At 41.3% G+C, this 115343-nt stretch carries 99 protein-coding genes, 3 rRNA genes and 3 pseudogenes (2 of these 105 only partly in view); 90 read left to right on the top strand and 15 right to left on the bottom strand.

The window, feature by feature from the left end; all coding sequences use genetic code 11:
• The 9 genes from KFE17_07520 to KFE17_07480 form a co-directional block, all read left to right on the top strand.
• Positions 1-591, top strand: the 3' portion of a protein-coding gene (locus KFE17_07520) for a hypothetical protein (protein QUO33557.1). It extends 48 nt beyond the left edge of the window; 591 of the gene's 639 nt are visible here — the last part of the coding sequence; the start codon falls outside the window, past its left edge; the stop codon is at positions 589-591.
• 31 nt (positions 592-622) lie between these two features.
• The gene (locus KFE17_07515) at positions 623-1351 is read left to right on the top strand and encodes a Crp/Fnr family transcriptional regulator (protein ID QUO33556.1); all 729 of its coding nucleotides are present in this window, start codon (positions 623-625) and stop codon (positions 1349-1351) included.
• Between the two features lie 18 nt (positions 1352-1369).
• Positions 1370-2191, top strand: a complete 822-nt coding sequence (locus KFE17_07510; GenBank protein ID QUO33555.1) for a purine-nucleoside phosphorylase — start codon at positions 1370-1372, stop codon at positions 2189-2191.
• Positions 2192-2335: 144 nt separating this feature from the next.
• Positions 2336-2878: an 8-oxo-dGTP diphosphatase gene (locus KFE17_07505; GenBank protein QUO33554.1), complete on the top strand. Its 543-nt coding sequence runs from the start codon at positions 2336-2338 to the stop codon at positions 2876-2878.
• On the top strand, positions 2868-4241 hold the full coding sequence (locus tag KFE17_07500; protein QUO33553.1) for an MATE family efflux transporter: 1374 nt from the start codon (positions 2868-2870) through the stop codon (positions 4239-4241). Before KFE17_07505 ends, KFE17_07500 begins: the two co-directional genes overlap by 11 nt.
• Positions 4242-4727: 486 nt before the next feature.
• Positions 4728-6258 (top strand): 16S ribosomal RNA (locus KFE17_07495).
• 150 nt (positions 6259-6408) lie between these two features.
• Positions 6409-6526: ribosomal RNA gene (rrf, locus tag KFE17_07490) — 5S ribosomal RNA — on the top strand.
• A gap of 250 nt (positions 6527-6776) precedes the next feature.
• Positions 6777-9662: ribosomal RNA gene (locus tag KFE17_07485) — 23S ribosomal RNA — on the top strand.
• Together the 16S, 23S and 5S rRNA genes form the textbook arrangement of a ribosomal RNA operon.
• A gap of 327 nt (positions 9663-9989) precedes the next feature.
• Positions 9990-10790 (top strand): SDR family oxidoreductase, encoded by an 801-nt coding sequence (locus KFE17_07480; protein QUO33552.1) that lies wholly within the window; start codon positions 9990-9992, stop codon positions 10788-10790.
• A 112-nt stretch (positions 10791-10902) separates the two neighbouring features.
• On the opposite strand, the gene KFE17_07475 is transcribed toward KFE17_07480, so the two are convergent.
• A complete protein-coding gene (locus tag KFE17_07475; protein QUO33551.1) occupies positions 10903-11721 on the bottom strand; it encodes a polysaccharide deacetylase family protein in 819 nt (272 codons plus the stop codon).
• Between the two features lie 170 nt (positions 11722-11891).
• Between KFE17_07475 and KFE17_07470 the strand changes: the two genes are divergently transcribed.
• The 6 genes from KFE17_07470 (at position 11892) to KFE17_07445 (ending at position 18580) form a co-directional block, all read left to right on the top strand.
• Positions 11892-12428 (top strand): hypothetical protein, encoded by a 537-nt coding sequence (locus KFE17_07470; protein ID QUO33550.1) that lies wholly within the window; start codon positions 11892-11894, stop codon positions 12426-12428.
• A gap of 162 nt (positions 12429-12590) precedes the next feature.
• The gene (locus tag KFE17_07465; protein ID QUO33549.1) at positions 12591-13586 is read left to right on the top strand and encodes an SPFH domain-containing protein; all 996 of its coding nucleotides are present in this window, start codon (positions 12591-12593) and stop codon (positions 13584-13586) included.
• 29 nt (positions 13587-13615) lie between these two features.
• Positions 13616-13813, top strand: coding sequence for an Arc family DNA-binding protein (locus tag KFE17_07460; protein QUO33548.1), 198 nt, complete (start codon positions 13616-13618; stop codon positions 13811-13813).
• A 300-nt stretch (positions 13814-14113) separates the two neighbouring features.
• A complete protein-coding gene (locus tag KFE17_07455) occupies positions 14114-14554 on the top strand; it encodes a MarR family transcriptional regulator (protein ID QUO33660.1) in 441 nt (146 codons plus the stop codon).
• Positions 14538-16724, top strand: a complete 2187-nt coding sequence (locus KFE17_07450; GenBank protein ID QUO33547.1) for an ABC transporter ATP-binding protein — start codon at positions 14538-14540, stop codon at positions 16722-16724. The genes KFE17_07455 and KFE17_07450 overlap by 17 nt, the downstream gene beginning before the upstream one ends.
• Positions 16724-18580: an ABC transporter ATP-binding protein gene (locus tag KFE17_07445; protein ID QUO33546.1), complete on the top strand. Its 1857-nt coding sequence runs from the start codon at positions 16724-16726 to the stop codon at positions 18578-18580. Before KFE17_07450 ends, KFE17_07445 begins: the two co-directional genes overlap by 1 nt.
• A gap of 71 nt (positions 18581-18651) precedes the next feature.
• Here KFE17_07445 and KFE17_07440 read toward each other — a convergent pair whose 3' ends face one another.
• Both KFE17_07440 and KFE17_07435 read right to left on the bottom strand, forming a co-directional pair.
• Positions 18652-19437, bottom strand: a complete 786-nt coding sequence (locus KFE17_07440) for an AraC family transcriptional regulator (GenBank protein QUO33545.1) — start codon at positions 19435-19437, stop codon at positions 18652-18654.
• 12 nt (positions 19438-19449) lie between these two features.
• Positions 19450-20928, bottom strand: a complete 1479-nt coding sequence (locus KFE17_07435; GenBank protein ID QUO33544.1) for a DUF1846 domain-containing protein — start codon at positions 20926-20928, stop codon at positions 19450-19452.
• Positions 20929-21116: 188 nt separating this feature from the next.
• Here KFE17_07435 and ftsH point away from each other — a divergent pair, with 188 nt between their 5' ends.
• Entirely contained in the window at positions 21117-23093 is a 1977-nt protein-coding gene (ftsH, locus tag KFE17_07430; GenBank protein ID QUO33543.1) for an ATP-dependent zinc metalloprotease FtsH, read from the top strand.
• 306 nt (positions 23094-23399) lie between these two features.
• Positions 23400-25121: an ABC transporter ATP-binding protein gene (locus tag KFE17_07425; GenBank protein QUO33542.1), complete on the top strand. Its 1722-nt coding sequence runs from the start codon at positions 23400-23402 to the stop codon at positions 25119-25121.
• A 117-nt stretch (positions 25122-25238) separates the two neighbouring features.
• Here KFE17_07425 and KFE17_07420 read toward each other — a convergent pair whose 3' ends face one another.
• Positions 25239-26198, bottom strand: coding sequence for a hypothetical protein (locus KFE17_07420; protein ID QUO33541.1), 960 nt, complete (start codon positions 26196-26198; stop codon positions 25239-25241).
• 192 nt (positions 26199-26390) lie between these two features.
• On the opposite strand from KFE17_07420, the gene uvrC reads away from it, so the two are divergent.
• Genes uvrC through KFE17_07405 form a run of 3 tightly spaced genes read left to right on the top strand, consistent with a single transcriptional unit; the run spans position 26391 to position 30146 of the window.
• Positions 26391-28232, top strand: coding sequence for an excinuclease ABC subunit UvrC (gene uvrC, locus KFE17_07415; protein QUO33540.1), 1842 nt, complete (start codon positions 26391-26393; stop codon positions 28230-28232).
• Between the two features lie 46 nt (positions 28233-28278).
• Positions 28279-29202 (top strand): HPr(Ser) kinase/phosphatase, encoded by a 924-nt coding sequence (gene hprK / locus KFE17_07410; protein ID QUO33539.1) that lies wholly within the window; start codon positions 28279-28281, stop codon positions 29200-29202.
• 11 nt (positions 29203-29213) lie between these two features.
• Positions 29214-30146, top strand: coding sequence for an ROK family glucokinase (locus KFE17_07405; GenBank protein ID QUO33538.1), 933 nt, complete (start codon positions 29214-29216; stop codon positions 30144-30146).
• Between the two features lie 125 nt (positions 30147-30271).
• Here KFE17_07405 and KFE17_07400 read toward each other — a convergent pair whose 3' ends face one another.
• Positions 30272-32821: a transglycosylase domain-containing protein gene (locus tag KFE17_07400; GenBank protein QUO33537.1), complete on the bottom strand. Its 2550-nt coding sequence runs from the start codon at positions 32819-32821 to the stop codon at positions 30272-30274.
• 173 nt (positions 32822-32994) lie between these two features.
• Here KFE17_07400 and KFE17_07395 point away from each other — a divergent pair, with 173 nt between their 5' ends.
• Complete coding sequence (locus KFE17_07395; protein QUO33536.1) at positions 32995-33651, top strand: YigZ family protein; 657 nt, start codon at positions 32995-32997, stop codon at positions 33649-33651.
• A 56-nt stretch (positions 33652-33707) separates the two neighbouring features.
• Here KFE17_07395 and raiA read toward each other — a convergent pair whose 3' ends face one another.
• The 4 genes from raiA to typA form a co-directional block, all read right to left on the bottom strand.
• Positions 33708-34244 carry a ribosome-associated translation inhibitor RaiA gene (gene raiA / locus KFE17_07390; protein QUO33535.1) on the bottom strand — a complete coding sequence of 179 codons (537 nt, stop codon included), beginning with the start codon at positions 34242-34244 and terminating at the stop codon, positions 33708-33710.
• Positions 34245-34336: 92 nt separating this feature from the next.
• Positions 34337-34948 carry a transporter gene (locus KFE17_07385; GenBank protein QUO33534.1) on the bottom strand — a complete coding sequence of 204 codons (612 nt, stop codon included), beginning with the start codon at positions 34946-34948 and terminating at the stop codon, positions 34337-34339.
• A gap of 51 nt (positions 34949-34999) precedes the next feature.
• Positions 35000-35896, bottom strand: coding sequence for a phosphatase PAP2 family protein (locus tag KFE17_07380; GenBank protein QUO33533.1), 897 nt, complete (start codon positions 35894-35896; stop codon positions 35000-35002).
• Positions 35896-37725 carry a translational GTPase TypA gene (gene typA / locus KFE17_07375; GenBank protein QUO33532.1) on the bottom strand — a complete coding sequence of 610 codons (1830 nt, stop codon included), beginning with the start codon at positions 37723-37725 and terminating at the stop codon, positions 35896-35898. Before typA ends, KFE17_07380 begins: the two co-directional genes overlap by 1 nt.
• Positions 37726-38003: 278 nt before the next feature.
• Here typA and KFE17_07370 point away from each other — a divergent pair, with 278 nt between their 5' ends.
• The 15 genes from KFE17_07370 (at position 38004) to KFE17_07300 (ending at position 52063) form a co-directional block, all read left to right on the top strand.
• The gene (locus KFE17_07370; GenBank protein ID QUO33531.1) at positions 38004-38633 is read left to right on the top strand and encodes a single-stranded DNA-binding protein; all 630 of its coding nucleotides are present in this window, start codon (positions 38004-38006) and stop codon (positions 38631-38633) included.
• Positions 38634-38755: 122 nt separating this feature from the next.
• Positions 38756-39646 carry a 4-hydroxy-tetrahydrodipicolinate synthase gene (locus tag KFE17_07365; protein ID QUO33530.1) on the top strand — a complete coding sequence of 297 codons (891 nt, stop codon included), beginning with the start codon at positions 38756-38758 and terminating at the stop codon, positions 39644-39646.
• Between the two features lie 32 nt (positions 39647-39678).
• Positions 39679-40449, top strand: coding sequence for a 4-hydroxy-tetrahydrodipicolinate reductase (locus KFE17_07360; GenBank protein QUO33529.1), 771 nt, complete (start codon positions 39679-39681; stop codon positions 40447-40449).
• 88 nt (positions 40450-40537) lie between these two features.
• The gene (locus KFE17_07355) at positions 40538-40807 is read left to right on the top strand and encodes a hypothetical protein (GenBank protein QUO33528.1); all 270 of its coding nucleotides are present in this window, start codon (positions 40538-40540) and stop codon (positions 40805-40807) included.
• Between the two features lie 187 nt (positions 40808-40994).
• Positions 40995-43565 (top strand): preprotein translocase subunit SecA, encoded by a 2571-nt coding sequence (gene secA / locus KFE17_07350; protein ID QUO33527.1) that lies wholly within the window; start codon positions 40995-40997, stop codon positions 43563-43565.
• Positions 43566-43673: 108 nt separating this feature from the next.
• A protein-coding gene (gene prfB / locus KFE17_07345) for a peptide chain release factor 2 (GenBank protein ID QUO33526.1) occupies positions 43674-44781 on the top strand; the annotation gives its coding sequence in 2 pieces (ribosomal slippage) (positions 43674-43748 and positions 43750-44781; 1107 coding nt in all).
• Between the two features lie 18 nt (positions 44782-44799).
• Entirely contained in the window at positions 44800-45240 is a 441-nt protein-coding gene (locus KFE17_07340) for an ACT domain-containing protein (GenBank protein ID QUO33525.1), read from the top strand.
• Positions 45241-45312: 72 nt separating this feature from the next.
• Entirely contained in the window at positions 45313-46524 is a 1212-nt protein-coding gene (locus tag KFE17_07335) for an aspartate kinase (GenBank protein ID QUO33524.1), read from the top strand.
• A 170-nt stretch (positions 46525-46694) separates the two neighbouring features.
• Complete coding sequence (locus KFE17_07330) at positions 46695-47063, top strand: BlaI/MecI/CopY family transcriptional regulator (GenBank protein QUO33523.1); 369 nt, start codon at positions 46695-46697, stop codon at positions 47061-47063.
• Between the two features lies 1 nt (position 47064).
• Positions 47065-47904: a M56 family metallopeptidase gene (locus tag KFE17_07325; protein ID QUO33522.1), complete on the top strand. Its 840-nt coding sequence runs from the start codon at positions 47065-47067 to the stop codon at positions 47902-47904.
• Entirely contained in the window at positions 47888-48055 is a 168-nt protein-coding gene (locus KFE17_07320; GenBank protein ID QUO33521.1) for a hypothetical protein, read from the top strand. The genes KFE17_07325 and KFE17_07320 overlap by 17 nt, the downstream gene beginning before the upstream one ends.
• 98 nt (positions 48056-48153) lie before the next feature.
• On the top strand, positions 48154-49011 hold the full coding sequence (locus KFE17_07315; protein ID QUO33520.1) for a sugar ABC transporter permease: 858 nt from the start codon (positions 48154-48156) through the stop codon (positions 49009-49011).
• A gap of 2 nt (positions 49012-49013) precedes the next feature.
• A complete protein-coding gene (locus KFE17_07310; GenBank protein QUO33519.1) occupies positions 49014-49793 on the top strand; it encodes a carbohydrate ABC transporter permease in 780 nt (259 codons plus the stop codon).
• 1 nt (position 49794) lies between these two features.
• A complete protein-coding gene (locus KFE17_07305; GenBank protein ID QUO33518.1) occupies positions 49795-50811 on the top strand; it encodes a hypothetical protein in 1017 nt (338 codons plus the stop codon).
• Positions 50795-52063 (top strand): extracellular solute-binding protein, encoded by a 1269-nt coding sequence (locus tag KFE17_07300; protein QUO33517.1) that lies wholly within the window; start codon positions 50795-50797, stop codon positions 52061-52063. The genes KFE17_07305 and KFE17_07300 overlap by 17 nt, the downstream gene beginning before the upstream one ends.
• Before the next feature lie 106 nt (positions 52064-52169).
• Here KFE17_07300 and KFE17_07295 read toward each other — a convergent pair whose 3' ends face one another.
• Entirely contained in the window at positions 52170-52613 is a 444-nt protein-coding gene (locus KFE17_07295) for a CYTH domain-containing protein (protein QUO33516.1), read from the bottom strand.
• A gap of 203 nt (positions 52614-52816) precedes the next feature.
• Between KFE17_07295 and KFE17_07290 the strand changes: the two genes are divergently transcribed.
• The 14 genes and pseudogenes from KFE17_07290 to gnpA all read left to right on the top strand — a co-directional run bounded on the left by KFE17_07290 (position 52817) and on the right by gnpA (position 68221).
• On the top strand, positions 52817-53500 hold the full coding sequence (locus tag KFE17_07290; GenBank protein ID QUO33515.1) for a hypothetical protein: 684 nt from the start codon (positions 52817-52819) through the stop codon (positions 53498-53500).
• A 115-nt stretch (positions 53501-53615) separates the two neighbouring features.
• Complete coding sequence (gene tig, locus KFE17_07285) at positions 53616-54902, top strand: trigger factor (GenBank protein ID QUO33514.1); 1287 nt, start codon at positions 53616-53618, stop codon at positions 54900-54902.
• Between the two features lie 47 nt (positions 54903-54949).
• On the top strand, positions 54950-55531 hold the full coding sequence (gene clpP, locus KFE17_07280) for an ATP-dependent Clp endopeptidase proteolytic subunit ClpP (GenBank protein QUO33513.1): 582 nt from the start codon (positions 54950-54952) through the stop codon (positions 55529-55531).
• 75 nt (positions 55532-55606) lie between these two features.
• Entirely contained in the window at positions 55607-56860 is a 1254-nt protein-coding gene (gene clpX / locus KFE17_07275) for an ATP-dependent Clp protease ATP-binding subunit ClpX (GenBank protein ID QUO33512.1), read from the top strand.
• A gap of 79 nt (positions 56861-56939) precedes the next feature.
• Entirely contained in the window at positions 56940-59258 is a 2319-nt protein-coding gene (lon, locus tag KFE17_07270) for an endopeptidase La (protein QUO33511.1), read from the top strand.
• A gap of 8 nt (positions 59259-59266) precedes the next feature.
• Complete coding sequence (locus tag KFE17_07265) at positions 59267-59869, top strand: YihA family ribosome biogenesis GTP-binding protein (GenBank protein ID QUO33510.1); 603 nt, start codon at positions 59267-59269, stop codon at positions 59867-59869.
• Between the two features lies 1 nt (position 59870).
• Positions 59871-60989: a sporulation integral membrane protein YtvI gene (gene ytvI / locus KFE17_07260; GenBank protein ID QUO33509.1), complete on the top strand. Its 1119-nt coding sequence runs from the start codon at positions 59871-59873 to the stop codon at positions 60987-60989.
• Between the two features lie 188 nt (positions 60990-61177).
• Positions 61178-61444 (top strand): annotated as a pseudogene (locus KFE17_07255) (winged helix-turn-helix transcriptional regulator).
• Between the two features lie 96 nt (positions 61445-61540).
• The gene (locus KFE17_07250) at positions 61541-62479 is read left to right on the top strand and encodes a GTP-binding protein (GenBank protein ID QUO33659.1); all 939 of its coding nucleotides are present in this window, start codon (positions 61541-61543) and stop codon (positions 62477-62479) included.
• A gap of 18 nt (positions 62480-62497) precedes the next feature.
• Positions 62498-62746 (top strand): thioredoxin family protein, encoded by a 249-nt coding sequence (locus tag KFE17_07245; protein ID QUO33508.1) that lies wholly within the window; start codon positions 62498-62500, stop codon positions 62744-62746.
• 15 nt (positions 62747-62761) lie between these two features.
• Complete coding sequence (locus KFE17_07240; protein ID QUO33658.1) at positions 62762-63775, top strand: permease; 1014 nt, start codon at positions 62762-62764, stop codon at positions 63773-63775.
• A gap of 148 nt (positions 63776-63923) precedes the next feature.
• The gene (locus KFE17_07235) at positions 63924-65075 is read left to right on the top strand and encodes a 2-hydroxyacyl-CoA dehydratase (GenBank protein ID QUO33507.1); all 1152 of its coding nucleotides are present in this window, start codon (positions 63924-63926) and stop codon (positions 65073-65075) included.
• Positions 65076-65094: 19 nt separating this feature from the next.
• A complete protein-coding gene (locus tag KFE17_07230) occupies positions 65095-65865 on the top strand; it encodes a CoA activase (protein ID QUO33506.1) in 771 nt (256 codons plus the stop codon).
• Positions 65866-66055: 190 nt separating this feature from the next.
• Positions 66056-68221, top strand: coding sequence for a 1,3-beta-galactosyl-N-acetylhexosamine phosphorylase (gene gnpA, locus KFE17_07225; GenBank protein ID QUO33505.1), 2166 nt, complete (start codon positions 66056-66058; stop codon positions 68219-68221).
• Between the two features lie 126 nt (positions 68222-68347).
• On the opposite strand, the gene KFE17_07220 is transcribed toward gnpA, so the two are convergent.
• On the bottom strand, positions 68348-69208 hold the full coding sequence (locus tag KFE17_07220; GenBank protein ID QUO33504.1) for a helix-turn-helix transcriptional regulator: 861 nt from the start codon (positions 69206-69208) through the stop codon (positions 68348-68350).
• 90 nt (positions 69209-69298) lie between these two features.
• Here KFE17_07220 and KFE17_07215 point away from each other — a divergent pair, with 90 nt between their 5' ends.
• On the top strand, positions 69299-70393 hold the full coding sequence (locus tag KFE17_07215; GenBank protein ID QUO33503.1) for an SPASM domain-containing protein: 1095 nt from the start codon (positions 69299-69301) through the stop codon (positions 70391-70393).
• 42 nt (positions 70394-70435) lie between these two features.
• Here KFE17_07215 and KFE17_07210 read toward each other — a convergent pair whose 3' ends face one another.
• Positions 70436-71887: an arylsulfatase gene (locus KFE17_07210; protein QUO33502.1), complete on the bottom strand. Its 1452-nt coding sequence runs from the start codon at positions 71885-71887 to the stop codon at positions 70436-70438.
• Positions 71888-72116: 229 nt separating this feature from the next.
• Here KFE17_07210 and KFE17_07205 point away from each other — a divergent pair, with 229 nt between their 5' ends.
• The 7 genes from KFE17_07205 (at position 72117) to KFE17_07175 (ending at position 80289) form a co-directional block, all read left to right on the top strand.
• Complete coding sequence (locus KFE17_07205; GenBank protein ID QUO33501.1) at positions 72117-73505, top strand: carbohydrate ABC transporter substrate-binding protein; 1389 nt, start codon at positions 72117-72119, stop codon at positions 73503-73505.
• A gap of 88 nt (positions 73506-73593) precedes the next feature.
• On the top strand, positions 73594-74484 hold the full coding sequence (locus KFE17_07200) for a sugar ABC transporter permease (GenBank protein ID QUO33500.1): 891 nt from the start codon (positions 73594-73596) through the stop codon (positions 74482-74484).
• A 15-nt stretch (positions 74485-74499) separates the two neighbouring features.
• Positions 74500-75375 (top strand): carbohydrate ABC transporter permease, encoded by an 876-nt coding sequence (locus KFE17_07195; GenBank protein QUO33499.1) that lies wholly within the window; start codon positions 74500-74502, stop codon positions 75373-75375.
• Positions 75376-75388: 13 nt separating this feature from the next.
• Positions 75389-75556 (top strand): hypothetical protein, encoded by a 168-nt coding sequence (locus KFE17_07190; GenBank protein QUO33498.1) that lies wholly within the window; start codon positions 75389-75391, stop codon positions 75554-75556.
• Between the two features lie 159 nt (positions 75557-75715).
• Positions 75716-77446, top strand: coding sequence for an adenine deaminase (gene ade / locus KFE17_07185; protein QUO33497.1), 1731 nt, complete (start codon positions 75716-75718; stop codon positions 77444-77446).
• 54 nt (positions 77447-77500) lie between these two features.
• Positions 77501-78934 (top strand): type I glutamate--ammonia ligase, encoded by a 1434-nt coding sequence (glnA, locus tag KFE17_07180; GenBank protein ID QUO33496.1) that lies wholly within the window; start codon positions 77501-77503, stop codon positions 78932-78934.
• Positions 78935-79107: 173 nt separating this feature from the next.
• Positions 79108-80289, top strand: a complete 1182-nt coding sequence (locus tag KFE17_07175; GenBank protein QUO33495.1) for a hypothetical protein — start codon at positions 79108-79110, stop codon at positions 80287-80289.
• A 33-nt stretch (positions 80290-80322) separates the two neighbouring features.
• On the opposite strand, the gene KFE17_07170 is transcribed toward KFE17_07175, so the two are convergent.
• Positions 80323-82155 carry a BlaR1 family beta-lactam sensor/signal transducer gene (locus tag KFE17_07170; GenBank protein ID QUO33494.1) on the bottom strand — a complete coding sequence of 611 codons (1833 nt, stop codon included), beginning with the start codon at positions 82153-82155 and terminating at the stop codon, positions 80323-80325.
• Positions 82156-82170: 15 nt separating this feature from the next.
• Entirely contained in the window at positions 82171-82545 is a 375-nt protein-coding gene (locus tag KFE17_07165) for a BlaI/MecI/CopY family transcriptional regulator (protein ID QUO33493.1), read from the bottom strand.
• Positions 82546-82844: 299 nt separating this feature from the next.
• Between KFE17_07165 and KFE17_07160 the strand changes: the two genes are divergently transcribed.
• From KFE17_07160 to KFE17_07145, 4 genes and pseudogenes are all read left to right on the top strand, one after another.
• Complete coding sequence (locus tag KFE17_07160; protein QUO33492.1) at positions 82845-83195, top strand: DUF2200 domain-containing protein; 351 nt, start codon at positions 82845-82847, stop codon at positions 83193-83195.
• Between the two features lie 39 nt (positions 83196-83234).
• On the top strand, positions 83235-83705 hold the full coding sequence (locus KFE17_07155; GenBank protein ID QUO33491.1) for an LURP-one-related family protein: 471 nt from the start codon (positions 83235-83237) through the stop codon (positions 83703-83705).
• Positions 83680-84216: pseudogene (locus KFE17_07150) on the top strand (virulence RhuM family protein). The gene KFE17_07155 and the pseudogene KFE17_07150 overlap by 26 nt, the downstream one beginning before the upstream one ends.
• 192 nt (positions 84217-84408) lie before the next feature.
• Positions 84409-84678, top strand: a pseudogene (locus KFE17_07145) (DEAD/DEAH box helicase family protein).
• 331 nt (positions 84679-85009) lie between these two features.
• Here KFE17_07145 and KFE17_07140 read toward each other — a convergent pair.
• A complete protein-coding gene (locus tag KFE17_07140; protein ID QUO33490.1) occupies positions 85010-86482 on the bottom strand; it encodes a transposase in 1473 nt (490 codons plus the stop codon).
• A gap of 343 nt (positions 86483-86825) precedes the next feature.
• Here KFE17_07140 and KFE17_07135 point away from each other — a divergent pair, with 343 nt between their 5' ends.
• The 28 genes from KFE17_07135 to KFE17_07000 all read left to right on the top strand — a co-directional run.
• A complete protein-coding gene (locus KFE17_07135) occupies positions 86826-88088 on the top strand; it encodes an AAA family ATPase (GenBank protein ID QUO33489.1) in 1263 nt (420 codons plus the stop codon).
• A gap of 1 nt (position 88089) precedes the next feature.
• A complete protein-coding gene (locus tag KFE17_07130; GenBank protein QUO33488.1) occupies positions 88090-88737 on the top strand; it encodes a hypothetical protein in 648 nt (215 codons plus the stop codon).
• 138 nt (positions 88738-88875) lie between these two features.
• On the top strand, positions 88876-89067 hold the full coding sequence (locus KFE17_07125; protein ID QUO33487.1) for an AAA family ATPase: 192 nt from the start codon (positions 88876-88878) through the stop codon (positions 89065-89067).
• 320 nt (positions 89068-89387) lie between these two features.
• Positions 89388-89744: a nucleotide-binding protein gene (locus KFE17_07120; protein QUO33657.1), complete on the top strand. Its 357-nt coding sequence runs from the start codon at positions 89388-89390 to the stop codon at positions 89742-89744.
• Between the two features lie 125 nt (positions 89745-89869).
• On the top strand, positions 89870-89968 hold the full coding sequence (locus KFE17_07115; GenBank protein QUO33486.1) for an AAA family ATPase: 99 nt from the start codon (positions 89870-89872) through the stop codon (positions 89966-89968).
• Positions 89969-90128: 160 nt separating this feature from the next.
• Entirely contained in the window at positions 90129-90302 is a 174-nt protein-coding gene (locus KFE17_07110) for a hypothetical protein (protein ID QUO33485.1), read from the top strand.
• 84 nt (positions 90303-90386) lie between these two features.
• On the top strand, positions 90387-90980 hold the full coding sequence (locus KFE17_07105) for a type IV toxin-antitoxin system AbiEi family antitoxin domain-containing protein (protein QUO33484.1): 594 nt from the start codon (positions 90387-90389) through the stop codon (positions 90978-90980).
• The gene (locus tag KFE17_07100; GenBank protein ID QUO33483.1) at positions 90980-91822 is read left to right on the top strand and encodes a nucleotidyl transferase AbiEii/AbiGii toxin family protein; all 843 of its coding nucleotides are present in this window, start codon (positions 90980-90982) and stop codon (positions 91820-91822) included. The genes KFE17_07105 and KFE17_07100 overlap by 1 nt, the downstream gene beginning before the upstream one ends.
• A gap of 157 nt (positions 91823-91979) precedes the next feature.
• Positions 91980-93959, top strand: a complete 1980-nt coding sequence (gene uvrB, locus KFE17_07095; GenBank protein QUO33482.1) for an excinuclease ABC subunit UvrB — start codon at positions 91980-91982, stop codon at positions 93957-93959.
• A gap of 5 nt (positions 93960-93964) precedes the next feature.
• Positions 93965-96805 carry an excinuclease ABC subunit UvrA gene (gene uvrA, locus KFE17_07090; GenBank protein ID QUO33481.1) on the top strand — a complete coding sequence of 947 codons (2841 nt, stop codon included), beginning with the start codon at positions 93965-93967 and terminating at the stop codon, positions 96803-96805.
• Positions 96806-96920: 115 nt separating this feature from the next.
• Complete coding sequence (locus KFE17_07085) at positions 96921-97910, top strand: rod shape-determining protein (GenBank protein QUO33480.1); 990 nt, start codon at positions 96921-96923, stop codon at positions 97908-97910.
• 50 nt (positions 97911-97960) lie between these two features.
• Positions 97961-100219, top strand: a complete 2259-nt coding sequence (locus KFE17_07080) for an ATP-dependent RecD-like DNA helicase (protein QUO33479.1) — start codon at positions 97961-97963, stop codon at positions 100217-100219.
• A complete protein-coding gene (locus KFE17_07075; GenBank protein QUO33478.1) occupies positions 100220-100924 on the top strand; it encodes a ComF family protein in 705 nt (234 codons plus the stop codon).
• A 48-nt stretch (positions 100925-100972) separates the two neighbouring features.
• A complete protein-coding gene (locus KFE17_07070; GenBank protein ID QUO33477.1) occupies positions 100973-101368 on the top strand; it encodes a hypothetical protein in 396 nt (131 codons plus the stop codon).
• On the top strand, positions 101369-102547 hold the full coding sequence (locus tag KFE17_07065) for a hypothetical protein (protein QUO33476.1): 1179 nt from the start codon (positions 101369-101371) through the stop codon (positions 102545-102547).
• A 37-nt stretch (positions 102548-102584) separates the two neighbouring features.
• Complete coding sequence (cdaA, locus tag KFE17_07060; protein QUO33475.1) at positions 102585-103445, top strand: diadenylate cyclase CdaA; 861 nt, start codon at positions 102585-102587, stop codon at positions 103443-103445.
• Positions 103423-104700, top strand: coding sequence for a hypothetical protein (locus KFE17_07055; GenBank protein ID QUO33474.1), 1278 nt, complete (start codon positions 103423-103425; stop codon positions 104698-104700). Before cdaA ends, KFE17_07055 begins: the two co-directional genes overlap by 23 nt.
• Before the next feature lie 16 nt (positions 104701-104716).
• Positions 104717-104980 carry an HPr family phosphocarrier protein gene (locus KFE17_07050; protein QUO33473.1) on the top strand — a complete coding sequence of 88 codons (264 nt, stop codon included), beginning with the start codon at positions 104717-104719 and terminating at the stop codon, positions 104978-104980.
• 268 nt (positions 104981-105248) lie between these two features.
• Positions 105249-106169 (top strand): nucleotidyltransferase, encoded by a 921-nt coding sequence (locus KFE17_07045; protein ID QUO33472.1) that lies wholly within the window; start codon positions 105249-105251, stop codon positions 106167-106169.
• 16 nt (positions 106170-106185) lie between these two features.
• The gene (locus KFE17_07040; protein ID QUO33471.1) at positions 106186-107691 is read left to right on the top strand and encodes an LTA synthase family protein; all 1506 of its coding nucleotides are present in this window, start codon (positions 106186-106188) and stop codon (positions 107689-107691) included.
• A 28-nt stretch (positions 107692-107719) separates the two neighbouring features.
• Positions 107720-108943, top strand: coding sequence for a glycosyltransferase family 4 protein (locus tag KFE17_07035; protein ID QUO33470.1), 1224 nt, complete (start codon positions 107720-107722; stop codon positions 108941-108943).
• Entirely contained in the window at positions 108906-110162 is a 1257-nt protein-coding gene (locus KFE17_07030) for a lipopolysaccharide biosynthesis protein (GenBank protein QUO33469.1), read from the top strand. Before KFE17_07035 ends, KFE17_07030 begins: the two co-directional genes overlap by 38 nt.
• A gap of 27 nt (positions 110163-110189) precedes the next feature.
• Positions 110190-111236 (top strand): polysaccharide biosynthesis protein, encoded by a 1047-nt coding sequence (locus tag KFE17_07025; GenBank protein QUO33468.1) that lies wholly within the window; start codon positions 110190-110192, stop codon positions 111234-111236.
• A gap of 7 nt (positions 111237-111243) precedes the next feature.
• Positions 111244-112443 carry a capsular polysaccharide biosynthesis protein CapF gene (locus KFE17_07020; protein ID QUO33467.1) on the top strand — a complete coding sequence of 400 codons (1200 nt, stop codon included), beginning with the start codon at positions 111244-111246 and terminating at the stop codon, positions 112441-112443.
• 18 nt (positions 112444-112461) lie between these two features.
• Positions 112462-113604, top strand: a complete 1143-nt coding sequence (gene wecB / locus KFE17_07015) for a UDP-N-acetylglucosamine 2-epimerase (non-hydrolyzing) (GenBank protein QUO33466.1) — start codon at positions 112462-112464, stop codon at positions 113602-113604.
• Between the two features lie 17 nt (positions 113605-113621).
• Positions 113622-114314 (top strand): glycosyltransferase family 2 protein, encoded by a 693-nt coding sequence (locus KFE17_07010; GenBank protein QUO33465.1) that lies wholly within the window; start codon positions 113622-113624, stop codon positions 114312-114314.
• A gap of 12 nt (positions 114315-114326) precedes the next feature.
• Positions 114327-114671: a DUF2304 domain-containing protein gene (locus tag KFE17_07005; GenBank protein ID QUO33464.1), complete on the top strand. Its 345-nt coding sequence runs from the start codon at positions 114327-114329 to the stop codon at positions 114669-114671.
• On the top strand, positions 114672-115343 hold the start of the coding sequence (locus tag KFE17_07000) for a hypothetical protein (GenBank protein QUO33463.1). 1257 nt of this gene lie beyond the right edge of the window; only the first 672 of its 1929 coding nucleotides appear in the window; its start codon is at positions 114672-114674; its stop codon lies off the right edge, out of view.

The following is a 115343-nucleotide window of genomic DNA, read 5'->3' as shown; positions in this document are numbered from 1 at the left end:
GGGATTATTTTCATCGGTATAGGCGTTTCCTTTAACGCTTCAGCAGCGCTTGGGAATGATCCGATTGGAATTGTTTATGATGGAATCCGCAATGCGGCTCATCTGTCTCCGGAGCAGCTTGGAATGACTTCAAATATCGTAAATATTGTGCTGATCATAATTGTATTTCTGGCAGAAAAACACTATGTCAGCATTGGAACGCTCGTTCATCTGCTGTTTTACGGCAATGCGGTGAGCGTTGGAGGGAAAATTTATCAAATAGTATTTGGAACAGGAACACTTTTGACGCAGATTGTGGGAGCGACAGTGGGGTGTACGCTCATGTATCTTGGAGTTGCTATGTTTATTACGGCAGATATGGGACTTGATCCCTTTACCGGTCTTGTTATGGTTCTTCGGGATAAAACAAAGAAAGAGTTTCAAACAGTAAAAATTTCATTTGATGTGGGATGCATCGCGATCGGCTTCTTGCTTGGAGGAAAGTTGGGAGTTATCACTGTGATCACGGCAGTAACAGCGGGACCTGCTATTCAGTTCCTGTCAGGAAGGATAGAAAAACTTCTGGGAAAGAGCGGGCAGGATATCCGCTAAATCGCTGCAAAACGTGAGGAAGGAGAAATGAGTGGGATATAAAACATTATATGAAGCACTGCCATTTCTGAAAGACGTTGATAAAGACAGGCAGGAACAATTCAAAGAATATTTTAAAGGAGCGCCTTTGTGGCTTCTGGATTCATTTCAGATTGAGGAAATGGATAAGAATGTGATTTTCGTGAGGGAAAATGCTCCGGTAGATAATATCTACTTTATTGGAAAAGGAACAATTGAGGCAATTGATTACCGATTTTGTGGAATTACATATGAGTTTATGCGCTTTGATAAAGTATATGCCATGGGTGGAATGGAATTTATTATGGATCTGGACAGATACCGTACGACATTGCGGACAGTTACGAAATGCACAGTCGTGAAAATACCTAAAGCAATATTTGAGAGATGGATGAGTTCGGATATTCATGCACTGAAGCAGGAGGCAAAGCGTGTTGGAGAATATCTTCTGGAAGATGGAAGAAAAGGAAGGGCGCTTCTGTTTCTTCAAGGTTCTGACAGATTAGCAATGCTGCTGACGGAACGTTATGAACGGTATGCGAGAAATGGCATGCTTCGTGTGCGGGGCGGACGTCAGAGTCTGGCAAATGGTACAGGGCTTTGCCTAAAGACGATTAATCGCGCTGTGAAAAAGTTTTCGGAAGAGGGAATGCTCACAAAAGAAGGAAATCAGATACTGATTGACTATGAGCAGTATCTTGCATTGAAAAAAATAGTTGCTTCCGTTATGGAGACGGAATAAGCGGAAAAGAGGTTAGTGATGAACGAAGTATATAACAAATTAATGACATGTGTAGAAAGTATTAAAAAGAAAATAGATTTTCAGCCGGAAGTAGCGTTGATTCTCGGATCAGGACTCGGTGATTATGCAGATGAGATCCAGATCGAGCAGACGATCGCATACACAGAGATTGAAGGGTTCCCGACATCTACTGTAGCAGGACATAAGGGAAGATTTGTATTTGGATATGTGAATCAGGTTCCGGTTGTGATTATGCAGGGACGGGTACATTTTTATGAAGGATACCCAATGTCAGATGTTGTGCTCCCGACAAGACTAATGGGAATGCTGGGCGCCAAAAAACTGATTTTGACGAATGCTGCAGGCGGAGTGAACTTTGAATTTCAGCCGGGTGATTTCATGATGATCACTGATCATATTACAACAGGTGTACCAAGTCCTCTGATCGGACCGAATTTGGATGAACTTGGAGCAAGATTTCCGGATATGAGTGAAGTGTATAGTAAGCGTATGCGCGATATTATCCGCAAAACTGCGGAAGAACTGCAGATCAAGCTTCAGGAAGGCGTTTATGTGCAGTTTACCGGACCAAGCTACGAGACACCGGCAGAAGTGCGTCTCTGCAGAGCGATGGGCGGTGATGCAGTAGGTATGAGCACAGCATGTGAGGCAATGGCAGCACATCATATGGGAATGGAAGTGTGCGGTATCTCCTGTATTACGAATCTGGCAGCAGGTATGTCAAAAGAACAGCTGAATCATAAAGAAGTACAGGAAACAGCTGACCGTGTAGCAAAACAGTTTAAAGAGCTTGTAACAGGAGTCATTACAAGAATTTAGAAACAGAAAAAAGATTCTGGACAGAGATAGGAAAAGGGATTGCTTTATCAGGCGTATGCTGATGAAGCAGTTCCTTTTTTGCTGGAAAGGAAATTTCATGTGTGATAAGATAGAAAAAAGAAAAAGTTGAAGGAGGCAGTAGTTATGCATAAATTAAGTACATTGTGTTATATAGAACACAATGGAAAATATCTGATGCTCCATCGAACAGTGAAAGAAAATGATGTGAATAAAGACAAATGGATTGGAGTCGGAGGACATTTTGAAGAAGATGAAAGCCCGGAAGAATGTATGCTACGAGAAGTAAAGGAAGAGACCGGATATACGTTGACGTCTTACCGGTATCGTGGAATTGTTACTTTCGTTACAGAAAAAGGGCTCACAGAATATATGTCGCTTTTTACGGCAGATGAATTTGTGGGAGAGCCAATCGTGTGCGATGAAGGTAAACTGGAATGGATTGAAATTGATCGTGTCAGTGAATTAAATCTTTGGCAGGGAGATAAGATTTTTTTGAAATTGCTGGCGGAAGAAGTTCCGTTTTTCTCACTGAAATTAGTGTATGACCGGACAGACAGGCTCATAAAAGCAGTATTAGATGGAAAGGATCTTGATATTAGCGATCAATCAATTTATTGCCAAGCGAATTGCACAAGTCAGGATGACGGAAACAATTATGAAGAATAAAAAGAGATTGGAATTATTTGAAACTGTACCAATCCCAAAGGCAGTGGCACAGTTATCTGTTCCTACTATTTTGAGTTCTCTTGTTATGGTTATTTATAATCTGGCAGATACATATTTTGTAGGAATGTTGAACAATCCGATAGAAAATGCGGCTGTAACATTGGCAGCGCCGGTACTGCTTGCCTTTAATGCAGTGAATAATCTTTTCGGCGTGGGAAGTTCCAGTATGATGAGCAGAGCGCTTGGACGGAAAGATTATGATACCGTATATAAAAGCTCGGCGGTTGGATTCTACAGTGCATTGTTTAGCGGAATTGTATTCTCGCTTCTTTGTACATTTGGACAGGCGCCTCTTTTAAATATCCTGGGTGCAGACGCAAAAACAGCAGAGGCAACGGCAGCGTATTTGCAATGGACGGTTAATTTCGGCGCGGTGCCGTCTATTTTAAATGTTGTGCTGGCATATCTGGTAAGGGCAGAAGGCGCTTCGCTTCATGCAAGCATTGGTACAATGAGCGGCTGCCTGATGAATATGATTTTAGATCCGATTTTTATTTTGCCGCAGGGACTGGATATGGGAGCCGCAGGAGCAGGAATGGCGACATGCATTTCAAATTGCTTTGCCTGCATGTATTTCTTTGTACTTTTGTATGTGAGAAGGAAATCAACATATGTATGTATCCAGCCTTCGCAGTGTAAGTTCAAAAGAGAGATTGTGCTTGGAATCTGCGGAGTAGGAATTCCGGCATCGATCCAAAATCTGCTCAATGTTACCGGAATGACAATTTTAAATAATTTTACAGCAGGATTTGGAGCAGATGCAGTTGCAGCAATGGGGATCACTCAGAAAATCAATATGGTTCCAATGAACATTGCAATGGGCATGTCACAGGGAATCATGCCGTTGATCAGCTATAACTATTCCAGTGGAAATCATAAACGAATGAAAGGAACGCTGCTTTTTTCCGCAAGAATTTCCCTTGGATTTCTTGCAATAGTGGCAATTGGTTATTATGTGGGAGCCGGAAAATTAATCTCGCTCTTTATGGAAAATGAAGCAATTATCACATATGGTACGCGATTTTTGAGAGGATTTTGTATGGGACTGCCGTTTTTATGCATGGACTTTCTGGCAGTCGGAGTATTTCAGGCAGTTGGAATGGGAAAGTATGCCCTGGGATTTGCGATTATGCGGAAAATTATTTTGGAGATACCGGCGATTTATATTTTAAATGCATTATTCCCGCTATATGGACTTGCATATACGCAGTTTACGGCAGAAATTGTGCTGGCAGCTGCAGCGGTGATTGGATTAATACGTCTTTTCCGAAAACTTGAAAATCGTGCAGCGGCTGAAGCATAAGAGAGAGCGTATAAGAGAGTGTGAGACAGAAGGCGAAACTTCTGTCTCATTTTGCATTTTCAGGGCTGTTCAGAAAGAGTGGAAAAATATTTGGAAAAAATTGCAAAAAAATGTTGACAATCGCATCCGGGAGTGATAATATAAACGAGCTGTCGCAAGACAGGGCTTCCGATCAACAAAAAAGTTTTCTGGAAAAGAAAAAAGTTGTTGACAAAGCCGAACAGATGTGATAATCTAAATGAGCTGTCGCAAAGACAACAAGAACTTGAAAAAATAAAATAAAAAAGTTCTTGACAAAGCAAATCGGTTATGATAAACTAGATGAGCTGTCAAACGACAGAGAACCTTGATAACTAAACAATAGACAACAACCCTGAAAATTTCTTTAAAGAGATTTCAGAACGAGTTGGACACAAAAGTCTAACGACCTAAAAACAGTAATTATGGATGAATTAGCTAGCAGTTGATTCGCCAAGAACAAACACTTTTAACGAGAGTTTGATCCTGGCTCAGGATGAACGCTGGCGGCGTGCTTAACACATGCAAGTCGAGCGAAGCGCTTTTACGGATTTCTTCGGATTGAAGTGATAGTGACTGAGCGGCGGACGGGTGAGTAACGCGTGGGTAACCTGCCTCATACAGGGGGATAACAGTTAGAAATGGCTGCTAATACCGCATAAGCGCACAGTACCGCATGGTACGGTGTGAAAAACTCCGGTGGTATGAGATGGACCCGCGTCTGATTAGGTAGTTGGTGGGGTAACGGCCTACCAAGCCAACGATCAGTAGCCGACCTGAGAGGGCGACCGGCCACATTGGGACTGAGACACGGCCCAAACTCCTACGGGAGGCAGCAGTGGGGAATATTGCACAATGGGGGAAACCCTGATGCAGCGACGCCGCGTGAAGGATGAAGTATTTCGGTATGTAAACTTCTATCAGCAGGGAAGAAAATGACGGTACCTGAGTAAGAAGCCCCGGCTAACTACGTGCCAGCAGCCGCGGTAATACGTAGGGGGCAAGCGTTATCCGGATTTACTGGGTGTAAAGGGAGCGTAGACGGAAGTGCAAGTCTGATGTGAAAACCCGAGGCTCAACCACGGGACTGCATTGGAAACTGTGCTTCTAGAGTGCCGGAGAGGTAAGCGGAATTCCTAGTGTAGCGGTGAAATGCGTAGATATTAGGAGGAACACCAGTGGCGAAGGCGGCTTACTGGACGGTAACTGACGTTGAGGCTCGAAAGCGTGGGGAGCAAACAGGATTAGATACCCTGGTAGTCCACGCCGTAAACGATGACTACTAGGTGTCGGGCAGCAAAGCTGTTCGGTGCCGCAGCTAACGCAATAAGTAGTCCACCTGGGGAGTACGTTCGCAAGAATGAAACTCAAAGGAATTGACGGGGACCCGCACAAGCGGTGGAGCATGTGGTTTAATTCGAAGCAACGCGAAGAACCTTACCTGCTCTTGACATCCCTCTGACCGGCAAGTAATGTTGCCTTTCCTTCGGGACAGAGGAGACAGGTGGTGCATGGTTGTCGTCAGCTCGTGTCGTGAGATGTTGGGTTAAGTCCCGCAACGAGCGCAACCCCTATCTTCAGTAGCCAGCGGTAAGGCCGGGCACTCTGGAGAGACTGCCAGGGATAACCTGGAGGAAGGTGGGGATGACGTCAAATCATCATGCCCCTTATGAGCAGGGCTACACACGTGCTACAATGGCGTAAACAAAGGGAAGCGAAAGGGTGACCTGGAGCAAATCTCAGAAATAACGTCTCAGTTCGGATTGTAGTCTGCAACTCGACTACATGAAGCTGGAATCGCTAGTAATCGCGAATCAGCATGTCGCGGTGAATACGTTCCCGGGTCTTGTACACACCGCCCGTCACACCATGGGAGTCAGTAACGCCCGAAGTCAGTGACCTAACCTTAGGGGAGGAGCTGCCGAAGGCGGGACGGATAACTGGGGTGAAGTCGTAACAAGGTAGCCGTATCGGAAGGTGCGGCTGGATCACCTCCTTTCTAAGGAAGAAGAAGTAAGAGCTGTTGTCTATTGTTGAGTTATTAAGGAGAAGTCTTCAAGCAAGGGCTGTGGAAGGAAGTTCTTCACACGGAGTGCGAAGAACAGCTTTCGTACTAAGCTCGAGAAGACCTCGCTAAGTACTCAATGCTTCTGGTGGCGATGCGCTTAGGGGAGACACCCGTTCCCATCTCGAACACGATGGTTAAGACCTAAGCGGCCGATGGTACTGCACTGGAGACGGTGTGGGAGAGTAGGTGGCCGCCAGATCATAAAAAAAGTTTTACCAGTGATCAGGGTTCTGAAGAGATTCAGATTTCTGATGACTGATAAAACAGTCAATGTACCTTGAAAACCGCATATAAGAAATAAATTGATGAAAATATCAAGACATCCGAGGTAATTGTTATAAAATAATGATTATTCGAAACACTGATTCAAATGAATCAAACCTAATTACCAACGCATGCAACGCTATGCATGTGTAGCTAACGTCCATTCCCGTGGACGAAGGCAAGTTGGTTATGCTAGAAAGAGCGCAGGGTGGATGCCTTGGCACTAAGAGCCGATGAAGGACGTGATAAGCTGCGAAAAGCTTCGGGGAGGAGCAAATATCCAACGATCCGGAGATATCCGAATGGGGAAACCTACTTGAGAAGCCCTCAAGTATCCATACGCCAATCCATAACGTATGGAGGGGAACCCGGTGAACTGAAACATCTAAGTAGCCGGAGGAAGAGAAAGAAACATCGATTTCCAAAGTAGCGGCGAGCGAAATGGAAAGAGCCCAAACCCGGATGCGTGCATCCGGGGGTTAGGACCGCAACAAGTGACTCGTATATTAGGAGAATGGTTTTGGGAAAGCCAGCCAGAGAGGGTGAAAGCCCCGTACCTGAAAATAGAAGAGAGCGAGCGGGATCCAGAGTACCACGAGACACGAGAAACCTTGTGGGAAGGAGCGGGGACCACCCCGTAAGGCTAAATACTACTTAGTGACCGATAGCGCATAGTACTGTGAAGGAAAGGTGAAAAGGACCCCGGGAGGGGAGTGAAAGAGAACCTGAAACCCTGTGTTTACAAGCTGTGGAACCATTATAAAGTGGAACCGCGTACTTTTTGTAGAACGGTCCGGCGAGTTACGTCGGCTGGCGAGGTTAAGGACTTTAGGTCCGGAGCCGAAGGGAAACCAAGTCTTAATAGGGCGCCAAGTCAGCCGGAGTAGACCCGAAACCGGGTGATCTATCCATGTCCAGGTTGAAGTTGCCGTAAAAGGCAATGGAGGACCGAACCCACATCCGTTGAAAAGGGTGGGGATGAGGTGTGGATAGGGGAGAAATTCCAATCGAACCCGGAGATAGCTGGTTCTCCTCGAAATAGCTTTAGGGCTAGCCTCGATAGAGTCACACGGAGGTAGAGCACTGAATTTCCTAGGGGGCGTCAAAGCTTACCGAAGAATATCAAACTCCGAATGCCGTAGTGATGCTTATCGGGAGTCAGACTACACGAGATAAGTTGGGTAGTCGAAAGGGAAAGAGCCCAGACCTGCAGCTAAGGTCCCAAAATGTGTGTTAAGTGGAAAAGGATGTGGGATTTCAAAGACAACCAGGATGTTGGCTTAGAAGCAGCCATACATTAAAAGAGTGCGTAATAGCTCACTGGTCGAGAGGTCCTGCGCCGAAAATGTCCGGGGCTGAAACACACTACCGAAGCTCAGGAATCCAGTAATGGATTGGTAGAGGAGCATTCTTAGGGCGGCGAAGCAGTACCGGAAGGAGCTGTGGAGCGTTAAGAAGAGAGAATGCCGGAATGAGTAGCGAGATGGAGGTGGGAATCCTCCAGGCCGAATATCTAAGGTTTCCAGAGTAAAGCTGATCTGCTCTGGGTAAGTCGGGACCTAAGGCGAGGGCGAAAGCCGTAGTCGATGGACAACAGGTTGAAATTCCTGTACTGCAGTATGACAGAACTGTGGGGACACGTGTGGAGAGCATAAGCCGGGAATGGAAAGACCGGCGCAAGCGGGGTAGGTGTCACATAGGAAAATCCGTGTGATAAGCCGAAGACGTGATGCGGAGTGAAACATAAGTAACGAAGTATGTGAGCCATGCGTCAAGAAAAGCCGCTATTGTTTGTACTGTACCCGTACCGTAAACCGACACAGGTGGATGAGGAGAGAATCCTAAGGCCGACGGGAGAAGCATTGTTAAGGAACTCGGCAAAATGACTCCGTAACTTCGGGAGAAGGAGTGCCATGTAAAAGTGGCCGCAGAGAATTGGCCCAAGCAACTGTTTAGCAAAAACACAGGTCTATGCGAAACCGAAAGGTGAAGTATATGGGCTGACGCCTGCCCGGTGCTGGAAGGTTAAGGGGAGAGGTTAGCGCAAGCGAAGCTTTGAACTTAAGCCCCAGTAAACGGCGGCCGTAACTATAACGGTCCTAAGGTAGCGAAATTCCTTGTCGGGTAAGTTCCGACCCGCACGAAAGGCGTAATGATTTGGGCACTGTCTCAACAATGCACCCGGTGAAATTGAAATACCAGTGAAGATGCTGGTTACCTGCGCCAGGACGGAAAGACCCCATGGAGCTTTACTCCAGCTTGATACTGGGATTCGGTATTGCATGTACAGGATAGGTGGGAGACGGAGAAATGGTAACGCCAGTTGCCATGGAGTCGCTGTTGGGATACCACCCTTGCAGTACTGGATTTCTAACCAGCAGCCGTGACCCGGCTGGGGGACAATGTCAGGTGGGGAGTTTGACTGGGGCGGTCGCCTCCGAAAGGGTATCGGAGGCGCTCAAAGGTTCCCTCAGAATGGTTGGAAACCATTCGAAGAGTGCAAAGGCAGAAGGGAGCTTGACTGTGACACCGACGGGTGGAGCAGGTACGAAAGTAGGACTTAGTGATCCGGTGGTATAAAGTGGGATTGCCATCGCTCAACGGATAAAAGCTACCCTGGGGATAACAGGCTTATCACTCCCAAGAGTTCACATCGACGGAGTGGTTTGGCACCTCGATGTCGGCTCATCGCATCCTGGGGCTGAAGTAGGTCCCAAGGGTTGGGCTGTTCGCCCATTAAAGCGGTACGCGAGCTGGGTTCAGAACGTCGTGAGACAGTTCGGTCCCTATCCGGCGTGGGCGTAGGATATTTGAGAGGAGCTGCCCTTAGTACGAGAGGACCGGGGTGGACTGGCCGCTGGTGTATCTGTTGTATTACCAAATGCATAGCAGAGTAGCCAAGCCGGGACGGGATAAACGCTGAAGGCATCTAAGCGTGAAGCCCCCCTCAAGATGAGATATCCCAACGAAAGTTGTAAGACCCCTTGAAGACGACGAGGTAGATAGGACAGAGGTGGAAGTGTGGTAACACATGTAGCTGACTGTTACTAATCGGTCGAGGGCATAACCAAGTGAGGTAAAGGATAGGAAAGTGAACGAAGGATGAGATTTCTTGTATGTGGTTTTGAAGGTATAGAGAGAAGACACCGTATATCATTGATATATGGTGTTTTTTACATGTATAGAATTTTTTATTTATCATTTTGAGATTAATTGAGTAATTTGCGTATATCTGTGCAAAATTATAATTAGATTTTAGATATATTTTATGCTATTTCTAAAAATTCCAGAAAGAATTTAGTGAAAATGTTGAACTTTAGTATCTAACTTGTTACACTATTAGCATATTTTTATGAAGCGAGTTTGCTTTGTGTCGGTAAGTTGAAAGGAGAATTGTTATGGGATTTTTAACAGGAAAGACAGCAATTATTACAGGGGGCGGCAGATCTGTTTTAAGTGATGGACGCTGTGGCTCAATCGGGTATGGAATTGCAACAGCATATGCAAAAGAAGGTGCAAACCTTGTGATTACTGGCAGAAATGTAAAGAAATTAGAAGAAGCAAAAGAAGAATTAGAGAAATTATATGGTGTGAAAGTTTTACCAGTGCAGGCCGATGTCAGTGCCGGAGCTGATAATGAAGCAGTTGTACAGAATGTAGTGAAAGAGGCAGTAGAAGCTTTTGGAAGAATCGATGTATTAATTAATAATGCACAGGCATCTGCTTCCGGCGTTACATTAGAAGATCATACGACAGAACAGTTTGATCTTGCGGTATATTCAGGTCTGTATGCTACATTTTATTATATGAAAGCCTGCTATCCATATTTGAAAGAAACAAAAGGAACTGTGATTAACTTTGCTTCAGGAGCCGGATTATTTGGAAATTATGGACAGTGTGCATATGCAGCAGCAAAGGAAGGTGTTCGTGGATTAACAAGAGTTGCGGCAACAGAGTGGGGGAAAGACGGAATTAATGTAAATATCATCTGCCCGCTTGCATGGACTGCACAGCTTGAGAATTTTGAAAAAACATATCCGGATGCATTTAAAGCAAATGTAAAAATGCCGCCGGCAGGACATTACGGCGATACAGAAAAAGAGATTGGACGTGTTTGTGTACAGCTTGCTTCTCCGGACTTCAAGTACATGAGTGGAGAAACAATTACGCTAGAAGGCGGTATGGGACTAAGACCATAAGAATATCAGAGCATATGGATTGTTATATGTGATAAAATAATGAAAGACAGTATAGAAGAGTGAGAATAACGGACTTTTATACTGTCTTTTTTTGGTGGTTTTGTAGAATCGGTTAAGAATTTGTACAAAGCTCATCTAACGAATGAAACGAGTAACCCATTTCTTCCCATTTTGTCAAAAGCTCATCAAGAATCTGACCGTTGGTAGAAGACGTGTTGTGAAGCAAGATAACAGCGCCCGGATGAATGCGGGGAAGCAGTTTAGCAAAAGCTTCTTCTTTTGTCGGCTGCTGATCCTGGTACCAGTCCACATAGGCAAGGCTCCAAAAAAAGGTTTTATATCCAAGAGCTTTTGCCATTTCGAGATTTTGAGTACTGTAGATTCCCTGGGGAGGTCGGTAATATTTTGTCATAGGCTCTCCGGTAATTTGTTCATAGAGCGTTTCTACTTTTTCTAATTCCTCTTGAAAACGCTCTTTTGTAGAAATTTTAGACATATCCGGATGGGTGTATGTATGATTTCCTACTGTGTGCCCTTCCTGAACGATTTGCCGGATGAGATCAGGCTGTTCTTTGACAAAGTTTCCTACGCAGAAAAAAGCAGCGGGAGCGTTGTGTTTTTTGAGCGCTTCGAGGATAGGCTTCGTATTCCCGTTTTCGTAGCCGCAGTCGAATGTCAGATACAGCTTTTTTTCGGTGGTGGCTTCTGCAAAATATGCGTCATAGGCTTTCAGCTCTTCGATAGTTGCATTTGCGGTAGGAAGCTGACCTTCCTCAGGAAAACCAAGTCCCCAGTTACCGGATGCAGAGGTTTCAACAGTTTCCGGGGAAAAACAGTCTATACAGTAGGCAGTAAATTCTCCGGCAAGAAAAGAAGCGGTAAGCAGTAAGAAATATTTTGCACACTGTTTTGCATAAGATTTGATGTTCATAATCACTCCGAAAGATGTGTTATTTTAAATATATGAAACAACAGAGAAAGTATGCGTGATGAGAAAAAAGAAGAGGGAAAAAATTTTTAGAAAGTTACAGAATCTGGCTGATTTTGCAAGGAAAATATACTATAATAAAACAGGGAAAAATAGACATAAGGGGTATCAAGATGATTGCATTCGAAGCGTTAAATAAAGATATGATTGTATTTTCCTATCAGACGGGACCGATTATGGGGATGGACGGTGATGAAGGCGGATTTTCTGTCTGTCTGTATGGAAATGGAAATCTAAAATACTGTACCTATAAATTTTGTGAACAGATTAACTCTATGGAAATTTTTAAAATGACCAAAGAGGAAACAAAGATGATCTATGATACGATTGCAGAGGCAGAAGAAGAACTAAAGAAAATTCCGGAGCGTTTGGATAACGGATCTACCAGCGGGAGTTCAAATGAGTTTGAATTTCTCGGTCATAAAAAAATCCGTGCCTGGAATATTAAGAAGAGTTATCCTCGTGCTGTCTGGTTTACTAACCGCAAATATTATGAGGCTTATAAAGAAAATATGATATACGAGAATCAGGTCATTGGCATTTTTGAGATGATTTGTCGCTGTTTCAAGAAGCAGGGAATAGAACTTTCGTTGGAGCGTTGTGCTATGCGGGAAGACTGCAGAGTAAGAGTGACCTGGAAAGAGCCATAGAAAGTGACATGAAAAGAAACATTGTTTTGTAGAAAGATTCTATAAAGCAGTGTTTTTTTGTAATATTTTTTTTCGGGAATCTTGACAAACATTAAATGTGGAGGTATTATGATGATATCAAAATAATATCATATAAATATCTATTGTGAGGAGGTGCCTGATATGAAAGGGGAAGAAAAAAGAGTAGAGGAGAAGTTACTGCATCCGAAGAGCGGAATGGTAATGCTGAGCATATGGATTCTTGTTATGGTAATAGCGATAGTGATTATGGTCGGAGGCGGAATTCTCTATGGAAGAGGAACGATTGGTAATGCAGTTCTTGCAGTTAGTGAAGTGATTGGTGCGATTGTTTTTACAGGAGCTGTAATTGCGATGGCAGGATTAAAAATTCTTAATCCAAATGAAGCAATCGTATTTGCCCTTTTTGGTAAATATTATGGTACAATTAAAAAAGAAGGATTCTTTTGGGTAAATCCATTTTGCACTGCGATTAATCCAAGTACAAGAAACGGAATGCCGGTTATGACGGCAAAAGGTTCTTCAGGAAAGTCAGAGTGGGGAATCAGTGATAAGAAGGTTTCACTAAAGACGATGACATTAAATAATGAGAAACAGAAAGTAAATGATGAACTCGGCAATCCGGTGGAGATTGGTGCAGTTGTAATCTGGAAAGTAATTGATCCGACGAAAGCGATGATCAATGTGGAGAATTATAAGAATTATCTGTCTATTCAGTGCGATGCGATTATTCGGAATACAGCACGCTGCTATCCGTATGATACAAGTGCCGGCGGAGATGAGAAGTCACTGCGCGGAAGCAGCCAGGAGATTGCAGATATCATGTGTAAGGAGCTTCAGAAAAAGGTAGAAGAGGCAGGAATCCAGATTCAGGAAGTTAGAATCACACATCTTGCATATGCACCGGAGATTGCTTCCGCAATGCTCCAGAGACAGCAGGCAGCAGCAATCATCGATGCGAGACAGAAGATTGTGGAAGGCGCAGTCGGTATGGTAGAGATGGCGTTGGAACGTCTGAGTGAAAAGGAAGTAGTAGAGTTGGACGAAGAGAGAAAAGCCGCAATGGTAAGCAACCTTCTTGTTGTTTTGTGCGGAAATAAAGATGCACAGCCGATTGTAAACAGTGGTTCGCTGTACTAGAAATATTATGAAAGAAGGTGGAACGGACAATGGAAACAGAAGAAAAGAAAGCTAAGGAAAAAGCTAAGAAACAAGTTCCACTTCGATTGAATGCAGCGCTTTGGAATGAACTTGCCCAGTGGGCAGAAGATGATTTTCGTTCGATTAACGGGCAGATAGAATATCTTCTGACAGAATGTGTGAAATATAGAAAGAAGCACGGAAAGAAAGAAGAAGACGTTACATAAAGACTTACAGGGAATGGATCAGAAGGAAATGAAACTTTCTGATCCATTTTTGTGTGAGGACTCGGTAAGAGCGACAGGACAGTTTACATAAGAATAAAATAGTTAGATATTTAATTAAAAAACTGTAAAAAATTATTAGAAAATAGTGAAAAAAGGGTTTGTTTTCTTGACATATATGGGGGATAAGCATAATATATCGTTAGATATCTAACTAATATAGATTTATAGATATAAGAGAAAGAAAGGAAATGAAGGGAGGAAATAAATGTGAGATGCCGAAGAGAAAATATTCCGGTGCAGATGCTTGTCTATCAGATTCTCCATCTGACAACTTATCGGGCAGAGCGTTTGCTGGAGAAATATGATTTAAAACGAGGACAGGCAGGGATCCTGTTTGTACTGGAAGAGCACAGTAATATTTCCCAGCGGGAACTGGCAGATCTGTTAAGCGTAAAACCACCGACGATTACTTCCGGATTGAAGAAAATGGAGAAGTTAGGATACATTGTGCGAACACCGGATCAGGAAGATCAGAGAGTGCTCCGACTGCAAAATACTGAGAAAGGTACTGCATGTGTGGAGAAAATCCGTGAGACGATGAAAGAAATGGAGCAGATCATGTATCGGGGATTAAGCAGAGAAGAAGTGTTGCTGCTTCGAAGATTTTTGATGCAGATCCGGGATAATTTTTTTGAAAATGAGAAAGATTTGGAGGCAGTAAAAAATGAAACATTTACTTAAATATTTAAAGGCCTATACTGTTTCAGCGATTGTGATTATTGTTGTTCTTGCGGCGCAGGCGTACTGTGATCTCTCGCTTCCGGGATATACTTCCGACATTGTGAATGTGGGAATCCAGCAAGGGGGAATTGATACAACGATCCCGAAGCAGATCAGTAAAACAGATATGGAAAAAGTAAGTCTGTTTTTAGCAGAAGAAGAAAAGGATGCGGTAATGAAGTCTTATGAGGAAGACAATACAACGTATAAGACAGATGCCTATATTTTAAAGGATATCGTGTTGGATGATGAGAAAGCGATGGAAAAGCTGTCTGAGCAGATGAACGATGCAATGCTTTTGGCAGAATCTATGTCACTGAAAGAAGATACGAAAGGAATGTTGGATCAGCTTTTAACCATGCCGGAAGAGCAGCGGCAGGCAGCTGTTGAACAAATCCGGGTTCAGGCAGAAGAAAAGATGAAAGACATACCGGAAACAATGACAGAACAGGCAGCGACCATTTATGTGAAGACAGTCTACGAAAATCTTGGTGTAGACACAGAAAAACTGCAGAACAGTTATATTTTGCGGACCGGTGGGAAAATGCTTGCGCTGGCATTTTTAGGAATGACAGCCAGTATCGTTGTTGGATTCTTAGCATCAAAAGTTGCGGCGGCAGTCGGTCGGGATTTGAGAAATCAGGTTTTCCAGAAGGTAGTCAGCTTTTCCAGCGGAGAGTTTGATAAGTTCTCGACAGCATCCCTCATTACACGAAGTACAAATGATATTCAGCAGATACAGATGCTGACGGTCATGCTGTTTCGTATGGTGTTATATGCTCCGATTATTGGAATCGGCGGTGTATACAAAGTATTTCAGACAAATGTGGATATGTCATGGATTCTTGCGGTTGCAGTGATATTGATTTTAATTGTAGTGATATTGCTCTTTACAATTGTAATGCCGAAATTCAAAGTTCTGCAGTCGCTTGTAGATCGCCTGAATCTTGTGACAAGAGAAATCCTGACGGGACTTCCGGTCATCCGTGCATTTAGTACAGAAAAATATGAAGAGAAACGTTTTGATCAATCTAACCGTGATCTTATGAAGACACAACTGTTTGTAAATCGCGCTATGACCTTTATGATGCCGGTTATGATGCTGATCATGAATGGAATTTCTGTTCTGATCGTCTGGACGGGCGCTCATGGAATTGACAGCGGTGCAATGCAGGTTGGAGACATGATGGCGTTTATTCAGTATACAATGCAGATTATTATGGCATTTTTAATGATCTGTATGATCTCCGTGATGCTTCCGCGGGCAGCAGTTTCGGCAACGAGGGTAAATGAGATTCTGACAAGCGAAACACTTGTGCAAGATCCGAAACAGCCGGAGAAATTTGGAGAAAATGCAAAGGGAACAGTTGTATTTGATCATGTATCGTTCCGATATCCGGGAGCCGGAGAAGACGTGCTTCACGATATTACATTTACGGCAAAACCAGGTGAAACGACAGCATTTATCGGAAGTACGGGAAGCGGTAAATCTACACTGATCAATCTGATTCCGCGATTTTATGATGTGACCGAAGGGCGGATTACGATTGACGGAAAAGATATTAAAAATGTCACGCAGCATGATCTGCGCGAGCGAATCGGTTATGTACCGCAGAAGGGAGTGCTGTTTTCGGGAACAATTAAGTCGAATATTTTGTATGGAAGACCAAAAGGCAGTGCAGAAGAAATGCAGACAGCGGCTGAGATTGCACAGGCAGCAGAATTTATTGATCAAAAGAAAGAAGGGTATGACAGCCATATCGCTCAGGGCGGGGCAAATGTATCCGGAGGACAGAAGCAGAGACTTTCTATTGCGAGGGCAATTGCGAAACAACCGGATATCTTTATTTTTGACGACAGTTTTTCGGCGCTTGACTATAAAACAGACGTGACGCTGCGAAAAGAGCTAAAGAAACATACGAAAGACAGTACCGTATTGATTGTGGCACAGCGGATCAGCACGATTCTTCATGCAGAACAGATTGTGGTGCTGGATGAAGGAAATGTTGCGGGAATCGGAACGCATAAAGAACTGCTGAAGCATTGTGAGGTGTATCGCCAGATTGCGGCATCTCAGCTCTCCGAAAAAGAGCTGGAACGTGATCTGAACAGTGGAAAGGAGGAAGCATAATGGGCAAGTCAGAACATAGAACTCCGAAAAGAGGCGGTATGGGGCACGACCATGGCCATGGAGGAATGATGGCAGGAGAGAAAGCAAAAGACTTTAAAGGAACAATGAAAAATCTTATGGGATATATCAAAGAATTTCGACTTGCAATTTTCTTTGTAATTGTCTTTGCTGTTGGAAGTACGGTATTTAATATTGTCGGACCGAAAATCCTCGGAAAAGCAACGACGGAAATCTTCAACGGGCTTGTCGGCAAAGTTTCCGGAGGAAGCGGGATTGATTTTTCAAAGATTGGACAGATTTTACTTTTCTTGCTGGGACTTTATCTTGTCAGTGCATTATTTTCTCTGATTCAGGGCTATCTTATGACGGGAGTGACACAGAAACTTTCCTATAAAATGCGTAGAGAAATTTCTGAGAAGATTCAGAGAATGCCGATGAATTACTTTGATACGACAACTCATGGGGAGGTACTTTCACGAGTCACAAATGATGTTGATACACTTAGCCAAAGTCTGAATCAGAGTGCGACACAGCTGATCACATCTATTACAATGCTGATCGGTGTGCTCGCGATGATGCTCAGTATCAGTCCGCTGATGACGGTAGTTGCACTTTTGATCCTTCCGGTATCAATGCTCTTAGTATCAATGATTGTAAAACATTCTCAGAAATATTTCCGGGATCAACAGGAATATCTGGGGCATGTGAACGGGCAGGTAGAAGAAGTGTATAGTGGACATACGATTGTAAAGGCATTCAACAAAGAGAATGAAGTAACAGAAGAATTTGCGAGAAATAATGATATTCTCTATGAAAGCGCCTGGAAATCTCAGTTTTTCTCCGGAATGATGATGCCGATCATGCAGTTTGTGGGAAATCTTGGGTATGTGGCAGTATCGATTCTAGGAGGATATCTGGCAATTAAGAAGACAATCGAAGTCGGAGATATTCAGTCCTTTATTCAATATGTGAGAAACTTTACGCAGCCAATCCAACAGGTAGCTCAGGTGGCGAATATGCTGCAGTCAACGGCAGCTGCTTCGGAGCGAGTGTTTGAATTTCTGAATGAGGCAGAAGAAGATCAGACGGTGGAACACCCGGTTTCTGTAGAAGGGCTGAAAGGAAATGTCACATTCGATCATGTACATTTTGGATATCAGCCGAATAAGATTATCATCAATGATTTTTCGGCTGAAGTAAAAGAAGGGCAGAAAATTGCCATTGTTGGTCCGACCGGTGCAGGAAAGACAACGATGATTAAATTGCTGATGAGGTTTTATGATGTCAATAGTGGTGCAATTCTTGTGGATGGACATAATCTGAAAGATTTTAATCGAAGTGAATTGCGTCAGATGTTTGGAATGGTCCTCCAGGATACATGGCTTTTCCACGGCAGCATTAAGGAGAATATCCGCTATGGAAGATTGGATGCTACAGATGAAGAAGTCGAAGAGGCAGCAAAGGCGGCTTATGCACACAGATTTATTCAGACACTTCCGGGTGGATATGATATGGAGCTGAATGAGGAAGCTACGAATGTATCTCAGGGGCAGAAGCAGCTGCTGACGATTGCGAGAGCAATCTTAGCAGATCCGAAGATTTTGATTCTTGATGAGGCGACCAGCTCTGTTGATACGCGAACAGAAGAGAGGATTCAGAAAGCGATGGACAATCTGATGAAAGGAAGGACGAGTTTTGTGATCGCGCATCGCCTTTCTACGATCCGGGATGCAGATCTGATCCTTGTTATGAAAGACGGAGATATTGTAGAACAGGGAAATCACGAAGAATTACTGAAGCAGGGAGGCTTCTATGCGGAACTTTATAACTCCCAGTTTGAGCAGGCAACGGCATAAACATGCAAAAACAGCGCAGCATTTGTTATGAATGCTGTGCTGTTTCTTTTTGTCATAAAATATTTTTTTAATTAGTGCTTATGTGTCCACATATATTCTTCCGGAGAAATTTCTTCCTGCTCCCGAAAATAAGTCTCAAAGGATGGGATATCACTGAAACCGCAGGAATAACAGATTTCCCGGACACGGTATTTGCCGCTCTCTAACATAGCTTTTGCCAGTTCGAGACGGTAGCGGACAAGATACTGTCTTGGAGAAATACCTTCCAGTTCCATAAACAGACGGTAAAGGTAACTCCGGTCAATCTGAAGATAGTCGGCAACTTCATGGATGCGCACATCATAGCTGTAATTATTCCGCATATATTCTTTGGCAAGTTCCACATACCCTTCTTTTGTTGGAAGCGGCTCTTCTTTGGCGCGCTTAATTGCCGGAGAAAGAAGGGAGAGAAGATTGCCGACCATAGAAAGCTGCTGACAGTCTCTGGAACGGAATGCACTTAAAATCTGCCGGATATGGAAAAAATAAGATGCAAGCTCTTCTGTTACGGAAAAGCGAGGATTCTCAATGAAATAAGTATTTGGCAGAAGTTTTCGAACCTGTTGACCGCCAAATGCAACCCAGGCATAATGCCAGGGCTCATATATGTCGGCTTCGTAATAAGTAAGTTCTTCCGGACAAGTGAGGAAAATATCTCCCTGCTCCAGATGATAAATATCTGCGCCCTTCTGGATAATACCTTTTCCGGATAAAACGACATGAAGAATATAGTGAGGATGTACTGACGGACCGGTAGAAATACCCGATTCGCACTGTTCTTCTCCGCAGAAATAAATCATCAGACCATCATTTTTCATGGTTTTCCTCCATTAGTGATAAAGCTTCTTTTGTTCGTATTTGGCTTCGCTTGTCAGTTGAATGCCAAGTTTTTTAAACTGTTTGATATCAACTTCTGAGAGCATGACAGAAGTATGTGCCTGGCATCCTTTCAGCTTTGGAAGCTGTTCCAGTGCAAGACTGGCAACAGGATTGGTTGCAGCGCTGATGGAAAGTGCAATCATTACCTCGTCCATATGAAGACGCGGATTGCGGCTTCCGAGATAGTTGACTTTCAGACGCTGGATTGGCTCGATAGCTTCCGGGGAAATGAGATGTAATTTGTGATCAATATGCCCGAGAGCCTTGAGTGCATTTAATAAAAGAGCAGCAGAAGCGCCGAGAAGATTGCTTGTCTTTCCAGTGATCATCGTGCCGTCCGGAAGTTCCAGTGCGGCAGCAGGTGCGCCGGTTTCTTCTGCACGCTGAAGAGCTACTTTCACAACAGAGCGGTCTGTTGTGCTTGTATGTGCCTGTTTCATCAATAATTCAATCTTATATGCTTCCTGCTCCTGGCGTGTGCCAAGCAATAGACCATTCAGTGCATCGTAGTAACGGCGAATGATCTCCTGACAGGAGGCTTCGCGGCATGCTTCATCGTCAATGATGCAGTTGCCGACCATATTTACTCCCATATCTGTAGGAGATTTGTATGGACTGGAGCCATAAATCTGTTCAAAGATTGCTGTCAGAACAGGGAAAATCTCAACATCACGGTTATAGTTGACAGTTGTCACGCCATATGCTTCCAGGTGGAACGGGTCAATCATATTGACATCATTCAAATCAGCAGTTGCCGCTTCATAAGCCAGATTTACCGGATGTTTCAAAGGAATATTCCAGATTGGGAATGTCTCGAACTTGGCATAACCGGCACGGATGCCTCTCTTATGTTCGTGGTAAAGCTGAGAGAGACAGGTCGCCATTTTGCCGCTTCCAGGTCCCGGAGCTGTAATGATTACAAGCGGACGGGTTGTTTCAATATAATCATTCTTACCATAGCCATTATCACTGACGATAAGCGGAATATTAGACGGATAACCTTCAATAATATAATGAAGATAAACACGGATACCCAACTTCTCAAGGCGGGATTTAAAGAGATCTGCACTTGCCTGACCACTGTACTGTGTAATTACAACACTTCCAACATACAAGCCTTTGTCTTTGAATTCATCAATCAGGCGAAGCACATCCAAATCATATGTGATTCCAAGATCGCCGCGAACTTTATTCTTCTCAATGTCACCGGCACTGATTACAATGACGATTTCGGCCTGATCTGAAAGCTGCATCAGCATACGCAGCTTGCTGTCTGGGGCAAAACCCGGAAGAACACGGGATGCGTGGAAGTCATCAAAGAGTTTTCCGCCGAATTCGAGATAAAGCTTGTTATCAAATTGATCAATCCGCTCTCTGATATGAGAGGATTGCATTTGCAGGTATTTTTCATTATCAAATCCAATACGCATAAAAACACTTTCCTTTTATAAATAAAATAATAGTTGATTAAAACATTAATAAAAACAGTATACTACAAGATAGAATGAGATTGCTAGTATTATCTTAAAAAAAATACCACAAAAATTTCACATTCTTCATATTGATTTATAATAGGAGGATATTTATAATAAAAGAGATAGTATGTAGGAGGAAGTAAATGGAAAATTCAAATAACAACAAAGACGATAAGAATCATAAGAATGGGCGTCAGGGGATGATGATTATAATCCTGACGACATTGATTACCGCTTTCCTTGTTCTTGGGTTATATCAGATGCGCCAGGACAGTCAGTACACAGAGATTACATACAGTAAGTTTCTGAAGCTGGTAGAAGAGAAAAAGGTAGAGAAAGTTACGATTGACACGGACCGACTGGAGATTACATTAAAAGAAGATAAGGAAGAAAAGAACAATCTTCTGGGGTTAAAAACAACATATTATACAGGTGTTGTGAAGGACGAAACGCTGTCACAGCGTCTCTATGATGCAGGGGTCGAATTTGGACAGAAAGTACCGGATTCTACAAGTGCAATCCTGTTGAATATTTTCCTGAGTGTAATCCTTCCGTTTGTTATGATCTTTGCCATGCTGAGTTTTGTTATGAAGCGTATGTCAAAGGGCGGAGGAATGATGGGCATTGGAAAAAGCAATGCAAAAATGTATGTCGAGAAGGAAACCGGAGTGACATTTAAAGATGTTGCCGGAGAAGATGAGGCGAAGGAGTCGCTTCAGGAAGTTGTAGATTTTCTTCATAATCCGGGGAAATATACTGGAATTGGAGCAAAACTTCCGAAGGGAGCTCTCCTTGTAGGACCGCCCGGAACAGGTAAGACGCTGTTGGCAAAAGCGGTTGCGGGAGAAGCGAAGGTTCCGTTTTTCTCATTATCCGGTTCTGCTTTTGTAGAAATGTATGTAGGTGTGGGAGCATCCCGTGTGCGGGATCTTTTTAAACAGGCACAGTCTATGGCGCCATGTATTATTTTTATTGATGAGATCGATGCGATCGGAAAGAGCCGTGACAGTGCAATGGGCGGCAATGATGAGCGGGAGCAGACGTTAAATCAGCTTCTGGCGGAAATGGATGGGTTTGATACGAGCAAAGGGTTATTGCTTCTTGGCGCAACGAACCGTCCGGAAATCTTAGATCCGGCGCTGCTTCGTCCGGGACGGTTTGACCGGAGAATTATTGTAGATAAACCGGATCTGAAAGGTCGTATTGATATTTTGAAAGTACATGCCAAAGATGTGAAGATGGATGAATCTGTTGATCTTGAGGCGATCGCACTGGCGACTTCAGGAGCGGTAGGATCCGATTTGGCAAATATGATCAATGAAGCTGCGATCACTGCTGTAAAGCATGGCAGAGGAGTTGTGTCACAGTCAGATCTGTTTGAGGCAGTAGAAGTGGTTCTTGTAGGAAAAGAAAAGAAAGACCGGATTATGAGCAGTGAGGAACGACAGATTGTTTCTTACCATGAAGTAGGACATGCGCTTGTAAGCGCGCTCCAGAAAGACGCAGAACCGGTTCAGAAAATTACGATTGTACCGCGTACAATGGGAGCCCTCGGATATGTGATGCAGACACCGGAAGAAGAGAAGTTTCTTAATACAAAGAAGGAACTGGAAGCAATGCTTGTAGGAATGCTTGCCGGAAGAGCTGCGGAGGAGATTGTATTTAATACAGTAACAACAGGAGCTTCCAATGATATTGAGCAGGCGACAAAGGTTGCAAGAGCTATGATTACTCAGTATGGTATGTCTGAGAAATTCGGTCTGATTGGTCTGGAATCTGTACAGAGCCGTTATTTGGACGGACGACCGGTACAGAACTGTGGACCGGAGACTGCAGCGGAAATCGATAAAGAAGTCATGAAGATGCTGAAAGACGCTTATGAAGAGGCAAAGAGAATCCTTCAGGAGAACCGAGATGCCCTTGATAAGATTGCAGCATTTCTGATTGAGAAAGAAACGATCACAGGAAAAGAGTTTATGGAGATCCTGCGGGAAGTGCAGGGAATCGATCCGGAACAGACAGCATCAAAGAAACAGGAACGGATTGTCATGAAAGAGAATGTGACAGCACAGCCGGAAGAAGATGCTGTTGCAGAGGCAGATAGCGAAGCAGAGAAATAAGAAGATAGGATCAATAGCAGTCGGATGTTTTGGTTTTCAGAATTTCCGGCTGCTTTTTATTGCATTTGTACAAAAAACGTAATATTCTTAATCTGTATTGATAGTAGAACGTGAACAGGAACACAGGGGGAAGAAACGATGTCACATGAAATCTTAGTTGTGGAAGAGGTTTGTCTATCGCGAAAGGCTTTGTAGAAAAAATGAACGGAGAGATCCAGGCGGAAATGAAGGAAGGATGGTTTGGCATCCATATTTGGTTTTCATGTGAAAATTAAGAAGTAAAGAGGCATGAGGAGGAGTTTTACTATGAAAAATGGTTATAAAGTAATGTTAAAATACGTTACATTACATAAAAGAAAAGTCATTGTACTGGTTTTGCTTTTAATTCTAAATAGTTTCTTTGGGACATTTCCACTAAAAATTATTGAGAAGTTAATCGATACGGTAGAAGAAAATTTTACGATAACATGTGTTTTGGCGTTAGGAGGAATTTATTTTTTAACTCAAGTGGTCTGGGTTATTTTGGGTGGTGCAGTTAATAGACTAACTGCAAAACTGGAAACAGGTATAGGGCATAATATACGAATGGAATTGTATGAAAAGATTTTACGTTTGCCGCTGGGATATTTTGAAAAGAATAATTCAGGGGATATTATGCTTAGGCTGATCCAAGACAGTGAGATTACAGTTGAAGGGGTACTGACTCCAATCATATTTTTAACGTTAAATGTGTTTCAATTTATACTTGGATTTTATTTCATTTCTTCGATTAGTGTTGCTGTTGCTTTATGGATGATTCCGATAGGAGTTTTGTTGATTTTTTTGTCATTGCAAAGCGGTACTCCAATACGAAATTTGACAAAAAAGCAAAGAGACTGCAAAGAACAGTTATGGAATGATTTTCAAGAAGGAATTAAAAATATTAAAGTGTTAAAGCTTTTAAAAAAAGAAAAGGCATATTTCGGAAAGGTAGAAGATTCGAGTACAGCGTTGGCAAAAGAGTCTTTGAAGCTGAATAAATATACGATGTTAATTGATCGCTTGTATTCTGCTTTATTTATGCTATTAATTGCATTTATTATGATTTATGGCTGTGTTCAAGTGAAAAATAATGAGTTATCCATCGGTGGTTTATCGGCATTAATGATGTATAATGGAATTCTGATTGATCCGATGTTAAATTTTTTTGACTTTTATCAGCAATTTCAGCAAGTATCTGTCGGAGTGAATCAGATCTCGCAGATTCTGGAAGAAAAGGAAGAAAATCCTAGAGCGGCAAAAGAACAACAAATTCGTTATGAAAAAGAAATTCTAATTAAAAATTTAACTTTTTCCTATCAAAATAAAGAAGTATTGCATAATATATCGGGAAAAATCACAAAAGGAGAACACATTGCTCTTGTAGGGATTTCAGGCTCCGGAAAAAGCACATTATATGATATTCTAGCAGGATTTTATGAGATTAATAAAAATCAGGTATTTATCGATGGTAAGGATTTGATGGAATTATCAATTACAAATTTGCGGGAGCTGATTCAAATGGTGTTTCAGGATACCGGAATTTTTGCCGGAACGATACGGGATAATTTAAAATTATTTGATGAGCAGATAACGGATGAGGAAATCTATGATGCTTTAGAAGAAGTCGGGTTAAAACAAATGGTTGACAAGTTATCAAGTGGGTTAGATACTGTTTTAAGTGAGAATGGAGAAAATCTTTCAGGTGGAGAAAAACAAAGATTGATGTTAGCACGTGTTTTTTTGATGCATAGACCAATTTTGATTTTGGATGAAGCATTTTCAGCATTGGACACAATTACGTCAACGTATGTATTCAAAAATATTTTAAAAGCGTATAAAAATGATACAATCATTATTACAACACATAAGTTAGAGGAGATTGTTGAGGAATGTGATAGAGTGCTTGTATTCCAAGACGGTAAAATAGAAAACAGCGGTACGCATAAAACACTATTAGACGAGTCTGAATTATATAGAAAACTATATTATATGAATGGAAGTATTTAAAACAAAAAATTGTAAACGCATACTGCTAATCTATAAACAGCAACGCCGGAAAGAAGAGAAACTGTTCAGTTCCTAATCTTTTCGGCGTTGCTGTTTTCATAATATAATATTTTAAATTTACGCCACCGTATCAGTTGTCAGATAGTCTACATTCAATTCTTTCCAACGCGCCTTGTCTTCCGGCGAATTGTACGTCCAGACATTGATCATGAGTCCTTTTTCCTGAGCGTAATCGATTAACTCAGGTATGATAGAAGAAGCGGCGATTCCGCTTCGCTCAATGGCAGCAGCCGCGTCAATGGCTTCTGCGGTAGCATTGTCCACAAGATACTGTACCTGCATGGTGCTGCTCAGTTCCCGGATGCGTTTCATAAAATCAAGATTGGTCAGTGCGATGCTGGCGCCTTCCATACTGCACTCCCGGACAATCTCAATCATACCGTCCAAATAAGATATATCAGAAAATTTAATGTCAAGCACAGCATTGATTCCGTATTGGCTGCACAGATCCAAATATTCCCGCAATGTCGGGACTTTCTGATTCGGATAAGTGTCAATTCCGGAACCGTGGTCAATGACTGCACCGGAAATCTGACTAAGTGTCAGACCGGAAATATTGCCGCCCATATTCGTCATGCGATCCATGCTTCCGTCATGCATACAGACATATTCGCCGTCACTTGTGCGCCATACATCTGTCTCAATCCCCCAGGTGCCGCTTTGTGCTGCCAGTTCAAAAGCAGCGAGGCTGTTTTCCGGAGCAGCTGAACTGAATCCCCGGTGTGCGATAGTTTTCATGCCGCTGTTGGCAAGTGCAACGGAAGCCGCTTTTTCCAGTTCTGTGTGGGCATTTCCAAGAATCTGTATGGAAGACGAAGCCGTCTTTGGATTCTTGTCAGCAGCCTGTCGGGCGATGAAACTGCCGGTACTTTTGTTAAGAAGAAGATGCATTCCGCCGGCAAAACATACCATGACAGCCAGCGAAGCTGAGAGAATCATCTTCTGGAGCCGTACAACACGCCGTCTTTTGGCACGCATTTGCCGCAGCTTTATTTCACGAGCTTCATTCATATTCATAATTCATTTCCCCTGTAATTTATTTATACTTTATTATTTCCCTACGATATTATAGCATACATCTTTTGAAAAACAAAATAATTTTCCAGTTTTTTTAATTTTTTCTTTTTATCGTATGGGACTGCTTGGAAAATGATGAGGTTCATGGTAGGATAACAGTGATAATTGAAGTATGGAAAAAGGATGATGAGAATGTTTCAGATAGAAGAAGAATTGAAGAAACTTCCGGCAAAACCGGGAGTGTATTTGATGCATGATGAGAAGGATGAGATCATCTATGTGGGGAAAGCCATTAGTTTGAAAAACCGTGTGCGCCAGTATTTTCAGACGAGTCGGAACAAAGGCGTTAAGATTGAGCAGATGGTGACTCATATTACGCGATTTGAATATATCGTAACGGATTCGGAACTGGAGGCACTTGTACTGGAATGCAACCTGATTAAGGAGCATCGGCCGAAATACAATACCATGTTGATGGATGATAAGACGTATCCATTTATTAAAGTAACAGTGAATGAACCGTATCCGCGGATGATGCTTGTGCGTCAGATGAAGAAAGATAAGGCGAAATATTTTGGCCCGTATACGAGTAATACTGCGGTAAAGGATACAATTGAGCTTTTGCGGAAGCTGTATAAAGTGCGGAATTGCAGCCGGAATCTGCCAAGAGATATCGGGAAGGAACGCCCTTGTCTGAATTATCATATCAAACAGTGTGAGGCGCCGTGCCAGGGATACATTTCTCAGGAAGCTTACCGCCGCTCGATTGATGAGGCAATTAAGTTTCTAAATGGCAGTTATGATGGGATTTTGAAAGAACTTGAAGCGAAAATGCAGGATGCTTCAGAGAAAATGGAATTTGAGAGGGCCATTGAATACCGGGAGCTGATAAAGAGTGTGACGCAGATTGCACAGAAGCAGAAGATTACGAACAGCAGTCAGGAGGACAGGGATATTCTGGCGCTGGCAAAAGATGGTGAAGATGCGATCGTGCAAGTATTTTTTATCCGGGGAGGCCGGCTGATCGGTCGGGATCATTTTTATCTGAAGGTCGGAAGCGAAGAATCAAGAGGAGAGATTCTGCAGAGTTTTATTAAGCAATTCTATGCGGGTACACCGTATATTCCGGGAGAACTGATGCTGCAGGCAGAGGTGGAAGAAACAGAACTTTTGGAAGAGTGGCTCGGAAGCCGCAGAGGTCATCGGGTGCGTATTACCGTGCCGAAGAAGGGGGAGAAAGAAAAACTGGTGGAGCTTGCATGGAAGAATGCGCTTATGGTTCTGACAAAAGATAAAGAGCGAATCAAACGGGAGGAAGGAAGAACCATTGGCGCTGTAAAAGAGATTGAAGCGCTTCTCGGATTGAAGGGAATCGTGAGAATGGAAGCTTATGATATTTCCAATACGAGTGGATTTGCTTCTGTTGGTTCTATGGTTGTGTATGAGAGAGGAAAACCGAAACGGAATGATTATCGCAAATTCAAGATTAAGAGCGTGCAGGGTCCAAATGATTACGCAAGTATGGAAGAAGTGTTGACGAGAAGATTTTCTCACGGCCTTAAAGAGCAGGAGGAAGGAAAGGAACTCGGCAGTTTTCATGCATTTCCGGATCTGATCCTTATGGACGGAGGCCGGGGGCAGGTAAATGTGGCAGAGCGCGTGCTGGAGTCGCTTCATCTTCAGATTCCGGTCTGTGGAATGGTCAAGGATGACTTCCATAGAACAAGAGGCCTGTATTACAAAAATGAGGAAATTCCAATCGAACGAACGAGTGAAGGATTTAAGCTGATTACAAGAATCCAGGATGAGGCGCATCGGTTTGCTATTGAATTTCATAAGAATTTAAGAAGCAAAGAGCAGGTTCATTCTGTTCTGGATGATATTCCGGGAATCGGACCGACAAGGCGAAAAGATCTGATGAAACATTTCCAGAACCTGGATGCGATCCGCAGCGCTTCTGTGGAAGAACTGAAAGAGCTTCCTTCCATGAATGAAAAATCCGCAAATGAAGTATACAATTTTTTTCACAAATGATATAATAAATTGAAAGTGCGAGTTGATTCAGGAAAGGAAGAAATATATGAGCAGTGTAGAAATGAAGAAACTGGTTGAAAAGATGAAATTAAAGAATCTTACACCGGATATTTCGCTTGCCGGACGTAAAATCGAAGTGCCGGATATCAACCGTCCGGCGCTGCAGCTGACGGGATTTTTTGAGCATTTTGATGCGGACCGCGTACAGATCATTGGTTATGTGGAATATGCATATTTGCAGAGCATATCAGATGAGAGAAAAGAAGAGATCTATACTCTGCTGTTAGAACGAAAGATTCCGTGTCTGATCTACAGCAGAGATTTACGGCCGGATGAGATCATGCTGCGTAAGGCAGTCGAATACGATGTTCCGGTATTCCTGACAGATAAGGCAACATCTCCGTTTATGGCAGAGATTATCCGATGGCTGAATGTAGAGCTTGCGCCGTGCATTTCTATTCATGGCGTGCTTGTAGATGTTTACGGTGTCGGGGTACTGATCATGGGAGAGAGCGGTATCGGTAAGAGTGAGGCGGCTCTTGAGCTGATTAAGAGAGGGCATCGGCTTGTAACCGACGATGTCGTTGAGATTCGAAAAGTAAGTGATGAAACGCTTGTGGGACGTGCTCCGGATATTACAAGACATTTCATTGAACTGAGAGGAATCGGTATTGTGGATGTGAAGACGCTGTTTGGTGTTCAGAGTGTGAAGGAAACACAGACGATTGATCTTGTAATTACTCTGGAAGACTGGAACAGAGATAAGGAATATGACCGGCTTGGTCTGGAGGAAGAATACACAGAATTCCTGGGCAATAAGGTTGTATGTCATTCTATCCCAATCCGACCGGGACGTAACCTTGCGATCATTGTAGAATCTGCATCTGTTAATCACAGACAGAAACAGATGGGATACAATGCAGCACATGAACTGTATCGCCGTGTGCAGGAAAATTTATTAAAGAAATAGGAGAGAAGAAGATGAACTATTGTTTTGGTGTGGACATTGGAGGAACTACAGTAAAGATGGGATTATTCCAGTTTGATGGCGAACTGGTAGAAAAGTGGGAGATTAAGACGAATACAGCTAATGGGGGACATGCAATTCTTCCGGATATCGCAGAATCTCTGAATCTGAAAATGGAACATCACCATCTGACACAGGAGAACATTCTTGGAATCGGAGTAGGAGTTCCGGCGCCGGTTTCTGAGAATGGTATTGTACAGAAGACTGCTAATCTTGGATGGGGTTATAAAGATGTGAAGCATGAACTGGAAGAATTGACCGGTATCACAGTTGCTGTTGGAAATGATGCCAATGTGGCAGCATTAGGCGAGATGTGGAAAGGCGGCGGACTTGGACATAAGAATCTGATCATGGTAACACTTGGAACAGGTGTTGGCGGCGGTGTAATCGTTAATGGAAAGATTCTGAGTGGTTCTACAGGAGCCGGCGGTGAGATTGGGCATATCTGTGTAAATTATGAGGAGACAGAAGTCTGCGGCTGCGGCGGACGCGGATGTCTAGAACAGTACGCATCTGCAACAGGGATTGTTCGTCTTGCAAAGAGAAAACTGGCAAATGAGACGAGAAAGACACTTCTTGAGAAAGACATGCTGTCTGCAAAATCTATCTTTGATGCTGTGAAAGAAGGAGATGCAGTTGCAATGGAAGTTGCAGAAGAATTCGGACGCTATCTTGGTTATGCGCTTGCGAATCTGGCAGTGATCTCTGATCCGGCAGTCATTGTTATCGGCGGCGGTGTGTCAAAAGCAGGAGAAATTCTTATTTCCTATGTGGAGAAATATTTCAAAGAGAGAGCTTTCTTTGCAAATACTCATGTCATTTTCTCACTTGCCAAACTGGGAAATGATGCGGGAATCTGCGGAGCAGCTAAGTTAGTATTGAACTAAGAAATCTTTCGGTGATTTTTAGAATACAGTTTCAAAAATAATAGAATGAAAAAAGACCAAAAGCAGAAATGTTATTGCTTTTGGTCTTTTCTTTTCCCACTATATGTTATATGAGAAGTGCTGTACTATTGTGCTGGCGGATTTTGTGTATTTGGATCCGTCGGTGTCTCCGGTTGTGTAGGAGGCGGTGTCGGTTCTGTCGGTGTCTCCGGTGTAGTTGGAGTTTCCGGTTCCGTTGGAGATTCAGGCTGTGTTGTACCGCTGTTGCTGTCGCTATCGTTATCATCCTCTTTGTCATCGTCATCATCATCGTCAGGAGTTTCTACAACATGTCCGCTGCAGTAGTCATCCGGCAGATCGTCTTTGGCAAACAGTTCTGAAGTTGTAGGGCAGCTGCTTGTGGCGCGTAATCCCGTAATTGAACATACAGAAGCTTTTTCAACAGAATCCGGTAATGCAAATTCTCTGACCGGAAGAGATTCGTGAATGCGTTCCATAATACTTCTCCAGATCGTCAGATGAAAGCTTGTATTTGTCAGCGGTTTGTTAGAGTCATATCCAGCCCAGATAGAGGCAGTATAATATGGCGTATAACCGGAGAACCAGATATCTACATTAGAAGAGGTAGTACCGGTCTTACCGGATACAGGCATACCGCTGTACAGAGCAGCCCGGCGTCCGGTTCCGCTGGAACCGTAGATAACGCTCTTCATACCATCTGTCAGAAGAGCAGCAGTAGAATCCTTTAATACCGTATGGGATTCCGGAGTAGTATTATCAAGAAGCACATTGCCGTCATGGTCGATTACTTTTGTGTAAAGTACCGGACGGTTATAAACACCGCCATTGGCAATGGCTGCATATGCCGCTGTCATTTCAATATTCGTAACACCGTTTGTAATACCGCCGAGTGCGGTTGCTTCATGCACATCATTTGGCTGTACATTCGGATCTGTGACAATGGTTGTTAATCCGAATTCTTTCAGGTATTCCATAGAAAGTGCAGGAGTTACATCTGCAATCGTTTTGACAGCACAGACGTTGGCAGACTGCTCAATACAAGATCTGACAGTCATATCGCCCTTGTAGTAATCTCCCCACCAGTTGTTTACTTTCTTATGTTCGCCATCGGAGTAATAGTATTCTTCGTCTTTGATCGTAGTTGCAAGATTATATCCGCAGCTGTCGATAGCAGGCGCATAGGCTGCCAGAATCTTAAAGCAGGATCCAGGCTGCCGCGCAGAGTCTGTAGCACGGTTAAAACTCTTACTGGATGTCTTTTCTCCACGTCCGCCGGAGAGTGCTTTGACCTGACCGGTGTATTGATCCATAATCAGGAAGGATGCCTGTGGCTGTGGAGAAGTGCTGAAAGCTTCGTCGTGAGACTGGTCGTCCGGACGGACTACAGTTGCCTTCCATTCTTCTACATAAGCTCTGGCAGTTTCTTCGGAATCGAATACAAGACCGTATTTGTCGCCATGAACTTCTTTCATATAAGCTGCAATATGTTCCTGACCGAAGTTCTCGACAGTTCCATCGGCGCGGACAATGGTAAATGCATAGGAAAGACCGACTTCGCTTGCAGGATAATATTCATCATTATTGATCTCTTCATCGCAGATTGCCTGCAGCGCTTTGTCCTGTGTCGCGAAAATAGAAAGTCCGCCGCTGTAAACAGCATTGTAAGCCTGGGTTGCGGAATATCCAAGTTTGGTTTCCAGATCTTCCTGCACTTGTGAAGAAAGTGCGTCAATAAAATAAGTGTAAGGTGAATCATCAGCAGAAACGGCAGAGTTTACAATCTGAATCCGCTCATATACCTGATCAGCGAGCGCCTCCTGACGTTGAGCTTCTGTGATATATCCCTGCTCTGCCATATTACGGAGAACTTTGTCGCGACGTTTTGCGTTCTCATCAGGATTTGTAATCGGATTATATCGTGTCGGGTTCTGTGTGATCGCTGCAACTACAGCACATTCAGAGAGTGACAGTTCAGATACATCTTTCCCGAAATATCGTTTTGCTGCTGTCTGAACACCCAGTGTATTCTGTCCCAGGTTAATGGTATTCAGATAGTTTTCAAGGATCTGTTCTTTGGATTCCTGTTTCTCAAGCTGAAGTGCGAGATACTGTTCCTGCAGCTTTCGTTCTACACGCTCATAAAAAGTATCTTCTTCCATAAAGTCGGTATAGATCGTATTCTTAATCAGCTGCTGTGTCAGTGTACTGGCACCCTGTGAGAAGTTTCCACCATTTAAAATACCGGTAATACCGGCTCTGATAATACCCTGTGGATCAATTCCTTTGTGTTCATAGAAGCGTTCATCTTCGATTGCTACAAATGCATGCTGCAGATCTTTCGGAATCTCAGAGATCGGTTTATAAATACGGTTCGCATTAGCAGCAACGAAACGTTCCAGCTCTTCGCTTCCGTCCTGATTATAAACGGTTGTGGAATATCCTTCAGGTTTGACGTTGGCAGGAGAAATATCCGGCGCATTGTCAATGATTCGTTTAGCGAATAATCCAACACCTACGACAGCGAGAATGGCGCAGAGAATCAGCGTAAGAAGCGTTGCTTTCAGGACGCGGACACCGGCCCGTTTCTTTTTCATCGTAGATTTGGAAGTGAGTGCTTTTTGTTTTTTAGAAACATTTCTTTTTCCATAATTCATGAATCAGTAGCCTCCTTCATACCAGGATATTATAGCATAGACATACTTGGGAAATAAAGTCTATTTTAAAAAGTTCATATTTCATGCGGAAATATTAAGAAAATCTTGAGAGTTTCACAATATTTCTGTTATGATATATACTATATGGAAGAAAAACAAGCGAGGAAGATAGTATGTTAAGTCAGTATACAACAGTCTATGAAGGCGGTGAGGGCGAGATCATCGTCAAAAAGTCAAGGTTTATCGCGACGGTGCGGCCGGTAAAAACAGAGGAAGAAGCCATTGCCTTTATTGCGGAGATGAAAAAAAAATACTGGGATGCCACTCATAACTGTTCTGCCTATGTAATTGGAGAGCGTTTTCAGGTCCAGCGCATGAGCGATGACGGGGAGCCACAGGGAACAGCAGGCAAACCAATGCTGGATGTCCTTATGGGAGAGGAAATCCATGATATTGCAGTTGTGGTTACAAGATATTTTGGCGGGACACTTCTTGGAACGGGCGGTCTTGTGAGAGCGTATTCAGGCGCAGTGAAAGAAGGACTTGCCAATAGTATTATTATAACCAAATATAAAGGATATAAACTTGAGTTTACGACAGATTACACGAATCTGGGGAAAATTCAGTACATACTGGGACAGAAGAAGATTCAGACATTGGATACGGTTTATGAAGATCTTGTGCGGATGACAGTGCTTGTTCCGGAGGAACTGATCAGCCAGGTAACAGCAGAAATCGTAGAAGGGACGAATGGACAGGTGGAGCCGCAGATGGGAGATGCGTGTTATTTTGCAGATGTGGCAGGAGAGATGATGCTCTGGAAAGAATAGAAAAAGGATGAAATTAGAAAAGGAACCGGCAGCGATGTGTGCCGGTTCCGTATTCTTTATCTGAATTCTGGTTCGATCAAACCATAGGTTCCATTCTTACGTTTGTAAACAACATTAACTTCTTCAGATTCTGCATTGAAGAATACATAGAAATCATGTCCAAGAAGTTCCATCTGTACACATGCATCTTCAGGATACATTGGCTTGATACCGAAACGTTTTGTACGGATGATCTTAATTGGTTCTTCCAGTGATTCCTGTACTTCTTCTTCAAAGAATTCCTTCTTGAAGTTGCTTTCGTCCTGATGTTTTGCGACTAATTTTGTCTTGTATCTGCGGAGCTGCCGCTCAATCACTTCTTCTACAAGATCAATAGATACATACATATCGCTGCTGCTCTGTTCGGAACGGATGATCGTTCCTTTTACAGGAATTGTAACTTCGATCTTCTGACGATCTTTTTCAACGCTAAGGGTTACAATAATTTCTGTTTCAGGAGTAAAATATCTTTCTAACTTTCCGAGTTTTTTTTCGATCGTCTCTTTCAATGCAGGTGTGACGTCGATATTTTTTCCGCTGATAATGTAGTTCATACAATTCAACTCCTTTTCGTGTATTTCACCGAAAATTCGGTGAGGGACAACTGAATTGCTTGTCCATATGATGATTATAACACAAAAAAGTGTTAACGTATAGACCGAATTACTTCAATTCTTGATACTTTTCCTTCGTGCATCTTAGCAACTCTTAATGTGAAGTTGGAAAAATAGGCGCAGGCGCCGACTGCAAGGTGGATCTGGTCATCTTCGAACTTCCGGAGAAGGACATCTCCCAGAGTTTCATCATCGTGATAAGGAATTTGCGTATGTATGATCTTATTGACGACAGTTACTTTCTGGCTGGCGCGGAAGATGATACTTTCGGATTCATCAAAATGGCAGAACAGATATTTTCTTGTGGCAAATAAAATTGCAATGGCAGCAACGCCGATCAGATTGTCGATGGCGCGTTCGTGATCAATCACAATCTGTCTTGCGATGGCAAATAAAAGTACTTGGAACACAGTTCCCGGAGAATGCTCGCAGAGCATATGGATCAGCTCGATTCCGATTACAAGGGTAAAAGCGCCGGCCAGCAGTTCTTCGGCAGTATGGAACGCTTCAAAATTCCCGATTTGAAATAAAGAACCGACAAGCTGAGTGGTAAAGAATAAAACGCCGAGAGCCAAAATACCGGCGATAAATAATTCTAAAATGTTTGCAGCCTGCACCAATCCTACCTTGATGTATTTCTTCATATAAAAACTCCTTTACAATATAATCATTTCCATTGTAAAGGATAAAATGAATTACTGTAAAGGAGTTTTTTTCATTTTTGTAAAAAGGAACGGATATCCGTACATAACAAAGAGTACCACAAAGAAATACTGTAAAAGTTCCATGAAAAGTGTGTCTCCGAGAAAGAATTTCAGCGTCAGCTTTAGTACCAGTGTCAGAAGAAGACCAACGGTCATACGCTGAAGCAGATGGCTGACATTGCGGCAGCGTGAACAGAAATTCAAATAAGTCCGTTCCAGATAAAAGCCTGCAGCGAAGCCAAGACCGGCGCCGGCAGCTTTGCAGCAGTCAGCGGCATATTTGACTTCAATGATATTCTGACGAAACAAAAGAAGCGCGTAGAACGCAGTCAGGCAGGAAAGGATGAGAAGAATGACGGAAATCATTTTCGTATACCTGTTTTCTTCCAGCAGACTGTCTCCGAATTTCCAGATGATTGCTGTAAAAAAGAGGGAGACGGCCATAGCGGTGAGAACATCTTTTGGTGTGTGTACGCCCAGATACATCCGTGAAAATCCGATGGCGAGAAACATCAGAATGCAGAGACATTTCTGCCAGAATTTCCGGGAGCGCAGAGCCAAAGGGACAAAGAGGCAGGTGCCTCCCTGCGTGTGACCGCTTGGAAAAGAATATCCGGTGGCGGCAGGAACAGCGCTTGCGACCGGATGAAATTCGGGATCCAGTATCCACGGACGGGGAATCCGAAATGTAATTTTCAATGTCTGGATGCAAAGACCGGCAGAAAAGTAGATAAATCCGAGCCGATAGGCGAATCTTTTGTCCAGACACCAGTAAAAGAGGCAGATAACTGCAAGGATGCAGATTTCTTGCCCGAAATAAGTAATCCATTGGAAGAAGGAATCAAGAACGGGATTCCTGATTCCTTCCAGTAGTCTTAAAAAATCCATTATTTATTGAATTGTGCTCTCTTTCTTAGGCGCGGATCAAGGATTTTTTTGCGGATCCGCAAAGATTTTGGGGTAACTTCCAACAGCTCGTCCGTCTCGATGAAATCAATTGCCTGTTCAAGACTTAGAATACGAGGCGGTACAAGTTTTAACGCTTCATCGGCGCTGGAGGATCTTGTGTTTGTCAGGTGCTTTGTTTTGCAGACATTTAACTCAATGTCTTCGGACTTACCATTCTGACCAATGACCATACCTGCATATACTTTTTCGCCAGGTCCAATGAAGAGAGTACCGCGGTCCTGAGCGCTGAACAAACCATAGGCAACGGCAGTTCCGGTTTCAAATGCGATGAGAGAGCCTTGTTTTCGATACTGAATATCTCCTTTGTACGGAGCATATCCGTCGAAAATTGTGTTGAGGATTCCGTTTCCCTTTGTGTCTGTCATGAAATCACCGCGATATCCGATCAGGCCTCTTGAAGGAATCGAGAATTCCAGACGGGTATATCCGCCATTGGCAGTACCCATATTGCGGAGTTCGCCTTTTCTCTGACTTAGTTTCTCAATGACAGTTCCGGTAAATTCTTCCGGTACATCAATGTATGCCAGTTCCATTGGCTCAAGCAGTTTGCCGTTCTCATCTTTTTTGTATAATACTTCGGCTTTGCTGACTGCAAATTCATATCCTTCGCGGCGCATATTCTCAATAAGGACAGAGAGATGAAGTTCTCCGCGGCCGGAAACTTTGAAGCTGTCTGTCGATTCAGATTCTTCTACCCGCAGGCTGACATCGGTATTCAGTTCGCGGAAAAGACGCTCCCGGATATGGCGGGAAGTGACGAATTTTCCTTCCTGTCCTGCAAATGGACTGTCATTGACAATGAACTGCATAGCGATTGTCGGTTCAGAGATTTTCTGGAACGGAATTGCACTTGGTGCGTCGGCACAGCAGATGGTATCACCGATGGCAATGTCAGGAATACCGGAGATTGCAACGATAGATCCGACACCGGCCTCTTTCACTTCGACTTTTTTCAGACCATCGAATTCATAGAGCTTTCCGATTTTTACTTTTTTCTGCTTGTCCGGATCATGATGATTTACAACAACAAGATCCTGATTGACTGCGATCACGCCGTTATCAACTTTGCCGACACCGATTCTTCCCACATATTCGTTGTAATCGATTGTGCTGATGAGCAGCTGTGTACCGGCATCCGGATCGCCCTCCGGTGCAGGAATGTAGTCGAGGATTGTCTCAAACAGCGGTTCCATATTCTCTGGATCGTCAGAGAGATCAAGAACAGCGATGCCGGACTTGGCAGAAGCATAGACAAATGGACAGTCAAGCTGTTCATCAGAAGCATCGAGATCCATAAATAACTCAAGTACTTCATCAATAACTTCGTCCGGTCGTGCCTCCGGCCGGTCAATCTTGTTGATGCAGACAATTACAGGGAGTTCCAGCTCTAAGGCTTTCCGGAGTACAAATTTTGTCTGCGGCATAACACCTTCAAATGCATCTACAAGAAGGATAACACCATTAACCATTTTTAATACACGCTCTACTTCGCCGCCAAAGTCAGCATGTCCTGGTGTATCGATAATATTGATTTTTGTGTTTTTGTAATAGACAGCAGTATTTTTGGAGAGGATTGTGATACCACGTTCTCTCTCAATGTCATTGGAGTCCATGACACGCTCTGCTACTTCTTGATTTTCACGGAATACACCGCTTTGTTTGAGAAGCTCATCCACTAATGTTGTTTTGCCGTGGTCTACATGGGCGATGATGGCAATGTTTCGGATATCTTCACGTTTCATATTCATAATTATATCAATCCTTTATTTTATTTTGTACGTTTTTAGTTTCAACCTATATATATTATCACATTTTTTGTTTTTTACAAGACATTCTGTCACAAGAACGAAAAAGGTCGGAAAAAGAAAGATACCGGAGAATTTTGAAATATGCCGGAGAAATTTCAAAATTTCTGGCATACGGTTTTGGGAAAACAGGAAGATTTTCAGTTCTAGTATGGCAGGGATGTCCATAGACTTAGTAGTGACTAAAAAATACGCCGCAGAGGAAGGGAGATTTACAATTCATGTCAGATAAGATTATTGAAAACAATCAGGTAACAATTATGGGAGAGATTATTTCCGGATTTACATTCAGTCACGAGGTGTTTGGCGAGGGCTTTTATATGGTGGATGTAAGAGTGAGACGATTGAGTAATTCGGATGATATTATACCGCTTATGATCTCAGAACGCCTGATCGATGTGACAGAGGACTATACGGGAGAATATATCATGGCATCCGGACAGTTCCGATCCTATAATCGCCATGAGGAGCAGAAAAACCGATTGGTGCTTTCGGTATTTGTAAGAGAAGTTTCATTTGTAGATGAAGAACCGGACGGAGTGAAAACCAACAGTATTTTGCTGGATGGCTACATATGTAAAGAGCCGATCTATCGGAAAACACCTCTTGGGAGAGAGATTGCAGATGTGCTGCTTGCAGTCAACCGCCCTTACGGAAAGTCAGATTACATTCCATGTATCTGTTGGGGAAGGAATGCAAGATATGCTTCCGGATTCCAGGTGGGAGAACATGTCCAGATTCTCGGAAGAATCCAGAGCAGAGAGTATATAAAGAAACTTTCTGAGACAGAAACACAGAAGCGGGTAGCATATGAAGTATCCGTAAGTAAGCTGGAATGTATGGATGCGTAGCGCTGTAAAAAGCACAGGTACTGTCAATTGAATTTGTCGCGGGCTTGATTGACATTGCTGATAATTAATGTTAAAATTCGAGCATATCAGGCGAGTGTCAGAAAGACGAGGAGGATGAGACTATGGCAGTTTTTACAGGTGCAGGTGTAGCAATCATTACACCATTTCATGCAGATGGAAGTATTAATTATGACAAGCTGGCTGAATTAATAGATTATCATTGTGAGAAGAAGACAGACGCGATTATTATTTGCGGAACAACAGGAGAATCTGCGACAATGTCAAGAGAAGAACATCGTCAGTGTATTCGTTTTACAGTAGAGCAGGCAAAGGGAAGAATCCCGGTCATTGCCGGAACGGGCTCGAACTGCACAAGGAATGCCGTAGAGGCTTCTGTAGAAGCAGTGAAGGACGGCGCGGACGGTCTTCTTGTTGTGACACCTTATTATAATAAGGCAACACAGCAGGGGCTGGAAGCACATTATAGTGCAATTGCTAAGGAAGCAAAAGCTCCGGTCATCATGTATAATGTGCCAAGCCGAACAGGATGTAATATTGCGCCGGAGACGGTTGCTAAGATCGTGAAGGAATCAGAATATGTAGTGGGAATCAAAGAAGCGTCAGGAAATATTTCTCAGGTTGCGAAGATCATGCAGCTGACAGACGGCAATATTGATCTGTATTCCGGTAATGATGATCAGATCGTTCCGCTTCTGTCTCTCGGAGCCAAAGGTGTCATCTCTGTACTTTCTAATGTTGCTCCGGACGAAACACACGATATCTGTGAGTTGTTCTGGAAAGGACAGGTAGAAGAAAGCTGTGCGCTTCAGCTCCGCGCACTTCCGCTGATCGATCAGCTTTTTAGTGAAGTGAATCCAATTCCGGTGAAGAAAGCAGTCAGCCTTCTTGGAATGGAAGCAGGACCGCTTCGTCTTCCGCTGACAGAGATTTCTGCAGAGAACGAGAAGAAACTTGTGCAGGCAATGAAAGAATTTGGCCTGCGCGTGTGCTAGAAAGAGATACCAGAGACAGGGGGAAGAGACAGATGATTAAGATGATAATACATGGTTGTAATGGAAAGATGGGGCAGGTGCTAACGCAGCTTGCAAAAGAAGACGAGAATATCGAAGTGGCAGCCGGAATTGATACCTATACCGGAATCAACAATGATTATCCGGTATTTCCAAGCTTGGATGCATGCGATGTGTCAGCCGATGTTGTAGTTGATTTCTCAAGTGCAGCAGCAGTGGATGCACTTCTTGATACATGTAAGGCTAAGAAGCTTCCGGTTGTTCTTTGTACAACAGGATTATCAGAGGAGCAGCTTCAAAAAGCAGAAGAACTTGCTAAGGAAACGGCAGTGCTTCGTTCTGCGAATATGTCTCTTGGAGTGAATCTGCTTCTGAAATTATTAAAAGAAGCGGCAAAAGTTCTTGGAGGCGCCGGATTTGATATCGAGATTGTAGAAAAACATCACAATCAGAAGATTGATGCACCAAGCGGAACAGCGATTGCTATGGCAGATTCTATCAATGAAGCTATGGATCATAATTATCATTATGTATATGACAGAAGCCAGGTGCGCCAGAAACGAGATGCGAAAGAAATCGGCATTTCAGCTGTGCGAGGAGGAACGATCGTAGGGCAGCATGACGTGATCTTTGCGGGTATGGATGAAGTTGTAGAATTTCATCATACAGCATATTCCAAATCAATTTTTGCCAAAGGCGCGTTGGAAGCAGCGAAGTATCTGGCGGGGAAACCGGCAGGTATGTACGATATGAGCGATGTAGTGCTGAAAGAAAACAATAATTAAAATGTATTTGTGAAGTATAATATCTCCCAATCTGTAAATATTATTGATATATTCGATTTTATTTCACAGAAAGGGAGATTTTATTATTATGAAACAAATTAGAAAAACTATGATTACGCTAGTATGCGTACTGGCATTGTGTCTGGCTGCGGCATGCGGGAGCAATAATGATGCCACAGAAAACGGAATGAATAAAAATGAAAATGCAGATACTGTCGAGGAAAGAAAAGACGGAACAACTATGGGAGAAGACATAAAAGATGATGTGGAAGATCTCGGAGATGCAGTAAAAGACGGTGTGGAAAATACCGGAGATGCGATTCGCGATGGAGTTGAGGATTTGACAGATACAAAATAGTCACAAGAAAGAAATGAGGAGCCCTGTAAATATGCAAGGCTTCTCTTCTTGCTTAACGTCTTATAAGGATAACGTCTTATAAGGGGAGAATCAGGAACTTTTCGTGAGAATTTGGTTGAACTGAATGGCGTATAGTGTTAGAATGAAGAGTAGTCTTAACATTAGATAGAAATGAAGGAGAAGACATATGGGTTTCATTGAGAAAATTTTCGGTACGCACAGTGAACATGAGCTGAAGCGGATTTATCCGATTGTAGATTATATTGAATCGCTGGACAGCGACATGCAGCAGTTGTCCGATGAGGAATTAAGAGGAAAAACAAAGGAATTTAAAGAAAGACTGGCAGAAGGAGCAACACTGGATGACATTCTTCCGGAAGCATTTGCGGTTGTCAGAGAAGCAGCGGTCAGAACGATCGGACTGAAGCACTTCCGGGTACAGCTGATCGGCGGTGTAATCCTGCATCAGGGACGTATTGCAGAGATGCGTACCGGTGAAGGTAAGACATTGGTTTCCACATTGCCGGCATATCTGAATGCCCTTGAAGGGAAAGGGGTACATATCGTTACTGTCAATGACTATCTGGCAAAGCGTGACGCAGAGTGGATGGGACAGATTCATCGTTTTCTTGGCTTGACAGTTGGTGTTGTCCTGAACTCCATGAACAATGATGAGCGCCGCGAGGCATATAACTGTGATATTACATATATTACGAATAATGAACTGGGCTTTGATTATCTGAGAGATAATATGGTTGTTTATAAAGAGCAGCTTGTACAAAGAGGGCTTCATTATGCGATCATCGATGAGGTTGACTCTGTTTTGATCGATGAAGCGAGAACACCGCTTATTATTTCCGGACAGAGCAATAAGTCTACAAAGCTTTACGATGCGTGCGATATTCTGGCAAGACAGTTGGAACGAGGAGAGGCCAGCGGAGAATTTACAAAGATGAATGCCATTATGGGAGAGGATATCGAAGAGACAGGCGATTTCATCGTAAATGAGAAAGATAAGAATGTCAATCTGACAGAAGAAGGTGTTAAGAAGGTTGAAAAGTTCTTCCATATTGATAACCTTGCGGATGCAGAGAACCTGGAGATCCAGCACAATGTGATTTTGGCATTGCGGGCGCATAATCTGATGCATAAGGATCAGGATTATGTTGTAACTCCGGAAGGAGAAGTTGTAATCGTTGATGAATTTACAGGACGTATTATGCCGGGACGCCGCTATTCAGACGGACTGCATCAGGCGATTGAGGCGAAAGAGCATGTAGCTGTCAGAAGAGAAAGCAAGACGCTTGCAACGATTACATTCCAGAACCTGTTTAATAAATTCCAGAAAAAGTCCGGTATGACAGGTACTGCTTTGACAGAGGAGAAAGAGTTCCGCGATATTTACGGTATGGATGTTATTGAGATTCCTACGAATCTTCCGGTTCAGAGAAAAGATTTAGATGATGTTGTTTATAAGACAAAACGCGAGAAATACGAAGCAGTCGTTGATGAGGTGGTACGGGCACATCAGACAGGACAGCCGGTGCTTGTTGGTACTATTACGATTGAAGTTTCTGAACTTTTGAGCAAGATGCTGAAAAAGCGCGGTATTAAACATAATGTATTGAATGCAAAATTCCATGAACTTGAGGCGGAGATCGTTGCTGAAGCAGGACGCCACGGCGCTGTTACGATTGCGACGAATATGGCGGGACGTGGTACAGATATTAAGCTGGATGATGAGTCAAAGGCAGCCGGAGGTCTGAAGATTATCGGTACAGAACGTCATGAATCCAGACGAATTGATAATCAGCTGCGCGGACGTGCCGGACGTCAGGGAGATCCGGGAGAGTCACGGTTCTATATTTCTCTGGAAGATGATCTGATGCGTCTTTTCGGTTCTGAGAAGTTAATGGATATCTTTAATAAACTCGGTGTCGAAGACGGCGAGCAGTTAGAGCATAAGATGCTTTCAAGCGGAATTGAGAAGGCACAGAAGAAGATCGAGAACAATAACTTTGGAATCCGTAAGAATCTTCTTGAGTATGACCAGGTTATGAATGAGCAGAGAGAACTGATATACGAAGAGCGCCGCAAAGTGTTAGACGGGGAGAATATGCGAGATTCTATCTTCCATATGATTACAGATTTCGTAGAATCCACAGTAGATGCGAATATTTCTTCAGACATGGATTATGAAGACTGGGATCTGACAGCTCTGAATGTAGACCTTCTGGCAGTGGTACCGATGAAACCGGTAACAGCAGAAGATGTGAAAGGAATGCAGCAGAAAGAATTGAAGCATCTTGTAAAAGAGCGTGCAGTAAAAGCTTACGAGGCAAAAGAGGCAGAATTCCCGGAAGCAGAGCATTTGAGAGAGTTAGAGCGTGTTGTTCTTCTGAAAGTAATTGATGCGAGATGGATGGATCATATTGATGATATGGATCAGCTGCGTCAGGGAATCGGTCTTCAGGCATATGGACAGAGAGATCCGCTTGTAGAATACAAGATGGTTGGTTATGAGATGTTTGGCGACATGACCAATACGATTACAAAAGATACTGTGCGCACTCTGATGAATGTACGGATTGAACAGAAAGCAGAGCGTCAGCAGGCAGCGAAAGTAACAGGAACAAACAAAGATGATACTGCTTTACATGAACCAAAGAAACGTGCGGAAAAGAAAGTGTATCCGAACGATCCGTGTCCATGCGGAAGCGGTAAAAAATACAAACAGTGCTGCGGACGAAATAAATAGAACAGCAGGAAGAGGTGTGGCAGGATTTCTGACACACCTTTGCCGCTTATAGAAGACTGCATATGCAGCAATGCCAAAGTGCAGCTATTAGTGAAAAGGAGGATGCAGATGATAGAACTGGATGAATTAAAAAGTATGATCAGCGCTTATGAAGAACCGCTTGAAGAACTCAGGGGGTCTCTTTGACATTGCGGGAAAGAAACGAAGACTGGAAGAGCTGGAGAAGAAAATGGAATCTCCGGATTTCTGGGAAAATCCTGAAGAGTCTCAAGAGGTAACAAAAGAAGTGAAAGCGCTTAGAGATACGCTGGAAGCGATGAAAGGACTTTCCGGACATTTTGAAGATGTGATACTTCTGATTGAAATGGCAGATGAAGAAAATGACAGGAGCATGTTGAAGGAGATTGAACGGGAGATCAGTTCTTTTGAAGAGAAATACGAAGCGCTGCGCATTGAAACGCTTCTCTCAGGAGAATATGATAAGAATTCTGCCATTGTGACACTTCATGCAGGCGCAGGAGGAACGGAGTCCTGTGACTGGGCGAATATGCTTTACAGAATGTATACAAGATGGTCCGAGCAGAAGGGATTTTCCATTACCGTACTGGACTATCAGGCAGGCGATATTACCGGAATCAAAGCGATTACCTTTGAGGTAAATGGGGCGAATGCGTATGGTTATCTGAAATCTGAAAAAGGTGTACATCGCCTTGTGCGGATTTCACCGTTTAATTCAGCGGGAAAACGTCAGACCTCTTTTGCATCCTGCGATGTTGTGCCGGATATTGAAGAGGAAATTGACGTAGAGATTAACGAGGATGACTTGAAGATTGATACTTATCGGGCCAGCGGCGCCGGTGGACAGCATGTTAATAAAACTTCCTCTGCCATTAGGATTACGCATCTGCCAACGGGGATTGTAGTACAATGTCAGAATGAACGTTCGCAGTTCAGCAATAAAGAAAAGGCAATGCAGATGCTGAAAGCGAAGCTGTATCTGATCAAACAGCAGGAACAGGCAGATAAGGTATCGGGTATCCGTGGAGAAGTAAAAGAGATTGGATTTGGCAATCAGATCCGTTCGTATATTATGCAGCCATATACATTAGTAAAAGATCATCGGACAAATGTAGAGAACGGTAACGTAACGGCTGTCCTTGACGGGGCTTTAGATACATTTATGAACGCATATCTGAAACAGTTAAGTCTCGGATAAAGAATGGGGGAAGGAACTATGGATAAAGCAAGATATTATGTAGTAACGAAGCGGGCGCTTCCGGAAGTGCTTTTGAAAGTTGTACAGGTAAAACGGCTTCTGATGACAGAAAAGAAGATGACGATCCAGGAAGCGGCAGACCAGGTTGGAATCAGTCGGAGTTCCTTTTATAAATACAAAGATGATATTTTTCCATTCCATGAAACTGAAAAAGGGCAAACAATCACGATTGTGATTCAGATGGATGATCGTCCGGGTGTACTGACGGAGCTGTTGGCGATGATAGCAGAATATGAAGCGAATATTTTGACGATTCATCAGAGCATTCCGCTGAATGGAGTGGCAACAGTAACATTAAGTCTTGAAGTGCTTTCTTCTACCGGAAATATGGAGGATATGATTGAGGCTTTAGAGGGAAGAGAAGGAGTGCATTATCTGAAAATAGCAGGCAGAGAATAGCGGCTATTGCAGAGTCTGCATAAGAAAATTCGCGGGTATTTTCAGAGAATCCGTATCATATTGGAGGAAAATATGCTGATAGTAAAAAAATTTGGAGGTTCATCTGTTGCTGACAAAGAGCGGATCTATCGTGTGGCGCGCAGATGCATTGAAGATTATAAAAAAGGTCATCAAGTAGTGGTGGTTCTTTCTGCAATGGGAGATACAACTGACGAATTGCTGGAAAAAGCGAAAGAGATTAATCCGAACGCGTCAAAGAGAGAATTGGATATGTTATTGACAACAGGGGAGCAGGTATCTGTTTCTTTAATGGCAATGGCAATCAATGCACTTGGAATTCCGGCGGTGTCATTAAATGCATTTCAAGTAATGATGTATTCCACATCTACCTACGGAAATGCCAGATTTAAAAAAGTGGATACAGAGAGAATCTACCATGAATTAGAATCCGGTAAGATCGTTATTGTGACAGGATTTCAGGCAGTGAACAAGTATGATGATTATGCAACGCTTGGACGTGGCGGTTCGGATACAACAGCAGTGGCGCTTGCGTCAGTGCTTCATGCGGATCAGTGTGAGATTTACACAGATGTGGACGGTGTATATACAGCAGATCCAAGAGTTGTTAAAAATGCAAGAAAACTGGAAGCAGTTACATATGACGAAATGTTGGAGTTAGCAGCCCACGGTGCAAAGGTACTGCATAATCGTTCCGTAGAAATGGCAAAGAAATACGGAGTGCAGTTAGTTGTGCGTTCCAGCTTGAATGAAAATGAAGGAACGATTGTAAAGGAGACGGTAAAAATGGAAAGAATGTTAGTTACAGGCGTAGCGGGAGAGAAAGACATTGTAAGGATTTCCGTGATTGGAATTGATGATAAACCGGGTGTTGCATTTAAGATTTTCAATACGCTTGCAAAAAATAAGATTAATATCGATATTATTTTGCAGTCGATTGGCCGCGAAGGAACAAAGGATATCTCCTTTACTGTAGCAGAGAGTGACTTGGAAGCAGCTTTGAATGTTTTAGAAGAACATAAAGAGGCGTTGACGATCAAAGAAGTAAAGTACAAAAAAGATGTGGCAAAGGTATCTGTTGTAGGAGATGGTATGATGTCTAACCCTGGTGTGGCAGCGCAGATGTTCGAGGCTCTTTATAATAGCAGGATTAACATCAATATGATATCTACTTCAGAGATCCGCATTACGGTATTGATTGCAGAAAGCGATCTGGATAAAGCGTTGAATGCAGTACATGAAGAGTTTGGACTTGGAACATATTAAGAAAATTTGAAAAGATGATATTAAGCATTAGGCAGGACTTTTCTTCAAAAAGAAGAGTTCTGCCTTTCTTACTATATACGGGGAATAAAAGACTTATAAAAATATTAATATATTATATATTGATTATAGAATAATGTTAAAGTATAATATTTTAAAAGGAGAGAAATGAAATGGATTTAACAAAAAGTGAATTAAATATATTGGAAATTCTTTTGAGTGAAGAAAAACCACTTTCTAAAAGTGATATTCTTGCTTGTGCTTCAAAAAATAGACCATGGAAAGATAGTACAATTCATATTATAATTAATGGTTTGCTGGAAAAAGGCGCTATAGAAGAAGTTGGATTTGTCAGAACCGGGAAAACATATGGAAGGACTTTTGCGCCAACAAAGGAAGGAAGAGAGTATTTTTCCGCTCTTTTTTTAGAAATGGCAAGGCATGTAAATGTAAATTATGTTTTTTCAAAGCTCATTACAGAAAATGCATTTTCAAAAGAGGAATTAGATGATTTGGAAAAACTTATAGAGAGGTATAAGTAAAATGATTATTTCCGGAATTAATATAAGTACATATTCTTTTATAAGTGCAATGATTATTTTTTCACTTTCAGTAATAATCGTATTGATATTTGCTAAAAAAACATCTTTTATTGCGGCGTATGGTATTCATTTTATTCTGTTTTCTATAGTTTTATCAATAATACGACTTCTGATTCCGTTAGATATATACTGGGCAAAAATAATTGATTTGGATTATATTTTGCATCCGCTTGAAAAAATACTACTGTTTTTTCATACGGATTTAGAAGAGATGAAACCTGTTTTTCTGATTCTCTGGGGGAGCGGAAGCTTGCTTTTTTTCCTATATGTAAGTTGGACATTTGTTATGGACATTTACACTTTAAAAAAGCTGAAAAAAATCAAACCTGAAAAGACATTGTCATTTATAGAGGAATCTGAATTCGACAAAATTGATATAGTCATATCACCACAAATAAGTGTTCCAAAAGTATGGGGAATATGTAAACCACATATATATCTGCCAGATCTTGAGCTGGATGAATCAGAGTGGCGTTTGATAATTAACCATGAAATTCAACATATTCGTAATCATGATACATTAATTAAAATGATCATACTTGTGATTACAATGATATTCTGGTGGAATCCGATTATGCTGTTGCTTTGGAAAAAAATGGATCATTTTTTAGAAATGCGGTGTGATACCATGTTGCTTAAAAGTGCATCTAAAAACGAAAAAGTTTCATATTTGAATATGATTATAAAAGTTTTGCGTCAAACAAATGATCACAGAGGAGAATTGGTTTCTATCGTCGTATTTTATAATCTTACAGCCGCGCTATTTGCCGGAAGAAGATGAGATTTATGAATCTTCAACATATGATTTTATTTTATACACAAAGGATAATAAGTATTTATTTTTTAAAGACGGAAAACTCTATGAAGAACTAACAAAAGAAGACATTAAGGATGATAAATACAAAGATATGGAAATTATTTCTGAGGAGTAAAATATCTGTGATAATAAAAATAATGTACAAATGGAATGTCGGTATAAAATAAAAAGGCTATTGATAGATGCTGCCGGATAATTTAAGGAGGGATATGTATGAAATACAATCGTAATAATGCAGTAAAGGGTTATCTTCTTGTGTCGCCGTTACTACTGGGTTGCCTTGTGTTTTATGCAGTCCCTTTTTGCATGATGCTCTGCTATTCGGTAAAGAGCAGTGCGGGGAGAAGCGCAACCTTTGTCGGACTGGAAAATTATCGGGAAATGCTGCAAAATGAAATGTTTCTGCTGGCATGCCGGAACACGTTGAAGTTTCTCATGATTGGACTTCCGCTGATTCTTCTTCTGTCTTATGTAATTGCGCTGATGCTGAAGAAATACGTAGGACGTTATAAAGTGCTGAAGTCAGTTTTAATGTTTCCGTATATTATGCCAATTGTCGGAACAGTGTTTCTCGTAGAGATGCTATTCGCGGAAAATGGAAGCGTCAACAGATTTCTGGCTTTGACTGGAGGAGGGCGTGAGAAGTGGCTGGAGACTTCCTGGGCGCTTGGTGTTGCAGTTATTTTATATCTCTGGAAAAATATTGGTTACAGTATAATCCTGTTGCTGTCGGGGCTTATCACGATTTCAGAAAATCAGTATTTGTCGGCGGAAATAGATGGGGCGGGAAGTTTTCAGAAGTTTCGTTATATTACAACGCCTCAGATGTGGCATTCTGTATTTTTTGCGCTGTTGTTTTCAATGATCAATGCTTTTAAATGTTTTCGGGAAATCTTTCTGATTGGCGGCAAACATCCAAATCCAGACATTTATATGCTGCAGCATTTTATAAATAACAGTTTTGAAAATTTTAATTACAACAAATTGTCAGTTGCATCGGTTCTTATGTTTGCGGTGATAACAATTGTTGTCGGTATTTTTTATAGTTGGATCAGGAGAAGGGAGGTCTAGAAATGAAAAAAACATCTCTTCACATACTACATACGCTGTTTGCTTCACTTCTTGTAATGATTTGTATTGTGCCGTTTTTATTAATTTTTGTCAGAAGCTTCTGGCAGCTGGGAAGTGGAATCTCTTTTCAGTCATATTATGATGTGTTTCTCGGAACGTCTCAGTATTTGATCCGTTTTTGGAGAAGTCTCGGTATTTGTTTCTGTATTGTGGCAGGGCAGGTAGCAGTATCTGTACTGGCAGGATTTGGTTTCGCAAAATATGAATTTGCCGGAAAACAGGCGATGTTTTTCTTTTTGATGATTTTGATGGTACTTCCTCTTCAGGTAACACTGATTCCAAATTATATTATTCTTGACAGATTGGACCTTCTTGGAACAGATAAGGCGCTGATCTTTCCCATGATTTTTGTGCCGCTCGGAACTTTTATTATGACACAGAGTTTTAAAGCAGTATCTAATGAAGTGATCGATGCGGCAAAGCTGGATGGATGTTCGCTGATTCAGGTCATTGTTTGTGTAGCAGCGCCAATCGTCAAAGGAAGTATTGTATGTGTCGGACTGTTATCGTTTCTGGATGCGTGGAATATGGTGGAGCAGCCGATTGCATATTTAAAAGACTTTCAGAAATATCCGCTTTCAGTTGCACTTGCATATGCATCGGCAGAAACGCTTACACAGCAGCTCACAGGATGTATTCTTGTATTCCTGCCGCCACTCTTTTTCTTTTCTTGCTTTAATAAGGAACTGGTAGAGGGGATTGTACCGGGGGAGGCGAAGTAATATGAGAAAAGTTATATATATGTTTTTGCCGGTAATTTGTGGATTAATTCTTTGTACATTTTTATCATTGTGGATTGAAGAACAGATGACAGCGCAGGTTATAGTCGCAGAAAGTAATAATGATGGAATATTAGAACTACCGTATTCGTCTTTGGAGACAGATGAGACAGGAGTGCATTTATACAAAGAAATAAAAGGCAGTGGCTGGAATTCAGGAACATATTTGGAAGAAGTTGCGCCGGAAGATTATCAGATAGTTGACGGTAAAGTTATAATTTCGGGAAGCTTTGAAAAATATATCGTTTATGCATCGAAGCCGGTTATGCAGGGAACGCGTATTAGAGCAATTTCACAGATTGTAGGAAAGACAGAAAATTATTTGATAAAAGGAATGAGAGAAATTCCTGAAAATGGTTTGAATGAAAAAGAAAATATGTGGGACAAAGTCACTATATTAGCAGAAAATCAAGATGCTATGATGATTTCGTATCAAGGACAAAGTCCTTTTATTGAAAAGCAGCTGAAAGATGAACTAAATCTTTCAGAAAATGTGCGTATCTGGCATTTAGAAGATATTAGAAGTTTAGGAAAAAGTTTTCCACAGATATCAATTCTTTTGGCAATAAGCATTATTATGATTTTCCTCTGGATCGGCAGTTGGAGCAGTATAAAAAACTGTAAAAATAACAAATTCAGGATAAGCATTTATGGCGGAAGTGTTCTTTTTTTACTTGTTATATTTCAGAAGATCACTGAAAAACTTGCCCTGCCTTCAGCATTCTTACCGAGACAAAATATATTCGAACTAAGCTATTATCAAAAAGAACTGACAGAAGTATTTCAGGCATTAAGGCAACTTCAAAGCACAGAGGCGCTTAGCGTGATACAGGAGTTTAGTCAAAATAGTATCATATCAATTATAATGATAGGTATCGGAGCTGTAGCAGGAGTTCTGTTGCTTGTAGGAAGAAAATGGTATCGGAAGAGAGGAGGCGGTATGTATGAAGAAAAAAAGTAAAGTATTTTTATTTAGCGTATGCGTATTTTGTGGGTTAGCCGGATGCAGTAATAAAGAAACAGAAGAAAATGTAGTAACAGTTTGCACAGAAGAGAGTGTAAAAATGCATTTAGACACGATTGCAAAATTGTGGGAAAAACAAAATAAAGGAACAAGAATAGAATTTCTTGTTTTACCTCCAAATACTGCGGAAAATGAAATCAAGCTCTCTGAATTACGGACGGAAATTATGTCTGGTGAAGGTCCGGATATCTTTATTTTGTCCGGTATCAATCCAATGGCTTCTGAGAAACAGAATGTGCTATTTCCTAATCCGGAGAAAATCATGTACACAGATACATTTTTGCCATTGGACGAGTATATTCAGGATGCGAAATATATGAATTTGAATAACTGGAATTCTACAATTATGAAAGCAGGACAGACAGAGGAAGGACAAGTTATTTTACCGCTTTATTATGAATATGGGCTCTATGCATATCCGGGAGAGATGGGAGAAATGATCCGGGATTTTCCTGATAACTGGAATGATCTTATGAATACCGAAAATGAGATGCTGCAATGCGACTTATGGGGGACGATGGCAATACAGTTTCGATATGCTGTGGGAAAAATTGCTGATTATGAACAAGAAAAGCTTCTGCTGTCAGAGGATATGTTGACAGAACAACTTGAAAAAGCGTTTGTTTTTAGTGAAGCAGGTTCAAAACTTACAGAAGAAATCCAAAGTGCAGAAAATATGAATAAAGTTTTGGCAGGACCGAATTTGCAGAATACTGTTCCCCTTTTGAAGGGTGAGAAGGATAAAACGCATGCATTATGGCCGGTAAAAAATATCGACAGTGGAATTACCGCGAATGTAACGCTGTATGCTGCAGTGAATAGAAATACAGAACAACCAGAAGAAGCATTTTCATTTTTGGATACATTGTTGAGTGATGAAATTATGACAGGACAGGGCATGAAAGAAAATGACATTGTATATGGTGCGGGATTTCTGGCGGAAAAGGATCAATTCCCGGTGCATGAAAATGCTTTAGAAAAAAAACTGGAAGATATAAATGCTCAAGATGCGAACCAGATCAGAGAAATGAATAAACAAATTGAAACGGTAAGATTTTATTCTGATATTGAAAAAACATTGGCGGATTCGTATATGGAGGCTGCACATTTTAAACCGGAAAATCATATGACAATGAAAGATTTTGCGAAAAAGCGTTATGATCTGATGAAAATGCAATTGCAGGAATAGTAACAAGAAATGCAAAAAGCAGTTATAATCTGAAAAAATTGAGAATAGGTTCTATAACAAGAGCGCCGTAGCAGATCCAATCAAGGAGTTTACGGCGCTTTGTCTGTTAGATCCGGCTGAGCCGGCTGTTATGGTATTCGCCGGAAAATGTTACGTCTTCTCCGAACCATTTAGGCGGAGTGAAGCTGTTAGCGGAAGTTTCGTCCGGAAATTCCACTTCTGCCAACATAAGCGGCGCAAGATCGCCGCCGAATATGTCAAGTTCGATGGTTAATTCATTTGCAAGAGGAATCAGATAACGTTTTTTTATAATGAGACGTCCGTCGATTTTCTCACGCAAATGCATGTAGGAGTCTTTTGTAAGGGGAAGATTATATTCTTCCCGCACCATAAGCCCTTTTGACTTATAAGTTAATATATATTCATCGTTGTCGCGGCGGATACGGACAACCGGTTCGGTGGATAAGTACCCTTGTTCGATTATACGGTGCGGATAGTTTTCCAGATTCTCCGGCAGGGTGTGGATAAGATATTTGCGTTCGATTTCCATTGGCTGAATCTCCTTTGACAATTAGCTGATGTCTGATATTTTCTACCAGAGTATCATAATACAGGACAAAGGAAATGTAAAGGAGAGAAGAACCGGGAAGTACAAATGTCCTTTTACTTGAAATTTCTAAGTGGCTTTGGTAAAATGCAAGATAGATTCTTTTTCAGAAAAGCATAGAAAACGCGGTGAGACAGAGGTGGAAAATGAGGAAAATAAAAAGATTACAGAAATTTGCCGGAATGATTCTTATGCTGTTTTTTACTGCAGGAGCGCTGACTGCCTGTGGGAAGGCATTTGATGCAAAAGGATTTGTAGAAGCGAAGCTGGACCAGATGTTTCAGGGAGATGTGACGAAGGCTTTGACTTTTACGGAGAAAGAAACGAAAGCGGATCTTGAGAAGGAATACGAGACAGAGATTATTTCATTTGTTGATCGCAATATTATCGGTGGAATGCAGGTCAGCGAAGGAATGCGGAACGATTTTATCGAAGTATGCAGACAGATTTTCCTTGTAATGCGCTATGAAGTGACAGAAGTTGAAGAAACGGGAAAACATGAATATGAAGTTTCTGTAGAGTATGAACCGGTGGATGTATTTCCTAAATTTGTAACAGGAGTACAGCAGGACTCGGAAGAGATCATGCAGAAAGCAAAAAACGGAGAGTACAAGGGAACTGAGAAAGAAATCAATGAACAGATGCAGACAGAGTTTATCCGCCATTCCTATGAACTTCTGAATACCTATTGGAAAGAAATCAGCTATGGGAAAGAAAAGACACTGAAAGTAACCGTTGCAAGGAATGAAAAGAAGGAATATGCTATTGCAGATGAAGATCTTGATGAATTAATCGTAAAAATACTGCGTTTAGATGAAATTCAAGACTAGCATTTTGAAAGACTTTATGATATACTAATTCAATGATTGCGAGTATGTATATTAGGCATTAAGTACGGCTGAGCAGCAGCCGGAAAGCATATATTTTAAGGAGGAAACACTAAAAATGAGTTTACAGGTGGAAAAATTAGAAAAAAACATGGCAAAACTTACAATCGAAGTTTCAGCAGAAGAATTTGAGAAAGCACTTCAGGGTGCATATAACAAACAGAAGAAAAACATCAGCCTTCCGGGATTCCGTAAAGGAAAAGCTCCTCGCGCAATGGTAGAGAAAATGTACGGAGCAGAAATCTTCTTTGACGATGCAGCAAATGCTCTGATTCAGAGAGAGTATGCAAAAGCATATGATGAAGCAGAGATCGAGATCGTTTCTCAGCCGAAGATCGAAGTAACACAGATTGAAAAAGGAAAATCTTTCATCTTCACAGCAGAAGTAGCAGTGAAACCGGAAGTAACACTTGGAGAATATAAAGGACTGAAAGTAGATAAGACATCTACACGCGTAACAGCAAAAGAAATCGAAGAAAAATTAACTCAGGAAGCTGAAAAGAATGCAAGAATCGTTGAAGTAACAGATCGTGCAGTTCAGGATAAAGATGATGTTGTTCTTGATTTTGAAGGATTTGTTGACGGCGTTGCATTTGAAGGCGGAAAAGGCGAGAACTATCCACTGACAATCGGATCAGGAGCTTTCATTCCGGGATTCGAAGAACAGCTGATCGGAGCAGAGCTTGAGAAAGAGACAGAAGTAAATGTAACATTCCCGGAAGATTACCATGCAGAAGAATTAAAGGGCAAACCGGCTGTATTCAAATGTACAGTACATAAGATCAGCGTAAAAGAAGTTCCGGAATTAGATGATGAATTTGCAGCAGAGATTTCTGAATTTGCAACATTAGAGGAATTAAAAGCTGATACAAAAGCAAAGATCAAAGAGCAGAAAGCTGCTGACGGTAAGAGAAAGAGAGAAGACCAGGCAGTAGAAAAAGCAGTAGAGAATGCGCAGATGGAGATTCCAGAAGCAATGATCGATACAGAAGCGAATCAGATGGCAAATGATTTTGCACAGAGAATTCAGCAGCAGGGACTTACAATGGATCAGTACTTCCAGTTTACAGGTGTGACAGCAGAGCAGATGATAGAAGAACTGCGCCCACAGGCTCTTAAGAGAATCCAGACAAGACTTGTTCTTGAAGCAATCGTTGCAGCAGAGAACATTGAAGTGAGCGAAGAGAAGTTCATGGAAGAGATCGAGAAGATGGCAAAAGCTTACGGAATGGAAGCAGATAAGCTGTTAGGATTCATGGGAGACCGTGAGAAAGAGCAGATGAAAGCAGATATGGCTGTTCAGGAAGCGGTTACATTTGTTGCTGAGAATGCAGTAGAAGAGTAAGAACCGTTTCAAATTTGAAATGTTTATAGAAAGATGGAGGCAGATATATGAGCGTAATTCCTTATGTCATTGAACAAAACAGCCGCGGAGAGCGTTCTTACGATATTTATTCCAGACTGTTAAAAGAGCGTATTATTTTTCTTGGAGAGGAAGTAACAGATGGATTGGCGAGCGTAATTGTGGCGCAGCTCCTGTTTCTGGAAGCAGAAGATCCGGATAAGGATATTCATATGTATATTAACAGTCCGGGAGGATCTGTTACAGCAGGAATGGCAATTTATGATACAATGCAGTACATCAAATGTGATGTATCTACAATGTGTATGGGAATGGCCGCAAGTATGGGCTCTTTCCTGCTGTCAGGCGGTACAAAAGGAAAGCGTCTTGCACTTCCGAATGCAGAGATTATGATCCATCAGCCATCCGGCGGTGCGCAGGGACAGGCAACAGAGATTCAGATCGCTGCAGAACATATTATTAAAACCCGTCATAAGTTAAACACAATTCTGGCTGCAAATACGGGACAGCCGCTGGAGGTAATCCAGAGAGATACAGAGCGCGATAATTTCATGAGCGCTCAGGAAGCAAAAGAGTATGGATTGATTGACGAAGTTGTTACAAGTCGTTAATCTTACACACTGGGAGTTGTTCTCTTAGAGCAACTCCTTTGTGTCTATCAATAGAAATATGGCTGAGGTGAAGAAATGGCAGCGAAAATAGGAGACACTGTGAGATGTTCTTTTTGCAACAAACCACAGTCCCAGGTCAGAAAACTAATTGCGGGACCGAATAACATATTTATCTGTGATGAGTGTGTGGAAATATGTTCCGAGATTATTGAAGAAGAATTTGAATACGAAGAAGATAATATTTTCGATGATATTAATCTGATGAAACCGGAAGAAATCAAAGCATTTCTTGATGATTATGTCATCGGACAGGATGAGGCAAAGAAGGTTCTGGCAGTTTCAGTGTATAATCATTATAAGCGGATTATGGCGGAGCGGGATCTCGGTGTAGAACTTCAAAAGAGCAATATCCTTTTGCTTGGACCGACAGGATGCGGTAAGACAATGCTGGCGCAGACGCTGGCAAGAATGCTTAACGTACCGTTTGCAATTGCAGATGCAACTGCACTGACAGAGGCTGGCTATGTTGGAGAAGATGTGGAGAACATTCTTCTGAAACTGATCCAGGCAGCAGACGGCGATATCCAGCGTGCAGAATATGGAATTATTTATCTGGATGAGATTGATAAGATTACAAGAAAATCCGAAAATCCATCTATCACAAGAGATGTATCCGGTGAAGGTGTGCAGCAGGCGCTTTTAAAGATTCTCGAGGGAACTGTTGCATCAGTTCCTCCGCAGGGAGGAAGAAAGCATCCGCATCAGGAACTTATGCAGATTGATACGACAAATATTCTGTTTATCTGTGGTGGAGCATTTGAAGGAATTGATAAGATCATTGAGACGAGAACAGATAAGAAGTCCATTGGATTCCAGGCGGAAGTCGGATCGAAACTGTCGAGAGATATGGACACAGTCTTGAAAGAAGTGATGCCGCAGGATCTTGTGAAATTCGGAATGATTCCGGAGTTCGTAGGACGTGTTCCGGTTGTTGTGACACTGGATCTTCTTGACCGGGAGGCACTGCTTCGGATTCTTCAGGAGCCGAAGAATTCTATCGTGAAGCAGTATCAGAAGCTGATGGAGCTTGACGGTGTAAAACTTGAGTTTACACAGGAAGCGCTGGAAGCGATTGCAGATATCACAATTTCCAGAAAGACCGGAGCAAGGGGACTTCGGGCAATTATGGAGAAGGCGATGATGGATACCATGTATAAAGTACCGTCAAATGAAAATATCAGTTATTGCCGAATTACAAAGGCTGCTGTAGAAGGAACAGGAGAACCGGAATATTCTCCGACAGCAGTAGCAGCAGGCGAAAGCGCATAAATGACATGTCAGGCAGGTACTTGTGTGAATAAGTGCCTGCCTGTTATTACGATAAAAGCAACAGAGAGGAGATACTTGGATGAGTGAGCAAAAAAAGATCCTGCCGGCGGTGGCGCTGCGCGGGATGACGGTGATGCCGGAAATGGTGGTACATTTTGACATCAGCCGTGAGCGGTCTGTAAAGGCCGTTCAGGAAGCGATGCTTAATGACCAGACGGTATTTCTCGTGACACAGAAAAAAATAGATACCGACACACCGGATCAGGAAGAGCTTTACAGTGTCGGGATTATTGCGAAAGTAAAGCAAGTATTAAAAATGCCGAAAAACGTTCTCAGAGTACTTGTAACCGGAGAACAGAGGGCGCGGCTTGTAAAATTAGAGCAGACAGAGCCGTATCTGACTGCAGAGATTACGCCGTTGGAAGATTATGTTCCGGATCTTGGCAGTCCGGTAAATATTGAAGGAATGATCCGCGGGTTAAAAGATCTGTTTATGGAATATGGAGCGAAAAGTCCTCGGATTACGAAAGAGCTGGCTGCAAGAATTGTGGCAATCAAAGACTTAAAAGAACTGATCGAGCAGATTTCAGCAAACCTTCCGCTTCAGTATGAAGAACTTCAGCAGCTTTTGAATGAAGACGATTTGATGAAGCGCTATGAGATGCTGTCGCTGAAGCTTGCCACAGAGACGCAGATTATGGATATTAAAGAAGAGATCCAATACAAAGTAAAGGAGCGGATTGACCAGCATCAAAAAGAATATATTCTTCGGGAACAGTTAAAGTTGATCCGGGAGGAACTGGGCGATGAGGCAGCGCTGTCAGATGCGGAAGAATTCGAGGAAGCAACTGAGCGGCTGGAAGCTCCGGAGGAAGTCAAAGAGAAGCTGAAAAAGGAAATTAAACGGTTTAAAAATACAATCGGGAGTACCGCGGAGAACGGTGTCATCCGAACATATATTGAAACGATGCTTGAGATGCCGTGGAATCGGGCAGCCAAAGACAGCACAGATCTTAAGTTTGCAAAACAGGTTCTGGAAGAAGACCACTATGGACTGGAAGAAGTGAAAGACAGAATTTTGGATTTTCTTGCAGTTCGTGCCTTGACGAAAAAGGGAGACAGTCCGATTCTTTGCCTTGTGGGACCGCCGGGAACCGGAAAGACGTCCATCGCCAGATCACTTGCAAGAGCATTAAAGAAGCCGTATGTGCGTATTTCACTTGGCGGCGTCAGAGATGAAGCGGAAATTCGCGGACACAGAAAAACTTATGTGGGAGCAATGCCGGGAAGAATTGCCAATGGTCTTAGAAGCGCCGGAGTAAAAAATCCGGTCATGTTATTGGATGAAATCGATAAAGTCAGCACAGACTATAAGGGCGACACATTTTCTGCATTGTTGGAAGTTCTTGATGGAGAACAGAATGTGAAGTTCCGGGATCATTATCTGGAGGTTCCGGTAGATTTGTCAGAAGTATTATTTATTACGACGGCAAATACACTGCAGACGATTCCAAGACCGCTGCTTGACCGTATGGAAGTAATTGAAATCAGCAGCTATACAGAAAATGAAAAAATGCATATTGCAACAGAGCATCTTGTGCCAAAGCAGATTGAGAAAAACGGTCTTTTGCCGGAGCAGTTGAGAATTAGCAAAAATGCGCTTTGGAAAATTGCCGAAAGTTATACAAAAGAAGCAGGAGTACGTCAATTGGAACGGCTGATCGGAACGATTGCAAGGAAAACAGCGCGAGAAATTATGGAACAGAACAAGAAGACCGTTCGCGTAACAGAACAGAATCTGACACATTATCTTGGCAAAGAAAAATATCATACGCAAATGAAAAACGATACGGATGAGATTGGTATTGTGCGCGGGCTTGCATGGACAAGCGTCGGTGGAGATACGCTTCAGATTGAGGTAAATGTAATGCCGGGAAAGGGAGAAATCCAACTGACAGGACAGCTTGGAGATGTAATGAAAGAATCTGCCAGAACCGGAATCAGCTATATCCGTTCGATCAGCGAGAGCCAGGGAATCTCAGAAGACTTTTTTGAAAAGCATGATATTCATATTCACATTCCGGAAGGTGCAGTGCCGAAGGATGGACCGTCTGCCGGAATCACTATGGCAACAGCGATTTTTTCGGCGGTAACTGAGCGGAAAATCAGAGCAGATCTGGCGATGACAGGAGAAATCACGCTGAGAGGGCGCGTCCTTCCGATCGGTGGATTGAAGGAGAAGCTTTTGGCAGCAAAACAGGCTGGAATGAAGACAGTGCTTGTACCGAAGGAAAATCAGCCGGATGTTGAAGAATTGTCACAGGAAATAACAAAGGGATTGGAAATTATTCCTGTCTCTCAGATGAAGGAAGTGCTGGAAAAGGCACTTGTACAATAGGAGCAAATATGGTTATAAAAAGTGTAAATCTTGAGACAGTGTGCGGAATTACGAGTACACTTCCTCAGAATGATAAGATTGAAGTTGCATTTGCAGGAAAATCAAATGTAGGGAAATCCTCTTTGATTAACGCCCTTTTAAACAGAAAGTCTTTGGCGAGAGTATCTGCCACACCGGGAAAGACACAGACAATTAATTTCTATAATATCAATGAAGAAATGTATCTTGTAGACCTTCCGGGTTATGGATATGCAAAGGTATCTGAACAGGAAAAGATTCAATGGGGAAAACTGATCGAACGCTATTTAAACAAATCCCAGCAGTTAAAAGCAGTATTCCTGCTTGTGGATATCCGTCATGCGCCTTCGGCAAATGATGCAATGATGTATGAGTGGATTGTGAGTCAGGGATATCATCCGATTATTATTGCTACAAAGCTTGATAAAATCAAGCGGAGCCAGATTGCAAAGAATGTAAAGATTCTAAAAGAAGGTCTGCATCTTGTTCCGGGAACAAAAGTCATTCCATTTTCTTCTGAGACAAAACAGGGAAGAGACGAAGTGTGGGAATTGATTGAGAGGGAGTTTTTAAACAAAGCAGAGGTGGAGTAACGTGGAAAACAAACGTCCATACTGGAAGGTGGCGGTAAGTCTTGCCGCCAGTCTGATCGCAACCAGCATTGTAATTGTGGCGGGAGTAAAGCTTTTGAGCTTTTTTCTTCCGTTTGTGATTGGCTGGCTGATCGCACTTTTGGCATACCGGCCGGTATGCTGGTTGGAAACAAGGTTAAAAATGAAAAAGAAATTCGGTTCAGCTCTGATTGTTGTAGGAGTGTTGGCAGCCATTGTACTTTTACTGTACTGGGGGATTTCGAAACTTGTTGTGGAGGTGGGGCGTTTTGCCCAGGATGTACCGACCATGTATCAGGATCTGGAAATGGGACTGCGGCAGATTGGAAATGACCTGGCAGGGCTTTATGAACGTCTGCCGGAAGGAATCCAGAATGGCTGGCAAAATATGGTGGAGAATCTTGACAGCTATATGGGAACGCTAATCAGCGCTATCAGCGAGCCGACCGTAGAAGCAGCCGGAAATCTTGCTAAGCGGATTCCGTCCATGCTTGTTACGGTAATCGTAACAATTATGTCAGCGTATTTCTTTATTGTAGACAGAGACGAAGTACTTCAATGGTTGATCCGTGTATCGCCGGAGTCTATTCGTAAGAGGATGGCGATGGTAAGTCACAATTTCAGATATGCCATTGGAGGATATTTCCGGGCACAGCTGAAAATTATGGCAGTTGTTGGAGTGATTGTATTTTTGGGACTGACGATTATGGGAGTGAATTATACAATCCTTTTGGCGATTCTTATTGCAGTTGTCGATATGCTGCCATTTTTTGGTACAGGTACGATTTTGATTCCGTGGATTATTTATAAGTTTATGGTTGGCGGTTATAAAATGGCAGCAGGACTGTTGATTTTATATATTGTGACACAAGTTGTACGCCAGGTAATTCAGCCAAAGCTTGTGGGAGACAGTATGGGCTTGAATCCGATTGTGACGTTAGTATTACTCTATATTGGATATAAAGTCGGAAGTGTAGTCGGACTTCTTCTGGCAGTTCCGATTGGCATGATTGTGATTAATATGGTAAAGGCAGGAGCTTTTGACTATATTATTGATGATGTGAAAATTCTTGCAGAAGGAATCTTGAGCCTGCGGGAATAACAGGAGAAAACTATAACAGAGAAAATAAATGAAAAAGCTTACAGCAGTGAAATGAAAATCATTACTGTAAGCTTTTTGCGTAAAAAGATGATTGCTAAAAGATTTATATATTGACATATATCTATATATGTGCTAAACTGCTAACAGATAGATAAATATCAATATATAAAAGCGGGTGGATAGAGGCAATGAAAGAAAATTTTGTCAAAGAAGCAAAGGTTTTTAAAGCCCTGAGTGATGAGAATCGATTAAAGCTGCTGGATTATCTTAGGGGCGGAGAAAAATGTGCCTGCAAGCTGAATGAAATTGTAGATGTCAGTCAGCCTACACTGTCTCATCACATGAAGATTTTGTGTGACAGTGGCTTAGTCAAAGGCCGTAAAGAAGGAAAGTGGATGCATTATTCTATTGATCAGGAGGTCAGTGATGAATTGCAGCAGATGCTCCGGGAAATCTTTCAGAAGAGAGAATTCCCGGAGGAAGTTCAGATTTATGGCTGTCCAGGCATAAAAAAAGAAGGAAGGACAACAGAAAGAGAGGAGAAAGAAACGATGGAAGAGATGAGAACAAAGTTATATATTTTGACCGGATTTCTTGGTTCCGGCAAGACAACGCTGCTTCAGAATGTATTGCGGACACTGGAAGGAAAGAAGATCGGAATCATTCAGAATGAGCTTGGGAAACTGGGCATTGACGGAGAAATTTTAAGAGACGATGATATTAAAATGGTTGAAATTAACCGGGGATCTATTTTCTGCTCCTGTCTGAAGCTGTCCTTTGTACAGGCACTTGCAGAAATGTCAGCCTATGACTTTGACTATCTGTTTGTAGAAAGTTCAGGATTCGGTGATCCATCCAATGTGAAAGAGATTTTAAGGGCAGCAGCACAGATTTGTGAAAAACAGTATGATTACAGCGGAACAATCTGTCTGGCAGATGCGGTGAATTTTGAAGAACAGATTGAGAAAGAAGAAGGTGTTTACCGTCAGATTAAGCATGCCCATGCAGTTGTCATTACGAAAGTGGATTTGGTCGATATGGATGTGCTTCTAAGACTCAAACAGAAAATTCGGGAGATCAATCCGGTATGCCGTATTGGTATCAGTTCGATGAATGATCTTTATGCAGAGTTTTTACAGGAAGATCTGATGCAGTTCGATTGGGCAGAAGAGGAAGAAACGACAAACTCCATCGAGACAAAGCCAAAAACATTGTTTATGAATTTTGAAGGAGAAGTTGACAGGGAGAAGCTGGAAGCGTTTCTGGAAATGATCCAAAATGATGTACACAGGGTAAAAGGATTTTTCCGATTAAGCAACGAAGGATGGAATCAGATTGATGTGGTAGGAAAACTTATTGATTATAAACCGTGTGAAGCGAAGGAAACATCACAGCTTGTGTTTATTTCTAAGATCGGTCCAACTTTGATCAAAGAATTATTTCATGCATGGGAGCAGACGGTCGGTGTTCCGATGCAGCTTCGCAATTAGATAACAGGAGGAAGACAGATGGAAATTAAAGTAATTGGTGCAGGATGTAAAGAATGTGATACACTCTATGCAAATACACTGGAGGCAGCAAAAGAACTGAAAGTATCTGTTACGGTAGAGAAGGTGGAAGACCTGATGGAGATTGTAAGGCTTGGAGTAATGGCGGCTCCGTCTCTAATGGTAGATGGAAAAGTGATTGTCAAAGGTCAAGTGCTTTCCACAGCAAAGCTTGTTGAAAAATTGAAAAAATGTGCAAACGAAGCATAGCGTGGGAAAAGAGGAATTGATATGAGGGAGATTGGATTATTTTTTCAGAATCAGATACTTGGAATGCACTGGCTCAAAGAACTGATCCAAAATCTGCTGGAGCTGACAGGAATCTCGGCACAATCGATCGTGGGAGGAATGTTGAATTTCTTTTTCTATGATCTGATTAAAATATTTATTTTGCTGTCGGTGCTGATTTTTGGAATTTCTTATATTCAAAGTTATTTTCCGCCGGAGCGCAGTAAGAAGCTGCTTGGAAGATTTCAGGGAATCAAAGGGAATGTGATCGGCGCTTTGCTGGGAACCGTAACGCCATTTTGTTCTTGCTCTTCGATTCCGATCTTTATGGGATTTACAAGCGCAGGACTGCCCCTCGGAGTGACTTTTTCTTTTCTCATTTCATCTCCGATGGTGGATCTCGGCTCCCTTGCACTTCTGATGAGTATTTTTGGCGGAAAGATTGCACTTGCCTATGTCATTGTTGGCCTGATTGTGGCGGTTGTCGGAGGAAGCCTGATTGAAAAGCTGCATTTGGAGCAGGAAGTAGAAGACTATATCCGACAGGCGGCGAGCATGGATGCAGAACTTCCGGAACTGACAGTCAAAGACCGGCTGGAATATGCGAAAGAGCAGGTAAAGTCAACGATACGAAAAGTTGCCCCGTATATTTTTGCCGGGGTAGCGATCGGTGCAATGATCCATAATCTTATTCCGGAAGCCTGGGTAGAACAGATTCTCGGCAGTAATCGTTTTTACTCCGTGCCGCTTGCAGTTCTTGTGGGTGTTCCTATGTATGCAGATATTTTTGGAACAATTCCGGTTGCAGAAAGTCTCTTGATGAAGGGGGCAGGTCTGGGAACAATACTGGCGTTCATGATGGCAGTCACGACATTATCACTTCCGTCTCTTGTAATGCTCAGCAAGGCAGTGAAACGGAAACTGCTCCTGATTTTTACGGGTATCGTTACGGTAGGGATTATTCTTGTGGGATATCTCTTTAACGCCGGGGCATGGTTTTTTCTTTCCTAGAATGAAGTAAATAATAGAATAGATAACTTCTATAAGTCTGAACTATATATTACTTTTTTGAATTAGTCACAGAAAGTTGTAAATGCTACAATGAAAATAGCATGATGTGAATGAGAATACAAATGACAGGAAAGGAATAGAGACAGACATGGAAATTATTAAAGAGCTTCCGGAAATTTTTGAGGAATTTGCAGAACAGAGAAAGAATTCATTTTTAGCAATGAAACAACTGAAGGACAAAGGTGTGCCGGTAGTCGGTGCATATTGTACATATTTTCCACAGGAGATTGCGCTGGCGATGGGAGCAGCTACAGTAGGACTTTGCTCCACATCTGATGAGACGATTTCTGAAGCGGAGAAGGTGCTTCCAAAGAATCTTTGTCCATTGATCAAATCCAGTTATGGTTTTGCAGCTACAGATAAATGTCCATTTTTCTACTTTTCAGATGTTGTCGTAGGCGAGACAACATGTGACGGTAAGAAGAAAATGTATGAATATATGTCAGAGTTCAAAGATGTGTATCTTATGGAGCTTCCAAATTCTCAGAGTGAAGATGCACTTGTACTCTGGAAGAAGGAAATGATCAAATTCAAAGAATATCTTGAAAAGAAATTTGAGACAACGATTACAGAAGATCAGATTCGCGAAGCGATTAAGATGAACAACCGTGGAAGACGTTCTCTCAGAAAATTATATGAAGTGATGAAGCATGATCCGGCTCCGATCAAAGGTCAGGATCTCTTTAAAGTACTGTACGGAAGCGGATTCAAGTTTGACCGTTCAAAGATTCCGGCAGAAGTAGATGCACTTGTTGAGAAGATTGAGAGAGAATATGCAGAAGGAAAGATGGAAGAGAAAAAACCGCGTATTCTTGTGACAGGATGTCCGATCGGAGGAGCAACAGAGAAGGTTATCAGAGCAATTGAAGATAACGGAGGAATTGTTGTAACATATGAGAACTGCGGCGGAGCAAAATCTATTGATAAGCTGGTAGATGAAGAGAATCCGGATGTTTACGATGCACTGGCTCGCCGGTATCTGGATATCGGATGTTCTGTTATGACACCGAATCCAAACCGTCTGGAACTGCTTGGCAGATTGATTGATGAATATCAGGTAGACGGCGTTGTGGAGATGGTACTTCAGGCATGTCATACATATAATGTGGAAGCTTACGGTATCCGCAGATTTGTAAATGAGAAGAAGGGAATCCCGTATATCGGAGTGGAGACAGATTATTCACAGGCAGATATCGGACAGTTAAATACGAGAATTGCAGCATTTATCGAGATGCTGTAAGACAGAGAGGTTATTTGGAATGAATTATGTAGGAATTGATATTGGTTCAACTGCATCAAAAGTTGTTGTCAGAACAGGCGGAAAAGAACTGCATTTTGTGATGCCGACAGGATGGAGCAGTAAGGAAACGACACTGGTTATTCAAGACAGACTTCAGGAAGCCGGCGTGGACGTGCTTGCAGATGATACGAAAGTTGTTGCCACCGGCTATGGACGTGTGGCGGTAGATTTTGCGGATTATGTAATTACAGAGATTACCTGCCATGCAAGAGGCGGACGGGAACTTGGAAGTACAGACTGTGCTGTTGTTGATGTTGGCGGCCAGGATACGAAAGTGATTCTTCTGGAGAATGGAATGGTGTCAGATTTCCTAATGAATGATAAATGTTCCGCAGGAACCGGAAAATTTCTGGAAATCATGGCGAACCGGCTTGGCGTAACACTTCAGGATCTGTTTGCTCTGGCAGCAAAAGGAGAAGTGATTCCGATCAGTTCGCTCTGTACAGTTTTTGCAGAATCAGAGGTCATTAACTATATCGGAGAAGGAAAGAAACGGGAAGATATCGCAGCCGGTGTTGTAGATTCTGTTGCTTCAAAAGTAGCGCAGCTCTGTCAGAGAAAGAATCTTCCGGAGGAAGTCATTTTGACAGGGGGATTAAGTGACAGTGAGTATTTTACTGAAGTACTTTCCGGAAAGATCGGACGCAAGGTAAAGAGAAATGAATTCGGGCGGTTTGCCGGAGCGCTTGGTGCATCACTGCTTGCCGAAGAAAAATCAAGAAAAAAATAGCATAGAAACTTTATGCAGGACAGAGCCTGCTCTTCTTAAAAAATCAGAAGGGCAGCGCTCTTTTTTAGTATATCGATAAGGAGCAATATATATAAAATTATCGACAATATTTCTATAGATTCAATAAATGGAAAAAGGTATACTAAAATTAATTGAAAGACGATTTGAAAGCAAGAAGAGGAGATGGATCATGAGCAAAGAGAAATTGACAGGAAGAGTAACGATTCCGACCGATGTAGATGTAGTGCCAGAGACATTAGAATTAGTGAAACGCTGGGGAGCAGATGCAATCCGTGACTGTGATGGTACAGACTATCCGGCGGAGCTTCGGGATGTGGATGCAAAAGTATATTCAACATATTACACAACTCGTAAGGACAATGCATGGGCGAAGGCAAACCCGGATGAAATTCAGCAGATGTACATCATGACATCTTTCCATACAGCAGTTGATACAGAATTATCTATTCATTTGATGGATCATTTATATCCGGATATGCTGAAAGTGAATTCCAATGATGACATTCAGAGATGGTGGGAAGTCATTGACCGTACAACGGGTGAGGTAGTTCCGGTGTCAGAGTGGGATTATAGTGATGAAACCGGAGATGTAACCATTCACGGAGCGAAAAAGTTCCATGATTATACAGTAAGCTTCCTTGCTTATATTATGTGGGACCCGGTACATATGTATAATGCAGTTGTCAATGACTGGCAGGGTGTTGAAAAACAGATTACATTTGATGTCCGCCAGCCGAAGACAAGAGAATTCACAATGAAGCGTCTGCGCAAATATATTGAAGACAATCCGCATATCGATGTGATCCGTTATACAACATTTTTCCATCAGTTCACATTGATTTTTGATGAACTTGCGCGGGAGAAATATGTGGATTGGTATGGATATTCTGCTTCTGTAAGTCCATATATTTTGGAACAGTTTGAAAAAGAAGTGGGATATAAGTTCCGTCCGGAATTCATCATTGATCAGGGATATATGAATAATCAGTATCGAATTCCGTCTAAGGAATTCCGTGATTTCCAGGCATTCCAGCGCCGTGAAGTTGCGAAACTTGCAAAAGAAATGGTTGATCTGACACATGAACTTGGCAAAGAAGCAATGATGTTCCTGGGAGATCACTGGATTGGAACAGAGCCATTTATGGAAGAATTCAAATCCATTGGCCTGGATGCAGTCGTAGGAAGTGTGGGAAATGGTTCAACACTTCGTCTCATCAGTGATATTCCAAATGTGAAATATACAGAAGGCCGTTTCCTTCCGTATTTCTTCCCGGATACATTCCACGAAGGCGGAGATCCGGTAAAAGAAGCAAAGGTAAACTGGGTAACAGCAAGACGTGCTATTTTAAGAAAACCGATCGACCGTATCGGATACGGCGGTTATCTGAAACTTGCACTGGAATTCCCGGAATTTATTGATTATGTGGAAAGTGTATGTGATGAGTTCCGTACATTATATGAAAATATTAAAGGAACAACTCCGTACTGCGTGAAGACAGTTGCTGTTCTTAACAGCTGGGGCAAGATGAGAGCATGGGGAAATCATATGGTTCATCACGCTTTATATCAGAAACAGAACTACTCTTATGCAGGAATCATTGAAGCATTGTCCGGCGCACCATTTGATGTAAGATTTATCAGCTTTGATGATATTAAAGAAAATCCGGCTATCTTAGATGAGATTGATGTTATCATCAATGTAGGCGGTGCTTACACAGCCCACAGCGGCGGAGCAAACTGGATTGACGAGACCGTTGTCACAGCAGTGAAGAGCTTTATCTACAATGGCGGCGGCTTCATTGGAGTCGGAGAACCGACAGCTTATCAGTGGGAAGGACGTTACTTCCAGCTTGCAAATGCATTGGGAGTAGAGAAAGAAAACGGATTTAACTTGAACACAGATAAGTATAACTGGGAAGAGCATGATCACTTTATCAAAGAAGACTGTACAAAGGATATCGACTTTGGTGAAGGACAGAAGAATATTTTTGCCTTAGACGGAACAACAATTCTGCGTCAGATTGATAAAGAAGTTCAGATGGCAGTCAATGAATTTGGAGAGGGACGCTGCGTTTATATCAGCGGACTTCCATACAGCTTCGAGAACAGCCGTCTGTTATACCGTTCTATTATCTGGTCTTCTCACGATGAAGAAAATCTGCACAAATGGTTCAGCACGAACTTCAATGTAGAAGTCCATGCCTATGTAAAAAATGGAAAATACTGTGTTGTCAACAACACATATGAACCGCAGAGCACAACGGTATACAAAGGTGATGGAACAAGTTTTGATCTGGATCTGGATGCAAATGAAATTATCTGGTACGAGATTTAAAAGGAAATCTGTTTTTCTATGAGAAAATAAATAAACAGGAGCGCATAACGGCTTCTCCAAATGGAGTGAGCAGTTAAGGCTCCTGTTTTTGTGTTGTGGATATCTGTCTGGCAGAATATTCTGCGGCTATGAGAGGATTGCTTTCTTCTCCATGCTCAAGTCAGAACACTTTCGATATTCATTCGGTGTCATGGACGTTTCTTTTTTAAATACTTGCGAAAAATAAGACTGAGAAGAAAATCCAATCATAGTAGCGATCTTAGCGATGGGATAATTCGTTGTCTCCAGCAGATTTTTTGCTTCGGTAATCCGTTTTTCAATCAGGTAGTTAATAGGTGAGATGCCTTTATAACTCTTGAATGCATGTACTAAATAATATTTATTTAAGTAAGTCAGATTACTTAACGTCTCAAGGGTAATATCTTCTTTAAAATGTTCGTCCAGATATTGTTCCACGAAACGACATTCCTTTGTAATCTTCTTAACGGAGGCAATGGAAATCTTCTTTTTTGTATGGCGGACAAGATTCAGGATCAAAATTTCCAGCAGATTCTGACAGATCAGGTTAAAACTTTCTTCTTTCCGCTGGACTTCTGCAAGTAGTGTCTTCAGATAAAATGAGATTTCTTCATTGTATTCCTCAAAATGGTGAAGGCTGTAATCGTATGGAATGTTATCATCATGGCTTGTGAACTGCAGTCCGTTGATTCCAAGTGCAATATATTCGAGAGGAACATCCGGAATCCCAAGTTCTGTGTGGGAGACATTAGGGTTCACAATGATCATATCGTGTTCCTGTACATCAAATTTGGTGTTGTTGACAAGAAATTTACCGCGGCCTCTTGTTACATAAAATAATTCTGTAAAATGATGGGAGTGTGGAACACTATGCCAATCGGCGCCGTAGCGGGCTTGGGTGATGTACAGCAGGCGGATGTTCATTTTCTGAAGTTCGATTTCGTCTAACTGATAGCGTCGGTTACTCATAGAGAGCCCTCCTTTAGTTTACAATATCTTATACAAATAGTATAATCGTTACGAAAGAAGAATTCAAACAAAATGTAGGAGAAACGGAAGATGAAGTTAGAATATCTGTCATTTTTGATCAAGCCGGCATCTGCACGCTGTAACCTCCATTGTCCATATTGTTTTTATGAAGATGTGAGCAGTCGGAGAGAAAACGTGTGCGGTGAAATGATGGACGAAGCCCTGATGGAGCTTCTGATCGATCGGGCGATCCAAGAAACAAGTGATACGGCACATATTACACTGGCATTTCAGGGAGGAGAGCCAATGCTTGGTGGTCTTGAATTTTATGAGAAGTTGACAGCTTATGCAGAAAAGAAAAAAGGAGGCAGAACCTTTGCTTATGCAATCCAGACAAACGGAACACTGATTGACGAGGCATGGGCAGAGTTTTTTGCAAGGAAGCATGTACTTGTAGGGGTGTCGCTGGACGGATATGAGTCAAATACAAATAAGTTCCGGATAGACAAAAAAGGTAAGGGAATGTTCGGAAAGATTATGGAAGGGATCGGATATTTAAAGCGGGCAGGAGCAGCGTATAATATTTTATCAGTAATTACCGCGCAGCTGGCTTCACATCCGGAAGCTTATTATAAGTTTATGAAAAGCCAGGGAATTTCCCATGTGCAGTGTATTCCATGTCTGGGAGAGCTGGATCGTAAGACACAGTGGGAACTGGATGCAGATGGATATGAAAAGTTTTTTAAGCGCTTGTTCAGGATATGGCTTGCGGATTATATGCAGGGGGATTATATGAGTATCGGACTGTTCGATAATCTTCTTCTGATGTTTGCAGACCGTCCGCCGCAGCAGTGTGGGATGCTTGGATTTTGTACAGCACAGCTTGTTGTAGAGTCAGACGGGAATGTTTATCCATGTGATTTCTATGTGTTAGACGAGTATTGCTGTGGGAATCTGCGAGAAAAAACGGTGGAAGAGATTTTGACAAGCGAGGCAATGAAGACGTTTCTGCAGGAAGAAAAAGTTGTTCCAAAGATTTGCGAGACATGCAGTTTCTGGAATCTCTGCCGCGGTGGATGTAAACGGCAGAATGCATGCTATCTGCAGGAAAAAAGGTGCGGCCACCAGGAATTTCTGAAAGAAGCCGCACCAATGCTGTATCGTATTGCCCAATCTCTCCGGTAAGAGGGAGGAGAAAGAAATATCTGTTTCGAAAAAGACTTGATATTAGAAAATGTGGGAGAGCGTTGTGACAGGCTTGTATCCGCGGCGGAGAGAAGCTCCGTCACTGTAGCCTTCTTCCCGACCGTCCAGTTCCCGGATCAATGCATTCCGAAGCCAGTCGATCCGTTCCTGATATTGTGGATCGTTAATAGCATTATGTTGTTCACGCGGGTCCAGAGCAAGGTGGAAATACTCTTCCTCTCCGGTCTCACTGTACCAGATGTATTTATCTGTTTCCGTTACAATGAACTGATTGGAGAGGCAGGAATGGAAACTGTGTTCTCCGTGCAGATATGGACGGTTATTATGACCGGTGCCGGTAATCTCAGGAACAAGAGAGAACCCGTCCACCCCTTCCGGAATCGGAAGATGGGCAAAATCAAGGATCGTTGGAAGGATGTCTCTTAACTCCGCAAGGGTATTACTTCGAATCGGCGCAGTTGGACAGACATTTTTTCCGGTGCGTATGAGAAGAGGAATATGAGTGCTTCCCTCATACGGAAAAACTTTCCGATACAAATGATGATCAAAAAGAAGTTCACCGTGGTCAGACAGGAAAATGATCACGGTATTTTCATATTCTCCGCTCTCCATTAGCGCCGTTAACAATCGTCCAATCTGATGATCCACATGAGTAATACATGCATAATAACCTGCCAGAGCATTGTGACGCAAAGCGGCGTCCCGGCATCCGTAAATAGAATCCTTTATAAAGCCAAAGCGCTCGGTATTGGAGCTGTCTTCCCAGTCACCGATGGCAGGCTCACGCAATTGCTTATCTTTGTACAGATCAAAATAAGAGGCGGGAGCATCGAATGGCTGATGCGGGCGAACGTAGGAACTCATCAGAAAGAAAGGACGTGTCCGATCTCTCGTCTCAAGGAAACGGATGCTTTCCTCTGTAACCCAGTTGGTCGGGTGCAGGTGTTCGTCATAGATCCACGGATGAGTAACCCATGAATTACATTCCGGTCCGGAAGCGGTGACATCTGCCTGCGGTCCCATGACTTTTTTGAGATCATAGAGATAATCATCAGTAACTGTCTGATGCTGGCAGTGAGGGATCGTGGCGCTGCGGTAGTGGCCGAGATAACCATCGTGAAGTCTGAGGCTCTGGAAACCGCAGTGCTTGCGTACCGGGTGGACGTGCATTTTGCCGATGCATCCTGTCTGGTATCCGCCGTCACTCAATTCCTGCGCCAGCATATGGTCATAATTCCAGTCGATTCCATCTTCATAACCAACCCGGCCGTGATTTGCCTGACTTTTCCCGGTAAAGAGAGCCGCTCTTGCAGGAATACAGCTTGGACAGGAAGAATAGGCATGTCCAAAGAAGGCGCCTTCGGCGGCGAGCGTATCCAGATATGGTGTCTTTACATCCGGGTGGCCGGCAAAAGAAAGGCAGTCGCCCCGGAACTGATCGCACATTAAAAGTAAGATATTAGGCTGATTCATTTCAAACTCCTTTCAAGCAATAAATTTGTTTTGGATGATACCATTGTTTTTTTAATAATAGGCACAGAGACAATAAAAAAGCAAGTTCGATTTTTTAAAACTTTATAAAAAAACTGTTTAAAAGCAATATATATAACAATAACAACAACATTGCTATAGAAAAAGTGACGAGAATAGTGTAGAGTAAATTACAGAAAATGAACGAAATGACTAAAAGGAGGAATTAGTTATGAAAATGAAAAAAGTAACAGCTGTTTTACTTGCCGGCGCAATGATCGCTTCCATGATGACAGGATGCGGCAGCAAAGATTCCGGAAGTGACAAGAAAGCAGAAGGCAAGACAGAAGACGGAAAAACAGTCTTAAAGTTCGAAGCTTTCGCAGGCGGTAACGGAACAGAAATCTGGGAGAAGATTGCTGAAGCATTCGAAAAAGAAAATCCGGATGTAGATGTAGAATTACATACATCTTCTGAACTTGACAAAGATTTACAGAAGGATTTCCAGAATGGTGATATTCCGGATGTTGTTTACTACAATCTTGGACAGGCAAGCGGTTTTACAGAAAACATGCTGAAAGAAAAAGCAATCGCTGATATTTCAGATGTATTTGACGATGAGCTGAAATCCAAATTAGTAAGCGGAATCACAGAGAATGCAGCAGCACAGCCATATGGCGATGGCAAAGTATATCTTGCACCAATCGTTTACACACCAACAGGATTCTGGTATAACAAGACTTTATTCGAAGGTGAAACTAAGAAATATGATCTTCCGGAGACCTGGGATGATTTCTTTGCACTGAATGAGCAGGCAAAGGCAAACGGAGCAGCTTTATTTACATATCCGATCGCAGGATACTTTGACTGTCCGATGTTCCAGATGTTTGCACAGGCAGGCGGACCTGAGTTTATGAACAAAGCTGTAAACTACGATAAAGATACATGGACATCCAAAGAAGGAAAGATGATCATCGACACAATTGCAAAACTTGCATCTCCAGAGTATACACAGGCTGATACAGTAGCAAATGCTCAGTCAAAAGACGGATTCAAGATTAATCAGCAGAATGTAATCGACGGAAAAGCATTATTCATGCCAAATGGTAACTGGGTAATCGGTGAGATGGCAAACTCTACTCCGAAGGAAGATTTTGAGTGGGGAATGATGGCACCGCCTAAATTCTCAGCAGATCAGGATCGCTATGTTTATACATTCACAGAGCAGATGTGGGTACCGGCTGACGCTGAGAACCTGGATGTAGCAAAAGACTTCATCAAATTTATGTATTCTGATACAGTTGTTGATCTGATGCTTGCAAATGAGACAGAGAATAAAGAGACAGGAGAAAAATCTCCGGCTCCGATCGTTCCACCGGTAGTAGGTGCATCTGATCAGTTACCGGAAGGACCGATCAAAGATACATATACACTTGCATCTTCTGAAGGATACGAAGTTGTTTCCGGAAACTGGGCAACACTTGAGACAGCAATCGACGGATTTGACATGAAGGCTACAGTTTATGGTGCAATTGATGACTTAAATACAGGCGCTATGACAGTAGAAGAGTACCAGAAACAGTTAGTAGACGCATGGGCAAGATTAGCCGAGAACTTATAATTAAGAACCCGGGTAAGCGATAGTTTGTTGAAACGGTGGGCAAGCGGGCTCACCGTTTTTTATGAGGAAAGAAGGAAAGGATGAAATTATGAACAGAAAACGTTCAGAAAAAAGATTTGTATTTGCATGTCTGGCACCGGCAGTTGTTCTGATTGTTCTCTTTCTTGTAATTCCGACACTGAATGTATTTCGGATGTCATTTTACCGTATGGGAGGAATTACGAATAAACAGACATTTATCGGTCTGGAGAACTTTAAGAATTTAATGCAGGATAAGAATTTTCTTCAGGCAATGCAGAATACGATTCTGATTATTGTTATCGTAATGCTGTGCACGATTGTGCTGGCGGTATTATTTGCAGCACTGTTAAGCAGAGGAACATTTAAGGGAAAGAACTTTTTCCGTATTATTTTCTATATCCCGAATATTTTATCAATCGTAGTTATTGCAGGTATTTTCGGTGCGATCTACAATCCGAGTACAGGTCTGTTGAACACATTCCTGAGAGCGATCCATTTGGATGGATTGGCGAGACAGTGGATGGCGGAACCGAATATCGTTATTTATTCTGTTATTTTTGCGTTGGTATGGCAGGCTATCGGTTACTATATGGTAATGTATATGGCAAGTATGGCAGCAATCCCGCCGGATTATTACGAAGCAGCATCTCTTGATGGGGCTACAGAAATTCAAATGTTCTTCCAGATCACATTCCCGTTAATCTGGAGCAATATCCGTACAACACTGACATTCTACATTATCAGTACGATTAACCTGAGTTTCCTCTTTGTTCAGATTATGTCCAACGGAGGACCGAATGGAAAGACAGAAGTTGCATTAAACTATATGTATAAACAGGCTTACGGTAACGGTGCTTACGGTTATGGTATGGCTATCGGCGTTGTTGTATTCTTGTTCTCATTTATCCTTGCAGGAATTGTGAACAAGATCACAGACCGGGAAGTATATGAATTCTAGGAAAGGAGAGCGGAAATGGAGAAAAAGAATAAAAAACCAGGTCAAATTATATCTCAGATCATTATCTATGCAGCTCTTCTGATACTTGCGATTTCAATTATTGTACCGGTTGCATGGGTTTTTATGGCAAGTTTAAAAATGAACTCAGAGTTCCTCGGCGGAGATATCAGTCCGTGGGCATTGCCGAAGACATTCCGCTATCAGAACTTTGTGACAGCGTTCATCGATGGAAGAATGGGAGAATTCTTCATGAACTCTGTACTTGTAACAGCAATGGCGCTGATCATCCTTCTGGCTCTGGCACTTCCGGCATCGTATGTGTTGTCGCGGTTTGAATTCAAGAGCAGAAAATTCTTAAATGCGTTATTTATGGCAGGACTTTTCGTTAATATCAGTTATATTGTTATTCCGATCTTCCTGATGTTAAGTTCTGCAAACAGAGCGCTTGGTGTGGAATTTTTCCTGAATAACAGATTTATTCTGGCAGTCGTATATGCTTCCAGTGCACTTCCGTTTACAGTATATCTTCTGAGCGGATATTTTAAAACACTTCCAAAGGGATTTGAAGAAGCGGCTTACATTGATGGATGCGGTCATTTTAAAACGATGACAAAGATTATGATCCCGATGGCAAAACCAAGTATCATTACAGTTATTTTGTTTAACTTCCTGTCCTTCTGGAATGAGTATATTATTGCATATACATTAATGGACGGAAATGATACACTGGCAATGGGATTGAAAAACCTGATGGCAGTAGAAAAAGCAGCAACAAACTATGGTATTATGTACGCCGGTCTTGTAACAGTTATGCTTCCAACGCTGATTCTTTATATTTTAGTGCAGAAACAGCTGACAGAAGGTATGACACTTGGCGGATTGAAAGGTTAGGAGGGAAATAGTAATGGATCGTCCAGTAAGAAAAATTATCATGGTGATTGTATTTATTGTTTGCCTTGCACTTATTATTATCGGTCAGAGAAATATCAGCTTCACAGGCCTTGCAATGGAGTTGGTGGGACTGACAGGGCTCCTGACACTTCTGTTCATTTATAATCATCAGTATAAATAAAGAAGAAACTTAAAATTATAAAAGAAGACGCTGTCTGAAGAAGCTTTTTATAGCTTTTTCGGACAGCGCTTTTTTGATTGCTTTTTCCTGTCATTTCAGCTATGCTTAAAGCAGAGATGTCCGAAACAAAACGGGCGGGACAGGAGGATGATGAGCAGGATGAAAAAAGAGACACTGAAGAAGCTGATCGATGTGGCGGCAGGGCGTATACCGGCCGATCTTGTGATCAAGAACTGTAAGGTAATGAATGTTTTTTCCGGAGAGATTACTTCGGGAGATATTGCAGTGAGTGACGGAATGATCGCAGGAATCGGAACATATGAGGGGAAAGAAACTGTGGATGCCAAAGGGAGGTATGCCGCTCCGGGATTGATTGACAGTCATATTCACATCGAATCTTCGTATGTAAGTCCGGAGGAAATCGGAAGGCTGCTTGTGCCGCATGGCGCTACAACGATTATTGCAGATCCACATGAAATTGTAAATGTATGCGGGCTGCGGGGATTAGAGTATATGCTGGAGGCAGCAAAAGGAACAGCGCTTGATATCAAATATGTGCTTCCTTCCTGTGTGCCGGCAACACCATTTGAGCATGCAGGAGCTGTGATCAATGCACCGGAGATGGAAGAGCCGCTTCAGATAGAAGAAATCCTAGGACTTGGGGAGTTTATGAATTTTCCGGGTGTGATACAGGCAGAGGACAGCGTGCTTGATAAGTTAATGGCAGCAAAGAACGCAGGGAAATTCATTGATGGACATGGACCTGGGATTGCAGGAAAAGAGTTAAATGCATATGCTGCTGCAGGAATTCTGGCTGATCATGAATGTTCTACCGTAGAAGAGATGAAAGCGCGATTAGAGAATGGAATGTATATTCTGATGCGGCAAGGTTCTGCCTGTCATAATCTGCGAACGCTTTTGGCGGGAGTGACGGAACAAAACAGCAGAAGGTGTCTGCTTTGTTCTGATGACCGTCAGCCAAAGACGATTCTGCATGAGGGACATTTGGATAATCATTTGAGAATCTGTATTGAAGAAGGATTAGATGCTATGACAGCAGTCCGTATGGCGACATTAAATGCGGCAGAGTGTTTTGGACTGAAGGACAGAGGAGCGTTAGCGCCGGGATACCGCGCGGACATTGTACTGTTTGATGATCTGAAAGATTTTCCTGTGAATCGCGTTTGGATTGAAGGAAGGGCTGTGGCAGAAGAAGGAACATATCTTCCGAAGATCTGTCCGCATGAGATTTCTTCCGTGAAAGGCAGCGTAGTTGTAAAGGATTTTTCAAAAGAGAAGCTGAAAATGCATCTGAAATCCGATTTTGTCCATGTGATAGAAATTCTTCCGGGCGGTGTTGTGACAAAGAAAGAGACAGCGCAGATTAAACTGGATGAAAAGGGAGAATTTGTGCGGGAAGCAGAGAAAGATATTGTGAAAGTGGCAGTTGTTGAGCGACATCAGGGAACAGGAAATGTGGCATGCGGTTTTCTGAAAGGTTATGGAATCAAAGAAGGAGCTGTGGCATTGTCTATCGCACACGATTCTCACAATATTATCGTTGTAGGAGTCAGTGATGAAGAGATGACTTTTGCCGTAGAAGAACTGGTGCGTCAGGAAGGTGGGATTGTCCTTGTAAAAGAAGGAGAAGTGATTGAACGGATGCCGCTGCCGATTGCAGGGTTGATGAGCGACCAAAGCGGTGAATGGGTAGATGAGAAATTGACAGCAATCCATGAGAAAGCTTATTCAGAACTTGGAATTTGCGGTGATGTAGAGCCGGTAATGACACTTTGTTTCATGTCGCTGGCAGTCATTCCGGAACTGAAACTGACAGATATGGGATTATTTGATGTGACTTCATTTTCATTTATTCCAGTGGAAGCTTAAGGATTGGGAAGAGAGCGGGGGCTGAAAAAGCGAAAAGATCAGGAGGTATTAAGTATGTTTCAGAATATTCAGCAGGTACAGGATTTTATACAGGAAAAAGGGATTCGTTTTGTAGATTTTAAGATGATTGATCTTCGGGGACGCTGGAAACATCTGTCAATTCCGGCAGAGCGTTTCCAGGAAGAAATTCTGGAGCACGGAATCGGATTTGACGGTTCAAATTACGGATATGCTATGGTAGAGAACAGCGATATGGTATTTATTCCGGATATTTCTACGGCGGTCGTAGATCCTTTTGTAAAAGTTCCGACACTGACTATGATTGGAGATGTAAAGGTAATCGATCAGCCGATGAACAGGCCTTTTGCCCAGTATCCGAGAAATGTGGCAAAAAGAGCTGTAGAATATATGAAAGAAACCGAAATTGCAGATGAGATGATTATTGGGCCGGAATATGAATTTCATGTATTTGACGGAGTAAGCGTCAGCGAAAAGCCGAATGAAATTGCGCTTCGGATTTATGATAAGGAGTCTGTGTGGACCGCAAATATGCCGGCAGAAGAAAATAATGGATTTCATACACCGCCACACGGAGGATATCATGCAGATCAGCCATCCGATGTTACGTTCGATCTTCGGAATGAGATGTGTATGGAAATGGAAAAATGGGGTGTCCGTGTAAAATATCATCATCACGAAGTGGGAGGCTCCGGCCAGTTGGAAATTGAGACGGAACTGGGAGAAATGACAAGTCTCGCAGACGCAACGATGGCCGCAAAATATGTGATCCGTAATACGGCAGCCGTAAATGGCATGACAGCTACCTTTCTTCCAAAACCTGTTTACGGGGAAGCAGGAAATGGAATGCATGTGCATATGCTGCTGAAGAAAGACGGAAAACCGGTTTTTTATGATCCGGATCGCTATGGACAGCTCAGTGAAACGGCGATGTATTTTATTGGAGGTCTGCTGACTCATGTGCGAAGTCTTTGTGCGATTACAAATCCGACAACGAACTCTTACAAACGACTGATTCCGGGATTTGAAGCGCCGGTTACGATAGGATATGCCATGGCCAACAGAAGCGCTGTTGTGAGAATTCCGGCATATGTAAAATCTCCGGATAAGAAGCGGTTTGAATTAAGAAATCCAGATGCGACCTGCAATCCTTATTATGCGTATGCAGCAATTCTTATGGCAGGATTGGACGGTGTGAAAAATAAAATCGATCCGGCAGATCATAATTGGGGGCCGTTTGATTTTAATCTCTTTGATCTTTCAGAAGAAGAAAGAGCGGCGCTCGGCCATTTGCCGGCAACTCTTGAGGAAGCTTTAGATGCGCTGGAAGCAGATCACGACTACCTGACTGCAGGCGGCGTATTTCCGGAAGAACTGATTCAGAACTGGATCAAAACGATCCGGGCAGATGCAAATGAAATCAGCAGAATCCCGCATCCGGCTGAATTTGCACGTTATTATGATCTGTAAAGATAAGTTTGCCAGACAGAAGACAGAGACTTCTGTCTGGTTTTTCAATTTGAAATAAATTTCTGCTGTCAGAGAAAATGTAAAATGTTACCGTCAGAGAAAACTTCTTGACAACTAAATATTACAGTTGTAATATTTAAGAAACATATATAAGAAGGCAGGGAGAAAATGAAATGAAAAAAAAGAGAACTGCATTAGGGGTTAAGGCGGCTGTGCTGGTATTCGTTTTGGGGTGCAGTATTTGTTTTTTTGGATGCAGCACAGCACAGAAAGAAGAAAAAAGAAAAGACGAGACATTGGAAAAAAATCTGAAGCTTTTGGCAGAAGGATATCGCGAAATTTATGAAAGCGCAGAACAGGATGATGAATTGGACAGTATCATGTTTCAGAAAAAAATCGTGGACTATCTTGGTGCAAAAGGATATGCGGCAGTAGATCAGAATCAACGGATCAATATGGTAAATTTTGAGCAGGCAGAAGCATATTGTCAGAGGGCGGAGGAAGGAAAGGAAGCAGAGATCGTTTTATTTCTTGTTATGGAACAGGGAAGGATCGTTCGCTATGAACTTCGGACAGACGGAGAGAAAATGAATGCAGCAGTGTGTGGAATTTCCTGGAAAGAAGGAGAACCGGTTGTCAGTGAGCTCCATGAATTTGCTGTGTCATACTGGGATTACACAGAGAAGGGATATCTTTTTATTGAAGAATATCATCCTTCCGGATATGATGGAGCGCCTGGACAGACTGCATTTCGGATTCGTCCTTTAGATGAGGAACTTCGTGCATGGAATGAGAAATATGTTATGCCAATTGGCTATGAGAGGAATAATTTGCTGATTACAGATTGGGATGCGAAAGATTATTCTCATGTAGATTTCTATGATCTTTATGAAACATGCTATTCGCATATCAGGGGAGAATACCTCCCCTATGTGCCGGAAGAAGGCGCCGAATATCTGGTTCCGAAAAAAGAATTTGAAGAAGTGTTAAGGCAATATTTTTCATTAGAACCGGAACAGATTCAACAACAGACGCAGTATGATTCTTTGACGGAATGTTATCATTACCGGCCGAGAGGATTATATGACTGCCAGATGCCTTATGGGCCTTATCCGGAGGTAACTGCCTGTGAAGAAATGGGGAATGGAACATATAAATTAACAGTAGAAGCGGTCTGGATCAGAGGAAAAACGGATCAGGCATGCAGAAGTGAATTCATCATGAAAATTGGAACAGATGGAGAATTTCAATATGTATCAAACCGTGTGCTTGAGCTTGAGAAAGATGGAGCAGTCTGGTATCAGCCGCGGCTGACAGAGGAGCAGTGGAAAGAGATTTATAAGAAATCGTTTTGAGTAAAGATGAAAAGTACAGGGCGGACAGCATGGTTATTGCTGTCCGTCTTGTGGGTAAATGTGAAATTTTGAAAGAAGTGAGGCAGTAATTTCAGAAGCTTTTTGACCGGTGGTGTTGGAATTTCCCTGGATGTTTGTAGCAAAATAACAAGTGCGGTACGGCATTTCCACATATCCGATAAACCACCCGTTTACATCCTGCCCGTCAATGCGCCCTGTTCCTGTTTTGCCGTATAGCACAGCGTCAGGAGAGGAAGAAATGCGAATCGCATCCTGTACAGCAGCAATGTGCTTAGGAGCAAAAGAGAAATCATTATTGTGGAAAGACTTTAGCAGCAAAACTTGCTCGATCGGTGAGATTTTCAAAGAAGCATCTGTCCAATAGAGGGAGAGATCAGAACTCATTTTCTGATTTCCATAATGGATTTTTTGAAGAAAGGACTGGATGCGTTCACGACCAATCTGAGAATCCAGGGAGTGGAAATACCAGTTCACAGAATTTTTCATAGCTGTTGCGAGTGTCTGATCTGTTTCCCATTCCGGGAACGGACAAGGTGTTTTATCCCAGGAGCGGAGAGAATTTTCAGGGGTAATTATGCCCGTTTCCAGTCCGAGGAGAGCATCGTAGATTTTGTAAGTAGAATTTGGCGCAACGCGTGTTTTGACCAACTGCGGTTGGTAAATCTTCCAGGAATCATCTTTTGTATCATACAGGACAAAGCTGCCGTCATAGTCATCGAATAGCTCTGAAAGATTCAAAAAGGAAATATTCTGTATTTCTTCAAGAAGTTTGTAAGTGTCCTGTTCCATGCCGGCAAAGGCAAATACAGGAAGAAAACCAAAGAAAAGAAAGGCGGCAGTCAGACAGCAAAGAAGGGACTGAAGTTTTTGACGTTTTGTCTGACGGTGAAAAGCAGCAATATTTAAAATTCGCTGTTTCATTTGGTGTTTTCCACTGTAGATTCCGGCAGTCATAGCGGTATGCCGCAGAGAAGATTTCTCTGCAAAATTCAGCAGCGTGATTCCATATGTCCGGTATTCCGATGACTTAAGGCAGTGAAGGACAGCTGTATCACAGGCAAGTTCCCGGCAGAAACGAATCTCTCTCAGAGCATAATGAACTGCCGGATTGCACCAGTAAAAGATACTCGCCAAAGCGGTCAGACAAATGATAATTCCATCCTTCTGTTTGATATGCTGCAATTCATGCAATAGTATGAAACGCAGTTCTTCAATCGCAGAGTCAGCAATCACGGTATCCGGAAGATAGATGCAAGGCTTCCAGACACCTGCTGCGGCAGGAGAAGTAAGCGAATCTGTTCGATACAGAGGTACTTTTTTCGTAAAATGTATTTCCTGACAACAGCAAAGATATAAATGTACTAATTCCGGATCTTCTATCGGTAATGCAGAGTGTTTCAATGTGCGCAAATGCAGAACGGAGCGGACTGTAATTAGAAGCATTACAAGCGTACCGATTCCCCAGAGGATTGAAAAAAGAATCGGAAGCAGAGAAGGAACAGAGCTTCTGACAGATACTGCGAAATCATTTAATTCATTGAATGCAGAAACGAATGTTCCGGAATTCTGTGACATTTTACGAGAAGCAAGCCCAGTCTGTGCTGCCTGAGAAAAAGAGCTGTAAGGAATCTTATTCAAAAGAGCAAACAACTCCCGGGGCAGAAAAGGAAGCGGCAGCAGTGCAAGGAAAAAGAACCATAGACGATACCGGGCGCCAGACGACAAATACTTTTGGAACAAGCGTTTAAAGCCGGCCAGAAGACCGACAAAAAGTCCTATGAAAAGATTGCAGAGAAAAAAATGTGTGCCAAAACGGTCTAAAAAGTACCAAAAAGAATCATTCAAAATTATCCCCTCCTGCTAATGATCTTTGTCAGAAAGAAGTTTGCGAAGCTCCTCCAGCTCTTTTTGGGAGAGTGTTTCCTCTTCTAAATAGGAAGACAGCATAGACGTCATATTTCCGTGAAAATATCGGTCCAAAAAGGAAGTGCGTTTCTGGCGGAGATATTCTGCTTCGCTAATCAAAGGTGTGTAAACAAATACCCGGCTTTCTTTTGAATAAGTGAGAGCATTTTTTGCTACAAGACGTTTCAGCATTGTTTGAATGGTCTTGGGACTCCAGTCAGTTGTGTGAGTTAATTTTTCCGTAACTTCGTTTGTATTGATCGGTGCATATTTCCAGATGATTTTCATGACTTCAAACTCTGCCTCGGAAATTTGTGGTATGTTTTTCATAGAAACCCTCCAAATCTTACAAATGTAGTAAATATATTATAGAAGAGAAAAAGAAAGAAGTCAAATGCGGTTTTAGTTATTAATTAAGTAAAGAAAATGAAGGAAGAGAGTATAAGAAAATTGTAACAAAGACACAGAACAAACATTCGGGTTTGCTATGTACTTTTATTTTAGATTCTGATATAATAGCGGAAGAGAAGAAGGGTGGCAAAATGTACCTATTCAACTGCATGGACACATACGTGCACACCAGACAATGAATAACAATTTAAAAAATTGATATTTGTGAGGACAGGAATATGGAAAATGAAAAAGTATTTCATATGAAATTTTCTAAGGTATATCCTTTGCTGATTGCTAAGGCTGAAAGAAAAGGGCGTAAAAAAGAAGAGGTAGATATGATAACGCAGTGGCTTACCGGCTATTCATGTGAACAGTTGGATACATTGCTTACAAGTGACATTACCTACCGTTCTTTTTTTGAAAATGCTCCCATGATGAATCCAAGCAGAAAATTGATTAAAGGTTCCATCTGCGGCGTAAAAGTTGAGGAAATTCAGGATACCTTGATGCAGGAGATTCGGTATTTGGATAAGCTGGTGGATGAACTTGCTAAAGGGAAGGCAATGGATAAAATACTTCGAAAATAACCGAAGGAAGATTCGATAGGGAAAGAAAGTGGTGAAGTTATGAAACTGTTATTCAAACAAAGATTGTTTTCGTGGTTTGACAGCTATGATATTTATGATGAGTCCGGTAATACTGTTTATGTAGTAAAAGGTCAGTTATCCTGGGGACACAAACTTATTATTTATGATGTTCATGGAAATGAAGTAGGAACGGTTGTTGAAAAAGTTCTTACATTTCTTCCTAAGTTTGAGATTTATAAAGAGGGCAGTTATATCGGCTGTTTAAGCAAAGAATTTTCACTTTTGACACCACGCTATAATATCGATTACAACGGATGGCATATTGATGGAACAATTATGGAATGGGAATATAATATTCTTGATCAAAGTGGTTATCAGATCGCAAGTATCAGCAAAGAATTGCTGCGCATGACAGATACCTACGTCATTGACGTAAGAGATTCTGAAAATGCATTAGAGGCATTAATGTTTGTGCTGGCAATGGATGCAGAAAAATGTTCCAGGAATTAGAAGACACTTATCTAATATTTTTAAGTCAGGGGAACTAGATGAAAAAGTGGTTGTTGCAAAAATTGCAACAACCACTCAACATGGTGCAATAGAGGGGAAAACACAGAACTCACTAACCAGTTATTATAATTTAGATACAATTATATCTGTTGGTTATAGAGTAGATTCTAAACAGGCAACTCAATTTCATATTTGGGCAACAAATATATTAAAAGAATATATGCGAAAAGGATTTGTAATGGATGATGAGCGCTTAAAGCAGGGAAAGACGTTGTTTGGTAAAGATTATTTCCGTGAATTGCTTGAGAGAGTTCGTTCAATCAGAGCTAGTGAAAGACGAATTTGGCAGTAAATAACTGACATTTTTGCAGAATGTAGTATAGATTATGATAAGACTTCAGAAGTTACATATAAATTCTATGCTATGGTACAAAATAAGTTCCATTTTGCTATAACAGGAAAAACAGCAGCAGAGAGTGTGTACGATACAGCAGATCATACAAAAAAATAATATGATATACTGCAGGATAATGGAAAAGTATCACATAAGCAGGCATTGGAAAAGATATATCATGAATATGAAATATTTAATAGGACACAGCCTATTGAATCCGATTTCGATAAAATTGTAAAAGGAATTATTGAGAATAACAAATAAGAATAAGGGTAGGAAAAATATACCTATACTGATAAAGGAGAAATTATGGATTATTTTGAATTAGTATCAGAATAAGCCACTACCGGCGACCAGCCGCAAGCTATTGATCAGCTTGTAAAAGGCTTTCAAGAAGGTAACCAATGTCAGATGTTACTAGGGATTGCAGGCTCTGGCAAGACATTTACGATGGCGAATGTCATTCAACAATTAAATAAACCAACATTGATTATTGCACATAACAAAATATTGGCCGCCCAGTTATATAGGGAATTTAAAAAATTCTTCCCGAATAATGCAGTGGAATATTTTGTATCCTAGAAGGTTTTTGACTTAAATGCAGTGATATATAGTACCATACGGACTGTATGGATTTGTGACTTTTTGCTATTAAAATTCGTACCGGGAAATTAAGCTCTTGATAAGTGTAGAAATTATTTTGCTTAAGATATTCAGATGATAAAGATAAATACAAAAATCGTAAAATAATGAATACATAGGTAATTGCGAAACTCACGAAGTTTGTTTGCAATCTTGAACAAGAAAAGGGATGAATTCATGCTCTGCACGAGTTCTGGAATAAAATGTGGGTAAGCGGACAGTTTAGGCGCACTTTAATAAGCCTTAGGCTTTATAGAGTTGGTAAGTCCTATGCTATGAGAGGTTTTAAACTTCGAATGTATTCGTGATGTTTGATTTTATCTGCAAGAACGACACTGATGAGTTGTGTAATACCTGCAAGAATTAAATCCACATACAAAGTCCTCTCATTCTGGGTTCGGCGTCCTGCAAGACAAAGATTATCCTTGATGTGATTGATGTTTCTTTCCACAACAGTCCTGATTTTGTAGGTATTATCCCATTCTTCGGTTCCGCGAATCGTTCCGGGATAAGCACGCAGATTCTTTTCAGGATAGATATAAACCATACGACCACCTCTTGATGTGGTACAGGGAGTTTTGCAACAGCATTGCCGATAGGATTTTCTGGTAGATTTATCGTAAGCCCACTTCATTTTGGGACAGACAAACTTGAATCTGGTAATACCGTTTCTTAGTTTAGAAGTGCATTCGTACTTCATAGAAAGCGAAGGGTCATGAGGACAGCAGGGGATACCATCTTCATTGATGGTATAGTCTGGATGTTCAAGTCCGGATCTTGCATTCAGTGGAATATAAGCTTTGGCGAAATGTTTGTCATTACCAAAAGTGTTACCAGTAAGAAGGCTCTTATAGAGCTGTGTGGTATCGAAAGCTGCATCTCCAAGGAAAGTTTTCGGATTAATCAGTGGATGTTTGGAAAAGAAGTCTTTGAGTGTCGGAATCAAAAGCTTTGAATCATGAACACTTTTATCCTCATCAGGGGAGTCGGATTTCTTTTCGATAATAATATCAGGATGTGCATACATAAAGTCTTTATTATAAAAAGAGATATGACGAATAATTCCCAGCCCATTGGTAACAATGCCAAATTTGAAAACATAGCAAAAATGGCCATTGATATAAAGTTGTTTGATTTCAGGGTTAGCAGAAGCATGGGAAGGCATGGAACCATAAGCAGCTTTGTAGGGGTCGTAAGATTTATCAAATCCCTGAGTTTTTGCATAAGCTTTAAGCTGTTTGATAATTCTGTTAGCATACTTTGGATTATTTTCTGTAACGAATGCTTCAATACCGGAAGAATCAAAGATAGTCATATCCGCTTTTGCAGAGTCAATTGCCTGACAGATAGGCTCAGTAACATCAACAAGTTTATCGAAAACAAGCTGCAGGTCACCTAAAAAGTCCTGTTTGAAGCGGGTTATTTTGGAAGCGTCTGGGACTTTGGTAAAACCACAAAATTCACGAAGAGGTTTTGAGTAAGTGAGAAAAGTCAAAAGAAGTTGATCCGTAGGGATGGAGAAAATACGTTGGATGATCAAAGCCCACAAAAAAGCTTGTAAAGGGTATTTACGGGTTCGTCCCGTTGATGCATAAAAATGATTTCTGAAAGAAATCGGAATAAACTCATCCAAATCGATATGAGTTTCCAATAGAGAAAGAAATGCAGGTTTGTCATTTTCAAATTTATCTTGGCAATCCGAAAAAATATCTGCCAAAGAAAGCTGTTTATATGGTATCATAGGTATTAGAATAACTCCTTTCTTGGATTGCGGATTTTAGTTTTTGGCAACTCTATTATACCATATCCAGTGAGGAGTTATTTGCTTTTGAGCAACAAAAAATGCCGTATTTATGCGGCTTGCGGCGTTTCGCAAACGCCTAATAATGAATACAGCTAAAGAGGAGAGTATTTTACATAGCCATTCTGTATCTAATACAGGGAGGATTTTTTGAGAGAAGAAAAATATTTGAAATAGTTAAAAAAATAGATAACGTTTATTCACTATGCTATAATAAGCATTAAAGCTGAAAAATGATATGGTAGTGTGATAATAGAATTGCGACTGTATCAGGAGGGAAAAAATGATTATTAAAAGCGTTGACATCAAGAATTTTCGAGGTATTGATCATTCTGCAATAGAATTTAAGGAAGGATTTAATCTGATTAAAGGAGAAAATGGAAAAGGAAAAACATCGATCTTAGAGGCGATAGCTGTTGGGCTGGGAGGATTTATCACTGGATTTAATGATGTGGCTACAAGACATTTTTCCAAAGATGAAATACGAAAAGTTATAAAATTGACTGGAGATGGTTCTTGTGATGAAATATACCAAGTACCAACAGAAGTTACGTTAAAGGCTGTTTTAGAGGAAAAAGAATATGAATGGACGAGAGGTAGAACAAGTGTAAAGGCTTCTCGTAGCACAATACAACCACGTAATATTTGTAAAGTGGCTGAAAAAATGTCGTTAGATTCAGAAGCAGAATATCCGGTTTTGATTTATCAAGGGGCAGGAAGAGTTTGGTCACAAAAAAGAGAAAAGTCAGAAAATGTTTTCAAGAATAAGTATTCGCGTTCAGTTGGTTATGTAGATACATTATTAGAAGCATCTAATATTAAATTGCTTCTCAATTGGTGCATCAAAATGGAACAAGTTTCATGGCAAAAAGAACAGAAAATTGCTGAATACGAAGCTGTGAAAAAAGCTGTTGCAGACTTTATGACTTATATGAATGAAAAAGGAACATATCAGGTATTTTACGATAAACAGTTAGAAGAATTGATGTATCGTTCTGAGGAAGTATTGCTTCCAGTTTCTAATTTAAGTGCGGGATATCAATCACTTATTTGGATGGTATTTGACATTGCTTACAGAATGGCAGTATTAAATCCGGATAAAAAAGAAGTTGTATGTGAAACAAAAGGTATTGTTCTGATTGATGAGATTGATATGCATTTGCATCCAAAATGGCAATGGAATATTATCGATGCATTAAGAAGAACATTCCCAAATGTACAATTTATTGCAACAACACACGCACCCATTTTGTTTGCATCGGCAAAAGATGTATGGGTTATTGATATAGAAAATGAAGACTATCAATATGACTATTCCCATTATGGAATTGATATAAATACCGCGCTAAAAGATTATCAGGAAACATGTGGAATTCCAAATGAGGTACAGGAAAAAGTGGACAAGTTTTACGATGCACTGGATGAAGAAGAATTTGAAGTTGCAAAGCAGATTTTAGAAGAATTAGAAGTTGCAACAGCCCCAGAACATCCTACTTTGATTCAGATGCGAACAAGATACGAGTTTGAAACAATGGAGTTAGATTAGTATGATTTATATACAAAAAGGGCCTGAACCTACATCCCTGACAGAATATAAAAAACAACAGTATGCATACTTTGATGGTTGCAATAAAGAGGATATCAGAGAGAAACTTTTGCAAGAACAAGGTGATTTGTGTGCATATTGTATGAAAAGAATTGATAAGGATCATATGAAGATAGAACATTGGTATCCAGAGGATAGGTTGTCTGAGCAGGAACGATTGGACTATAGAAATATGTTAGGCGTGTGTGAAGGACACATAGACGGACAAAAAGGCAAAGAAGATACTTGTGATACACAAAAAGGAAATCAACTAATTACAGTCGATCCAAGAGATATAAGAACTATAAGTGAAATCAAGTATAAAAGCAAATCCGGTGAAATATATTCAGATAATGTAGAAATTCAAAAAGATTTGGATAAGACATTGAATTTGAATAGTAGAGGACATAGATTGCCACAAAATCGAAAAGATACATTAGATGCTGTTATTTTCGAATTGAGTAGAATGTATCCTAAAGGTAATTGGACGAAAGAAAAATTAGAAAGTTTCATTGCAGAATATAGCAAGAAAGATGTGAAAGGACAGAAAAAAGAGTATTTGGGTATTGTACTTTGGTATCTGAATAAGAAGATGAAGAGAAGTCATTAACAACTATTTTAAGAAAAATAATTATGGGGCCGATAGGTTTTCAAAACGAGAATCTATTGGTTTTTTATACCCAGATTTTTTACATAGTCATTCTGTTTACACAGGGTGGCTAATTTTTTTGAAAGGAGGAAAATTTCAATGCCAGATTGTAAAGTAATTGCAATTACAAATCAAAAAGGTGGAACGGGCAAGACCGCAACTACAGTGAATATGGGTGTCGGTTTGGTTAGAGAAGGAAAGAAAGTGCTTCTTGTGGATGTTGATACTCAGGGGGATTTGACAACTTCTCTTGGATGGGGTAATAACGATAGTTTACGCTTCCTTGATTGAAGCATTAGGAGGAATTGTGATCCGCATTGCTGCAGGGAGTGATGACCATATCAATGTCATGGATATGGTGAAAGGATACGGAGATGAGAGTAATTCAGTGATTGAAAAATCGCAGTTATTTTGTCCTTATTGGAGCAGTTGGATATGTTCTCCGTGAGAAACTGATGGAGCAGGAAAAACAGGAGGCAAAAGACATTGCTCTTGTCATGGAATCTTTACCGAAAGAAGTTTGAATGTATTCTCTTATGAAACAAATGTAGACTTAAATAATCGTACGGTTGTGTTTGATGTTATGGATTTGAAAGAGAAGCTTAGAAGCAATTATTTTACATGAACAGCCAAATTCGGGTAAGACAATTATAGAGAAGATAGAAGCAAACTCTGATGTACAATATGCTGTGGTATTATATACTCCTTGCGATATGGGGCGTGCTAAAGAAGAAGGTGTTAATGAAGAAAAAGAAAGAGCAAGGCAGAATGTGGTATTTGAACATGGATATTTGATTGGAAAGTTAGGACGGGATAAAGTGAGTGCTTTGGTTAAAGGAGATATAGAGAAACCCGGAGATATTTCGGGAGTGGTATATATATCTATGGACGATGCCGGAGCATGGAAAACAGAACTTGCTAGAGAGATGAAAAGTATAGGTTTAGAAGTTGATATGAACAAATTGTAATAAAATGTACATACCCAGTTGGTTTTACAAGAATCAACTGGGTATTTTTATACCTAAATTTTCGTACATAGCCATTCCCAACAAAGGAGTGGCTATTAAATTTGAGAAGAAAGGAGGAAGTCATTATGTCAAGATGTAAAGTGATTGCGATTGCGAATCAGAAAGGAGGCACAGGGAAAACAACGACAAGGGTAAATCTTGGAGTGGGATTATGCCATGGATAAACAAGCAAGTAGGCCGAAACAAAAGAATCTGATACCAGTGGCGTCAAATAAGTTTGGGTTACGAATAAATGAAGAATTAGGGCGGTAAGTTGGAGAGCGCAGAGAGACAATACGTCGTTTTATTCGCTTAACAAATCTTATTCCGGAGTTGTTGGAGTTAGTGGATAATTCTATACTAAAGGAAAAAGAAAAGTTACAGATTGCTTTGCGTCCGGCGGTGGAGTTATCGTATCTGTCAGAAGAGGAACAGTCAGATTTATACGAAACGATAAAATCGGAAGATTGTACGCCGAGCTATGCACAGGCAACTAAACTGAGAAAGTTATCGGAATAGGACAGTTTACTTCTAATAAATAAAAAAAGTTTACTTTTGCACAATAATAAATTATAATAAATGTGTAAAAGTAAGGTGATGAAAATGAATAAAAAAGAAAAGTTAGACAATATGTTATGTGAAAAGAACGGAGTTCTTAAAACTACTGATGTGATTGAAGCAGGAATTTCAAAGACTTATTTTATGGAATATGCAAAGAAAATGGAATTAGAACGTGTGGCAAAAGGAATTTACTTGTCGCCAGATGCATGGGAAGATCCTTTTTATTTATTACAATCGAGATATCCACAGATTATTTTTTCGCATGAAACTTCGCTTTATTTGTTAGGAATGGCAGAGAGAGAACCGTTACAATTTACGGTTACTGTAAAAGCAGGATATCATGCAAAAAGTATGAAAGAGCAGAAGATAAAAGTATATCGTGTAAAAAAAGAACTTTTAGAGCTAGGGGTAGTAAATTTAGAATCACCAGAGGGGAATCTTGTGAAAGCATACAATGCGGAACGTACCGTGTGTGATTTATTACGAAGCCGCAGTAATGTAGAGATTCAGGATTTACAGACAGCAATAAGGGAATACCTGCGAAGTAAAGAAAAAAATCTGCCACAACTTATGCGATATGCAAAAGAGTTTCGTGTAGAAAAAATTTTAAGACCATATTTAGAGGTGTTGTTATAATGATTAAAACTTCAAGGCAGTTGAAAGCGTTAGTAAGAAATCTAACAAAGGGAGATAGCTTACAGGCACAGATTATTATGCGTAATTATGTGATGGAGCGTTTCTTAGAACGTATTTCTCTTTCAAAATATAGAAACAATTTTATATTGAAAGGTGGAATGTTAGTATCTGCTATGGTAGGATTGGATACTCGTTCTACAATGGATATTGACACAACCATAAAAAATATGCTGTTATCCGTAGAAAATGCAAAGGAAATGATAGAAGAAATTATTGCAATTCCTATTGATGACGGTATGACATTTTCTATAAAAAGTGTTGGTGAAATTATGGATGAGGCGGAATATAGTGGAGTACGAGCAAATTTGGAGGCTACATTAGAAACAATGCGGACACCATTAAAAGTAGATATTTCTACCGGAGATATTATCACACCGAGAGAAGTATTGTATAATTTTAGGTTGATGTTTGAAGAACGTACAATATCTATTTTAGCCTATAATTTGGAAACTGTGCTTGCAGAGAAAATGGAAACAGTAATAGCAAGAGGTGTAGCGAATACAAGATTGAGGGATTACTATGATCTGTATATTTTACAGAATGAATATACCCATGCGATGAACATGGAGCAATTTAAGGCGGCATTTTTAGCAACAAGTAAAAAACGTAATTCTATACAATTGATAACCGAGGGAAATAGGATTTTAAAAGAAATAGCAGATAGTGAAGTTATGCAGGGACTATGGAAAAGTTATCAAAAGAAATTCAGCTATGCGGAAGATATCAGTTGGGAAATGGTAATGGATAGCATTGAAAAATTATTTGAGCAAGCATTACAATAGACAAAAAAGAACAAACATTCGATTTTGTTCTATACTTTTATTTTATAGTTTGCTATAATAGAAAAAGAATAAAGATAATATATAAAGTTGTTATCAAAATATAAAGTTAAATTGGGAAAATGGTATTTACCTAATTTAAATTGTATAGGAGAATTTCATGGATCATTTTGAATTAGTATCAGAATATGCCCCTACCGGCGACCAGCCCCAGGCAATCGAACAGCTTGTAAAAGGCTTTCAAGAAGGTAACCAATGCCAGACGTTACTAGGGGTTACAGGATCTGGCAAGACATTCACAATGGCGAATGTCATTCAACAATTAAATAAACCAACATTGATCATCGCACACAACAAAACGTTAGCTGCTCAGTTATATGGAGAATTCAAAGAATTCTTCCCGAATAATGCAGTCGAATACTTTGTATCCTACTATGACTACTATCAACCGGAGGCTTATGTCCCATCTTCGGATACTTATATTGCGAAGGATTCTTCCATTAATGATGAGATTGATAAACTGCGGCATTCCGCAACAGCAGCGCTTTCAGAACGACGGGATGTAATCATTGTGGCCAGTGTCTCATGCATTTACGGACTTGGTTCTCCGATCGATTATCAGGAGATGGTAATTTCCCTCCGACCGGGCATGATCAAAGATCGGGATGAAGTTGTGAAGAAGTTGATCGAGATTCAATACGACCGAAATGATATTGATTTTAAGCGTGGAACGTTTCGGGTTCATGGAGATGTGCTGGAAGTCATTCCGGCAGTGACGGAGGGAGTTGCATATCGAATTGAGTTTTTCGGGGATGAGGTGGATCGAATTACAGAAGTGGATGTGCTGACAGGAGAGATTAAAGCCTCACTGAACCATGTGGCAATCTTTCCGGCATCTCATTATGTTGTGTCTCAGGAAAGTATGAATCGTGCGATCAGTGAAATTGAAGAAGAACTGGAGGAGCGGATTCGCTATTTCAAGGGAGAGGATAAGCTTCTGGAGGCGCAAAGAATTTCTGAGAGAACGAATTTCGATATTGAAATGATGCGTGAAACAGGATTTTGTTCCGGAATTGAGAACTATTCCAGACATTTGACCGGGCTTGCGCCGGGGCAGCCGCCACACACGCTGATTGATTATTTTCCGGATGATTTTCTTATGATCATTGACGAATCTCATAAAACGATTCCTCAGATTGGAGGTATGTACCACGGTGATCAGTCGCGAAAGACAACGCTTGTAGATTATGGTTTCCGACTTCCGTCTGCAAAGGATAACCGTCCTTTGAATTTTGAGGAGTTTGAGGAAAAGATTGATCAGATTTTATTTGTATCAGCAACACCGGGACAATATGAGGAAGAACATGAACTTCTGCGGGCAGAGCAGGTAATCCGGCCAACAGGACTTCTGGATCCAAAGGTTGACGTGCGTCCGGTGGAAGGACAGATTGATGATTTGATCGGTGAAGTGAATCGGGAGATTGCTAAGAAGAATAAAGTATTGATTACGACATTAACGAAACGAATGGCGGAAGATCTGACAGATTATATGAGAGAACTTGGAATCCGCGTTCGCTATCTGCATTCCGATATTGACACGTTGGAACGAAGTGAGATTATTAGAGATATGCGTCTAGATGTGTTTGACGTGCTTGTGGGAATTAATCTTCTGAGAGAAGGTCTTGACATTCCGGAAATTACGCTTGTTGCAATTCTGGATGCAGATAAAGAGGGCTTCCTGCGTTCAGAAACTTCACTTGTACAGACGATTGGCCGTGCGGCGAGAAATGCGGAAGGTCATGTTGTGATGTACGCAGATCATATGACAGATTCGATGAAGAAGGCAATCAGTGAGACGGAGAGAAGAAGAGCAATTCAGATTGCGTATAATGAAGAACATGGAATTACCCCACAGACGATTAAGAAATCTGTGCGTGATCTGATCAGCATTTCCAAGAAGGTTGCAGCAGAAGAACTGAAAATGGAAAAAGATCCGGAATCTATGAGTGAGAAGGAGCTGGAGAAGCTGATTAAGGATCTTGAAAAGCAGATGAAGAAGGCGGCAGCCGAATTGAATTTTGAGGCGGCGGCTGAATTGAGAGATAAATTAATTGAGTTAAAACAGATGTTGAAAGGATAAGAAATATGCCGAAAGAGAATAGACAGTATATTAAGATCAGAGGTGCTAATGAACATAATTTGAAAAATATTGATCTGGACATTCCGAGAAATGAACTTGTGGTATTGACTGGTCTGTCAGGTTCAGGAAAATCTTCGTTGGCGTTTGACACCATTTATGCGGAAGGACAGCGAAGATATATGGAGTCACTGTCTTCCTATGCGCGGCAGTTTCTCGGACAGATGGAGAAACCGGATGTGGAAAGCATTGAGGGATTGTCGCCGGCGATTTCGATCGACCAGAAATCAACAAACAGAAATCCTCGTTCAACAGTGGGAACTGTCACAGAGATTTATGATTATTTTCGACTATTATATGCACGCATTGGAATTCCTCACTGTCCAAAATGCGAAAAAGAGATTAAAAAACAGACGGTAGATCAAATGGTAGATCAGATCATGGAACTTCCGGAACGGACGAAGATACAGGTGCTTGCGCCCGTTGTACGCGGCAGAAAGGGAACCCATGCGAAACTGTTTGAGCGGGCGAAAAAGAGCGGATATGTCCGAGTAATGGTTGATGGGAATCTGTATGAGCTGTCAGAAGAGATCAGTCTCGATAAGAATATTAAACATAATATTGAAATTGTAGTAGATCGACTTGTCATAAAAGAAGGGATTGAAAAACGTCTGACGGATTCTGTGGAAAATGCACTGGAACTGGCAGAGGGACTGTTGGTCATTGATGTTCTGGATGGAGAAAAAATGAATTTCAGCCAAAGTTTTTCATGCCCGGACTGTGGAATCAGTGTAGATGAGATTGAACCACGCAGTTTTTCTTTCAATAATCCATTTGGCGCTTGTCCGGAATGTTTCGGACTCGGATATAAGATGGAATTTGACATAGATCTGATGATTCCGGATAAGTCCTTGTCTATTCTGGATGGAGCGATTCAGGTAATGGGCTGGCAGTCCTGTGCGGATAAAGGAAGCTTTACAAGGGCAATTTTGGATGCATTGGCAAAAGAATATGGATTTGATCTTGAAACGCCGTTTGAACAGTATCCGAAGGAAGTTCAAGATGTGTTAATTTATGGAACGAATGGAAAAGAAGTCAAAGTCTATTATCGTGGTCAGCGGGGAGAAGGTGTTTATGATGTGGCGTTTGAGGGCCTAATCAAAAATGTAGAACGCCGTTACCGGGAAACAGGTTCCGAAACAATGAAAGCAGAATATGAGACATTCATGCGGATCACTCCATGTCATGCCTGCAAAGGACAGAGATTGAAGCCGGCGGCACTGGCAGTTACCGTTGGCGGAAAAAATATTTATGAGGTAACATCACTTTCAATCGAGAAATTACAGAAATTTCTGGAAACACTGGAATTAACTGAAACACAGAAGCTGATCGGAGGACAAATTTTAAAAGAAATCAAGGCAAGAATTAGTTTCTTAATGGATGTGGGGCTAGACTATCTTACGCTAACGAGGGCAACGGGGAGTCTCTCAGGAGGCGAAGCACAGAGAATCCGGCTGGCGACACAGATCGGATCGGGGCTTGTAGGAGTTGCATACATTCTTGATGAGCCAAGTATTGGGCTGCATCAAAGAGATAATGATAAATTATTAAAGACATTGAAACATTTACGGGATCTTGGCAATACTCTTATTGTAGTAGAACATGATGAAGATACGATGCGGGAGGCGGATTATCTTGTAGACATCGGACCGGGAGCAGGTGAGCACGGAGGAAAGGTAGTTGCGGCCGGAACAGCAGAAGAAGTGATGGCGAATCCAGACTCAATTACAGGAGCATATCTTAGCGGAAGAATTAAGATTCCGGTTCCGGCAGAACGCAAAGCACCGACTGGATTTTTGAAAGTAACAGGCGCAGCAGAAAACAACCTGAAAGGAATCAGTGTGGACTTTCCGCTTGGGGTAATGACTTGTGTGACTGGAGTTTCCGGTTCCGGAAAGAGTTCACTTGTAAATGAAATTCTGTATAAACGTCTTGCGAGAGAATTGAATCATGCGAGAACGATTCCGGGAAAACATAAAGATATGAAGGGACTGGATCAGGTAGATAAGGTGATTGCGATTGACCAGTCTCCGATCGGTCGTACGCCGAGATCAAATCCGGCAACGTATACAGGGGTGTTTGATCTGATCCGGGATTTATTTGCAGCGACACCGGATGCAAAGGCAAGAGGTTATAAAAAAGGAAGATTTAGTTTCAATGTGAAAGGCGGCCGATGCGAAGCGTGCAGTGGTGACGGAATTCTTAAAATCGAGATGCATTTCCTTCCGGATGTTTATGTGCCATGTGAAGTATGTGGTGGAAAACGCTATAATCGTGAGACGCTGGAAGTAAAGTATAAAGGAAAAAGCATTTATGATGTACTGGATATGACAGTAGAGGAAGCTATGACATTCTTTGAACCGGTGCCTAGTATTCGAAGAAAGATCGAGACACTGTATGACGTGGGACTTGGTTATATACGTCTTGGACAGCCATCTACCACATTATCCGGAGGAGAAGCACAACGAATTAAGCTTGCAACAGAGCTTAGCCGGCGCAGTACCGGAAAGACCGTTTATATTTTAGATGAACCTACGACAGGATTACATTTTGCAGATGTACACAAGCTGACAGAAATTCTTCGAAGACTGTCGGGAGACGGGAATACGGTAATTGTAATTGAACATAATCTGGATGTAATTAAGACAGCAGATTATATCATTGATATGGGGCCGGAAGGCGGAGATAAAGGCGGCACTGTGATTGCAAAGGGAACACCGGAGGAAGTGGCAGAAAATCCGGCGTCACATACGGGAAGATATATCAAAGCAATTCTAAAAAAATCATAAATACCGGCAAATGCAGGAAAAAGACTTTGCATTTATAACAAAGTCGATTATAATGAAATATGCGTAATTACTTGGAATTCGCGGGAAGAAAGATATTTGCGAAAGGGGAAATGATATGTCAGTAGATATCGGAATCGATTTGGGAACTGCGAGTATTCTTGTATACGTGAGAGGAAAAGGTGTAGTGCTGAAGGAACCTTCAGTAGTTGCATTTGACAGAGATACAAATGAGATCAAGGCCATTGGTGAGGAAGCGCGGATGATGCTTGGACGAACACCGGGTAATATTATTGCGGTAAGACCGCTCCGCAAGGGAGTGATCTCAGATTATACAGTAACAGAGAAGATGATTAAGTACTTTGTGCAGAAGTCGCTTGGCAAACGAACGTTGAAGAAACCTCGCATCAGTGTATGTGTACCAAGTGGAGTAACAGAAGTGGAGAAGAAAGCTGTAGAGGAGGCAACCTATGCAGCAGGAGCGAGAGAAGTCTATTTGATTGAGGAGCCGGTGGCAGCCGCTATTGGCGCCGGAATTGATATTTCGAAACCTTGCGGTAATATGATTGTAGATGTTGGAGGTGGAACATCGGATATTGCCGTCATTTCGCTTGGAGGAACTGTTGTGAATCGTTCGCTCAAGATTGCAGGAGATGATTTTGATGATGCCATCGTACGCTATATGAAGAAACAGCATAATTTACTGATCGGTGAACGGACAGCAGAGGAAATGAAGATTAAGATTGGTACAGTCTGTCCATTTGCGGAAGAAAGTGTGATGGAAGTCCGCGGAAGAAATCTGATCACGGGGCTTCCGAAGACGGTAGAAGTTACTGCTTCCGAGACAGAAGAAGCGCTTCGTGAAGCCGCGCTTCAGATTGTGGAGGCAGTAACCGGAGTGTTGGAACAAACACCGCCGGAATTGTCGGCAGATATTCTTGATCGGGGAATTGTGCTGACCGGGGGCGGAGCGATGCTTCGCGGGTTAGAAGGACTGATTGAAGAAAAGACAGGAATCCATACAATGACTGCAGAAGAACCAATGCAGGCGGTTGCAGTTGGAACAGGTCAGTTTGTGGAATTCATGGGAGGACGAAAAGGCATTTAAGTGAAAGAGGGTGGATACCCTCTTTTATGCTGTACGAAAGGATATGGAACATGGAAAATCTAAGTGGTTATGTAGAGCATATTGTGTTTCGGAATGAAGATAATGGATATACCGTATTTCAGCTTGTAAGCGATGAAGGGGAACTTACCTGTGTCGGAACATTTCCTTATATAAATGAAGGGGAAATGCTGGATGTATCTGGTGAATATACAACGCATGCAGTGTACGGAACACAGCTGAAAGTACTGTCCCATAAGATAAAGGAACCAGAGGATCTGCTTTCGATTGAGCGATATCTTGGTTCAGGGGCGATTAAAGGACTGGGAGCAGCATTAGCGTCCAGAATTGTGCGGAAGTTTAAAGAAGATACATTTCGCATTATCGAAGAGGAACCGGAACGGTTAGCAGAAGTGAAAGGAATCAGTGAGCGAAAGGCGAGAGAAATTGCAGAGCAGGTAGAGAGTAAAAAAGATATGCGAAAAGCAATGATCTACTTACAGAAATATGGCATTTCCACTGCGCTGGCAGCGAAGATTTATCAGCAGTATGGACTCAATGTATATAGGGTTCTGGAGGAAAATCCATATCGTCTGGCAGATGACATCCAGGGAGTTGGTTTTCGCACAGCAGATGAGATTGCTTCGAGAATTGGGATTCACACGGATTCGGATTACCGTATCCGCAGCGGAATTTTTTATACACTTTTGCAGAGTGTTTCGGAAGGGCATGTATATTTGCCGGAAGAAGTACTTCTTAGAAGAGCCAGCGATTTGTTAGAAGTTGGAATTCAGGATATTGAGAAATACTTGATGGATCTTTCCATGGAACGAAAGATTGTTTTGAAGCGTGTACAAAATGGAGAAGATTCTTACGGAAATCCGATCGAAGAAGTTCGGGTGTATGGAGCCAATTATTATTATATGGAGCTGAATACAGCAAAAATGCTGCATGACTTGAATGTGAATGTGGATATTATGGATCTTGTTATCGAAAATCGTCTTCGCAAAGTAGAAGAAAATGCCGATCTAAAATTGGAAGAAACTCAGCGGGAGGCAGTGATAGAAGCTGTAAAACACGGTGTTTTTATTCTGACAGGAGGACCGGGTACGGGAAAGACGACAACGATTAATGCGATGATACGCTATTTTGACAGCGAAGGTCTGGAGATTTCACTGGCCGCACCAACTGGAAGAGCAGCAAAACGAATGACAGAAACAACAGGTTACGAGGCGCAGACGATTCACAGATTGTTGGAAATCAGCGGGAATCCGGAAGAAGATGGAGGACATAGTGGATTTTCCAGAAATGAAGAAAATCCGCTGGAGGCAGATGTGATTATCATTGATGAAATGTCTATGGTAGATCTGCCGCTCATGCATGCGCTGCTAAAAGCAATTGTTGTAGGAACAAGACTGATTTTGGTGGGAGACAGGAATCAGCTTCCGTCTGTCGGTCCGGGAAGTATGCTGAAAGATTTGATCCATTCAGAACAATTTCCTGTTGTGGAATTAAAAAAAATCTTTCGACAGGCCAGTGAGAGTGATATTGTTATGAATGCTCATAAAATCAATTTTGGAATTCCATTGACACTGGATAATAAGAGCAGAGATTTCTTTTTCCTGAGAAGGCAAGATGCGAATACGATTATCGCGGTAACGATCGCATTGATCCAGAAAAAACTTCCGAAATATGTCCAGGCAGATCCGTATGATATTCAGGTTATGACACCGATGAAGAAAGGGCTTCTCGGAGTTGAGCGGCTGAATAAAATCTTACAGCAGTATTTGAATCCGCCGGATAAATCGAAGGAAGAAAAAGAATTTGGGGATAAATTGTTTCGTGTTGGCGATAAAGTCATGCAGATTAAGAACAATTACCAGTTAGAGTGGGAAGTGGCAACAAAGTTTGGTCTTGTCATCGATAAAGGAATGGGTGTGTTTAACGGAGATATGGGAGTGATTACTGCAATTAATCATTATACAGAGACACTCACGGTAGAATATGATGAAAAGCGGAAGGTAGAGTATTCTTTTAAAAATCTGGAAGAACTGGAACTGGCTTATGCAATTACGATACATAAAGCGCAGGGAAGCGAATATCCGGCGGTTGTGATTCCTCTTTTACCGGGACCGCGCCAGCTATATCATCGAAATCTGCTGTACACGGCAGTTACCCGCGCAAGAAAGTGCGTCACACTTGTGGGAAGTGAAGAGGCACTTCAGAACATGATTCAGAATACAAGTGAGCAGCAGAGATATACGTCTCTTGATCGCTGTATTCGGGAAATGAACGGCGTCTTAGAAGAATAATTGAAATTACAATACCATTTAGCAGAATTGTTGTATCCCCATCGTTGCCCGTTTTGTGATGAGACAGAACCAAATGAGCTTTGCGATCGCTGCAGTGAAAAGCTGGAGTGGGTTCAGGAGCCACGCTGTTGTAAATGTGGAAAACCGATACCGGACGAGCAGCAGGAATACTGTTTTGACTGTAAAAAGCGCAAAAAGAGTTTTGAGGAAGGACGGAGTCTCTGGGTACATAAAACTCCGGTCAGCGATGCACTTTATCGCTTTAAATATAAAAACCAGAGATACTATGGCTCGTATTTTGCAAAAAGTCTCTGGGAAAGGTATGCAGAGGAGATGCAAAGATGGAAACCGGACGTAATCATACCGGTTCCGGTTCACCGGAAAAGATATCGAAAGCGGGGATACAATCAAGCGGCAGTGATCGCAAAACAACTGTCGCGTATCTCACAAATTCCGCTGGATGAGAATGTCGTCATTCGAGTGGAAGATACGAAACCGTCAAAAGAGCTTGATCCGGCAGAGCGTACAGAAAATCTTCGGAGGGCATTTGTGATTGATGAGCAGATCAAAAAATATAGAAGAGTATTGCTTCTGGATGATATTTATACAACTGGTGCGACAATCGACACGATTTCCAGAAAAATGCACAAAAAAGGCGTAGAAAGAGTATATTTTTTAACTATAAGTATTGGACAAGGTTTCTAACTATATGATATACTACAATGAGGAAAGAACGAACATTGAGGTGAAACTATGCTGAATGAAGAACGAGTAAAGCTAATGACGCGGATGGCCGCTTATGAGCAGAAACAAGGTCAGGAAGATTTCAAAATCAGTGCCTATTTTAGAAAAGATTATGCAGGATGGAATGTGATCTGGACATTCATTTGGGTAACGATCGGTTATATGATTCTGCTTGCTCTGTTAGGAGTAGTGTTTGCAGAGAAAATTATGGAACATTTGAGTCTGCAGGGAATGATTGTGATAGCAGGCGGTATCATTATAGGATATCTGCTTCTTATCGTTTGCTATGGAATTATCAGCAGTCAGCTCTATAAGAAGCGCCATGACCAGGCGAGAGAGCGGGTAAAGCGCTATAATCGGGATTTGAATCTTTTGAATAAGATGTATAAAAAGGAGAAAAGGTAGATGAGTAATTTATTAGTTTGGAAAGAGAAGCTTCAGCGTCTGTACGCGAAATATTCCTTTTACATTGATAAGGCCATTCAATTTGCACTTGCGTTTCTGACATTTTGGTTTGTCAGTACGAAGCTTGGGTATATGAAGCCGCTTGCACAGCCGGTTGTTATGGTGGTACTGGCGGTTGTATGCGCATTTTTGCCAACGGTATTTACCGTGCTTGCAGCAGCCGGTTTAACGATTGCCCATCTGTTTTCACTTTCACTTGGGATTGCAGCTACAGCTTTGGCAATATTTGTTCTTATGTTTATCTTTTACTTTCGATTTGCACCAAAGACAGGCGTGATTATTTTGCTTGTTCCGATTGCATTTGCATTTAAAATCCCATATGTGATTCCGATTGTATGGGGATTGATCGGTACACCGACAGCGGTTCTTCCAATCGCGCTTGGTGTGATCACATATTACATGGTTACTTATGTCAATGAATCAGCTACGGTTCTGAAAGGTCTGGAAGGCGGAATGATGCAGCAGATAACAGTATTTCTGCAGAAAGCATTCTCAAATAAAGAAATGTGGATTATGATCGCAGCATTTGGAATCTGTCTGCTTGCTGTGTACGGAATCAGAAGACTGGCGGTAGATCATGCATGGGAAATAGCAATTGTTTCCGGAATCGTTGTTAATATGATCGTGATTGTCGGGGGCGAAATCATTTTAAATATCAACACGTCCTATGTAGAACTGATTGTTGGCTGCCTTGTGGCGGGAGCGATTGGGTTTCTGATAGAATTTTTTGTATTTGCGGTTGATTATACGAGAACAGAACGTCTTCAGTTTGAAGATGATGAATTCTATTATTATGTGAAGGCAGTTCCAAAGATTCAGATTGCACCACCGGAGAAAACAGTGAAGACAATTAATGAGCGACAGGAAACGGCATCTTTGGGAGAAGCAGAGGGCAAAGATGCGGTAAAGACATCCCGGGTTCGGAGAAAAGAATCTTCAGGAAAGAAACCGGAGGGAACTGCGGCAGCATCTCAAAAGAAAGGCGGGACTGAGAAGAAAGAAGTTTCTCAGGAAACTCTGACAGTAAGTCAGGCAGAAGAAATGCTTCTTGCCAAGAGCCTTCAGGAAGAATTAGATATTCAAAATATTGTAAATGAATCATTAAAAGAAACAAAATAAAACAAATCAAAATAAAATAATAGGGGAGGTGACAACAATGCAGCAATGGCTGGCCAACGGAATTTCATTTCCGAATATTAGAATTACAGATATTCTTGAGATTATTATTATTGCGGTAATCGTTTATGAGATTATGGTATGGATTAAAAGTACAAAGACGTGGATGCTTTTGAAAGGACTTATGGCGCTTGGGTTATTTATACTAATTGCGTATCTCCTTAATCTTCATACAATTTTATGGCTGGCAGAAAAATCCATCGCTATTATGGCAACGGCGATTATTGTAGTACTGCAGCCGGAATTGAGGCGTGCATTGGAAAAGCTGGGAGAAAAGAAGTTTATTTCTTCGGTTGTGCCATTTAATCAGACAAAAGAAAATGAACGTTTCAGCGATCAGACGATTAATGCACTTGTGACGGCAGCATTTGCTATGGGACGGGTAAAGACAGGAGCGCTGATTGTTGTCGAACAGGAAATTAAACTTTCAGAATATGAACATACCGGAATTATGATCGATGGTGTTGTATCCAGTCAGCTTTTGATAAATATTTTTGAACACAATACACCGCTTCATGACGGAGCAGTAATTATCCGGGGAGATCGAGTAGTATCGGCGACTTGTTACTTGCCGCTGACAGATAATCTTCGGTTAAGCAAAGATCTTGGAACACGGCATCGCGCAGCAGTTGGAATGAGTGAAGTCAGTGATGCAATGATCATTGCAGTCTCTGAAGAAACCGGCTTCGTTTCGATAGCAATGGGCGGAAAGCTTGATAGAAATGTATCAAAAGAGTATTTGACAGAGCGGTTGATCGCACTTCAGAATAAAACGACAGACAAGAAAGGATTTGCGTTGTGGAAAGGAAGGCGGAAAGATGAAAAAAAGGCTGACAAATAATCTGGCATTGAAACTGGCTGCCCTCGCTTTTGCATTTCTTTTGTGGCTAATTGTTGTGAATGAGATAGATCCGGTAGAACGACGTACTTATTCCAATGTGGTTGTAACGATGCTGCACGACGAGTTGATTCTGAATAAAGGAAATACTTATCGGATTGTCAATGGAAATACAGCGACGGTTACGGTAACAGCTAAGAGAAGTATTTTAGAGAAAATTACCCCGGAGGCGATCCGGGCTACAGCAGATATTAAAGATATCCAGCTGTCCTCTTTCGTGCCGATTGAGGTGGCGATTGGAGGATTTGAAGGCGAATACCGGTCAGCGACTGCACTGCCAAACAATGTGGAAATTAAGATTGAGAGCAGCAAATCTACCAAATTCCCAATCAATGTAGAAACAATCGGAACACTGCAGGATGGATATGTGTTGGGAAATCTTGTGGCACAACCGGAAACTGTTCAGATCAGCGGACCGAAATCGTTGATTGGAAGAATCGAAAAAGTTGTAGCAAGAGTTGATATTAATGGTATTTCATCAGACAGCACATTGGAAGCAGAGCTTGTGCTCTATGATGGCGGAGGCAATGTAATTGATCAGACATCACTTGAGACAAATATCGGCGGAGATAAGAAAGTTCGTGTAAAAGTAGAACTGTTATCAACAAAGATTGTAGAAGTGAAAGCAGACGTTACAGGAATCAGTCCTGAAATCGGATATAAGATAGGGGACGTTACTTGTGAACCGCAGCGGATCAGTATTGCAGGACTGGAAGAAGATATCGCAGATATTAGCGAAATTACGATTTCTTCTGATATGCTGTTAGCAGATAATATTAGTGAAAAGACAGAAGAAACCATTGATATTTCCAGCGCGCTTCCGGAAAATATCCGACTTGCCAATGAAAACGAAAAAAATGTTGTAGTGACGATTCGTGTAGAAAAAGCAGGTGTGAAGACGTTTGAAGTACCGATCAACAGTATTACAAAAAACAACGTAAAAGCAGGATATAAAATTGACTTTGGAAATATACAGGAAATTATGCTTCATTTTACCGGGGATGATGCGGCGTTAGAGGCGCTGACACTGGAACAGGTGGAGAAAAGAGTTTCCATTGATTTGAAAGATTGTACCGAGGAAAAAAGTTATACAGTTCCTGTGACAGTGAATTTGCCGACAGGAGTTTTCATGGCTGAAGATGCATATGTGACATTGCAAATGCAGAAGCAGGAAGAAGAACAAAAGAAGGCAGAATAGGGAGAGGAGAAGCAGCATGGTAAGCCAAAAAGTAGTAATTAAGAATCCAACAGGCCTTCATTTGCGGCCGGCAGGAATATTTTGTAATACTGCGGTAAGATTTCAAAGTTCGATCACATACCGTGTCAGAAATACCACTGCCAATGCCAAAAGCGTTTTAAGCGTGCTTGGTTCCTGTGTCAAGGCGGGAGACGAGATCGAAATCATATGCAGCGGTCCGGACGAAGCAGAAGCGTTGGATGCAATGGTGCTGGCTGTAAAAAATGGCTTGGGCGAATAATACTTACCGAGATGATAAAAACTAATAAAAATCAATGAGAATTGTATGAGGAGATGCGAGAAAGCATCTCCTTATTTGATTGCAGATTTGTTTTAGTGTTTGTTTCAGTTTGTTGGCTTTTAATATTTGCGGGGTTACTGACCTCAGATGTTATCATTGAAAAAAACATTATTTGGTGTTATAGTAATATGAGGCTAATTGGCGAAAGCGATAGCCGATTGAGAGCAAAAGAAATCAATAGAAATACAAATTTAAAAGGAGAAATCAGATGAACAAAGCGACACTGGTAATTATGGCGGCTGGAATCGGAAGCAGATTTGGCGGCGGAATCAAACAGTTAGAACCGGTAGGACCAAATGGAGAAATCATTATGGATTACTCTATTTATGATGCAAAGGAAGCAGGATTTGATAAAGTTGTTTTTGTGATCCGCAAAGATCTGGAGAAAGATTTCAGGGAAATCATAGGAAATCGCATTGAAAAACGTGTCAAAGTTGCCTATGCATTTCAGGAACTGATGGACATTCCGGAGAAATATCAGGAAAAATTTGCCGGAAGAACAAAACCGTGGGGAACCGGACAGGCAATCCTCTGCTGTAAAGATGTGGTAGATACCCCGTTTCTCGTGATTAATGCCGATGATTATTATGGAAAAGAAGCATATCAGGAAGCGTTTCAATATCTGACAGGCAAGAAAAACTGCGAAGAAGGAAAAATGTCAGCATCTATGGTTGGCTTTGTTTTAAAAAATACTCTGAGTGAAAACGGTGGAGTGACAAGAGGCGTGTGTCAGATCGGAAAGGATGACATGCTTTCTAATATAGTAGAAACACATAATATTATCAAAACGCCAGAGGGAGCGATGGTAATCGGAGAGAACGGAATACAGAGAAAGATTGATGTAAATTCCTCTGTATCTATGAATATGTGGGGATTGTATCCGGACTTTTTTGAGATTCTTGAAAATGGATTTAGAGCGTTTCTTGAGGAGACGCCTTCTGATCAACTGAAAAGAGAGTATTTGCTTCCAACAATTATCGGCGACTTACTTCAGGAAGAAAAAATCAGCGTAAAAGTGTTAAAGTCACATGATAAATGGTTTGGCGTGACATATAAAGAAGATAAAGAAGCGGTAGTGAATTCGATTAAAGAGTTAATCGCATCCGGTATTTATCCGGAAACGCTGTAGGATAAGGACAAATACGATGTTAGAGAGAATATGGAAAGCGATCAGAAGAATTTTTGGGCCTTTTTTTACGCTGATTATGTTGATTGGACTGTTTTTGGGTGTAGTTTCTTACTATCTGGCGCAGTGGGTGATTGATACATGGGGACTTTTGACAATGGATGAAATTGTGTTTCATCTAAAGGTGCCGTTAGAAGGAACAAATGAAGATATGGTTTGGGAAGCAGTCAATCTTTGTGTACCGGTAGCAATTGTGGCAGTACTGACACTTCTGATTGTCTGGATTGCCGTGCGAAAAAGAAAGATAACAAAATATCTTGTCTGGATCGGAGTAATGTCATTTGCAGTCTTTCTTGTGAAGCATTCGGTTGACTATATTTGGGAAGAACTGAGTGTGGATGATTATTTAAAAAGTCAGAAAACCCAGTCAACCTTTATACAGGATAACTATGTAGATCCGAGAAGTGTACAGATTACATTCCCGGAACAGAAGAGGAATCTCATATATATTTTCCTTGAATCGATGGAGACAACTTATGCATCGAAAGAGGTTGGAGGAGCGTTTGATCAGAACTGCATTCCGGAGTTAACTGCTTTGGCACAGAGTAATATCAGTTTTTCTAATACGCAGGGACTTGGCGGCGGATATGCAGCAACCGGCGCAACGTGGACGATGGGAGCAATGTTTGCACAGACTTCGGGACTTCCGTTATCGATTCCGATTGACGGAAATGCAATGGACACGCAGGCAAGTTTTCTTCCGGCAGTCAGCAGTATTGGAGATATTCTGGAAGAGCAGGGGTATCGTCAGACGCTGTTGATTGGTTCAGATGCATCCTTTGGCGGAAGAAGAAATTATTTTTCTAGTCATGGAAATTATGAAATGCTGGATTTTAATGAAGCAGCGGCAAAGGGACTTATTCCACCGGGCTATAAAGTCTTCTGGGGATATGAAGATCAGCGTTTATTTGAGATTGCAAAACAAAAACTGACAGAATTATCTGCAAGTCCGGAGCCGTTTAATTTGACAATGCTGACAGTAGATACACATTTTGAAGATGGGTATACATGCGAACTTTGCCGAAACGATTATCCGACAGTATATCAGAATGTAATGGCTTGTTCCAGCAGACAGGTTGCAGAGTTTGTAAGTTGGATTCAACAGCAGCCATTCTATGCCAATACAACAATTGTCATTTCAGGAGATCACTTGACAATGAAAAATCTGGAAACAGATTTCATGAAAATGATTCCGGAAGATTATTCCAGAAGAGTGTATAATGCATTCATTAATTCCGCCGCAGTACCGGCAAATTTAATGAATCGGGAATTTACAACAATGGATATGTTTCCGACAACCCTTGCAAGTCTTGGAGTAACGATAGAAGGAGATCGACTGGCGCTTGGAACAAATCTTTTCGCATCAATTCCGACAAGAACAGAAGAAGTGGGAATTGAGATGGAAGAAAAAGAGCTGCAGAGAAATTCATCGTTCTGGGATAATTTTACGAGGGATATTGAATAAAAAAAGTATTAAAATATGAGGTATAACCGTGAAGATATTAGTAGCAGGACAACATTTTTATCCTGAAAATTTTAGAATCAATGATCTTTGTTTTGAATTGGTAAAACGAGGACATGAAGTGACTGTTTTGACCGGACTTCCAAACTATCCGGAAGGAAAAGTTTTAAAAGAATATAAGTGGTTTCGGAACCGAAAGCAGACGATTAATGGCGTGAAAATAATACGATGTTCTTTAATTGGAAGAGGGAAAAGTACGCTGCGGATGGCGTTAAATTATGTTTGGTTTTTTACTTTTGGGTCATTAAAAGCACTTTTTGTAAAAGGAAAGTATGATCTTGTATATGTATACCAGACGTCTCCAATTACAATGGCATGGCCGGCAATCGTATTAAAGAAAATGAAAAAAATCCCATTAGTGATTCATTGTCTTGATCAATGGCCGATCAGTGTTACAACCGGTCCTATCTCGAAAGAGAGTAAAATTTATAAAATATTGTCAAAAATCAGCATCTGGACATATCGTCAAGCAGATGTAATTACTATTAGTTCAAAATCTTTTCAAAAATATTTTGAAAATGAGCTAAGAATTTCTTCTGAGGAAAAAGGTCTAATCTATTATCCATCTTATGCAGAAAATACGTATCAAAATATGAAGTTTGTTGATAATAAAATGTTTGATATTGTATTTGCAGGGAATGTGGGACCGGCACAGAGTTGTGAGACGATTGTGGAATGTGCAGAGTTATTGAAAGAAAAACAAGATATACATTTTCATATTGTTGGCGATGGATTGAGCAGAGAAGCATGTGAAAAGAGCGCTAATGAAAAAGGGTTGAGGAATATCACATTTCATGGAATGCATAAATTAGAGGAAATGCCAAAATATTATTCGCTTGCTGATGCATTTATCATAACAATGGTAGATAATGAAGTAGTGAATAGTACACTCCCGGCGAAAATTCAGTCATATATGTTAGCAGGCAAACCTATTTTTGGAGCAATCAGCGGAGAAGTGAAAGAAGTAGTAGAAGAAGCAGAGTGCGGCAAATGTACAATTTCCGGAAATGCAGAAGAGTTGGCGCATCTGATAGAGCACTATTATCAGAATGCTGATTTACTAAAACAGTGGGGAGAAAATGGATTAAAATACTATCAGAAGCATTTCGAAAAAGAAAAATGCATATCGGATTTAGAAAAAATTTTCGGGGACATTATTGGAAAGAAAAAAGAGTCATATGCAAAAACAAGATAATTTAAAGAAAAACTATATATGGAACACACTAGGTACTACCTTTTTATCTTTTAATTCATTGTTATTTATGATTATTGTTACCAGGATTAATGGGATTGAGGATGGAGGTATCTTTAGCTTTTCTTATGCATCGGCGTGTATTGTCAATGCAATTGCGTTGTTCTGCGGTCGAACCTATCAGGTGACAGATGATAATAAGGAAGTTTCAGAAGCTACCTATATTAATACGAGAATTTTGACATGTGTAATAGGAGCAGTATTATCTCTGGGCTTTGTGTTAATAAATCATTATAATCCAGGAAAAGCAAGTATATTTTTGGCTTTATGTGTTCTTAAATGTATAGAAGCGTTAAGTGATGCCTTTTATGGAGTTTTACAAAAAAGAGAATTGCTTTATATAGCTGGGAAATCTATGACCTACAAATCCTTGCTTGGTCTCATTGGATTCGGAATCATTGATTTTTATACTCGTAATTTATATATGAGCTGTATGTTTCTGGTTGTATTAAATATAGTTTTTCTTATTACATATGAAGGCAGACATGCGCACAAATATGTAAAATTTCAGTATGGTCTGAAAAAAAGAGAAAGCTTGACTTTGATTAAAAGGTCATGGTATACATTTGCATTTACATTAATTATTACATTAATTATTAATATTCCGAGATATATTATAGACCGATTGTTAGATAGCGAAGCACAGGCCATTTATGGGATTTTGAGTATGCCGGCTACATTTATTATGTTGTTTGGACAGTTTGTGCTGCAGCCTTCGTTGACAAGTCTGGTTGAACACCGGGAAAAAGGTTTAAAAATAGAATTTCAGAGAACCGTCAGAAGGATTGTTTTAAGCATTTTTGGAGTACTGATTATTGTTCTTCCGGCAGCATATTATATCGGAGTCCCTTTGCTGGGGATGATTTATGGTGTTGATTTATTTGCATATCGCTGGCTTCTTTTGGGAGTGATTGTTGGAGGGGCTTTTTATGCTTCTTCGACAGTGCTGCTGAATGCTTTGATTACGATGCATAGTACAAAAATTCAATTAATATTGCAGTTATGTATGTTTGCAGTCAGTTTAGTGATATCGATTAGCGTAATTCAATGGAAAGGTTTAGTAGGAAGTATTGTAAGTTATATGTTAATACTTATACTGCAATTCATAAGTTATTTTATATTGTATGAAATAGAATTAAGAAAAAGTTTCAAGAAAGAATAATTGTATCATAAAAGGAGAGTGAAAAATATGTTTGAAGGAGCAACATTATTAATTACCGGTGGAACAGGATCATTTGGAAATGCGGTTTTAGACAGATTTTTAGAGACAGATATTAAGGAAATTCGGATATTTTCCAGAGATGAATTAAAGCAGGATGATATGAGACACTATTATCAGAGAAATTTTCCGGAAGTGAGTGATAAGATTAAATTTTATATTGGAGATGTAAGAGATCTGCAAAGCGTAAAGAATGCTATGCACGGGGTTGATTATATTTTTCATGCTGCAGCGCTGAAACAAGTTCCATCTTGTGAATTTTTCCCAGTTGAGGCAGTAAAAACAAACGTGCTGGGAACGGAGAATGTATTAACAGCAGCAATTGACGCAGGGGTTAAAAAAGTTATTTGTCTTTCAACAGATAAAGCAGCTTACCCGGTAAATGCTATGGGAACAAGCAAGGCGATGATGGAAAAAGTGATTGTTGCCAAATCACGGACAGTTGCTCCGGAAAAGACGGAGATCTGCTGTACAAGATACGGAAATGTAATGTGTTCAAGAGGTTCTGTAATTCCATTGTTTATTAATCAGATCAAGGAAGGAAAAAACCTTACAGTTACAGAACCGACAATGACAAGATTTATTATGAGTCTGGAAGAAGCTGTTGAGCTAGTTGTATTTGCGTTTGAAAATGGAAACAGTGGGGATATTCTTGTTCAGAAAGCTCCGGCATGTACAATTGAAGTTTTAGCACAGGCAGTAAAAGAAGTCTTTCATGCTGAGAACGAAATAAAAATTATCGGAATTCGTCATGGTGAGAAAATGTATGAAACGCTGTTGACAAATGAAGAATGTGCAAATGCAATCGATATGGGACAGTTCTATCGAGTACCGTGTGATAAGCGAGACTTAAATTATGATAAATATTTTAAAGACGGAGATGTTAAGAGAAATACTTTAACAGAATTTAACTCTAATAATACAGAACTGCTTAGTGTAGAAGAAGTCAAAGAGAAGTTATTGAAGCTTCCATATGTTCAAGAAGAATTAAAACAGTGGGAAGAACTGGGAAAGTAGGAAGAAAATGAAAATTTTGATTACCGGAGCAAAAGGCTTTGTAGGACAAAACTTAGTAGCTACTTTGAAAAATATTCGGGATGGAAAGGATCGTTCTTTTTCTATCAAGAATTGTAAGGAGCCATCAGAAATTGAGATTTTAGAATATGACTTGGGAAATACAAGAGAAGAGTTGGAAGCGTTTTGTCAAGAAGCTGATTTTGTATTTCATTTAGCGGGAGTGAATCGTCCTAAAGATGAGAAAGAGTTCATGGAAGGAAATTTTGGATTTTCGTCAGAATTACTGGAACTTCTTCGAACATATAAAAATAATTGTCCGATTATGCTTTCTTCGTCTATTCAGGCAAGTTTAGAAGGAAGATTTGCAGGAAGTGAGTATGGAAAAAGCAAAAAAGCAGGAGAAGATTTGTTTTTTAATTATGCAAAAGAAACGGGAGCTTCCGTATATATTTATCGCTATCCAAATGTGTTTGGGAAATGGTGCAGACCAAATTATAACAGCGCAGTTGCTACGTTCTGCCACAATATAGCAAATAATCTTCCGATTCAAGTGAACGATCCAAAGGTAGAAATGAGTCTGGTTTACATTGATGATGTAGTGGCTGAGTTGATTGCAGCTTTAAATGGACAGGCGAATGTCAAAGCGGACGGTTATTGCTATGTGCCTACCGTGTATGAAGTCACACTGGGAGAGATTGTAGAATTATTATATTCTTTTAAAGAAAGCAGAGAAACGAAAGAAGTACCGGATATGACAGAAAACAGTTTTTCAAAGAAATTGTATTCTACTTATCTAAGTTATCTTCCGGAAGATGCATTTGCATATCCTTTGAAGATGAATATTGATGACAGAGGAAGTTTTACAGAGATCCTGAGAACAAAAGAGCGGGGACAATTTTCTGTAAATATTAGTAAGCCGGGAATTACAAAAGGAAACCATTGGCATCACACAAAAAATGAGAAATTTGTTGTTGTCAGCGGAAAAGGTTTGATTCAATTCAGGAAAGTTGGAATCAATCCACAGACAGGAAAAGAATATCCGATTATAGACTATCATGTGAGCGGGGAAAGAATTGAAGTTATAGATATCCCAACAGGTTATACACACAATATTATCAATGAGGGAGATACGGATTTGGTAACATTCATGTGGTGTAATGAATGTTTTGATCAAAAAAAGCCAGATACATTTTTTGAGCAGGTATAGCAGAAGAGGAGAAAGAGAATGAGCAAACTAAAATTAATGACAATTGTTGGAACAAGACCGGAAATTATTCGATTGGCAGCAGTAATAAAAAAATGTGATGTATATTTTGAACAGATTCTTGTTCATACCGGACAAAATTATGATTATTGTTTAAATCAGGTGTTTTTCGATGATCTGGGACTCCGTGAGCCGGATTATTATTTGAATGCGGTAGGGGAACATTTGGGAGAGACAATCGGCAATATCATTGCAAGCAGTTATAAATTAATGAGTGAAGTGAAACCGGATGCACTTTTGATTTTGGGAGATACTAACAGCTGTCTTTCAGCAATCGCTGCGAAACGTCTTCACATTCCTATTTTCCATATGGAAGCAGGTAATCGTTGCTTTGACGAATGCCTTCCGGAAGAGACAAATAGAAGAATTGTGGATCATATAGCGGATGTTAATATGTGCTATTCTGAACATGCAAGACGATACTTAAATTCAGAGGGAACTGCAAAAGAAAGAACCTATGTTACGGGATCTCCGATGGCAGAAGTTCTTCATGCTAATTTAGACAGCATTATGCAGTCTGATATTTTAGAAAAGCTTGGTTTGGAAGCTGGAAAATATATTTTACTTTCAGCTCACCGAGAAGAGAATATCGATACTGAGAGTAATTTTTTGAATTTAATGAATGCAGTAAATGCAATGGCAGAGAAATATCAAATGCCAATTTTGTATTCTATGCATCCAAGAAGTAAAAAATATATTGAGCAGCGAGGCTTTCAATTCCATGATCTGGTAAAATGTCATGAACCATTGGGATTCCATGATTATAATAAGCTGCAGATGAATGCTTTTGCTGTAGTATCAGATAGCGGTACACTTCCGGAGGAGTCAAGCTTTTTCAATTCACAGGGATACCCGTTTCCGGCAGTCTGCATCCGTACTTCTACAGAACGACCGGAAGCATTGGATAAAGGAAACTTTATTCTTGCAGGTATTACGACAGAACAGGTGCTGCAGGCGGTAGACACAGCAGTTGAAATGGTGAAAAACGGAGACAATGGATTAGATGTACCGAATTATGTAGATGAGAACGTCAGTACAAAAGTTGTAAAATTGATTCAATCTTATACCGGAGTAGTCAATAAGATGGTGTGGCGTAAATATTAGGCAGTTGGGGAAAAAGGATGAAAAAACTAATTATTATACCAGCGTATAATGAGAGTGAAAATATAGTAGGGACGGTAGAAGCAATTAAAAAAAATGCGCCAGATTTTGATTATGTAATTATCAATGACTGTTCTAAAGATAACACACTGGAAATTTGTTATGAACATGGATACAATGTGGTGGCCCTTCCAATTAATCTTGGAATTGGAGGGGCTGTCCAGACAGGTTATCTCTATGCCAAAAGAAATGGATATGATATTGCAGTTCAGGTAGATGGAGACGGACAGCATGATCCGAAATTTCTGGAAGAAATGGCTGCGTATATGGAAAAAGAAAAAGTCAATATGGTGATAGGTTCCAGATTTATAGAAAAACAGGGGTTTCAGTCATCCGGACTTAGACGCGTCGGTATAAAATACTTTACACATTTAATAAAAATACTAACAGGTATTACGATTACAGATCCGACGTCGGGACTTCGTATGGCTGACAGAGAAATCATAGAAATGTTTGCTGAGGATTATCCAAAAGATTACCCGGAACCGGAAAGTGTAGTTACTGTTCTGAATCGTGGGAAAAAAGTAAAAGAGATACCGGTAATTATGAAAGAACGGTCTGGCGGTGTTTCATCAATCTCTATGAAAAATTCAGTATATTATATGATTAAAGTAAGCATGGCAATTCTAATTGAAAGAATCAGAAAGTATTAGGGAGGTCTGTATATGGATATTAAAATTCAATTGATTGTTGTATTTGGCGCATTATTTTCAATGTCATATCTCCTTAATATGATTCGAAAAAAGAAATTGGAGCTGCGCTATGCACTTTCCTGGCTTGGAGTTGGAGTCAGCGTAATAATTCTGGCATGTTTTCCTGATTTGCTGGCATGGATTGCAGAGAAAATTGGAATTGCCAGTCCGGTAAATATGCTCTTTTTCTTTGGATTCTTGTTTGCACTGGCGATTATTTTAACTTTGACAATGTCGCTTTCAAGAATGTCTATTCGAGTGAAGAAACTGGCACAGGAGCTAGCGTTGCTGAGAAAAGATCTGGAGGAAGAAAAATAAATGGATAGAGGAGCAAAAATAAAACAAATCGGTGAGATGGTTTTTCGTTTTCGATATCTTATTGGAGTTTTTCTTTTTATTTTTTTAGTTGCAAACGGACTTCATGGTTCGTCGATGGGATATTATAATGAGATTGTTCAGCCATCAATCCAAAATGATAAATATGAAGAAGTGTGGGGAGAATATAAACCAATTCGGAGTGATGAGTTTATTGTCTCGACACCGGAATGGTTTTCACAATACTTATATAATAAAGAATTTAGTCCAACAAACAACGCACTTATGGCAAAAGAAACTTCAACAGTTCTATTTCCGCCACTTCCAACAAAAACAATCACAGCGTTAGGTTTTCCTCAATTTTGGGGAAGTTTTTTCCTGCCAATGGAACAAGCTTTTTCATTTTATTGGAATTTACCTATTTTTTTGACTTTTTTTGGGGTGTTGGAATTGATGATGATTCTGACAAAAAGAAAAAAAATATACTCGCTACTGGGAGCTGTATTGATAGCATGTTCTCCAACTTTTTTCTGGTGGAATTCATTTTTCATAATGGGATCAGGAAGTATTGCAGCTGTGTGTTTCTATAAATTAGTTACTTCTGATGAAACGAGTAAAAAAGTATTGAGTGCAATTGGACTTGGATGGTCCGGAAGCTGTTACATTTTAACCGTA

Source organism: Faecalicatena sp. Marseille-Q4148 (genome assembly GCA_018228665.1).
In the GTDB taxonomy this organism is placed as follows: domain Bacteria; phylum Bacillota; class Clostridia; order Lachnospirales; family Lachnospiraceae; genus UBA9414.
Note: the sequence above shows the minus strand (reverse complement) of the source record. Positions and strands in the feature narration are given on the sequence as shown.

What these genes read in the sequence shown, in the direction of transcription:
- KFE17_07510 (QUO33555.1), top strand. Translation starts at nt 1,370, where the DNA reads ATGAACGAAGTATATAACAAATTAATGACATGTGTAGAAAGTATTAAA.
- KFE17_07505 (QUO33554.1), top strand. Translation starts at nt 2,336, where the DNA reads ATGCATAAATTAAGTACATTGTGTTATATAGAACACAATGGAAAATAT.
- KFE17_07500 (QUO33553.1), top strand. Translation starts at nt 2,868, where the DNA reads ATGAAGAATAAAAAGAGATTGGAATTATTTGAAACTGTACCAATCCCA.
- KFE17_07480 (QUO33552.1), top strand. Translation starts at nt 9,990, where the DNA reads ATGGGATTTTTAACAGGAAAGACAGCAATTATTACAGGGGGCGGCAGA.
- KFE17_07475 (QUO33551.1), bottom strand. Translation starts at nt 11,721, where the DNA reads ATGAACATCAAATCTTATGCAAAACAGTGTGCAAAATATTTCTTACTG.
- KFE17_07470 (QUO33550.1), top strand. Translation starts at nt 11,892, where the DNA reads ATGATTGCATTCGAAGCGTTAAATAAAGATATGATTGTATTTTCCTAT.
- KFE17_07465 (QUO33549.1), top strand. Translation starts at nt 12,591, where the DNA reads ATGAAAGGGGAAGAAAAAAGAGTAGAGGAGAAGTTACTGCATCCGAAG.
- KFE17_07460 (QUO33548.1), top strand. Translation starts at nt 13,616, where the DNA reads ATGGAAACAGAAGAAAAGAAAGCTAAGGAAAAAGCTAAGAAACAAGTT.
- KFE17_07455 (QUO33660.1), top strand. Translation starts at nt 14,114, where the DNA reads ATGCTTGTCTATCAGATTCTCCATCTGACAACTTATCGGGCAGAGCGT.
- KFE17_07450 (QUO33547.1), top strand. Translation starts at nt 14,538, where the DNA reads ATGAAACATTTACTTAAATATTTAAAGGCCTATACTGTTTCAGCGATT.
- KFE17_07445 (QUO33546.1), top strand. Translation starts at nt 16,724, where the DNA reads ATGGGCAAGTCAGAACATAGAACTCCGAAAAGAGGCGGTATGGGGCAC.
- KFE17_07440 (QUO33545.1), bottom strand. Translation starts at nt 19,437, where the DNA reads ATGAAAAATGATGGTCTGATGATTTATTTCTGCGGAGAAGAACAGTGC.
- KFE17_07435 (QUO33544.1), bottom strand. Translation starts at nt 20,928, where the DNA reads ATGCGTATTGGATTTGATAATGAAAAATACCTGCAAATGCAATCCTCT.
- ftsH (QUO33543.1), top strand. Translation starts at nt 21,117, where the DNA reads ATGGAAAATTCAAATAACAACAAAGACGATAAGAATCATAAGAATGGG.
- KFE17_07425 (QUO33542.1), top strand. Translation starts at nt 23,400, where the DNA reads ATGAAAAATGGTTATAAAGTAATGTTAAAATACGTTACATTACATAAA.
- KFE17_07420 (QUO33541.1), bottom strand. Translation starts at nt 26,198, where the DNA reads ATGAATATGAATGAAGCTCGTGAAATAAAGCTGCGGCAAATGCGTGCC.
- uvrC (QUO33540.1), top strand. Translation starts at nt 26,391, where the DNA reads ATGTTTCAGATAGAAGAAGAATTGAAGAAACTTCCGGCAAAACCGGGA.
- hprK (QUO33539.1), top strand. Translation starts at nt 28,279, where the DNA reads ATGAGCAGTGTAGAAATGAAGAAACTGGTTGAAAAGATGAAATTAAAG.
- KFE17_07405 (QUO33538.1), top strand. Translation starts at nt 29,214, where the DNA reads ATGAACTATTGTTTTGGTGTGGACATTGGAGGAACTACAGTAAAGATG.
- KFE17_07400 (QUO33537.1), bottom strand. Translation starts at nt 32,821, where the DNA reads ATGAATTATGGAAAAAGAAATGTTTCTAAAAAACAAAAAGCACTCACT.
- KFE17_07395 (QUO33536.1), top strand. Translation starts at nt 32,995, where the DNA reads ATGTTAAGTCAGTATACAACAGTCTATGAAGGCGGTGAGGGCGAGATC.
- raiA (QUO33535.1), bottom strand. Translation starts at nt 34,244, where the DNA reads ATGAACTACATTATCAGCGGAAAAAATATCGACGTCACACCTGCATTG.
- KFE17_07385 (QUO33534.1), bottom strand. Translation starts at nt 34,948, where the DNA reads ATGAAGAAATACATCAAGGTAGGATTGGTGCAGGCTGCAAACATTTTA.
- KFE17_07380 (QUO33533.1), bottom strand. Translation starts at nt 35,896, where the DNA reads ATGGATTTTTTAAGACTACTGGAAGGAATCAGGAATCCCGTTCTTGAT.
- typA (QUO33532.1), bottom strand. Translation starts at nt 37,725, where the DNA reads ATGAATATGAAACGTGAAGATATCCGAAACATTGCCATCATCGCCCAT.
- KFE17_07370 (QUO33531.1), top strand. Translation starts at nt 38,004, where the DNA reads ATGTCAGATAAGATTATTGAAAACAATCAGGTAACAATTATGGGAGAG.
- KFE17_07365 (QUO33530.1), top strand. Translation starts at nt 38,756, where the DNA reads ATGGCAGTTTTTACAGGTGCAGGTGTAGCAATCATTACACCATTTCAT.
- KFE17_07360 (QUO33529.1), top strand. Translation starts at nt 39,679, where the DNA reads ATGATTAAGATGATAATACATGGTTGTAATGGAAAGATGGGGCAGGTG.
- KFE17_07355 (QUO33528.1), top strand. Translation starts at nt 40,538, where the DNA reads ATGAAACAAATTAGAAAAACTATGATTACGCTAGTATGCGTACTGGCA.
- secA (QUO33527.1), top strand. Translation starts at nt 40,995, where the DNA reads ATGGGTTTCATTGAGAAAATTTTCGGTACGCACAGTGAACATGAGCTG.
- KFE17_07340 (QUO33525.1), top strand. Translation starts at nt 44,800, where the DNA reads ATGGATAAAGCAAGATATTATGTAGTAACGAAGCGGGCGCTTCCGGAA.
- KFE17_07335 (QUO33524.1), top strand. Translation starts at nt 45,313, where the DNA reads ATGCTGATAGTAAAAAAATTTGGAGGTTCATCTGTTGCTGACAAAGAG.
- KFE17_07330 (QUO33523.1), top strand. Translation starts at nt 46,695, where the DNA reads ATGGATTTAACAAAAAGTGAATTAAATATATTGGAAATTCTTTTGAGT.
- KFE17_07325 (QUO33522.1), top strand. Translation starts at nt 47,065, where the DNA reads ATGATTATTTCCGGAATTAATATAAGTACATATTCTTTTATAAGTGCA.
- KFE17_07315 (QUO33520.1), top strand. Translation starts at nt 48,154, where the DNA reads ATGAAATACAATCGTAATAATGCAGTAAAGGGTTATCTTCTTGTGTCG.
- KFE17_07310 (QUO33519.1), top strand. Translation starts at nt 49,014, where the DNA reads ATGAAAAAAACATCTCTTCACATACTACATACGCTGTTTGCTTCACTT.
- KFE17_07305 (QUO33518.1), top strand. Translation starts at nt 49,795, where the DNA reads ATGAGAAAAGTTATATATATGTTTTTGCCGGTAATTTGTGGATTAATT.
- KFE17_07300 (QUO33517.1), top strand. Translation starts at nt 50,795, where the DNA reads ATGAAGAAAAAAAGTAAAGTATTTTTATTTAGCGTATGCGTATTTTGT.
- KFE17_07295 (QUO33516.1), bottom strand. Translation starts at nt 52,613, where the DNA reads ATGGAAATCGAACGCAAATATCTTATCCACACCCTGCCGGAGAATCTG.
- KFE17_07290 (QUO33515.1), top strand. Translation starts at nt 52,817, where the DNA reads ATGAGGAAAATAAAAAGATTACAGAAATTTGCCGGAATGATTCTTATG.
- tig (QUO33514.1), top strand. Translation starts at nt 53,616, where the DNA reads ATGAGTTTACAGGTGGAAAAATTAGAAAAAAACATGGCAAAACTTACA.
- clpP (QUO33513.1), top strand. Translation starts at nt 54,950, where the DNA reads ATGAGCGTAATTCCTTATGTCATTGAACAAAACAGCCGCGGAGAGCGT.
- clpX (QUO33512.1), top strand. Translation starts at nt 55,607, where the DNA reads ATGGCAGCGAAAATAGGAGACACTGTGAGATGTTCTTTTTGCAACAAA.
- lon (QUO33511.1), top strand. Translation starts at nt 56,940, where the DNA reads ATGAGTGAGCAAAAAAAGATCCTGCCGGCGGTGGCGCTGCGCGGGATG.
- KFE17_07265 (QUO33510.1), top strand. Translation starts at nt 59,267, where the DNA reads ATGGTTATAAAAAGTGTAAATCTTGAGACAGTGTGCGGAATTACGAGT.
- KFE17_07250 (QUO33659.1), top strand. Translation starts at nt 61,541, where the DNA reads ATGGAAGAGATGAGAACAAAGTTATATATTTTGACCGGATTTCTTGGT.
- KFE17_07245 (QUO33508.1), top strand. Translation starts at nt 62,498, where the DNA reads ATGGAAATTAAAGTAATTGGTGCAGGATGTAAAGAATGTGATACACTC.
- KFE17_07235 (QUO33507.1), top strand. Translation starts at nt 63,924, where the DNA reads ATGGAAATTATTAAAGAGCTTCCGGAAATTTTTGAGGAATTTGCAGAA.
- KFE17_07230 (QUO33506.1), top strand. Translation starts at nt 65,095, where the DNA reads ATGAATTATGTAGGAATTGATATTGGTTCAACTGCATCAAAAGTTGTT.
- gnpA (QUO33505.1), top strand. Translation starts at nt 66,056, where the DNA reads ATGAGCAAAGAGAAATTGACAGGAAGAGTAACGATTCCGACCGATGTA.
- KFE17_07220 (QUO33504.1), bottom strand. Translation starts at nt 69,208, where the DNA reads ATGAGTAACCGACGCTATCAGTTAGACGAAATCGAACTTCAGAAAATG.
- KFE17_07215 (QUO33503.1), top strand. Translation starts at nt 69,299, where the DNA reads ATGAAGTTAGAATATCTGTCATTTTTGATCAAGCCGGCATCTGCACGC.
- KFE17_07210 (QUO33502.1), bottom strand. Translation starts at nt 71,887, where the DNA reads ATGAATCAGCCTAATATCTTACTTTTAATGTGCGATCAGTTCCGGGGC.
- KFE17_07205 (QUO33501.1), top strand. Translation starts at nt 72,117, where the DNA reads ATGAAAATGAAAAAAGTAACAGCTGTTTTACTTGCCGGCGCAATGATC.
- KFE17_07200 (QUO33500.1), top strand. Translation starts at nt 73,594, where the DNA reads ATGAACAGAAAACGTTCAGAAAAAAGATTTGTATTTGCATGTCTGGCA.
- KFE17_07195 (QUO33499.1), top strand. Translation starts at nt 74,500, where the DNA reads ATGGAGAAAAAGAATAAAAAACCAGGTCAAATTATATCTCAGATCATT.
- KFE17_07190 (QUO33498.1), top strand. Translation starts at nt 75,389, where the DNA reads ATGGATCGTCCAGTAAGAAAAATTATCATGGTGATTGTATTTATTGTT.
- ade (QUO33497.1), top strand. Translation starts at nt 75,716, where the DNA reads ATGAAAAAAGAGACACTGAAGAAGCTGATCGATGTGGCGGCAGGGCGT.
- glnA (QUO33496.1), top strand. Translation starts at nt 77,501, where the DNA reads ATGTTTCAGAATATTCAGCAGGTACAGGATTTTATACAGGAAAAAGGG.
- KFE17_07175 (QUO33495.1), top strand. Translation starts at nt 79,108, where the DNA reads ATGAAAAAAAAGAGAACTGCATTAGGGGTTAAGGCGGCTGTGCTGGTA.
- KFE17_07165 (QUO33493.1), bottom strand. Translation starts at nt 82,545, where the DNA reads ATGAAAAACATACCACAAATTTCCGAGGCAGAGTTTGAAGTCATGAAA.
- KFE17_07160 (QUO33492.1), top strand. Translation starts at nt 82,845, where the DNA reads ATGGAAAATGAAAAAGTATTTCATATGAAATTTTCTAAGGTATATCCT.
- KFE17_07155 (QUO33491.1), top strand. Translation starts at nt 83,235, where the DNA reads ATGAAACTGTTATTCAAACAAAGATTGTTTTCGTGGTTTGACAGCTAT.
- KFE17_07140 (QUO33490.1), bottom strand. Translation starts at nt 86,482, where the DNA reads ATGATACCATATAAACAGCTTTCTTTGGCAGATATTTTTTCGGATTGC.
- KFE17_07135 (QUO33489.1), top strand. Translation starts at nt 86,826, where the DNA reads ATGATTATTAAAAGCGTTGACATCAAGAATTTTCGAGGTATTGATCAT.
- KFE17_07130 (QUO33488.1), top strand. Translation starts at nt 88,090, where the DNA reads ATGATTTATATACAAAAAGGGCCTGAACCTACATCCCTGACAGAATAT.
- KFE17_07125 (QUO33487.1), top strand. Translation starts at nt 88,876, where the DNA reads ATGCCAGATTGTAAAGTAATTGCAATTACAAATCAAAAAGGTGGAACG.
- KFE17_07115 (QUO33486.1), top strand. Translation starts at nt 89,870, where the DNA reads ATGTCAAGATGTAAAGTGATTGCGATTGCGAATCAGAAAGGAGGCACA.
- KFE17_07105 (QUO33484.1), top strand. Translation starts at nt 90,387, where the DNA reads ATGAATAAAAAAGAAAAGTTAGACAATATGTTATGTGAAAAGAACGGA.
- KFE17_07100 (QUO33483.1), top strand. Translation starts at nt 90,980, where the DNA reads ATGATTAAAACTTCAAGGCAGTTGAAAGCGTTAGTAAGAAATCTAACA.
- uvrB (QUO33482.1), top strand. Translation starts at nt 91,980, where the DNA reads ATGGATCATTTTGAATTAGTATCAGAATATGCCCCTACCGGCGACCAG.
- uvrA (QUO33481.1), top strand. Translation starts at nt 93,965, where the DNA reads ATGCCGAAAGAGAATAGACAGTATATTAAGATCAGAGGTGCTAATGAA.
- KFE17_07085 (QUO33480.1), top strand. Translation starts at nt 96,921, where the DNA reads ATGTCAGTAGATATCGGAATCGATTTGGGAACTGCGAGTATTCTTGTA.
- KFE17_07080 (QUO33479.1), top strand. Translation starts at nt 97,961, where the DNA reads ATGGAAAATCTAAGTGGTTATGTAGAGCATATTGTGTTTCGGAATGAA.
- KFE17_07070 (QUO33477.1), top strand. Translation starts at nt 100,973, where the DNA reads ATGCTGAATGAAGAACGAGTAAAGCTAATGACGCGGATGGCCGCTTAT.
- KFE17_07065 (QUO33476.1), top strand. Translation starts at nt 101,369, where the DNA reads ATGAGTAATTTATTAGTTTGGAAAGAGAAGCTTCAGCGTCTGTACGCG.
- cdaA (QUO33475.1), top strand. Translation starts at nt 102,585, where the DNA reads ATGCAGCAATGGCTGGCCAACGGAATTTCATTTCCGAATATTAGAATT.
- KFE17_07055 (QUO33474.1), top strand. Translation starts at nt 103,423, where the DNA reads ATGAAAAAAAGGCTGACAAATAATCTGGCATTGAAACTGGCTGCCCTC.
- KFE17_07050 (QUO33473.1), top strand. Translation starts at nt 104,717, where the DNA reads ATGGTAAGCCAAAAAGTAGTAATTAAGAATCCAACAGGCCTTCATTTG.
- KFE17_07045 (QUO33472.1), top strand. Translation starts at nt 105,249, where the DNA reads ATGAACAAAGCGACACTGGTAATTATGGCGGCTGGAATCGGAAGCAGA.
- KFE17_07040 (QUO33471.1), top strand. Translation starts at nt 106,186, where the DNA reads ATGTTAGAGAGAATATGGAAAGCGATCAGAAGAATTTTTGGGCCTTTT.
- KFE17_07025 (QUO33468.1), top strand. Translation starts at nt 110,190, where the DNA reads ATGTTTGAAGGAGCAACATTATTAATTACCGGTGGAACAGGATCATTT.
- KFE17_07020 (QUO33467.1), top strand. Translation starts at nt 111,244, where the DNA reads ATGAAAATTTTGATTACCGGAGCAAAAGGCTTTGTAGGACAAAACTTA.
- wecB (QUO33466.1), top strand. Translation starts at nt 112,462, where the DNA reads ATGAGCAAACTAAAATTAATGACAATTGTTGGAACAAGACCGGAAATT.
- KFE17_07010 (QUO33465.1), top strand. Translation starts at nt 113,622, where the DNA reads ATGAAAAAACTAATTATTATACCAGCGTATAATGAGAGTGAAAATATA.
- KFE17_07005 (QUO33464.1), top strand. Translation starts at nt 114,327, where the DNA reads ATGGATATTAAAATTCAATTGATTGTTGTATTTGGCGCATTATTTTCA.